Raw genomic sequence first — 111,108 nt, 5'->3', positions numbered from 1 at the left:
GGAACTCCAGCGCGAAATCGCGGTCGCTGACGGCATCCAGCGAGTTGGCGGCGGGGCGATCAAAGCCCAACGCCTGCGCCGTCATATGGCGATCAATGGGGAAAGATGTACCCGCCAGTGCGGCGGCCCCCAACGGGGATTCGTTCATTCGGGCACGGGCGTCGCGGACTCGGCTCAGGTCGCGGCCGAACATCTCGACATAGGCCATCATGTGGTGGCCCCATGTTACGGGTTGCGCAGTTTGCAGGTGGGTGAAGCCGGGCATGACCCAATCGGCGCCTGCTTCGGCCTGTGCCAAAAGCGCGCGAATCAGAGCCAGCAGACCAGTTTCAGCCGCGTCTAGCTGATCCCGGACCCACAGTTTGAAATCCGTCGCCACCTGATCATTGCGCGAACGCCCTGTGTGCAAACGGCCAGCAGGCTCGCCGATGATCTCTTTCAGCCGCGCCTCGACATTCATGTGTATGTCTTCCAACGCAGTTGAAAACTGAAACGTGCCGCTCTGGATTTCTGACAAAACGGTGAGCAGCCCTTCCCGAATGGCTTCAGCATCACTATCACTTATGACGCCTGTAGCAGCCAACATGGCCGCATGGGCGCGCGAGCCTTCGATGTCCTGGGCTGCCATCCGCTGATCGAACCCGATCGAGGCGTTGATCGCCTCCATGATCGCGTCTGGACCGGCGGCAAAGCGGCCGCCCCACATCTGGTTCGAGGATTGATCGGTCATGTAAGAAAACCCGGAGTTGATATGCGCCTATTTCGTTTGATCCCCCTTTATATGGCCCTTGCGCTAGGTGCAAATGCCGCTTTGGCAACCGATGCCGCGACACTGGGCCCCTTACGGGAAGGCAGTCTGAAGCGCCTTATCCTGCATGAAGAACCCAAACCGGCAAAAGTGATCGAGTTTCAGCTGGAAGATGACGGGGGTGTCGGCACGCTGGCCGATTATGAGGGCAAGTATGTTCTGCTGAACTTCTGGGCCACCTGGTGCGCCCCCTGCCGCAAAGAAATGCCTCAGATCGCCGAGTTGCAGGACGAGTTCGGGGGGGACAAGTTTCAGGTTCTGACCCTTGCCACAGGCCGCAACTCACCAGCAGGGATCAAGAAGTTCTTCGAAGAAAATGGCATATCCAACCTGCCGCGTCACCAGGACCTCAGCTCGGCTGCCGCGCGCGAATTCGGTATCATCGCATTGCCCATCACGGTCATTCTGAATCCCGAAGGTCAGGAAATCGCGCGGTTGATCGGCGACGCCGAATGGAATTCGGACAGCGCGAAGGCGATCGTGTCGACGCTTGTTGGCGCAGAAAGCTGAGGAAATAGCCTTATAGTCAGCGAGTTCAGTGAATCGCGATATCCTTCGGGCATTCAACCCGGAGGATATTTTTATGAAATCAATTGAAGGAATTGCCGCGATGGCGGGTGATTTCTGGATAGCCGCTGATGCTGCTACCGCCAAAGATGTACGCAAGAAGGGAAAGGGAGATCCAGTAACCTACGCGATCTCCGACTAGTATTCCTGCTTCTCGAATGGCTGCGATCAGAGCCTTGATTTTGCAACACAGCTGACGTCACGCCACCTTTGACAGTTTCCATCCTCCTTTGCACTCTGCGCTCAGGAGGATGGAATGCCGCTGGAAATTCTATTGGTGTTGGTCGTTGGAGGCATAGCCGGGATTACGGTATTGTTGCATCTGACAGGCAAGTCGCGGTTGCACGTGCTGACGCCAGACACGGCGCCACGCCAGTGGCTGCGGCATTTCCCTGAAGACACGGTGATCGACGTGACAATCGCCCATGACGGTCACGCGGCGCTGGTAAGAACCCAGAACGGGGCTGGGTTGATCTGGTCCTTCGGCGCCGACACAGTAGCGCGGCATCTCCAGGACTTCGACTGGTTTGAGACCGCCAATGGCATCGAAGTTCGGTTTCACGACTTCAGCACCCCGCGCGCGACTCTTCACCTTGACCAGACCGAACGCCAGCACTGGCAACACTTGATGAGGCCCGCATGACAGACCAGGTAAGCTTTCCCGATGCGGTGCAATGGGCCGTCCCGTTTTTCATCGCTGCTATTCTGGCAGAATTCCTGTGGATCGCAGTCAAAGGCAAAGGCGGGCGGTATGAAACGCGCGATGCTGTAACCTCGCTGATCATGGGGGCCGGGAACATCGCGTCGGGCTTTTTGCTGGGCTTTATTGCCTATGCGTTTTTCATGTGGCTGTGGCAGATCACTCCTTTGGACCTGGGCACGTCAATTCCCATTATCATTCTGTGCTTTGTCCTGGATGATCTTCGCTATTACTGGGTACACCGTTTTGGGCATCGCATTCGCTGGGTCTGGGCCAGCCATGTCAACCACCACAGTTCACAGCACTACAATCTGACCACAGCTCTGCGGCAGACTTGGACCTATACCTTTACGTTCATGATGGTCGTTCGCGCGCCGCTGATCCTGCTGGGTTTCCATCCGGCCATGGTTCTGTTCGTCGGTGGATTGAACCTGATCTATCAGTTCTGGATTCACACCGAGGCCATCGGCAAGATGCCCCGATGGTTCGAAGCGGTCATGAATACCCCCAGCCATCATCGCGCGCATCACGGCCGGAACGCACGGTATCTGGATTGCAATTACGCCGGAGTTTTCATCATCTGGGACAAGATGTTCGGGACATTTGTGCCTGAACAGGAAAACGATCGGGTCGATTACGGGCTGGTTCACAATATCGGCACCTTCAACCCTTTGCGCGTTGCGTTTCACGAATGGGTCGGCATCTGGCACGACGCCACGCAGCCCGGCCTGACACTACGGCAACGTCTGGCCTATTGTTTCGCGCCTCCGGGGTACAGCCACGACGGCAGCCGCGACAACTCGGAACAGATAAAAGCCAAGCACCTGGCTCGCCATCCCGAGGACCGGGGAACGCCCGGTTTTGAGCAGGTCGACAAGATCCTGCCCAAAGGACAGGCAGAACAGGCCTGATACAGCCGTCAGGCCCCGCTAGACTTGAACTCCGGTCTTTGCACGCCATATCAGTGATTGAATGTGGCGCATAGATGAGCGAGGGGCGGCATGAAACGTTTGGCAACCATTTCAACCTTCGTGGGGTTGTTTGGCCTGTTGCTGGCCATGCTTGCCGCGCTCGGCAGCTTTGTTGGCACTCTGATCGCATTGGGTTTTGTCCTGATGATTCTGGGTGCGACAGGAGCCCTTCTCGGAGCCGCGGCGTCGCTGGCCCGTGCCGGGCACTCCGCGCGCTGAAAACCGCAATAAGCAACTTCATCTGACGCTTTAACCGCAGATTCATCTGTTTGCCCCGAAACTGTGTCAAAACACCTGTTCCGGACACACGGGAATCTGCGCCTATGGGAAACAAAAAGCTCACCAATCTTCCCGAAGGGTTGGACACCCCTTTGAATGCAGCAGTGTCAACACGGGATCGTTCGGTGGTTCAGATGGCAACCGATGCTGTGAAGCACAAGCAATGTCGGTTGGCCTTTCAGCCGGTTGTTCAGGCGCACCCGCCGCATGACATCGCGTTTTACGAAGGCTTCATTCGTGTATTGGATGAAACAGGGCGCGTTATCCCCGCGCGCGAGTTCATGCCACAGGTTGAAAACACTCCGATCGGACGTGATCTCGACTGCGTTGCGTTGGAACTTGGTCTGCGCACGTTGGTGAACAACCCCCAGATCCGCCTGTCGATCAACATGTCCGCCCGCTCGATCGGTTATTCCAACTGGTCCGGTATACTGGACCGGTTTCTGAAACGGGATCCGCAACTGGGCGAACGGCTGATCCTAGAAATCTCCGAAAGTTCTGCTATGCAGGTGCCGGAATTGGTGGTCGACTTCATGGACCGCCTACAGGATCGCGGCATCGCCTTTGCGCTGGACGACTTTGGTGCCAGCAACTTCAGTTTCCGCCACTTTCGCGAGTTTCTGTTCGACGCCGCCAAGATCGACGGTCAGTTTATCAGGGGCATCAGCAACAGCCCCGACAACCAGGCTTTGGTGCGGGCCCTGATTGCCGTAGCGCGTGAGTTTGAAATTCTGGTCACTGCCGAATCGGTCGAAACTCAGAAGGATGCGGCATTTTTGCTTGAATTTGGCGTGGATTGCATGCAGGGCTTTTTGTTTGGCGCGCCCAGTGTTTCGCCCCAGTGGAAACAGGAAAAAATTTCAAAAACAGCAAGTTGACCCGTGGGTGATCGACATTTTTCCGCCATTTCCCAAGCTGAGACAAGCTGCCCGTTGCTGCAAGTGCAGCATTACGCTATTGCAGAAGTACTTGAGCGGGGGATAACGGGGCGCTCTTGTTTCGAGAGGGAAACTCTCGGCCTGCGCCGTCAGACATTCCGCCAGACAATGACGGTAAAGGACTGATCATATGACCAACGTAGTAATCGCATCCGCCGCACGAACAGGTGTCGGCAGCTTTAGTGGTTCGTTTGCGAACACCCCCGCACATGATCTGGGCGCGGCCGTCCTGGAAGCAGTTGTTGAGCGCGCCGGGATTGAAAAAGGCGAAGTCAGCGAAACCATCTTGGGTCAGGTGCTGACTGCGGCTCAGGGGCAGAACCCGGCTCGGCAGGCGCATATCAACGCTGGTTTGCCGCAAGAAAGTGCCGCCTGGGGCATCAACCAGGTTTGCGGCTCAGGCCTGCGTGCGGTCGCATTGGGCGCTCAGCACATCCAACTCGGCGATGCCGACATCGTCGCCGCTGGTGGCCAAGAGAACATGACCCTGTCGCCCCACGCAGCTGCCCTGCGCGCCGGTCACAAGATGGGCGATATGAAGTATATCGACACCATGATCCGCGATGGTCTGTGGGATGCCTTCAACGGTTATCACATGGGTCAGACGGCGGAAAATGTTGCCGAGAAATGGCAGATCAGCCGCGACATGCAGGATGAATTCGCTGTTGCTTCGCAGAACAAGGCCGAGGCGGCGCAAAAAGCTGGCAAATTTGTCGACGAAATCGTGCCCTTCACCATCAAGACCCGCAAGGGTGACATCGTGATGGACAAGGACGAATACATCCGCCACGGCGCTACAATGGAAGCCATGGCAAAGCTGCGCCCCGCCTTTACCAAGGACGGATCGGTCACTGCTGCAAACGCTTCGGGCCTGAACGACGGCGCGGCCGCAACCCTGCTGATGTCAGCTCAAAACGCAGAGAAGCGCGGAATCGAACCTTTGGCGCGCATCGCGTCCTACGCAACTGCCGGGCTGGACCCGTCGATCATGGGCGTTGGCCCGATCTACGCTTCGCGCAAGGCATTGGAAAAAGCGGGTTGGTCCGTCGACGATCTGGACCTGGTTGAAGCCAACGAAGCCTTTGCCGCGCAGGCCTGCGCAGTGAACAAAGACATGGGCTGGGATCCGTCGATTGTGAACGTGAACGGCGGCGCAATTGCCATCGGCCACCCAATCGGCGCATCAGGTTGCCGCGTTCTGAACACGCTGCTGTTCGAAATGAAGCGCCGCGACGCAAAGAAAGGTCTGGCCACCTTGTGCATCGGCGGCGGCATGGGTGTCGCCCTGTGTGTGGAGCGCGACTAAGTGCGCCAATAACCAAATAGAAAAGGGCGTCCATGGGACGCCCTTTTTTGTTACACTGGGGTCGTACCCCTTAGATGCGACGATATTGCCATCCGAAATAAACACCTTAATGACGAAACAATATTGCGCACAAACATCTCTCAAAGTAACAGCATTACCAAGGCGACTAAAATTGGAGGAGTCCTAAATGGCACGTACAGCACTCGTTACCGGCGGTTCCCGCGGCATTGGCGCAGCAATTTCCAAGGCGCTCAAAGCCGAAGGATACAACGTTGCGGCCACCTATGCAGGGAATGACGAAGCCGCCGCGAAATTCACCGAAGAAACCGGCATCAAGACCTACAAGTGGAACGTCGCCGATTATGACGAATCCAAAGCGGGCATCGAAAAGGTCGAGGCCGAGGTTGGCCCCATCGATGTCGTTGTCGCCAACGCAGGCATCACCCGTGATGCACCTTTCCACAAAATGACACCCGATCAGTGGAAAGACGTGATCGACACCAACCTGACCGGCGTATTCAACACTGTGCACCCTGTCTGGCCCGGCATGCGCGAGCGCAAATTTGGCCGTGTCATCGTCATCAGCTCGATCAACGGCCAGAAAGGTCAGTTCGCTCAGGTGAACTATGCTGCGACCAAGGCGGGCGATCTGGGCATCGTTAAATCTCTGGCGCAGGAAGGCGCGCGGGCAGGCATCACGGCCAACGCGATCTGCCCCGGTTATATTGCAACCGAGATGGTGATGGCGGTGCCCGAAAAGGTACGCGAATCGATTATTGGCCAGATCCCCGCCGGTCGTCTGGGCGAACCAGAAGAGATTGCACGCTGCGTGACCTTCCTGGCCTCGGACGAATCTCAGTTCATCAACGGCTCGACCATCTCGGCCAACGGCGCCCAGTTCTTCGTCTGATCTGCAATCAGAATTGTGAAAACGGGCCGGTCCATTAGGGCCGGCCCATCCTTATCCCGTAAGATCGCGCGCGCTGCGATCAGCGGGAACCCAATACCCAATTCCACATCTGCCGGACCACCTTGCCACGCTCTTCATGAGCGCGCAGGATCGCCACTTGGGCGGCGGGATTTGTTGTCATCTCGATCATGGCAGCCGCCTTTCAATTCAGTTTTGCTTGACCTGATGTGAATATGAAGGTCACCTAAAGCCGTGACAAACGAAGTTTCCTGAACCTTCAGTTAAGAATTTCTTGGCTATGAGTGATTATCTGCCCCCACTTACCGCGCTTCGGGCTTTTGATGCCGCGGCCCGGCACATGTCCTTCGCGAAAGCGGCGGAAGAGCTGCACGTGACGCCAGCGGCCCTGTCCTTTCAGATCAAATCGCTTGAGGAGCATCTGGGCCGCCCTCTGTTCCGCCGTCTGAACCGCGCTGTGGAACTGACCGATGCGGGCCGCGCCCTGGCCCCCGGCGCGGCAGAAGGCTTTGCCACCTTGCAAGCCGCGTGGCGTGCCGTACGCAGGCAGGAGGATGACACCGGACTGACCGTCACCGCAGGTCCGGCGCTGACCGCAAAGTGGCTGGCGCCTCGCCTTTACGAGTTTGCCCGTGCGCATCCGGAAATCGATCTGAAATTCTCGGCCACGTTGCGCAACATGGATCTGGAGCGGGACGATGTGGACGTCGCCATCCGGTTCGGGAACTCGGCCGATGACGGGCTGTATTCCGTTCCTGTCAGAAAGGAATGGCTGACCCCGGTCATGACCCCGGAGCTGGCAGAACAATTCACCACGCCAGACAGCCTGCGCAACGCACCGTTGATCCATGACGATTCGATCAACTTTCTGACCCCACCCTGCGACTGGCCTGCCTGGTTCCGCGCAATGGGTATCGATTTCACCCCCACTCATGGGGCGCATTTTTCCAACGCAGATCACGCGATTGACGCCGCTGTCGCCGGTGTTGGTGTCGCCCTTGGACGGCGCGCCATGATCCTCAAGGACTTGACCGAGGGTCGGCTGGTTGCCCCCTTCAAGGTCGCGCTGGAAACACAGGGCCGGTTCCGGTTCCTGTGCCTTCCGGGGGCCGAGAAACGTCCTCAGATCGCAGCCTTTCGGGATTGGTTCCTGACCGAGATTGAAAAGACCGCGCATATTTCGGATGAGTTCGACATTATTCCGATCGAAGAGGTTTCCGGATCATGACCAAAACGCGCGCAACAGCCATCGGCTTTGGGGCCGTACTATTATGGGCTTTGCTGGCACTTTTGACCGTCGGCTCTGCACCCACACCACCTTTGCTGTTGAACACGATTTGCTTTTCGATTGGTGGGGCGCTTGGGTTGATCTGGACAGCAGCAACCGGTGGGTTTAGCGGGTTGAAACAAGTCCCCTGGACGACCTACCTGTTCGGTTCATTGGGTCTGTTCGGGTACCACGCATTGTATTTTTCGGCCCTGCGTATGGCCCCTGCGGCCGAGGCCGGACTTATTGCCTATCTCTGGCCCCTTCTTATCGTTCTGTTTTCCGGCCTGCTGCCGGGCGAACGGCTTCGCGCTGGTCATCTGGTTGGGGCATGCCTTGGCTTTGCTGGGGCTGCTTTGATCATCACCGGAGGCGGAAGCGCCGGTTTTCAGGCGCAACATCTACCCGGGTATGCATTGGCCTTGCTTTGCGCCCTGACATGGTCAGGCTATTCGGTTCTGTCGCGCAAATTGGGGGGTACACCGACCAGTTCGGTTGCGGTCTTTTGTCTGATGGCTGCGTTGGCTTCGGGTCTGCTGCATCTGGCTATAGAAGACGCCGTGCTGCCTAACACGACACTGGGGTGGGTTTCTGTACTGGCGCTTGGCCTCGGGCCCGTTGGACTGGCCTTTTATATCTGGGATATCGGGGTAAAGCAGGGCGATATTCAAATGCTCGGAACCTCATCTTACGCGGCCCCGTTATTGTCGACACTTGCTTTGGTGATGGCCGGGATCGCTGCCCCATCCTGGGGGCTGGCGATCGCGGCCTTTCTGATTACCGGTGGGGCCTTGATCGCGGCCCGATCCAGTTTGAAATCTTAAGCAGACAGTCGCTCGATCTCTTCCTTCAGCTTGAGCTTCTGTTTCTTCAGCTGGGCGATGTGGAGATCATCGATGCCTGGCGAGCGTTGGGCTTGTTCTACTTCTAGACCGAGAGATTCGTGCTTTTTCTTCAGTTCTGTCAGATGTGCGCTCACGCTCATTGCGATCCTCCTTTTATACGTGTCTGAATGTCACGTAAGAAGTTGATCACATCGTTTCCACCCTGTCACGCTGCAGACGCACAGAATCTAAAACAAATCCGACAAAATCGGCTGGACATTGCCGGTCGTCGTCAAAACCCGGGCAGGGCAGCGGCCTTCCGGAGCACGGCCGAAACTGCATCCGTATAGCTTTCGCCGTCTTTTTCGTGACGTTCACCCGTGTGCACAATCAAAGGTGGGTGGAGGCGAAATGCCGCACGCCCTCCTTTGCGGGCGCGCAGAATGATCAGCTCAGCCTCTCGCCCTGTCCGTGGGCTTAGCGGCAACAACTCTACCGATCCCAGAAACCCCTGGCACGCTGCCAGCATGTCGGGCAGTCGATCGGCTTTCTGGATCATGTGCAGGTACCCTTTTGGCGCAAGGCGTCTGGCAGCCACTGCAACCCAGTCGGCCAACTGGGTGTCTTCGCTCAGGGCCACACTTCGTCCCGCATCCTTTGCAGGGCTGTGCGCCCCCGCCCGATAATAGGGCGGATTCGCAATGACGTGATCGAACTGGCGCTGCCGAAACGCCTCAGGCAAAGCGGTCAGATCAGCTTGGACAACTTCCAGCTCTATCCGGTTGATTTCCGCATTTCTGCGGGCCAATTCCGCATAGGAAGGCTGTAGCTCGATACCTGTCAGGTGCAGACCGGGCACTCGGGAGGACAAGCAAAGAATGGCAGCCCCTGCGCCGCACCCCAGTTCCAACACGGACTGACCTGCGCTGGCCGGAACGGATGCGGCAAGCAATACCGGGTCGACCCCGGCACGATAACCCGACCGAGGTTGCAGCAATCGAACCCTGCCCCCCAAGAAATCATTGCAGCTGAGTTCGCTATCGGAAAACCGGGTCATCGGCCCAGCGGAATTTCATTGTCGCGCATCACACGTTCAGCACGGGTCAGGTCTTCGGCGCGAACCATCAGTCGGCGGGGAAAGATTCCGATCCCACCTTCGAGGATGCTCATATTTACGTCCATCTGAAAGCAGTCTATATCCTCGCCTTCAAGGAGAGCGGATGCAAAGGCCAGGATCGTCGGATCGGTACTGCGCAATAGTTCTTTCATGGGGATGGATGTAAGGGCAAGGCGGGGCGGAAGTCGAGCCTTGTATCAGGAGAATGATGACCGTCGGCATGATCTCAAAACCGCATGAGCGCCTCGCTGATATATTGGCGGGTGAAATGGAGGCTGTGAACACGTTGATCCGCACCCGGATGGCGTCGGACCATGCCCCACGTATCCCCGAAGTGACCCAGCATCTGGTCGAGGCGGGCGGAAAGCGCCTGCGCCCGATGCTGACATTGGCAGCGGCGCGGCTGTTTGGCTATTCGGGCGAGCACCATGTACGCCTTGCTGCCACGGTCGAGTTCATCCATACCGCTACCCTTCTGCACGACGACGTTGTGGATGAGAGCGCGCAGCGGCGCGGACGCCCGACCGCAAATCTACTTTGGGGCAATAAATCCAGTGTGCTGGTCGGTGATTACCTGTTTTCTCGCAGCTTCCAATTGATGGTCGAAACGGGTTCGCTGCGGGTTCTGGATATCTTGGCCAATGCCTCAGCAACCATCGCCGAAGGCGAGGTGCTGCAAATGACCGCAGCAACCGACCTGCGGACAGATGAAAGCGTTTACCTACAGGTCGTGCGCGGCAAGACGGCAGCTTTGTTTTCAGCTGCGACCGAGGTGGGCGGCGTGATCGCCGGTGCATCGGAAGAACAGATCAAGGCCCTGTTCGATTATGGTGACGCATTGGGGATCGCATTCCAGATTGCAGACGACCTGCTGGATTATCAAGGGGACAGCAAGACAACCGGCAAGAATGTGGGCGATGATTTCCGCGAACGAAAGCTGACCCTGCCTGTCATCAAGGCTGTTGCACAGGCCACGCCCGAAGAACGCGCTTTCTGGGAGCGTACGATCGAAAAAGGCCGCCAACAGGACGGTGATCTGGATCATGCGCTGGGTTTGATGGACAAATACGCAACGCTGGAAAAAACCCGGCAGGACGCTTTGGGCTGGGCGAATAAGGCAAAGGCATCTTTGGATGTTCTGCCCGATCATGAAATTCGCAGCCTGCTGCGCGAACTGGCCGATTACGTGGTCTCGCGCCTTAGTTAAGCTGCGTCGCACGGCACCACCAGTCAGGATGCGCCGCACCGATCTCATAGGCCGCGAAATGCGCGTCTTTCATTGTGGGATATAGGGCAAAACAGGTTGATCCTGACCCCGACATACGCGTCACAAGGACACGACTGGTCATGTTCAACTCGTCCAGAACCTGCTCGATCTCACGTGCAACGACCATGGCAGGTACCTGCAAGTCATTGCGTTGACCACGCAACCACAGGGCACAGGCTTCAGCGTCTTCAAAATCAGGGACCAGCTCAGGCATCGGCGGATTGTCTCGGGACGCCAGCGCGTTGAAAACGGCTCCTGTCGGCACCGGCACATTCGGGTTGACCAACAGTGCGGGTAGGTTCGGAAGGTTTACCGCCGCCAAACGATCGCCAATGCCTTGCATTCTGATCGCCCGGTTTTCGAGACAAACGGGCACATCTGCCCCCAGTGACAACGGCAGGTCAGGCGGGATGTCACGGCCCAGACCGCCCAGCATATTCAGCGTGGCGGCCGCATCCGATGACCCACCCCCAATACCTGCTCCGTGGGGCAGAGATTTGGTTAGGTCGATATGCCCGGTCCAACCGACACCTTCGGCCGCTTTCCAGACCAGGTTACGGCTGTCCATGGGCACGCCTTCAGCAAACTCCCCACTCACGTCCATAGTCAGCTCGGGGCCGGGTGTGAATGTCAACTGATCGCCGAGATCAGCAAAAACCACTAACGAATCCAACAGGTGATAACCGTCCTTACGACGTCCGGTCACATGCAGGGTCAGGTTGATCTTGGCGGGCGCAAACGCCTTAATTTCCATTTGCGACTTTCAAAGGTTCCGCACCTTCTTCGGCCAGAACGGCACTTAGTCCGACCTCGATCTTGCGTCGAATGCGATCTGGGTCAGCCTCGCCATCTGTGTCTTCGGGGTCAACAAAGGACAGCGCCCGCTTCCATTGGAACTCGGCCTCGCGCGCACGTCCAACAGCCCAATAGACATCCCCCAGATGATCATTGACGACCGGATCAACAGGCATCAGCTCGACCGCGCGCTCCATATGCTCGACCGCTTCTTCGTAACGACCCAGACGGAACAGAACCCAACCCAGACTGTCCACGATGTAGCCGCTATCCGGGCGGGCTTCGACCGCGCGTTGGATCATGTCCAGCGCTTCATCCAGCTTTTCTTTCCGTTCTACCAAAGAATAGCCCAAGTAGTTCAGCACCTGCGGCTGATCCGGATTCAACTCCAGCGCCCGGCGGAAATCGGTTTCAGCCTGATCCCATTGCTTCAGCCGCTCGTGGCTTATGCCGCGCGCGTAGTGCAGGAACCAATTCCCACCTGCCTGACTGTCCGTCAAAGCAATCGCAGTGTCATAAGAGGCAACCGCAGCCGCATAGTTTTCCTGACGACGCTGAAGATCTGCCAGAGAAACATGCACGCTGGGCAAATCAGGGTTTTGCAGCGCTAGGTTTTGCAGAACTTCGATGGCCGCATCGGTTTTTCCGGATTTATCCAGGATTTCGGCCCGTCCAAGTTCTGCGGCATGGTGGTCATTGCTGCCTGCCGGGACCATACGATAGGCGGCAACAGCCAGATCATACTGTTGCAGCTTGTCCAGCAATTCCGCGCTCAGCAGAATGGCGTCCACGTGGTCAGGGCGCAGAAAGCTCGCCAGTCGCGCGTAAAGCAGGACGTAGTCAGCCGAAGCCTCGCTGTTCAATGCGGCACCAACGGTAAAGAATATTTCCGCCATGCCATCCAGCGCAGAGCCCGCATGGGTGAACGGAAGCGTCTCGCCCGCGGTCAATTGGCCGGTATAGGCTTCAATGGTCGGATCGCTACCGGAAACAAACACATCGTCCAGAAATCGAATGGCGTCTTCGTTGCGATCCAGCTGTGACAGCACCTCTGTACGGGCCAGCGCGGCCCGACGCGAGAACCGCGCAACCGCGTCGTTATTATCCGCAAATATCACCTCGGCACCTTCGAAATCGCCGATAGAGGCCAATGCCATGGCTTTGTGATACAGCGCAAATTCCCTGAGGCCTTCCTGCGTGGCCACGGCATCGAACTGCTCCATGGCCTTTGTCATTTCACCTTGCCCCAGATGGGCCCATGCGATCATCAGTCCATCAACTAAAGGACCGATCCCCTGCGTTTCAGGGTCACGCGCCAGAAGTTCGTCAAACTTGCCGTCAGCAATCAAATTGGCCGAAATCGCCATGCGCGCGGCCTGACTGGGAAGGTTGGCTTCCTCGATCTGCTTTGCAACAGGCAAAGCACGGGCAATTTCCCCCAGCGCAAGGCGGGCGACAACAACGCTTTCCAAGAGCAGCGCGTTTTCCGGATCAAACCTGAGAGCCTGGGCGTAGTATCTTTCCGCCGCAGAATAGTCGCTTTCGTAGATCGCCTGACGCCCGGCCAGATATGAACCGGCACCCGAATCCGAATAGGCCGGAACTGCGACCGACGACATGAGCAGCACGGACAATGCCGCGCGACGAACCAGGGAAACCACCGAAATCCTGCCTTACTATCGTTGACTGACGGTTAAGCTAGGGCTTCGGTCGGCAAGAGGCAATGGCAGAGCCTTCACGACCCTGCCATTGCCGGTTTTTTGCTTACATGTTCGGATAGTTTGGTCCGTCGCCCCCCTGCGGTGTGGTCCAAGTGATATTCTGGCTTGGATCCTTGATGTCGCAGGTTTTGCAGTGAACGCAGTTCTGGAAGTTGATGACGAATCGCGGACCGTTGTCATCCTCGACCATTTCGTACACGCCTGCCGGGCAATAGCGCTGCGCCGGTTCGTCGAACTTGGGCAGGTTGACCTTGACCGGGATATCCGGGTCCGTCAGGCGCAGGTGGCAGGGCTGGCTTTCCTCGTGATTGGTTGCCGCAAAGGACACGTTGGTCAGACGGTCAAAGGACAGCGTGCCATCGGGCTTGGGATAATTGATCGGCTTGTGCTTGCTGGCTTCCTCGGTCGACTGGGCATCGTTCTTGCCATGTCCCAGCGTACCAAAGAGCGAAAAGCCCAATGTGTTGGTCCACATGTCCAGACCACCCAGCACCAGCGAAGGGATCATGCCCCACTTGGACCACATCGGCTTGACGTTGCGCACCTTCTTCAGGTCCTTGCCAATTGCGCCATTGCGGACATCGGCCTCGTAAGCGGTCAGCTCATCGCCTGAACGGTCAGCCTTGATCGCGTCATAAGCAGCCTCAGCCGCGGCCTTGCCCGACAGCATCGCGTTGTGGTTGCCCTTGATGCGCGGCACGTTGACCATGCCCGCAGAACAGCCCAGCAGCGCCACGCCCGGTGCCACCAGCTTGGGCATCGATTGAAGGCCGCCTTCGGTGATCGCACGGGCACCGTAAGCCACGCGCTTGCCGCCTTTCAGCAGCTCGGCCACCATCGGGTGATGCTTGAAGCGCTGGAATTCCATGTAGGGGTACAGGTGCGGGTTCTTGTAGTTCAGGTGAACCACAAAGCCGACATAGACCTGATTGTTTTCAAGATGATAGATGAACGACCCGCCGCCTGCGTTGCCGCCCAGAGGCCAGCCCATTGTGTGCGTGACCGTACCTTCCTTGTGCTTTGCCGGATCGATCTCCCAGATCTCTTTCATGCCGACGCCGTATTTCTGCGGCTCTTTGCCGGCAGACAAGTCGTATTTGGCGATGACTTCCTTGGACAGTGAGCCGCGCACACCTTCCGACAGGAAAACGTATTTGCCGTGCAATTCCATACCCGGCTCGGTGTTGGGGCCATAAGAGCCGTCCGCTTCCAGACCAAAGACACCAGCCACTACGCCTTTGACTTCACCGTTATCGCCGTAAACCAGTTCGGAACAGGCCATGCCGGGGAAGATTTCCACGCCCAGTTCCTCGGCCTGCTCGGCCATCCAGCGGCAAACATTGCCCATCGAAACGATGTAGTTGCCATGGTTGTTCATCAGCGGCGGCATCGGGAAGTTGGGGATGCGGATTTTACCTGCCTCGCCCAGCATGTAGAAATTGTCTTCATGCACCGGCACGTTCAGCGGAGCACCCTTAGCATTCCAATCCGGGATCAAAGCATCCAGCCCGCAGGGATCGAGAACTGCGCCAGACAGGATATGAGCGCCCACTTCCGAGCCCTTTTCCAGAACGACAACGTTCAGATCCGCATCCAGCTGTTTCAGACGAATGGCCGCCGACAGGCCCGCAGGACCTGCGCCTACGATCACCACGTCATATTCCATTGCTTCGCGTTCAATCTCGGCCATCGCGGGCTCCCTAGCTTACTTTCGGAATTGGCGCTGTCACTGCAGGATCTGCGCAATTTTGTTTCACGGCTGATTACATGGTCAGTAAGACTTTGGTCAATCGAAACACGGCGTAACAAGGGCGCTATTCGACACATCAGTCCTCTGGTGCATCACCCATCAGGTATCTGGGGCCGCTACCATGGGATTTTGCCCTGTCATCGGGGTTATAAAGCTTGCATTTCGGCAAGCTGAGGCACCCACACCCGATGCAGCCGTCCAGATTGTCGCGCAATCGCATCAGGGTATCGATTCGCTGGTCCAGATGAGTGCGCAACCGCACGCTTATGGCTTTCCAATCTTGTGGTGTCGGTGTTCGCTTTCCCGGCAAGCCCGACAAGACCTCGCGAATTTCAGGCAAGGTCAGGCCGAACTGCTGTGCGATCATGACAAAACTCAGCCGCCGGATATCCGCCCGCTGGTAACGTCGCTGCCCACCCGCATTGCGCCAGGGCGCAATCAAACCCTGTGCTTCGTAATACCGGATCGCTGAAACGGCCAACCCCGTACGTCGGGCCAATGCCCCGATTGCCAACCCTTCTGAAACAGCCATGTCGCCCTCGAAGAAATACCTTGACCTAAAGTTAGGTTTAGAAATTACGGTGAGTCGAAACAAGCCAAAAAAAGGAGATCCCATGATGGCAACGCTTGAACATACCAATTTCACTGTCAGCGACCCACAGGCCTCGGCCGCCTGGATGCAGCAGGTCTTTGGCTGGAAAACACGGTGGGAAGGACCCGCAATATCAGGCGGATACACGGTGCATGTCGGATCGGCCCACACCTATCTTGCGCTTTACAAACCAGATGCGCCGAAACCATTGGTCGAAAGCAGCTACGATATCGTCGGCGGGCTGAATCATGTTGGTGTTCTGGTCGAAGATATCGATGCAACCGAGGCCAAGGTGCGCAAGGCCGGGTTCGAACCCCATAATCATGCCGATTACGAACCGGGGCGTCGGTTCTATTTCAGGGATGACAACGGCATCGAGTTTGAAGTGGTTCAATATGATTGAGATGCTGTGGCTCTGCACGCCTTCAAAGCGATGGTGCAAGGGTGGGCAACCGGACCATCGCCATAGGCCACACCCGAAACAATCCCAGCGGCGCAATGTTGCAAATTGATCGCTGCACCTGCTGACACCCCTTGCAATTCACGTGGTATTTGGGTCAGGTAATCGTCAACCTAGGACTCGCCCCGACGCTTCTGTGCGGCGGGGCGAGTCAGTTTATGCGTGGACGTAGAGAGTATGGAAAAGATCCCGATGACGCCTGCGGGCAATGCCGCACTCGCAGCTGAGCTGAAGAACCTCAAATCCGTCGAACGCCCTGCGATCATCGAAGCCATCGCATCGGCGCGAGAACTTGGCGACCTGAAAGAAAACGCCGAATATCATTCAGCCCGCGAAAAGCAGGGGTTTATCGAAGGTCGCATCAAGGAACTGGAAGGTATCCTGTCACTGGCGGATGTAATTGACCCGGCAAAACTGTCTGGCGCGATCAAGTTTGGCGCAAAGGTTACATTGGTTGACGAGGATACCGACGAAGAAAAGACGTGGCAGATCGTCGGTGAATATGAAGCCAATATCGAAGCCGGCCTTTTGAATATCAAATCCCCCATCGCCCGCGCCCTGATCGGCAAGGACGAAGGTGACAGTGTCGAGGTGCGCACCCCTGGCGGCGTGCGCTCTTATGAAATTCTGAGTATCAAGTACGCCTGACCGGAGCGCATGTAATGTCGGGGCCCAAACCTGACCCGGAAACTGAAAGACCGACTTCGCTGGGCATCTATGACCGCCCAAAGGCACCGTCTGTCACCGAGATTGAGATTGCCGCACTGGTGCTCAGCCTGATTTGGCTGGTGGTGTCGGTTGTTTTTCTGGTGTTGCCAGATAAGGCGCAGAGCGGTGGTTTTGTTGTCACCTTTCTGGCCGTTTTCATGCCTGTGGCGATGATCTGGGTCGCGGCCACTGCCATGCGTGCCAGCCGCGTGATGCGCGAGGAAAGCGCGCGGCTGCAAACTGCGATTGATGCGATCCGTCAGGCTTATGTGGCGCAGCAGCAGCGCGCATCCAGCACCTACGAACCTACGGTAGCAAAGAAACTGGATGAGATCGCAGCCGCGACGCGAAAAACCGAAAGCGCGCTGGCAACATTTTCGACCAAGCGCACAACGCCCCCTTACGCCCCTGCAAAACCACTCGTTGCGGGTGCTCAAACCTCGCTTGAACTGGGCACATCTGCGGAAGAAATTGCGCCACCGCTGAGCACCGATATCTTTATCCGCGCCTTGAACTTCCCGGAAACTCAGAATGACACCGAAGGGTTCAATGCCCTGCGCGTGGCGCTGAAAGACCGCAAGACGGCGCAGATCGTGCAAGCCTCGCAGGATGTTCTTACACTGCTCAGCCAGGAAGGCATCTATATGGACGACCTGCGCCCTGACATGGCCCGGCCCGAAATCTGGCGTCAGTTCGCGCAGGGCGCGCGGGGTCGCGCTGTCGCCTCGCTGGGGGGTGTACGCGACCGGTCCTCGCTGGCGCTGACAGCTGCGCGGATGAAACAGGATCCCATTTTTCGCGACGCCGCCCATCATTTTCTTCGCCGCTTCGACAAGATGATGGCCGAGTTCGAGCCCACCGCAAGCGATGCAGAACTGAGCGCGTTGGGTGAGACCCGCACCGCGCGGGCGTTCATGTTGCTGGGGCGCGTGGCCGGGACGTTTGATTAATCAGGCAAAACGATCCAAGACATCTTGGTCGCGCTGCTGAAACCAAACACGTAACTTAAAGGCCCGGTTTTTTCTTCCCCCACAGGCCAAAATCCTTCGCGCTCATATAAAGCGCGGGCGCGGGGGTTTGTGTCGATAACGTCAAGCTGAACCACTGACATGTTTTGTTTCCGCGCTTCACACTTAACGGCATCCAGCAAGGCAGTACCAACCCCTTTGCCACGCGAGCCCGCGGCCACAAATATGCCATCCATCTGAAACACGCCGGGTTTCAGTTCGCGCTCCAAAATACTGAGGATGAGGGCGCGCCAAATGGCCCCAAGCCAGCCATAGACCTTTGCTAGGTCTGACATTCCGCCTCCGGCCAATGCACCATCGCGTGTCTTGAAACCTGCAAGCCCCAAAATCCGGTTTTCCTTGTCCCGTGCAACAAGCGCGAAATCCGGGTTCAACGAAGTTTCGAAGAAAGCCAGCCCCTTTTCATCCGGACCCATGACTTTGTTCAGTTTCGCCGAAAATGCCTGCCAGAACAGGGTCGCCACCAGTGGGCGTTCCGCATCAGAAAAACCGCGTGAGATCGTGATTTTCACAACCCAAAACTGCCATACGGGATAAACCGAACCATATCACCCGGTTGGATATGCCGGGCACCATCTTCTATTTCGACCAGCCCTTCGGCCCAGCTGAGCCCGCTGATCCGGCCCGATCCTTCTGACTTGAAGACTTCAACCCGGCCTTCCCGTATGCGCGCGCGCAGGTATTCGCGGCGGCCCGGTTTCTTGCGCTTTTCAAAGGCAGCGGGCACTTCGAACCCTTGCGGCTCGATCCAGCCTTCGCCAGACATCAGGCCCAGCGCCGGTCGCGCAAAGATCAAGGTGCAGACCAAGGCGGCAACGGGATTGCCGGGCAGTCCAAAGACTGGGGTTCCGGACCACAACCCCAAAGCCAGAGGGCGACCGGGTTTCAAGGCGATCCGCCAGTGTTGCATCGCCCCCGCCTGGCGCAGCAAGGCAGATACGTGGTCTTCGTCACCAGCAGATGCGCCACCACTCGTCAGTATCACATCTGCCTGTTCCGCAGCCTGATCCAGCCGTTCCCGCAGGGCGTCCCGATCATCTGAAACACGCCCCATATCCACAGGTACAAACCCCAGCCATTCGACCAGAGACAACAGCATCGGGCGGTTGGCGTCGAATATCTGACCCGGTCCGGCGCACTCTCCGGCGTCGATCAGTTCATCGCCGGTCGATACCACGGCGACACGCAGCGGTTTGCGCACCTTCACCTCGGCAATGCCCAAAGCGGTGAGCAGCGCAAGGTCAGCCGGTGTCAATCGGCGCCCTGTAGGCAGGGCCAGATCGCCTGCGGCCACATCCTCGCCCGCTTGCCTGGTATTTGCCCCCTTTTTCAGCGGGCCGTGGAATGCGATATGCCCGTCTTTAACTGTGACATCCTCTTCCAGAATAACCGTATCCACCCCGTCAGGCAGCGCGGCACCCGTCAGAACGCGCACTGCCTGACCCGCGGGAACATCACCGTCGAACGGGATACCGGCTGCTGCACGCCCATCGACCAGCGGCAGGACCTGTGGCCCATCTGAAACCGGACCAGCGAACCCGAACCCATCCACGGCTGTATTCGGCTGCGGCGGGTTGGAACGTTGGGCTGTCACATCTTCTGCCAGAATGCGCCCACTCGCCTTATTCAGCGCGACCACCTCGACCGAGGTAATCGGATGCAACCTGTCGCGCAAATAGGCTAAGGCGTCATCAACCGGCGTCCACTCCACACCCGCTGGCAGCGCAAAACAATCGTTGCGCAATGGTGGCGGGACTATGTTCGGCTTTTTCTGAGTCACACCCAATATCCAGCCTTCCTCTGCCGCTGAAACATCTAATTGCGCTTTCAACTCCTGCTCTGTCAAACGCGACAGAGTCAAGGCGATCAGTTCGACCTGCCAAGCATCCTTGATCCGCCCGTCCGGTGGCGCACCCAAGGTGAGCGACGGCCAGATTTCCACAAAGGCGATGGGTCTATCCAACGACTCGAACGGCCAGACCGCGACTTGTCCGGCAAAGCGATGGCGGAGCCTGCTCAGAACTGGAAGCCCCATCATCACCTGCCCACCGACCGCGCCTGCACCCGCCATCTGCCAGCAGGTGAAACTGCCTTTTGCCAAGGCTTCAACCGCACGACGGTCGGAAAACGGATTGGAATAGCCCGTCTTGGTTCGCGGCAAACCATCAATGTCACGCCCGAGGCCATTCATCCAAAATGGGCCTCTTCCTCCGAATTGTCGATTGATCCGGCCTGCCAAGTCAAAACGATTGTTCGTTTTCGGACCGTCCTCGACATGTTGTTCGAACCAGTCCCACAAGGTCAAGGGGTCATCCGTTCCGGTGATCGCGCGGGCAAAGCCCTTCGGGTATCCAAAAGGGAAATCGAACCCCAGAAACAGGCGGCGACCTGCCTTCAGTTCGGTGCGGATCAGGGCATCCAGCCACGCCTCGGCAAGCGCCCGGTTGCGTAGGTATTCAGGTTCCTGTGCCTGCCCTTCACGCACAATACAGACCCAGATCGCGTCTTTGCGCGGCGTTGGTCCGGTGTCATTTCCACCAGACCAGTCCACCATGGCAAAGGTCTGGAACGGGGTCACAAACCGACCTCATCCAATATGAAGTCCGCGATCCTGACTGTGTCGTTCAGGTCGAAAACCGGACGATCCAGTTCCAGCGCCGTGTCGCTGGCAACGGCACGAATAGTTTCGTTTTCAATCGCAATCAGAGGATTTCCCGCCTCGGCGCGAAACGCCTCGATCTTTGGGTGGCCTTCCCGCTTGAAGCCTTCAACCAGCACCAGATCAACCGGTGAAAGCCGCGCCAGCAGTTCGCCCAATGGCGGCTCGGGTGCGCCGCGCAGCTCCTGCATCAAGGCGACGCGCTGCCCCGACGCAAGCAACACCTCGCTGGCGCCAGCAACGCGGTGACGATGACTGTCCGTGCCCGGCTGATCCACATCGACGCCGTGATGCGCGTGCTTGACGGTTGAGACGGCAAAGCCCCGCCCCGTGATCTCGGCCACCAGCCGTTCCATCAGCCCTGTTTTGCCTGCGTTTTTCCAGCCAGTGACGCCGTAGACTCTCATACCTGCTCCAACAATGTCCGGGCGCGGTCCAAATCGTCAGGCGTATTGACGTTGAAGAACGGATCAAACGGGTCAGCCTGGAACAAAGCCTCGCGCCCGTCGTGTTTATCAGTCCACAGCACGACCTTGCGCAACCCGTCCGTCAGAGCCGCCCGCAGATCATCGCGCAGAGCCACAGGCCAGAGCCCAAAGGTCGGGTGCCGGTTGACGCGCCTGCCGCCACCGGACTTCAGCGCTTCGTCGCCCGTTCGCGGAGTAGTGGCCAAGACCAGAGGATGCGCCTGCCCCGCTGCCGCCTCTTGCAGACGCGCCACCAGATCACGCGGGAAGAACGGAGTATCTGCGGCAGCCGTCACGATGCTGTCGGCCCCCTGATCTGCCGCCCAATCTAGCCCCGCCAAAACGCCGGCCAAAGGGCCAGCGAAGCCTTCAATTGTGTCAGGAAGAACAGGTAGCGTCAGATCGCTGAAACGCTTGGGGTCACCATTTGCGTTCAGGGCCAAACCATCGACTTGAGGAGACAGCCGATCAACGACATGGGACAGCAGGGTCTGCCCGCCAACCTTCAACAGGCCTTTATCACCACCACCCATCCGGGTGGCCTGCCCGCCTGCGAGGATAACGCCGAGAGGTTTTCTGTTTTCATCACTCATTGGCTACTCTTCCGCCGGTGTTTCCTGTCTTCGGCCACAACCGTCGACGGGTCCACATCACGAACCAACCGTTCCTCACCGGAAAGACAAACAAAGCGCTGTCCGCGCATCCGACCGATCAGCGTAAGGCCGACCTCACGCGCGATCTCGACACCCCAGGCGGTAAAGCCGGAACGGGACGCCAACACGGGAATGCCCATCATCGCCGTTTTGATCACCATCTCGGATGTCAGGCGACCGGTGGTGTAAAGGATCTTGTCCTCTGCCGAAGCACCCTCGGACAGCATCCAGCCTGCGATCTTGTCGACAGCGTTATGGCGACCCACGTCTTCCATATAAACCAGCGGGCGGTTTTCGCGGCACAGTACAGTCCCATGAATTGCCCCGGCCTCAAGATAAAGCGACGGGGTGCGGTTGATCTTGGCCGCCAGTTCGTAAAGCCACGAGGTCCGCACCTGCACTTGTGGCAGTTGAACGCCCTCAAGGCCCTCCATCATGTCCCCGAACACCGTTCCCACAGCGCAGCCACTGGTGCGTGTCTTTTTCTTCAGCTTGTCTTCGTACGAAGTCGCGCGTGCGGTGCGGACAACAACGGTTTCAAGATCATCATCGTAATCGACACGGGTAATCTCATCATCAGCCAGCAACATGCCCTGATTTCGCAGAAAACCCAGCGCCAGATATTCGGGATAGTCGCCAATGGTCATCGCCGTCACAATTTCCTGCGCGTTGAGGAAGATCGTCAGTGGGCGCTCTTCAACCACTGAAATCTGACTGACCTCGCCATTCTGGTCCACCCCCTCGACCGCACGGGTCAGGCGGGCCGCGCCCGGATCAGGCGCGATTACATAGTCTGACACGTCGGATTCGGTGACCAATTGCAACCCCTTCACAAGACCGATACTGCTGCTGGCGTCACCATAGGATTTAGCCATGGCCTCTGCCACATCCAAGTCATACTTCTGGAAAGGTTTTCGCGACGGCACGCCGTTTGTCTTCGTGGCTGTGCCTTTTGGTCTGTTGTTCGGTGTCTTCTCGACAGAAGCCGGGTTGAATATCGTGCAGACCATTGCCTTTTCCATCACTGTTTTTGCAGGCGCGGCGCAGTTCACAGCTCTGCAACTTCTGCAGGATGAAACGCCGACAATCATCGTTTTGATCTCGGCCCTGGCAGTGAACCTGCGGGTCGCGATGTATTCCGCGTCGCTGACGCCGTATCTGGGTGCCGCGCCCTTGTGGCAGAGAGCATGTGCGGCTTACCTGATCGTGGATCAGTCTTACGCCTGTTCAATCGCGCAGTTCGAAAAAGAGCCTGATCTGACGATCCCCCAGCGAATGGCCTATTTCCTGGGTTCGGTCACTCCGATCACACCGCTGTGGGTTTTGGGAACCTGTCTGGGTGCCGTGCTGGGTGCTCAAATACCGGAAAGCTGGGCGCTGGACTTTGCCCTGCCGATCACCTTTCTGGCGATGATTGGGCCAATGATGCGTACGCTGGCCCATGTCATCGCCGCCCTGGTCGCCATTGTTGTTGCCCTGCTGACCGTGAGTGTGCCGTTCAATCTGGGCCTGCTGATCGCGGGCGCAGCAGGGATGATGGCCGGTGCGCAGGCGGAATTGATGCTAAAGCGGAACACGCTATGAACCAGATCGATCAGACAACAATATGGATCATCATCGCGGGTCTTGCGGTGGGCAGCTATGCTTTGCGCTTTACCTTCATCGGTCTCGTCGGTGATCGCCCGATGCCGCCCTGGTTGTTACGTCACCTTCGATATACAGCCGTGGCCATCCTGCCCGCACTGATCGCGCCGCTGGTGGTTTGGCCTGCAGCCACCGAAGGACAACCGGATATACCCCGTATGTCGGCCGCAGCGGTTGCACTGTCTGTGGGCATTCTAACCAAGAATGTGCTGGCCGCCATCTTTACCGGGGCGGCAACACTTTACATATTGCTGTATTTAGTTGGATGAAGCCGCGTCCAGCTGGTTCAGGCGCGCATTGTTGAACGCCAGTCCCTTTTGCAGGTCCGCGTCGTCGTTTTCACGGTACTCCGCCGTTTGAACGCCTTGCAGCGCTCCAAACTGATCCGACAGTTTGACTGGATAGAATGTGGTCGTGATCTGTTCGAACCCCGGAACCTGCTGCAACAGCTGCGAGGTAGAGTTTGCACAGAATGCACCAGCCACTGGGCCCATCTGCTTGGCCAGTTGCAATGCAATTTCGGCCTGTTGCGGAGTGACCTCGATCGTCTGGATGCGCGCATAATGTGTTTCGCGGGCGTGGCTGCTGCGATACGCACGTTCGACATTCGGGGTAATACCGTACAGCACATCGTTCCTGATCGGTACAACATCCGCCCGGAACGATCCTGCCGGGTCGAAAATAACCCGCTCACTGCCGCTGATCATCAGCGACGTATGCGCGCCCGAACCGGTCCGGGTGCTGATCATCGTGTACAAGGTCAGGGTCGATGGCCCCGGGTCGCGATAGGAGCGGGACGTAATTTCAGTCTGATCCGCTTGCGGGCGCTGTGATGCAGCGCAACCAGCCAGCGTTGCGGCCACGAGGCACGCAGTCAATATCCTGAGCAAAGCCGCCCCCGAATTGCTTACGAGGCGAAAACTGCCAGGAACAGGCACAACAAGGCGATCGCGACCACACACCAAGTGGTGGCTTTGATGAAACCGTTGAAAGTTTTGGTTTGAACGTCGATGTTCATTTCGCCGTGCTTGTATTCAGCCATGAGTCTCAGAATCCCAATTCGCGTGTTTGACCTGTTGGATAATGGAAAACAATACGCCTGTCACCACGTCATTCGCGCGCAGGGCGCGCTTACTTGAGGACCGAGCATCCTGGATACCCAAACCCCCACCGCCAGGGCAGGCCGCTGCACGGCCCGCCACCGAAACGAACCGCCCCATACATGGCATCCGCAGTGATCGCATGAATGGTGCGGATCTGATCAGGTTCCATATCGTAGCGATCCGCATATTCGTCGGCATTCAGATTTCCATGCGCCGCAACACAGGCATGCAGGGCATCGTCCGCCGCCAAACGCGCGTCATAGCTTTCCTCGGCCGAATCCGCGCCGCCAGCATTGTGATATGCCCGGTCGTGGATCACACAACAGTTTTCCCAAGGTGGATGTTCTTCAAAAATCTCACCAACCTGCGGGAATTGCTTTGCCACCCAGCGCCAGCTTGCGGACAACCCACCCGAACACCCGTCTGTTTCGAATGGTTGCAGCTCGGCTCCGTCGCTCTGATCCATCAAGGCGCGATGGGCAGGCATTTCGAACCGGCGCATCAAGTCCTGTGCCAAGGCGGCGTGCGGAATAACGAGCAACAGCAGCGAAAGATTAAGGGCTTTCATCGCGCATCGCCTTGGTGTCGACCTGCAATCCGAAAGTCGTGGCCAACCACAACATCAGCCGCTCTGCTGGTCCCATTTCGGCACGCACGCGCAGAACCTCATTGGCCATGGCCGGGCGGTCGGTGATCAGACCATCAACGCCCATAGACGCCATTTTGGACATTTGCAGCGGATCGTTCACTGTCCAGACATAGATATCCTTACCGGCATCGTGAACCTTTCGGATCAGGCCCGGAGTTGCCATCCCTGCATTGATTGCGACAAACTCGCCCTCCAACCCCGACAGATCACCAATGGCTGTGGCCGCCAATACACCCGAACGCCAGTCCGGGCGCAGTTTCTTCATCTTTTGGACGGCCGGATATTTCAACGACATGGTGGCGACCTCGTCCTGCATCTCCAACTCTTCCACCAGATTGATCACCCGGTTTTCCAGATCAATATCATGGCCATAGTATTTCAGTTCGATAAGAACCCTGGACTTGCCTTTGGCCGCCTCCAGCACATCACGCAGAGTTGGCGTTCGTTCCGAGGCGTATTCCGGATCAAACCAGCTGCCGATGTCGATATCTGCCACATCCGCCATCGTTGCATCCCAGACCTTCAGGTTAACACCCGCCAGCTTCATGAAATCGCTGTCATGGGCCACGATGATCACATCATCCGCAGATTCCTGAACGTCGATTTCAACCCAATCCGCGCCGTCCTCGATGGCTTTCAGAACCGAGGCCATCGTGTTTTCCGGCCGCAAGGCCGCTGCACCCCGGTGGCCAATGACCTCGGCATGATCCGGGGCCTGCACACGTTCCAGCAGACTTTGACCTGACCAAAGGCCAATAACCAACGCGGCAAGGGATGCGCCCACTGTCACAAATACAGGCGCCCGAATTTTCCGGGGTTCTGGGTGGGCGATCTTTTTTGCGTCAATATCGAAAAACCCGTCCAACAAGACGGCCAACGCGCCCAGCGCCGTTGCCGCCAGAACCAGCCCCGCCAATGACCACAGCCCTGCGACGACAAAACTGAAGGTCAGGGCCAGCTTGAGGTTGCTGCCGTCCTGCACGGGTACGAAAGTAAACAAAAGGCTGGCCACTGCGGCAATCAAAGCGGCGATGACAAGGCGCATCCCCAGCCAAAGGGCAAGTTCGATCTTCAACCGCCCGCGCCTGCCTTCGATCTTCTGCGCACTTTGGGCAAACGCCGTTCGGGGCGCAGTTCGTTCGAAAAGGACCAAATGCAGGGCCAGCGCCCAGGCGGACAGGCGACGGATCAAAAGCCACGCCAGTACAAGAACAACCACTCCGATCAGAAGAACCGCCACCTTGAAGGCGGGGGGGCGGAAGGTCAGGTAATAGTTGATGTCGTATTCAGTCAGCTTCCACCACGCGATCAGGCCAGCGACAGCCACGAATGGCAGGGCAAGCAACAGGACACGCAGGATGAAACGCACGGCAAATCCGAACAACGCCGGGAAACGGGACAGGATCAACGCGAGCGCCGCACTGCCAGCGCGCCAGGGATCTTGTTCGCCCATACGCAGCGACCCGGCCATGACCGAGAACACAAAGACCTCGGCCAGCAGAAACAGGCTCAGAACTACAACAGACGAGATAAACCCGACCGGAGACAGCAGGAACATGGCAATGTCCTGATCCGTCAAGGCCGTCTGGTCAGACAGAGAGACTGCCAGATTGACCGTCAGTGCCACCCCTGGCGCAATCAGCGCAACAAGCAGTAATCGCACAGCGATATAAATTGGCACAAAAACCCGACGCCGGGCCCAAGCCCCCGCGTAGGCATGTGTTACGGCATGGAAATATCTGTTCACGCGGTCGCCTCCGAACTGATTCATTCATTCAAAGGCGCGCAAACGTGAATTGCAAGTCAGCTGTCTTTCAGGTCCGCAGCCAGGCGGAACCCGATGCGGTTGGCTGGCTTGTCTTCAACCGATTTGGGAAGCGCACGCAACATCACGTTCAACTGGCTGACATGTTGCACCAGTTGCGTGCGGGCTCCGGTCCCGTCGGACCCGTAAAAGGTTATCATGTCGGGGTCGAAATAACCCATCCCCTCGATCCGCATCACGCCTGCATCGCCGCCAGTGAAACCCATGGCGACCTCATGATCGCCGTCCAATGTCTGTTCGAAATTCTGGATATACAGGATTAGCCGCTCGTAGGCCCATTGTGCGGGGCTTTTGCTGGCCACCGGTTTTTTCAAAGTCTCGGGCAGTTTTTTGCTTCCGGATTCGGCTTTTGGATCGGCGTGCACCTCGTAACACCTTGGCAACGCTGCAGCTTCTGCGGCCTCGGCCGAGGTTTCGATCTGGTCCTGCATTCGTCTACCCTTTGCGCTGATATAACCATGCCCCATCCGCGCGTTGCGTCCGGGTTACTGCACCAATGTGGTAGAGGTGATTTACATGTGCAACCGCCTCGACCAGCGCAAGGCCATACTCACCCTCGCGGATTGTACGTTTGAACAGCGGCATAAAGCAGTCAGCGGCAGATTTGGGCTGATCCAGATGATCCAGCAGCCGTTCCAGCGCGCCATGGTGGTTGTCAATCAGCTGCTTCATACGCAACGGCAGACCCGTGAAGGGCAGTTTGTGCCCACCCAAAACCAGATGATCGGGACGGGCGAGCGCCTGAAGCCTCTCACAGGCCTCCATCCATCCTGACACTGGATCGGCCATGGGTTCGGTCGCATAGACACCCAGATTGGGACTGATCGAACTTAAGATCTGATCGCCGCTGAGTACCAGATTGTCATCGCGGCTCCAGAAGGTGGCGTGTTCCGGTGCATGGCCATTGCCCATATGAACGTCCCAGTCACGTCCGCCCATACGGATCACGTCACCCTGCTTGATCCCGGTAAAACCCAGCGGCATGGGATAGACCGTGTCGGCAAAATTAAAGGGCCGGTCCGCCATCCGTTTGTTCAAAACTTCGGATGCCATGCCCGCGCTGCGATAGAAACCCAGCGTTTCTTGCGGCCAGGTTTCCTGCACATCCAGCGTCAGCATCCGCGCAAACAGCCACGAGGTGCGGCTTGTCACCAGCTCGGCGCCGTGTTCCGTCTGAAACCATCCGGCATTGCCAACATGGTCGGGATGGTGGTGAGTCACCACCACCCGCCTGATCGGCTTGCCTGCAAGAGGTCCGGCCATCAATGCTTCCCAGATGCGCCGCGTCTTGTTCGAGGACAGCCCCGTATCGATCACCGTCCAGCTGTCGCCATCGTCCAGTGCGTAGATATTTACATGGTCCAGCGCCATAGGCAGGGGCAACCGCATCCAGAGAACACCTTGGGCAATCTCGGTGGCTTCGCCCTGCGCGGGCGGTTCAGACCACGGATATCTGATCCCCAATACGTGATCCCCGTCCATCAAACTGCAAACTCGTCCGTGCTCAGCGCGAAAAGGTCATCCGCCCCGTTCTGTGCCCGTGCCAAAAGGCCCGTATGTTCGGGCAACAGGGCGTTGATATAATACCGCGCCAGTTTCGCCCGCGGCCCCTCTGGGTCGGCAAGGGCTGCGGTCAGGTGATAATGCCCGCCCAGCACCCGGGCAAATGCCTGCAGATAAGCAACTGCGCCTGCAAAGCGGTTATTCATATCGTCCTGTGCCACCAGCCATTCTGTCGCCTCGCGCAGCGTTTCGGTGGCTTCCCAAACAGGGCCCGCCAGATCAGGCAGTGTTGCACGGGCGCGTTCAGCCTGGTCTTCAATCTCATCCAGCAAGTTCGAAGCAGCCTCGCCCCCGTCCATCATCTTCCGCGCAACAAGGTCCATCGCCTGAATGCCGTTGGTGCCCTCGTAGATCGCAGTGACACGCGCATCGCGATAGAACTGAGCTGCGCCGGTTTCCTCAATATATCCCATGCCACCATGCACCTGGACCCCGGTTTCAGCCACACGCATCCCGGTCTGAGTACCAAACGCCTTGCTGATCGGCGTCAACAGCGCGGCCCGCGCAGCCCAATCGGCGTCACCAGTGGCCTCTGCCATATCGATCGCAACCGCATTGGCCAACAGGATCGCGCGCGCGGCATAAACATCAGCACGCATATCCAAAAGCATACGGCGCACATCCGCATGATCGATGATCGTCCCGGACGGCGTTTTGCCTTGTTTCCGTTCCAGCGCATAAGCCACCGCGTGCTGATATGCACCTTCGGCCACGCCCACGCCCTGTCCGCCCACGCCGAGGCGCGCATTGTTCATCATGGTAAACATGGCCGCCATACCGCCATGTTCGGCACCCACCAGCCAGCCTTTGGCTTTGTCATATTGCATCACGCAGGTGGGCGACCCGTGCAAGCCCATCTTGTGTTCCAGCGAAACCACTTTCAGATCATTGGCCACGCCAGGATCACCATTTTCATCAGGCAGGAATTTGGGGACAAGGAATAACGAGATCCCTTTGGTGCCGGGCACCCCATCGGGAAGGCGGGCCAGTACCAGATGGCAGACATTCTCGGTGAAATCGGTATCGCCCCACGAGATGAAGATCTTTTGACCGGTGATCGAATATGTCCCGTCACCGTTCGGCTCAGCCTTCGCAGACAGCGCGCCAACATCGGATCCAGCCTGAGCTTCGGTCAGGTTCATGGTGCCCGACCATTCCCCCGTCATCATCTTAGGCAGATACAGCGCTTTCAATTCGTCGCTGGCGTGATGCTCTAACGCCTCGATCTGGCCCTGAGACATAAGCGGCGCAAGTTGCAGCGACAGGCAGGCGGCACTCATCATCTCGTTGACCGCCGTGGTGATGGTCATAGGCAGCCCCATCCCCCCGTATTCAGGATTACCACTGATCCCGATCCAGCCACCTTCGGCAATTGCCTTCCAGCCGTCTGCATATCCCGGAGAAGTTCGCAGCACGCCATTTTCAAGCCGTGCAGGTTCCAGATCACCGGGACGCTGCAGAGGGGCCATCACCTCTTCGCACATCTTTCCAGCTTCGGTCAGGATCGCATTGACCACATCCCCGCTGGCATCAGCAAATTTATCCGTCGCAGTGACCTGGTCGAACCCGACCACTTGGTCCAGCAGGAACTGGTAATCTGAAATTGGGGTGCGATAGGGCATGATCACTCTCGAAGGCTAACAATTCAGAACATATCGGCAGGCTTGGAATTGTGGGCAAGCGCCGGTAAGCGTATGAGCTTGGATCAATTACCTACTGTCCCTTATGTTTCAAGCAACCAAAACGCGGCGTCACCAGTTATGATCTCAACCGGCACTCAGGAATTGACGGCGGATCCCGGCGGTATCGCGCGGGCTGCAGATATGTTGCGACAGGGCCTTCTGGTCGCTTTCCCGACCGAGACCGTCTATGGCCTGGGCGGCGATGCCCGCAACGGGCATGCGGTGGCATCGATCTACGAGGCCAAGGGGCGGCCCAGCTTCAATCCGCTGATCGCACATGTCGCATCGGTCGCCGCGGCGCAACGGTATGTGCAATGGTCAGATCAGGCCGAGCATCTGGCGCAGGCCTTTTGGCCCGGTCCGCTTACCTTGGTTTTGCCCTTGCGCGAAGGGCACGGGATTTCATCGCTGGTGACGGCAGGTTTGGATACGTTGGCCGTGCGCGTTCCGGCACATCCGACAGCGCGCGCGCTGCTGGCCAAATTTGATGGCCCGGTTGCGGCGCCTTCGGCAAACCCGTCGGGTCAGATCAGTCCGACCAAGGCAAGTCATGTCTGGTCGGGTCTTGGCGGCAAGATCGCGGCTGTTCTGGATGACGGGCCGTGCGATGTCGGGCTTGAATCCACCATCATCGGCCTGGCTGGGGAACCTGCACTTTTGCGTCCGGGTGGCATCGCGCTGGAGCAGATCGAAGAGACGCTGAAAACGCGACTGCATTTGCATCAATCCGGTGATCTTCTGACCGCCCCCGGCCAGTTGCAATCACACTATGCGCCGGACGCTCCGGTCCGTTTGAATGCCATAACCCGTCAGGGTGACGAGGTGTTACTGGGATTTGGGCAGGCAGAGTGCGACCTAAACTTGTCCGCCACTGGCAACTTGATCGAAGCGGCGGCAAATCTGTTTGCGTTTCTGCATCAGCTGAACGAAACCGGGCGACCGATTGCCGTTTCTCCGATCCCTGACACGGGTTTGGGGGCGGCAATCAATGACCGGCTGCGGCGCGCGGCGGCACCCCGTGACAGCTGATCACGCTCGCCCCGCGCTGGCAGAAAGGGTCAGCGGGTCCACACCCAAAGAAGCCAACGCTGCCTCCCATTTCGCATCATCGGGCACATCGAAAACAAGTTTCGACGTTGCTTCGGTGGTTAGCCAGCCGTTCATGGCAATTTCATCCTCAAGCTGACCGGGCCCCCAGCCGGAATAACCCAGCGCCAGCATCGAGTTCAGCGGCCCAGTGCCTGATGCCAAATCCTCGAGCACATCAAGTGTCGCCGTCATGCTGAAATCCTCGGAAATCTGCATTGAATGCAGGTTGGCCTCGTAATCGGCGCTGTGAAGGACAAAGCCGCGCGACATCTCGACTGGCCCACCGAAATGCACAAGGCGTTCGCCGACAATCGGAATACGGCAGGCGATGTTCAGTTGACCCAGCAAGGTCTTTATCCGCAGGTCCGAGGGCTTGTTCACAATCAAACCCATGGCACCGTCGTCACCATGGCTGCACACATACACCACCGAATGGTCGAATCGCGGATCCCCCATGCCGGGCATCGCAATCAACAGTTTTCCGGTCAGGTCCATGGGCCGCCATCTCTTTCTCAGAACACCTCAACAATGGCCCCGCAGCATGTCTATTGGCAAGAGAACAACAGGTATTTTGGCGGATTTCATCCCAGTGAACAGAACGTGACTTGGAATCCGGGCCAACGCCGCGCATTTAAGAGGGATGAAGATGTCGATGAAACACACTGCCGTCGCTGCACTCGCTTGCCTGCATCTATCCGCCCCGGTTGCCGCTCAGGGTCTGGACGGCGTGGTTCAGCTGGATGTTCTGGATGGCGGACGGACTGCAAACGGCACTTATCTTACCGCCTTGAAGCTGACGCTTGAGGATGGTTGGAAAACCTACTGGCGCGCGCCTGGAGATGCTGGCATCCCGCCGGAAATCAACTGGAAACGCTCAAGCAATGTCGGGCGTGTTGAAATCACATGGCCTGCCCCCGATGTCTTCGATCAGAACGGGTTGAAGTCGATCGGTTACAAGAACCAACTGGTCCTTCCGATTGAGATTACGCCGCGCAACCCTGCCAAGCCGGTCCGATTGCAGGGCGAAATGGATCTGGGCGTTTGCAAAGACGTTTGTATTCCGGAACGTCTGGGCTTTGACCACACGCTCGACGCCAATGCCGGACGCCATCCCGCGATTGCCGCCGCACTGGCGCAACGCCCTTATTCCGCGCAAGAAGCTCGCGTGTCCAGTGCCACCTGTCGTCTGACGCCGACGAAAGATGGTATGCGTATCGAAGCACGAGTGACCATGCCATCGGCAGGTGGTCATGAAGTGGCTGTGATCGAACCCGGCAATCCCTCCCTCTGGGCGTCGCAGCCGATTGCGCAACGGCAAGGTGATACGTTGGTGGCCGAGGCCGAGATTATCAATGCATCGGGCACACCCTTTGCGCTGGATCGGTCTGAAATCCGGATTACGGTTCTGGGCGCCAATCACGCAGTTGATATTCAGGGCTGCAGCGCAGGCTGAATTCATGACCCAATCGCCAAAAATCGGTGCCCTGGCCGTTGTTCTGCATCAGGATCAGGTTCTTCTGGTCCAGCGATGCAAACAGCCCGACGCCGGGCTGTGGGGGTTTCCTGGTGGCCATGTCGAATGGGGTGAAACCGTGTTGGAAGCGGCGCAACGCGAATTGCTGGAAGAAACCTCGGTAATTGCACAGCCGTCACATTATCTGAACAATCTGGACCTTCTGCGCCGAGCCCCAGATGGGGTGGTCGTGTCCCATTACCTGCTGGTCGGGGTCGCCTGCCAGTATCGCTCGGGCACGCCGAGGGCCGGTGACGACGCAATGGATGCCCGGTGGTTTCCCGTCGATCAGATACGCCAGGGCAACCTGCCCATGAGCGCGCGGGTCATAGAGCTTATGGAATATGCCTTGCGTGCGGTTTAAGCACCTGCCGATTTCGTGAGGCGACCATAGAGCATACCTGAAGCAACAATGCTCAGAATCACAATCGGCACAGCGCCGACAACAAACGCGCCCAACCCCATTTTCAATGCGGCAATGCCATCCTCACCGGGGTAAAGGCTTTGTAGCATGGCAAGCGGTGCACCGTTGACGGCGGGCCAGATCATCGTCAAGGCAAACCAGATCCCAAGCATCACGCCGGTTCCGGCCAACGCGCCACGAACAACCTTGTCAGGGGCCCGTGCAGCACGGCGCATGGCTGTCATCGGACGTGCCACGTCATTGAGAATTCCCAGCAAGGCGGGCACAAGCACCAACACCAGCAACATTCCGAAACCAAGCCCGTAGACCAGTGTGATTACTGTCGGTTTCAGGAACTGCGCCTGTTGAGAGCCTTCATATAGTAAGGGCGCTAGCCCAAGAACCGTCGTCAGCGTGGTCAGCATGACAGGTCGCAACCTGTCCGCCGTGCCATCCAGAATCGACGGAATCAACCCGCGATCCTGCTGGTATGCGTCGATCGTGGTCACCAAAACGATCGAGTCGTTGATAATGATCCCTGTCATGCCCAGCAGCCCGACAACCGTGAACATGCTCAGTGGCACCTCCCAGATGTAATGGCCCCAAATCGCCCCGACTAGGCCAAAGGGAATAATCGCCATGACCACAAGGGGTCGTGTCCAGCTGGCAAAAACCCAGGCCAGTACAAGGTAAATACCGGTCAGGCACAGGATCAGACCGTTGCGGGCCTCGGACAGGAACTCGTTTTCCTGTTCGCTCAGACCCGACATGCGCCACTCAACCTGCCTTTCGGCTGCGATATTGGGCAGGATCTCGTCCTGCATCACGCGTTCAATTTCGGCGGCCCGTGCCGGATCGTCTTCCGAAATGTCACCTGTTACCGAAACCACCCTCAGGCCGTTTTCACGCCGAACCGTCGAAAACCCGGACTTGCGATCGACCGAAACGATATCAGCCAAAGGTACGTAGACCCCATCAGGAGAACGCATCAGAGTTCGTTCCAGAAAATCTGCCGTCAGTTCACCTTCGGGCAGTTCGACACGGATCTCGGCACTGCGCGGCCCGTCGGGGAAGGTTGCGGCCTCAATCCCGTTCAAACGGTTGCGCAAAGCCCGCCCCAGCGTTTCGATCCGAAAGCCCAGCGCCTGACCCTGCGCTGTCAGGTCCAGAAGAAACTCTTCCTTGTCATATGCCAGAGTGTCTTCGAGCGCCGAGACTTCAGGAAACTTCGACAGCGCGGTTTGCAGATCTTCTGATGCGGCTTTCAGGACATTTACGTCCGAGCCATAGAACTGCACGTCGATGGCGTCGCCACCGGGGCCGGACCGCCAACCGCGGAAGCTGATCACCTCGACCTTGGGGTGGCGCGGTACGAAATCCTGTAGCTCCCCCACAAACTCAAAACTCGAATATGGGCGCAGATCGGCGTCGATCAGTTCAATCGAAATGCCCCCCAGCACACTGCCGTCCTTGCCGTCAGCCGCAGCAAGCGCACGCCCAGCATTGCCACCAACCTCGGCCAAGACATAGTCAATTGGATTTCGGCCATGACGCTCTTCGTAGATCCGGCCCAGTTCGTTGGTTGCGTCCTGTAGAATGCGCATCATTTCAAGCGTATCTGACCGGGTCGACCCCTCGCGCATGATAAACCCGCCGCTGACTGAGCTGCGTTCAGGTGCGTTGAAGAACCGCCAGTTCACGTCGCCACGAATGAACAATGCGACCTGACTGGCCAGGATGGCGATCATCAGCGCGGCGACCACATAACGCGCCCAGATCACCCAAGCGATCAGCGGGCGGAACAAGTGATCCCGAACCCAACGAAAGCCACGATTGACGACACGGTTCGGCAGGTCGTACCAGTGTTCCTTGGCCGAATGCGCAATTGCGTGCGCCATATGGTTGGGCAGGATCAGGAAGCATTCCACCAGCGATGCAACCAGAACGGCGATTACCGTGAAAGGGATATCGCGGATCAGTTCTCCGAAACGCCCTCCAACCAACGTCAGGCCGAAAAACGCAATCACCGTCGTTACCGTGGCGGCCAGAACCGGCATTGCCATTCGCCGGGCGGCACGCTCAGCGGCTTCCACAGGTGTCTCGCCCAATCGGCGTGCGCGATAATCGGCGTGCTCGCCCACGACAATGGCGTCATCTACGACGATCCCCAAGGTGATGATCAGACCGAACAGGGAAACCATGTTCAGCGACAGACCGCCCAGATACATCAGCGCGATCGCCGCCGACATCGCCACCGGGATACCCGCCGCGACCCAAAACGCAATGCGCGCATTCAGAAACAGGAACAACAGGATGACAACCAGCCCCAGCCCCATCAGCCCGTTATCCACGAGGATGTTCAGCCGGTCGGTAATCGCTTGCGCACGGGTACGGATCAGATCAATTCTCACACCTTCAGGCAGGCTGGCCTGCATCTCGCGGGCTACGTCCTCGACCGTGTGCTGAATACCTATCGCATCGCCCAGGTTCGACCGGTCCACTCTGATGGACATGGCCGGATTGTCGCCCACATAATAGCTGCGCTCGCGGGTGACGCCTTCAACCCAAATTCTAGCTATGTCACCAACCTTCAGCTTGGAGCCATCTTCGTTCGTCCTCAGCGCGATGCCTTCGATCTGTTCCGGCGTGCGTTTTTCAGCTCCTGCCCGGACAAGAGCACCCGCACCCTCAACATAGCCAGCGGGGTCGGTATTGACTTCGGCACCTATCGCTGCCGCGATTTCGGCCATCGTGATATCGTTTGCGACCAACTGCGCGGTGGTGACCTCGACAACGATGCGCGGTGCGGCAACACCCCGGATTGTCGTGCGTGTCACACCCGATGCGAACAAACGATTGATAAGCTCATCCGTCAGTTTCGCCAGCTGAGCAGTATCGGTCGGCCCCGTGATCACCACATCCGTCACCCGATCACGCCACGCACCACGTTGAATCCTGGGCTCCTCAGCGTCTTCCGGCAGATCTGTGACAGCGTCTACGGCGGTCCTAACATCCTCGACAGCGCGGGACACATCCCAGTTGGGTTCGAATTCCAGCCTGATCCGGGTCCAGCCCGGGTGCGAACTGGCCTCGGTACTGGTCACCCCTTCGACGGCCAGCAGCGCCGGTTCCAGCAACTGCACGATCCCGGCGTCCATGTCCTCGGGCCCGGCACCATCCCAGGTTACGGATACATCGACGCGTTCCAGAATAACGTCCGGAAAGAACTGTGCCCGCATGTTCGGGATTGCCGCCGCGCCAAGAACCAGCATGACAAGCAACAGCAGGTTGGCAACTGTCCGATGCCGCGTGAAATAACTGAGAATGCCGCCCGCCGCGCCAGGTATCTCGCGCATCATGGCGTTTATCCCCCAGCCCTGGTTTCAATACTGCGCACCAAAGACGTCGGCACACGAGCTTCGCGCAGCCGGGTTAGAACCTGCGTCTTTTCCTTCGGAGGCATCGCACTGTTCGCTTCGACCTGAGCTACAAGTTCGGCTCGTTTCTCGTCCGTCAGCTCGACCATTCCGGGGTCTGCACCCGCCTCAAACCGCAGGGGCCGCACCCGCACGCCTGACCCAAGCAGGGGGGTCCGCCCGACGACGACCTCTCGCCCTTCCAAACCGTCGCCCCGCAGCAGAACCTCGTCCCCCTGGCGGCGGATGAGTTGAACCGGCAGGCTTTCCAAACGGTCATCAGGGCCAAGCACCAGAACTGTTCCGGATGCATCAAGGGCCGAGGACGGCAACCGGTAAACTCCGGCAAGCGGTTGTTCCTGAACTGAAACCGTAACGAAATCCCCGGGTTTAAACCCCGATGCCTCTTGCAGACGGGCATAGATCAACCGCCCGGTCTGACCTTCACCGGCAGACCCGCTGTCGCGACTAATCTGGCCAATTGCGGTCAGATCGGTCCCTGTCACTTCGAGCGATATGGTGACCGGCGCGTTGATCAGACGATCACCGCCATCCAGAAGCCGCACATATTGCGCAGTTGACACCCGAAATGCCACCTCAAGGTCGTTGGGATCAACCAGTTCAGCCAGCTTTTCATTTGCCGATACCAGCCGCCCTTCCACAAGAGTCACATCCGTTAAAGTACCGCCAAAGCCTGCCCGGATTGTCATGTCGCCCAGATCACGTTCCGCAGCTTCCAGTGCAATCATGGCGCGGGCCAACAGGGTTGATGCCTGATCCACACGGGATTCAGCCTGTGCCAGCGCAATACGCCGCGCCAGTACGGCCTGTTGCGCCGCTGCGGCAGCCAGTTCGGCCTCTTCCACGCTAGCGGCGGCCCCCACGCCCCGAGATTCCAGATCGCGTTGACGTTGCAACGCCCTTTCCCGCAGTTCCGCCTGAGCCTCAGCCGATTTCAGCTCGTCCTGCGCCAGCAGCAACGAGCGTTCTGCATCGCGCTCTTCAAACTGAGCGTCCAAGAGGTCGGACTTGGCCCGATCCAGTGCGGATTGCGCATCTGCCGGGTCCAGTTCAACCAGCACTTCGCCAGCCTCAACAATTCCACCATCTTCAAAGTCTTCCGCCAGCGCGACAACGCGACCACCAAGCGCCGCGCGCAACTCCAGCCTGCGGCGGCTTTGAACCTCTCCGAAAGCTTCAAGATATGGGGTGACGGTTTCCGCCTCGGCAGGCCGAACCGAAACAGCAAAGATCCTTTCTCGAGCGGGAGGTGTCGCGTTATCGTGCGTCAAAGCCTCCTGAACGGCCCCAACGATCATCTGCACGGCAACAAACAACAAAGCCAGCGCCAGAAACGCCAGAAAAATACCGACAAGACTATGCCGCAGAAATCGCATCAATCAGTTACCCCGGTTGCACCACGCTGCCGTCCACAACATGTAGCTGGATCAGGAAATATGCCAAGCCACAAGGCGGTTATACGGAATGGAACGTATGACCAGTCTACTTCCGTCGCAGATGTTCGTCCAATCTGGGCATTATTTCCACAAAATTGCACGGGCGATGGCGATAATCGAACTGTTTTTCCAAAATACCGTCCCACGCGTCCTTGCAGGCCCCCGGGCTGCCGGGCAAGGCGAACAGGTATGTCCCCCCCGCAACGCCCCCCGTCGCCCGCGACTGCACCGCCGAAGTTCCGATCTTTTCCATCGAGATGATCGTGAAGACAGTGCCAAAGGCTTCGATCTCTTTTTCATAGACATCGCGATGCGCCTCGACGGTGACATCGCGCCCAGTCAGACCCGTGCCGCCGGTCGAAATCACGACGTCGATCTGTTCGTCCGCCACCCACGCGCGCAACTGATCTGCAATCTGTCTGCGCTCGTCCCGAATTATTCTCCGATCCGCAACAACATGGCCCGCCTTTTCGATCCGGTCCGCCAATGTCTGACCCGAGCGGTCCTCTTCCATCGATCTGGTATCCGAAACAGTCAGTAAGGCGATCTTAACCGGAATGAACTCCATGGTTTCGTCAATGCGCGACATGTGGTGTCAGGCCCTTTCCAGAATGGCAAGCCGGACCGCAAGGGCCGCAAAAATGCCCCCTGTAATCCAGCCCAGAATACGTGAGGCGCGCGGATTCGAGACCAGATGGCGCCCCGCGCTTCCGGCGAATACACCAACCAGCCCGTTCACCACGAACCCGCCGATGCCGATGATTGTGCCAAAGATCAAAAACTGCATCAGGACCGATCCCCGCGACGGGTCTACAAACTGCGGGATAAAGGCAAGAACGAACAGAATAACCTTGGGGTTCGTCAGATTGACAAGCATCCCGTCCCGAAAAGACAACCGGGTCGGTTTGACGGGTGCCTCGGCTGACACTGCGCCATTTCGAACGGCACCCCAGGCCAAGTACAGCAGGTATGCAACACCAACCCAGCGAATGACATCAAACAGCCATGGCAAGGTCGCAACCGCCGCGCCAAGGCCCAGCCCAGCCAGAAGGACCTGTATCATTCCACCCGCGGATATCCCGGCACTTGCGGCAATTGCGGCGCGCGGACCTGATCGCAGGCCCTGACCGAAACAGAACATCATATCCGCGCCCGGTGTCAGGTTCAGCGCCAGCGCGGCGGGAATGAAGGCAAGCAGCGTTACCGACTCAATCATAAGGCGACCTCGAACCAGTTTACCTTGGGACCAAGGTTGGCGATCCGGGTGCGGCCGATCGAGCCGCGATATCCCCAGCTGTCGTGAATATGGCCGCAAAACGTGAAACGGGGCTGTATCCGCTCGATCGCGTTCCGGACAGCGACCGAACCAACAGCCATGCCTTGCGAGGTCACATCCCCATGGCCCTTGGGCGGTGAGTGCGAAATCAGGATATCTGCTCCGCTGCAGCGCGCCAGCAGTTCGCCGGCCTCACCCTCGGTCAGATCACAGGACCAATCACCAAACGGTGTGGGTGGAACACCGTAGCCAAGCCCGAACAGGCGCAATCCATCCACCGTCATTCCCGTTCCATGCAGAACATGCACACCCTCGGGCACAGCTTTGCCCAGATCCTCTGCGCTTTCGGCATTCCCGGGTATCAGGACCAGCGGTGCTGAAACGCCCGAAAGCATTTGCATCGCCTCATCCAGACCCTGCCGCATGTTGCAATAGTCCCCTGCGCCGATGACCAAGTCGGCATCAGCGCTGGCGGCTACCAGATCAGCGGCGCGGTTGCGCGCCATATGAAGATCGGAAAACGCCAAGACCTTCATGACTCACCTCGCAGCCGGGCTTGTAACTCCAGCAGATCAGCCCAGGCCTGTCGCTTCATTTGCGGCTGGCGCAGCAAATAAGCTGGATGAAACATTGGGATCACAGGCAGGTCCATCGCCTGATCCCACTGGCCGCGCAATCGGGTAATCCCGCGTTTCCCCAGAACAGCCTGACAGCTGATATTGCCCATTACCACCAGAACCTCGGGCCGGGCCAGCGCCACGTGACGTTCCAGAAAGGGCTTCATCATCCCTATTTCTTCGGGCTTTGGGTCACGGTTCTGTGGGGGCCGCCACGGCAGCACATTTGTGATATAGACGTTCTGCCTGCGATCCAGATCAATCGCGGCCAACATGCGATCCAGCAACTGGCCCGCGTGCCCAACAAAGGGCTTGCCCTCGCGGTCTTCGTCGCGGCCCGGAGCCTCACCAATGATCATCACCCGCGCACCGGGCGTTCCATCAGCAAAAACCAACTGCCGCGCCCCGCGCTTCAGCTCGCAGTGATCAAAAGCTTCCATCGCATCGCGCAGCTGATCCAGTGACCCCGCCCCCTTGGCCGCTGCTTGCGCAACCGTTACCGGGTCGGCCTGTCCGGGCTTTGACGGGATGGCTGCCGCAACCTCTGCCTTCTTGGGCTTTGGTGACATATCCGGCACCGAATATCGATCAACCGGAGCGTCCCCGATTGCCTCGGTCACGCCCAGTTCGACCTGCCATTCCAGCAGGGCCCGCGCAGAATAATAGTCCAAGCCCGATTCCATATGGATAATTTACCCGCCTGAGGGCTGATGGAAAGCGAATTGGGCTTGATCGGTCGCTCTGTCGCGCCGACCATCAGGGCACGATGCTCAGAACCTTGCGAATCCTCCTGATCGGGCTTGGACTGGTGCTTACCGGCAATCCGGCATTGGCGACGTTCCACAACGAACAGGGCCAGTGCCGTGCGGGCCAGTTCAAATGCGGCACCACCTGCTGTTCCGGCGGTCAAAGATGCAGCTTTGATGGGCACTGCATACCGCTGGGCGGCACCTATTGCGGTGGCGGGCGCAGCTGCGGCCCGTTTGAACGCTGCGTAGCGGGAGGAGCGAGCTGTGCACCCGCAGGCGTGAACAAATGCACATCGCGTCTGGATTGCCCCGGTGACAGTTTTTGCAATGGGCGCGGCGAATGTGAACGGATCACACCAGATCCGGGTACAGCCCCTCCTACGATATGCGAGGATGGCCGAACTTGTGCGCGCGGCTCGTCCTGTCTGCCGGGTGGGGGGTGTTCCCGTCCGGGATGGTTCCTGTGCGAAGAAACAGGCTCGCAGTGCCGTCCGGGATTCAAATGCTCGGACCATCAGGGTTGCGTGCCGATCAAAGCCATCGACTGCGGATACGGCAAATGGTGCAAACCGGGTGAACAATGTCTGCCAGAGGGTGGCTGCGAAAAACTGCCAGAGGGTTCTGATCCTTAGGTTGCTTTGCACCGCGTGGCTTTCTATAAGCGGCCCGATTGTCAGACAGGAGCCCGCCCATGCGTTTCGCCCATCGTCACCTTCTTGGCATCGAGCATCTGTCGCAATCCGATATCACCGAAATTCTCGATCTGGCCGAAACCTATGTCGACATGAACCGCCAGTCGACCAAACATTCGGATGTGTTGTCAGGGCTCACCCAGATCAACATGTTCTTTGAAAACTCGACCCGAACGCAGGCAAGCTTCGAACTGGCTGGCAAGCGTCTGGGTGCAGATGTGATGAACATGGCGATGCAGGCCAGTTCGATCAAAAAGGGCGAGACGCTGATCGACACTGCGCTGACCCTGAACGCGATGCATCCCGACCTTTTGGTGGTGCGTCACCCGCATTCGGGCGCGGTCGACCTGCTGGCGCAGAAGGTCAACTGCGCTGTTCTGAACGCAGGCGACGGGCGGCACGAACATCCGACACAAGCTTTGCTGGACGCGCTGACGATCCGCCGCGCCAAAGGTCGCCTGCACCGTCTGAACATCGCCATTTGCGGCGATGTCGCGCACTCTCGTGTTGCTCGATCCAATTTGATCCTGCTGGGCAAGATGGAAAACCGCATTCGTCTGATCGGCCCGCCCACACTCGTGCCGTCGCAATTCGCCGAGTTCGGGGCCGAGGTTTATGACGACATGAACGAGGGTCTCAAAGACGTCGATGTGGTCATGATGCTGCGCCTTCAGAAAGAACGAATGGACGGAGGCTTCATCCCGTCAGAACGTGAGTACTACCACCGTTACGGCTTGAATGCGGAAAAGCTGGCGCTGGCCAAGCCCGATGCCATCGTCATGCACCCCGGCCCAATGAACCGCGGGGTTGAGATCGACGGAACCCTGGCTGATGACATCAATCGATCCGTAATACAGGAGCAGGTGGAGATGGGGGTCGCTGTCCGCATGGCCGCCATGGACCTTCTGGCCCGCAACCTGCGCGAGGTTGCATGAACAATCTGAAAGTCGCCCCCCATGAACGCGGCGTTCTGCGCCTGTTCACACTGGACATGCGCCCGGAAGAGGCAAAGTTCCTGCGCGAACCGGGTGCCGCCGATCAGGTGCTTGGCATCGACGGGCTGGACCCCGAGCAGATCGACATTTTTCCGGTATCCGACCTCGAAGCACTTGGGCTTTACGGCTATCTGAACGAAGGGTGCGGCGTGTCCGAGGATCAGTTGGACCGTGCGGCGCTGGCGCAGATCGGCGGATGGGTCATGGTTCTGCGCAGCGCGGCGTTCAAAGACCAGGCCACGACCCTTGAACCCGATCCCCAGCTTCACCTGACGGGTCTTTTCACGGAAGTGGCAACCAATTGGACCGGCGGTGTGATCGAAACCGAAAGTGCCAAGCCTTTCTCCGCCCCGCAAACCGCGCCGGTTGACAACAAACCGCTCCGCATAGGCTCGGCTGTTATGGCATTGGCAGTACTTTTGGTCACCGGAGGGATTCTATGGCTGATCCTGTAGTCTTTGCCCCGGACAAGGGCGCGTATATCCGCACCAATGCATGGCTAGCGGCGGCTGCCATGGCCGGTGCAATGGCTGTCTTGTGGTTGACCGGCAACCCTTATGTCTGGACCGGAGCACCCGCCGGCCTCGCCGCAATTGGCATCCGCGCGTGGTATCTGGCATCGGAAGAACTGGCTGCTAACTGGGAGATGACCGGCACTTTGTTGACCGGCCCCGGTCCCCGCAAAGTACCGCTGAATCAGGTCGAGGCGGTTAAAACCATGGGCAGTTTTGTCCAAGTCGTTACCAAAGGCGGCGACAAACACCTGATCAAGTATCAGGCCGATCCCGCCGCCACGAAGGCCGCCATCGAAAGGGCTGTTCCATGACTTCCGTTCTTTTCGCCAACGCCCGCCTGATCGACCCCGAAGCCGGAACAGAGTCAACTGGCTGGTTGCAGGTGAACAATGGCCGGATTACCGCCCGAGGCGAAGGAAGCGCGCCGTGTACTGAAGGGCATATCGTAGAGTGCAACGGCAAGTGCCTCGCCCCTGGCATCATCGATATTGGCGTCAAGGTCTGTGAACCCGGTGAACGTCATAAGGAAAGCTATCGGTCAGCAGGACTTGCTGCTGCAGCTGGCGGTGTCACGACGATTGTCACCCGACCGGATACTCTGCCAGCAGTCGACACACCGGAAACGCTGGAATTCGCGACACGCCGGGCGCAGGCCGATGCGCCAGTCAATGTTCAGCCGATGGCTGCCCTGACCAAAGGGCGCGAAGGGCGTGAGATGACCGAGATCGGGTTTCTGATGGACGCGGGCGCGATCGCCTTCACCGATTGCGATCACGTCATCACTAATACCAAGGTGTTTTCCCGTGCCCTGACCTATGCGAAATCCTGTGGCGCGCTTGTGATAGCCCACCCGCAAGAGCCGGGGCTGAGCGCCGGGGCCGCAGCGACCAGTGGCAAGTTCGCGGCACTGCGCGGCTTGCCCGTAGTGTCACCGATGGCAGAGCGGATGGGGCTGGACCGCGACATTGCCCTGCTGGAGATGACCGGTGCCGCCTATCACGCCGACCAAATCACCACTGCCCGGGCGCTGCCTGCACTGGAGCGCGCCAAGCGCAATGGGCTGGACATAACCGCAGGGACGTCGATCCACCACTTGACGTTGAACGAGCTTGACGTGGCCGACTATCGCACCTTCTTCAAGGTCAAGCCGCCGCTGCGATCAGAAGACGACAGGCAAGCGGTAATTGAAGCTGTTCGCACCGGGCTGATCGATATCATCAGCTCGATGCACACCCCTCAGGACGAAGAAAGCAAGCGCCTGCCGTTTGAAGAAGCGGCCTCGGGTGCGGTCGCACTGGAAACGCTTCTGCCCGCGGCCTTGCGCCTGTATCACGCGGGCCAGCTGGATCTGCCGACGCTTTTTCGGGCCATGGCCCTTAACCCGGCCAAGCGGCTTGGACTGGACAGCGGTCGCCTGTCGAAAGGCGCGCCAGCGGATCTGGTTCTGTTCGACCCGGATGTGCCTTTTGTGCTTGATCGGTTTGCACTAAAATCGAAATCTCAGAACACTCCATTTGACGGCCAGCGGATGCAAGGTAAGGTCATTTCGACCTATGTAGCAGGTAATGAAGTGTTCCGGAGACCCTGATGCCCCCAATCGACAACTCAACTAGCGAACTGCTCCAATGGGCGGTGGTTGGATATCTGATGGGCTCTATTCCCTTCGGCCTGTTGCTGGCCAAGTTCATGGGGTTGGGAAATCTGCGCGAGATCGGTTCCGGCAATATCGGAGCAACCAACGTTCTGCGTACCGGCAACAAGACCGCTGCGGCGCTGACCCTGCTGTTTGACGCAGGCAAGGGCGCGGCAGCCGTTCTGATTGCGCGTGCCTATGCGGGTGAAGATGCGGCCCAGGTTGCTGCACTTTTGGCGTTTCTGGGCCATTGCTTTCCGGTTTGGCTGGGCTTCAAGGGCGGCAAGGGCGTGGCGACCTTCCTGGGGCTTTGGCTGGCACTGGACTGGCGCGTCGGTGTTGCCTGCTGCCTTACCTGGCTGGTCGCGGCGGCAATCTGGCGGATATCCTCGGTTGGTGCACTGGCAGCCGCTGCGCTTTCCACAACCTGGGTGCTGTTGCTGACAAACGGGACTACATTTATCCTTGGGATAATTCTGACACTTCTTGTCTACTGGCGGCACAGCTCGAACGTTGCGCGGATCAAGGCCGGAACGGAACCCAGAATCGGAAAGCCGTGACCGCATCAGGCGCATTTCTGTCTGCGCTTTTTGCACTGCCCTTGGGCAGTTTCACCGGAACCTCCGGCGGTCGGCGCTATGTTGTTGTGCGTCAACTAATGGCGGGTGGTAAATCCCACAAGCTGGTCGCGCACGAGCTAGGCGGAACCGACTATATCAGCCTGAACCTGTATCAGACCATGGGAAGCGGCGCGTTGCTGCGACCCTGTGAAATGCCCGCAAACAAAGTCATCGCATTTGTTCTGAACTTAAGGCCGGATGCCTGAGGTGGCTCGGCAAAAAAGAACAGTGGCTCTATCACCTGCGCACAATCACAAATCATTGTTTTGAACGTGATCAGCCCGCTTCCCAGATCGCTATCGTGACGGTCAATTACGGGCCACACAGGACAACAATCTGGGCCTTACGGCGGCAATTATTGCGGTGCTGAACGGGCTCATTTCACGAAAGGTGAAACAATGAACAAGTTTAAATCTCTGATCAGTGGCGTGGCACTGTCTGTCACTTTGGCAACCTCCGCACTGGCGGCTGGCGTCGAAATCAACGCAAGCTCGACCGGTCTAGCCATGCAGGGTTATGATCCGGTGGCGTACTTCACCGCTGGCGAAGCGACAAAAGGCGATTACCGCATCACTGCGCTGCATGATGAGGCCCTGTACCGTTTCGCGTCGGAAGAAAACAAAGCTGCCTTTGAAGCCAACCCCGAAGCGTACCTGCCTGCATATGGCGGCTATTGTGCCTTCGGCGCGGCCATGGGCTTTAAATTCGACGGCGACCCGAACCACTGGAAGATCGTTGACAACAAGCTGTATCTGAACCTGTCCAAAGACATTCAGGAGCGCTGGGAAGGCGACATCCCAGGTTTCATCGAAAGCGCGAGCGCAAACTGGGAAACGATTGCTGAAAAATCTCCCGCAGAGCTGCAATCGCAGTAAAACCTGATTTTTTTCAGGCACAGCGGCGGCGGTTTTTCCGCCGCCGTATGTCATTGAAGACCTCTTGTCCTTCCCATCCGGCGCATCAAGTATCCCAATTCTAAGGGCAATGGCGTTTCGGTACTGCGTTACAGGTCCAGAATTGTGCTGCCGGTCGTTTGCCGCGCCTCAAGCGCGCGATGCGCATCAGCAACCTGATCCAAGGCAAAGCGCTGATCGACATGGATTTTGACCTCACCCCCCTCGACTTTGCCAAACAGGCGACGCGACATTGCCTGACACACCGCATGGTCCGCGATATGTGTAAACAACGTGGGCCGGGTGATCTTGAGCGAACCTTTCTGGCCCAGAATCCCAAGGTTGAACGGTGGAACCGGGCCCGAGGCGTTGCCGAAGGAAATCATCATGCCCAGCGGTTTCAGGCAATCCAGTGATCCTTCGAACGTGTCCGCCCCAACCGAATCCATCACCACGTCTACGCCCTGACCCTTTGTAATCTCAGCCACACGTTCGGCGAAATTCTCGGACCTGTAATTGATGCAATGCGCGGCCCCGTTAAACCGGGCAAGGCTGCATTTTTCGTCACTCCCCGCCGTTCCGATCAAGGTGATGCCTTCGGATTTAGCCCATTGGCATGCAATCAACCCGACCCCGCCAGCTGCCGCATGGAACAGAACCGTATCGCCCCGCTTCAATGGTGTGGTCCGGTGAAACAGGTATTCAACTGTCAGACCTTTCAGCATCATCGCTGCGCCGGCTTCGAATGTGATGCCATCCGGTAGCGGGCAAACCTGCGCTGCGGGCATCACACGCGCCTCGCAATATGCACCGGGCGGGGCTGCGGCGTAAGCGGCCCGCTGCCCCGGCTGAAGATGCGTTACCCCTTCCCCAACCGCTTCAACGGTACCCGCCGCTTCCATGCCTAAAGCATGTGGAAGATCAAGGGGATACAGGCCGGTGCGTTGATATACATCGATGAAGTTCAACCCGCAGGCCTGATGCCGAATACGTATCTCACCCGGACCGGGGTCGCCCACTGGCCTGTCTTCGATCCGCAGAACCTCAGGCCCACCAAATTCATGAATCACAACCGTTTTCGCTGTTTGCTGCATCCTGATCTCCTCTTGCCTGCCATCAAGCTAACATGACTGTGACACAGGGCAATCCGTCCGATGCCGGAGTATTGATCCAGATTTCGCAAATTTATGTTATACTGAGGTATGGCGTTGCCGGTTGGACCGGCCACGGGCAACTGAATGCCGGATCCGTTCCGCGGCGCAAGTCTCGCCAGGGAAGGGTGAAGAAATGGCTAAGACAATCGGAAATCCGATCAGCTGGGCAGCCCAGGCTCTGGGCGCCACAAGTGACCACGTCACCGAAAGCGTCTCGCAACTTGGCAGTGCAGATCCAACGCAAGTGCCAATGGTGCAGACCTTGACCCTGCAAGACCTACGGGCCTGCCTGAGGGCGGGGTATCAGGATTTTCTCGAAACCCGAGCGGATGTCGTATTCATTGTCCTGGTTTATCCGATCGCCGGGCTTTTGATGTTCGGCTTTGCCCTGAATGCCAATCTGGTTCCGCTTCTGGCCCCTCTGGTCGCAGGCTTTGCGCTGATCGGGCCTGTTGCGGCCGTGGGCCTCTATGAAATCAGCCGTAAACGTGAACAGGGCAGCGAGGTTCACTGGCTGGACGCATTTGGTGTGCTTCGATCGCCGTCGTTCGGAGCAATTCTGGTTTTGGGGTTTTACCTAGTAATGCTGCTGCTGCTTTGGCTAATGGTGGCGCAAAGCATTCACACCTACACGATGGGCCCCGAGGTTCCTGCGTCGCTCAGCGCATTTGCCACACAGGTGTTCACGACCTCTGCGGGCTGGACGATGGTCATTGTCGGAACTGCGGTTGGGTTTGTTTTCGCCCTTTGCGCTCTGGCGATCAGCGTGGTCAGTTTTCCCTTACTGCTGGACCGCAAAGTGGGCCTGCCGGTTGCTGTTGTGACATCATTTAGGGTGCTGCGTCACAACCCCGGAGTCATTCTGACATGGGGATTCATCGTGGCAGTGCTTTTATTCCTGGGGGCTTTGCCATTGCTGTTGGGGCTTATCGTGGTGATGCCCGTTCTGGGTCATGCCACGTGGCATCTGTATCGCCGCGCCGTTGCGTGAACGCGCGGGACACGCCCGCGCATTCAAAACTCAACCCGCGATCTTCAGAACAATCTTCCCAATATGGCCCGAGCTTTCCATGCGCGCATGGGCGGCGGCTGCCTCGGTCAGATCAAACTCGCTGTCCATCACGGGCGCAACTTTTCCGGCATCCAACAGAGGCCAGACAGCTTCGCGCAGGTCCTGCGCGATTTGCGCCTTGGCCAGATCGCTTTGCGGGCGCAGGGTGCTGCCGGTCAGGGTCAGACGCTTGACCATCATCAGGGCAAAGTTCAGCTCGACCACAGGCCCTTGCAGAAACGCGATTTGCACCAGCCGCCCATCCTCGGCCAGAGCTTTAACGTTGCGCGGAATGTAACCACCGCCAACCATATCAAGGATCAGGTTTGCCCCACCTTCGGCGCGCATGGCTGCTACGAAATCCTCGTTTCGATAGTTGATCGCCTTTTCCGCGCCCAGCTTGACGCAAGCCTCACATTTCTCATCCGACCCAGCCGTGGCAAAAACGCGCGCGCCAAAGGCATTGGCCAGTTGGATTGCCGTCGTACCAATCCCACTGGACCCACCGTGAACCAAAAAGCGTTCACCTGCCTTCAACCCGCCACGCATGAACACGTTGGACCAGACTGTAAAGAATGTCTCGGGCAGACACGCTGCCTCTTTCATTCCCATACCTGCAGGCACTGGCAAACAATGGGCCGCTGGGGTCGAAACGTATTCCGCATATCCTCCGCCCGGCAGCAGTGCGCAGACCCGATCGCCGACAGACAGTCCTTCAACCCCCGCACCAACTGAAACCACTTCGCCCGAAGCCTCAAGCCCCGGCAGGTCGCTGGCACCCGGCGGAGGATCGTAAGCGCCCGCGCGTTGCAAAGCGTCGGGGCGGTTCACCCCGGCATAGGCCACTTTCAATACAACCTGTCCGGCCCCCGGCTTAGGGATATGGCGTTCGGTCAGCTGCAAAACATCGGGACCACCCGGTTGAGTGATCTCAACAGCACGCATCATTTGGGTCATAGGCACCTCCTTTGCCCAATGCCTAACAGGCATCAGAGGCAAGGCCCAGCACCAAGACGCGTTACTTTCTGGGGTTCAACATGCCTGGCAGATCACCCCGCATCTTGGACGGTGCCCTCACCTGACCCGCCAGCCAGTTCGGAACTGCAAGAAAGGGTTTCAACACCGGGTTGTCACGCACCTGAGCCTTGAGCTTTTCGAACTCCATGACATTTGCGATCCGGCGATCCAGAAACTCCCACGTGCGCTGATGGTTCGGGCTGTCATCGCCCAGCCAGAACAGCAAGGTCGAGGAATAGACCCCCGACAAGGTTGCCCGTTTGGTGTACCAGTTCACATCTTCTGACGTATCGCCCAGCGTGTCCCAGATCAGATCGCAGGTCTGCCATAACGCCTTGGCCCCATCGGCCGCATATGCTGGCAGGGAAAACAGCGTCATGCCCCGGCGCACCAGCTCTTTGTCTTCAACAGCCTGCAACCGGAACCTGACCGCAGCGGCAATCTTATCGCGGAATTTTAGACCGCTCATGTCCTCGGACCTGAGGCGGTCCAGCATCACCTGATCGCCGCGCGCATGAAAGGCCAGTGCCAGATCAACCGCCCCGCGCGGGCAAATTGCACGTGCCAAACCGTCATCCAGACCACAATCGGAAACCGAGGCGCGAAAGCTGGTTTCCGACCAGCCGTCGAAAGGAACATGATTCAGCATCGCGTCCAAAAGCTGCCGTTTTGCATCTTCATATGTTGTGGTCATGACGGTTCTCCGGTTGTCAGGTCCAGTACTAGACAAGTTAGGGCGGCTTTGCTATACGGCCAACTCCTGCAATTTCCTTGCAACTCTATCTAGAAAGGTGGTGACAACCACATGCAGGTTAGTGTTCGCGACAATAACGTCGATCAGGCGCTTCGTGCCCTGAAGAAAAAGCTGCAGCGCGAAGGCGTGTTCCGTGAAATGAAGCTCAAGCAACATTTCGAGAAACCGTCCGAGAAGAAAGCGCGCGAGAAAGCTGAAGCGATTCGCCGTGCCCGTAAACTGGCGCGCAAGAAAGCCCAGCGCGAAGGTCTGCTCTGAGATCTTTGATTTCGTCCAGCTTTGGATGACACTATTTGACGACCCCCGAGGCATGGCCCGGGGGTTTGTCGTTTCAGGGCTCGGATACAATCCGCCGACTCGTGGTTCAGGTTGTGCGGCAAGCTGCCATTTCCGTACAGGCAGTGTTTTGCCCGGCGCTTTGCAGCGCAGCGAATCTCGTCTCGGTAGCATCGGGCCGCCAAAACTCGCCTGAATTGCGCCGCCCTCTATCACCCGCGACGTCCCCGCCTCTAAGTGAGCCCGTCCGCAAGGACACAAACACAAACGGAGGCAAATATGTCGACTGCAAGTACAAACGAACGCGAGATGCTGGCGCTGATAAACCAGGAGCGCACATCCCGCGGGCTCAACCCGCTGCAGCTTGAAACGCAGCTGAACGACTCGTCCGAAGATCACAGCACCTGGATGTTGAATACAGACACCTTCAGCCACACCGGTTCAGGCGGTTCCAGCGCAACCCAGCGGATGCAAAACGCGGGGTTCGATCTTGAAGGAAGCTGGCGCACCGGGGAAAACATCGCATGGCAGTCCGAACGCGGCGCGCCGGGTATCAGCGACGATGTCGCCCAGTTGCATCAAAACCTGATGAACAGTCCGGGTCACCGCGCCAATATCCTGAACCCGGATTTCAAGTATATCGGGATCGGGATCGAAACCGGTGACATGCAAGGCTTCGATGCCGTGATGGTCACGCAAAACTTTGCCGCAACCGACGCGGCTGTCATGCTGGACAACGGCAATACAAACGCCCCGCCCGTTCCTCCGACAACACCGGACGAGGTTGCTGAGCCCGAGGAACCAGAAACCGAAACCCCGGATACTGACGTCACCGAGACCGAAGAGCCTGGGACCGAAACCCCCGGAACCGAGGAACCAACACCCGAAACACCGGACACCGATGTCACAGAGACGGAAGAGCCGGACCCCGAGACACCTGATACCGACGTCACTGAGACCGAAGAACCGGAACCTGAAACCCCCGGTACCGAGGAAACAACACCCGAAACACCGGACACTGACGTAACCGAAACTGAAGAACCGGAACCTGAAGCGCCGGATACTGACGTTACCGAAACCGAAGACCCGCAACCTGAAACGCCCGATACTGAAGTCGTCGATGGTGGTGAGCCGGAAGCCTTCTGCTTTGACATTCAGGCATTCCTGGATGAAATCGCCAGCTTCCTTGAAAACCTGCAAACGCAGTTTGACGAGTTTGATTGGCGCGACGACATGAATGACGGCACTGATGTGGCAGATGTCGACGATGTCGATACCCTGCCGACCATAGATACCACTCCGGAGACCGAGATTGAGCCTGTCGACACCGAAACGACCGAAGACGATGGCTGCGATGTCTTCATGATCAATATCTTCACCCATGACTGCATGATGGATGCAGCCTGATCACTTGAAATTGTGCGAGGTCGGCCCTGCCGGCCTCGCATGCGTTGCTCAGTAAATCTTTGGGACGTAAAGCTCGTCTGGCAATACCCGCCGCTCGTATTCAGGATTGTACCGCCGGTCAGGCAAATTGACCTTTTCCTGTGGCACGTCTTCGTAGGGGATTCTTGTCAACAGATGCTCGATACAATTCAGACGTTCGCGTTTCTTGTCATTGCCCTCAACGATATACCACGGTGCTTCTGGTATGTTGGTTCGAAACAACATGTCTTCCTTGGCCTTCGTGTACGCCTCCCAGCGAATGCGGGATTCAAGATCCATCGGTGACAGTTTCCACTGTTTCATCGGATCGTGAATACGCATGAGGAACCGCAGTTGTTGCTCTTCATCCGTGATCGAGAACCAGTATTTCAGCAGAATGATCCCTGACCGCACCAGCATCCGTTCAAATTCGGGAACGTCCTGAAAGAACTGTTCAACCTGATCCTCGGACGCAAAGCCCATCACTCGCTCAACCCCCGCCCTGTTGTACCACGAGCGGTCGAACAAGACGATTTCACCCGCAGCAGGCAGATGCGGCACGTAGCGTTGAAAATACCATTGGCTCTGCTCGCGGCGACTGGGGGCTGGCAGAGCGACCACACGGGCGACACGGGGGTTCAGGCGCTGCGTGATCCGTTTGATCACGCCCCCCTTGCCCGCACTATCACGGCCTTCAAACAGGATACAAACCTTGGCGCCAGTGTGCTGAACCCAATCCTGCACCTTGATCAACTCGGCCTGCAACCGCAGCAGGTTTCGGAAATAGACTTTGCGATCCAGCATTTCGGGGTGCTGGTCCCGATAGATTTTGCGGACTTCCATCGACAGCATAGGCTCGCTGAACTCGATTTCGAAGTCTTCATCCAGCGTGTCTTCCAATTCGGCCTCAAGCCAGTTCTTGGTGCCCCCATCGTTCTCGTAAGCCAAGATCAGCTCCTTCTCAGTCATCGGGTTCGAACCATATCGGGCCTGTGTAACCGCCTGATGTCATCAGATAAATCGAAGCCGATCCGTTGCAGCAGTCTATATCGGAAATCAGGGTCTGGACGGGTATATGGTCTTTTACCCGAATTTGTACGTCTGGCCCAAAGGATACAAGCACAAGAATTGACACGAGGCGCCAATCACGCGCTTTCAGGTTGCTTGCATTGCCTTGTTTTTGTGCGGCATGACTGGGTCCACAATTCAGACGAGAACGCCGTGACGTATTTCTTTTCGACATTGCCGGTCACTTGGCCCTGGCTGATCTTGATCACAGCGCAAGTCGCGGCGATGGGGCGACGAACCGGACTTGCGTATGCCCTGCTGGTTCTGTTCGTCAGTGTCGCCTCGGTTACCGGACTGATGTCACCGACAGCAATCGTGGCGGTGGCGCTTGGTCTGATCGTGGCCTTCTTCCTCCCTCGCCAGACAGGTCTGCTGGCTATTGCGGGGCATACGCTGTTGATCCTGTGGTGCCTGGCATTGGGGGCACATCTGTTGCCAGGATTCAACAATTTGAAACTGCTGGATCAGGTGCAGGCAAGTGCCTCGAGCACAAGTTTCACACTGCACCTGAATCTGGACAAACCCATGGTCTTCTTTGCCGTTCTTCTGGCTTGGCCCGGAATGCTGAACAGCCCAATCAAGACCAGAATAAAACCTTTGCTAGCGGGTTTTCTGATTCTGCCCGGCCTGTTTCTGCTGGGTCTATCGCTGCGCGCCGTGCGCGTGGACCTCTCAGCCCCTTATTGGTGGCTGGTATTTTGCCTGTCCAACCTGTTTCTGACTTGTCTTACAGAAGAGGCGTTCTTTCGCGGCTACTTGCAGTCGGCCATTACCTTGCGCCTTGAGGCAACAGGCGGTCTGGTCGCTGCCAGCCTGCTCTTTGGATTGGCGCATATTGGCGGAGGACCCGCGCTTGTGGTATTCGCATCCCTTCTCGGGTTGGGGTGCGGGTTGGGGTTTTATGCAACCGGTCGGCTTTGGGTGCCTGTTGCGATGCATTTCTTGTTCAATCTGACCCACCTGCTGCTGTTCACCTATCCCGGCCCGTTATGACGGTCAGACCGGCAAGGCTGTGGTCTTGAACACGGTACGCAGCGCAAATGAACTTTGCATCTGCGCCACCCCAGGCAAGCGCGACAGGTATTGCCGGTGGATACGCGCGAAATCTTCTGTGTTTTCCGCCACGACCTTCAGAATGTAGTCTGCGGTTCCGGCCATCAGATGGCACTCCAGCACATCTGGTATTCGGGCCACCGCCTTTTCGAAAACATCCAGAACCTCTTCGGCCTGGCCTTGTAGCGTGATCTCGACAAAGACGGTGGTAGGCACGTTCATTTTCCGCGCATCCAGCAGAGCCACATAGTTGCGGATATAGCCGTCAACCTCCAACCGTTGAACGCGGCGGTGGCACGCAGATGGAGACAGGTTGACCTGTTCAGACAGTTCCGAATTCGACATCCGGCCATTCTTCTGAAGTGCGGCCAGAATCTTTCGATCAGTCGTGTCTAGGCTCATTCTTGCAATTCCTTTGCGAGTTTTTTGAATAGTACGGGAAATTCTTCCAAAGAAAAGTCTACTGGCACGTTTTCTTTCACAGAAATTGCGCCACGAAATGCACATAATTTAAGCAGCTTATGAACGGAGAGCCCAATGAAAATCGGTTGCCCCAAGGAAATCAAACCTCAGGAATTCCGCGTCGGGATGACGCCCAATGCTGCTCAAGAAGCGGTCGCTCGCGGACACCAAGTCCTGATCGAGTCCGGCGCGGGCATCGGCGCAGGTTTCGACAACGACGCCTATGTCGCCGCAGGTGCGCAAATTATTGACACCGCGGAAGAGGTGTTTGCCACCGCTGACATGATCGTCAAGGTCAAGGAACCGCAGGCGGTTGAACGCAAGATGCTGCGTGAAGGACAGTTGCTGTTCACCTATCTGCACCTGGCTCCGGACCCGGATCAGACGCATGACCTGCTGGAGTCGGGCTGTACCGCAATCGCGTATGAGACCGTAACGGATGCCAACGGCGGTCTGCCGCTGCTGGCACCTATGTCCGAGGTCGCGGGTCGTCTGGCCCCTCAGGTCGGATCCTGGACCCTGCAGAAGGCCAATGGCGGCCGTGGGGTTCTGATGGGTGGCGTTCCCGGCGTTGGCCCGGCCAAAGTGGTTGTGATTGGCGGCGGTGTCGTCGGGACACACGCGGCCAAGATTGCCGCCGGAATGGGGGCTGATGTCACCGTTCTGGATCGGTCGCTGCCGCGTCTGCGCTACTTGGACGATGTCTTTGGCGGAACTTTCAAGAACCAGTTTTCGACAGCAGGTGCGACCGCAGAACTGATCCAGGACGCCGATATGGTCATCGGTGCTGTTCTGATCCCCGGCGCAGCCGCACCGAAACTGGTGTCGCGTGCTCAGCTGTCGACGATGAAACCCGGCGCAGTACTGGTGGATGTCGCCATCGACCAAGGCGGTTGCTTTGAGACGTCAAAAGCCACCACCCATGCCGATCCGATCTACGATGTCGATGGCATCATGCATTACTGCGTTGCCAACATGCCGGGTGCTGTCGCGCGCACTTCGACCATCGCACTGGGCAATGCCACAATGCCGTTCATGTTGTCGTTGGCCGACAAAGGATGGAAACAGGCATGTCAGGACGATCCGCACCTGATGGAAGGTCTGAACGTTCATGCTGGCAAACTGACATACTATGCCGTTGGCAAGGCCCTTGGCATCGATGTTGTTTCGCCAAATGTGGTGGTCAAATCGTAAGTACCTCCACTCCTGAAGTTGCCTGTTGATGGCAATTCACAGGGTGGCGCGGTCGGTATCGAACCGACGGCTTTCACAAAAAAGGGCACCGCGTTTCTGCGCGGTGCCCTTTTCAATACGCGGAAGGGATGAATGCTCGCCCACACAATGAGCGCCAGCTGTCACCCCTGTTTTTGAATTTCGACCGAATGCGGATACGGAATCGAAACACCTTTGGCGTCAAACGCCTCTTTCACCACCTTCGTAAGCTCGAACTTGACGTCCCAGTAATCGGCTGCGGCACACCATAGCCGCGCAGTCAGATCGACTGAGCTGTCGCCCAGATTCGTGACCCGCACCCAGGGTTCAGGGTCGCTGTGAATGCGCTGGTCGGCCTTGGCCACATCCAGAATGATCTGCATGGCGGTATCTGCGCTGTCCCCGTAATCAATTCCAAACACCAGATCGACACGTCGTGTGTCATGGGCTGAATAATTGGTTATGATCGACCCCCATGCCTGACCGTTTGGAACAATGATCTGAACGTTGTCGGGGGTCACAAGCTCGGTCGTGAACAGGCTCAGGTCCATAACGGTTCCTGCCGTGCCACCGATATCCACATACTGTCCAAGCTTGTAGGGCCGGAAAACCACCAACATCACACCGGCCGCAAGATCACTCAACGTACCCTGAAGTGCCAACCCGACAGCCAGCGAGGCAGCACCCAGAATAGCGACGATACTGGTGGCTTCTATCCCGAAGATCCCCAGAACGGCGACCAGAACTATGGCCAGAATTGCCCACTTGATCACACTGGCGGCAAAATTCCCAAGTGTCGGGTCGATCTGTGGTGTTTTGTTGATCCGGCGGCGTACAACACTCGCGATCGTTCGGGCGGCGATCCAACCCAAAACAAGAACGATCAGAGCTTTCGCTGCATTCAAGGCAATGGGCAAGTATAGATTGGCCATACCAATCGCCTGCTCGGCCAAGTCGGCGGTTTGTTCCATCTCGAATTTCCTCGTGTTTTCTGTTCGTCAATTCTCATAAAACAGGCTCCGCGATTGGTGCGGAGCCCGATGTCGCGACGAAACGACAGGCCTACTTCTTCAAAGCGTCCCGGATTTCCATCAGGATGTCCAGTTCGCTGGGACCTGCGGGTGCCTCTTCAACCGCTTCTTCCTCTGCTTCGGCAGCGTCTTTGACCTTGTTCACCATTTTTACCAACATGAAGACGACCCAGGCGATGATCAGGAAATTGATGATCGCCATAATAAAGGCACCATAGGCAAAGACGGATGCGCCTGCTTCACGTGCCGCTTCAAGGCTGGCACCTTCGGCCACGTCGCCTGCAAGAACGGCGTAATTGTTCGTAAAGTCGATACCCCCTGTGAACAATCCAATAAGCGGATTGATCAGATCGCCCACCAACGAGGTAACAATTGCGGTAAACGCGGCACCGATAATGATACCAACCGCCATGTCCATGACATTGCCCTTGGCAATGAATGTCTTGAATTCTTCCAGCATAGCATCCCTCTTGTTTTCTAAGACCACGCTTCTGTTCACGCATGAGCGCATAGGAATTGTGCGTTAAACGCATGAATAAGGGTATGTTTTTTAGGGGAAAGCCACCCTATTTTTCCCCAAATGGCATTTCTCAGGAGTTACCATGTCTCAACTTGCGCCTTTTTTCGTAACCGACAGATGGCCTGCAAAAGATCCCAAGGTCCTTCAACTCTACTCCTATCCAACGCCAAACGGCGTCAAAGCCTCGATCATGCTTGAGGAAACCGGCCTGCCCTATGAGGCGCATCTGGTGACCCTGGCAGACTCGGATGTCAAAAGTCCCGAGTTCCTGTCGCTGAACCCGAACAACAAGATCCCGGCGATAATCGACCCCGACGGCCCGGATGGTGTGCCGCTGGCCCTGTTCGAAAGCGGTGCCATCCTTCTGTATCTGGCCGAAAAAACAGGTAAGTTCCTGGGTCAAAGCGCAGCGGACAAGCACCGGATCACCCAATGGCTGATGTTTCAGATGGGAGGCATCGGGCCAATGTTTGGCCAGCTCGGGTTTTTCTACAAGTTCGCTGGCAGCGAGATAGAAGATCCGCGCCCGCGCGAGCGTTACATCAACGAAGCCAAGCGCCTGCTGAACGTAGTGAACACGCAACTGGAAGGACAGGACTGGATCGCAGGCGAGTATTCCATCGCGGATATCGCGCTTGCTCCGTGGCTGAATGCGCTGGATTTCTATGGCGCGAAGGATGTGGTTGATTGGGACGGCTATTCCAATGTCGTCGCTTATGTTGATCGTTTCTTCCAACGCCCAGCGGTTCAGCGCGGCAAAGCCATACCGGCACGAGACTGATAACAGTTGAAAGAAACGGGGCGCCAAACCGGCGCCCCTTTTATCGATCAGCCAGGCAGAGCACCTGTCAGCACGTAACGCAGAATTTCGACCACCTGAGCGGGTTCTTCCGCCACGGCCAGTGCGGCGGCATCAACTTCTTTCAGCGCGTGCTGATGATCCGGGCCGTGCAGAACGATGATAGACTTGCCCAGTGCTGCAGCATAACCCGCGTCAAAGGCGGCGTTCCACTGTTTGTACTTGTCACCAAACCTGACGACGACAACATCCGCATCCGCAATCCCCTTGCGGGTCCGGATCGCATTGACCATCGCTCCCTTGTGGTCGTGCCAATACTTGTTCGGCTCGGCCCCCAGAATGGCCACACCACAATCATCACTGGCCGCGTGATCAGTAACAGGGCTGTTGAAGGTCACGTCCAAGCCTTGCGCCCCATCGATGATCTGTTCACGCCAGTCAGTGTGGATTTCTCCGGAAAGATAAACGTTCAGGCCCATGGCAAACTCCGCTGTTGTTTCCGACCAATTTAAGGGTCCCACACCCAAAGCCCAACGCGAATTCCGGAAGAACCTTACATTTTACGAGCCACTAGGAATCGGCGGGCGTCACGTAAGGGGAAACTGTCGCTCTCGATGATGCTGAACCCGGCGCGTTCAAGGGCCGCATCAAGATCCGCCTCAGGCAGGAATCGCACAAACGGAGCCTTACCAAAGAACTGCATGATCGGAAGCGCGAGACGAATAGCGTAATACTTCAGGCTCGCCGCACTGGACGGTCGGCAAAATGTTTTCGAAATAAACAGTCCGCCGGGTTTAAGGACCGAATGTACTTGGCTCAATGTCAGATCCAGATCTTCGACCAGGTGCAAAAGATTGAATGCCAGCGCCGCATTAAATGAACCCTCAGGCGGTCGATTTGCATCAGCCTCGGTAAAGGTGACGTTTTCGATGCTTTGCGAAGCGGCGTTTCGACGTCCAACGGCCAACATACCGGGGGACACGTCGGTTGCAGTGATAGATCCTACATATCCGGACAGCTTCAGAGCAGTCATACCCGTGCCGCACCCAAGTTCCAGAACATCATCGGTTTTCTTCAGGTAAGACGCTGTCCGTTCCAGCGTTTGCTCGTACGAAGCCATGTCTTTGATAGGCGAGCGGGCATATTTCTCGGCCACTCCATCCCAGAATTTCGCAGTGGTGGTCATTGAGGGGTCTCCTTTCGGAGAGAATTTATTCATGCGCAGACCGAATATAAATTGCCGAAATTTGCAGGTTTACTATACATTTTTGTATGAATGAGTTTGGCGATTTTGATTGGAACCACATCCGGGCCTTTCTGGCGACGGCTGAAACCGGGTCATTTTCCGCAGCGGCACGGCAGCTACGGCAAACCCAGCCTACGCTGAGTCGTCAGATAGCAGCGCTTGAACAGGACCTGGGCGTGATGCTGTTTGAACGGGCTGGCAGAACTCTTGAGATCACTCAGGCCGGATTGGAGCTGCTGGATCATACTCGCAAAATGGGGGACGCCGCCAACCGCATCGCGCTGACGGCGTCCGGACAGGCACAATCCATTGAAGGCCGGGTTCGCATCACCGCCAGTGACGTGATGTCGGCCTATGTCTTGCCCGACCTGCTGCGCGAAATCCGGGCGCAAGCCCCGCGCCTGCGGATTGACGTGATTGCCTCAAACGATATTCAGGATCTTATGCGGCGCGAGGCAGATATCGCGATCCGCCATGTCCGTCCTGATCAACCCGACCTAATCGCGAAGCTGGTACAGGAGGCGTCGGGGCATTTCTATGCAACCACAGAGTATCTCAACCGTGCGGGACGCCCGAAATCAAAGCAGGACCTTTCACGGCATGAGTTCATCAGCTTTGGCGACAACAATCAGATGATCGCCTATCTGAAGCCGCTTGGCATTCACCTGACCAACGAGAATTTCCGGCTTGGGTCTCAGAACGGAATAGTGGCTTGGGAATACGCCAAACAAGGCTTTGGCATCGCGCCCATGTCGCAGACCGTCGGCGATGCGACACCAGGTATGGAGCGTGTGTGCCCCGGGATGGAGGCTATCACATTTCCGATCTGGTTGACCACGCATCGCGAGTTGCACACCAGCCGCCGCATCCGGCTGGTCTATGACTTACTGACCAAGTTCCTGTCCAAATAAAAAACGCGCCCGAAGGCGCGCTTTCCATTGGAGCCTCAGAGCTCTAACCGCGCAGAACTCCGCCCGTCGCCTTGGCAACCTTAGCAATGATCTTCTCGGCCACGGCTTCGATGTCTTTTTCCTTCAGCGTCGCCTCGGTCGGTTGCAGGCGTACGGTAATGGCAAGAGACTTTTTGCCTTCGCCAAGGCTGCCGCCGATGAATTCGTCAAAGACACGCACGCTCTCGACCAGCGCCTTGTCGGCACCCGCGGCTGCGTTCACCAACGTCAGCGCTTCGACATCGGCATCGACGACAAAGGCAAAATCACGCTCGACCGCCTGCAAGTCGCGTAGTTCCAACGCAGCGCGGGTGGTACCGGATTTGCGGGGCAAAGGCACTTCGTCCAGCCAGATGGTGAACGCCATTGCCGGACCTTTTATGTCCATTGCCTGCAAAACGCGCGGGTGCAACTCTCCGAAGACAGCCAGTACTTTTTTCGGACCCAGACAGATTTTGCCATGACGACCCGGATGCCACCATGGATCGCCGTCGCGCAGAATCTGAACCTTTTCGGGCGCGCCAATGGCGGCCAGAACAGCCTCGACGTCTGCCTTGGCGTCGAACACGTCCACTGGGCGCGCAGCACCGTGCACATCCTTGGGGCCAGAACGTCCTACCAGCAGGCCGGTGATCTGGGTTTTCTGATCACCCGGCTCGCCATTGTGAAAGACCGGACCGACCTCGAACAGGGCGACGTCCGCGAATCCGCGCGCCTGATTGCGGGCGGCAGCCTGCAACAGGCCGGGCAGCAGATCGGGGCGCATATGGCTCATCTCGGATGAGATCGGGTTTTCCAGCATGGTCGTAGTATCGCCACCACCGAACAAAGCCGCCGAAGCCTGATCAATGAACGTATAACTGACGCATTCGTTATAACCCAGCGCCGCGCAGGTACGGCGCGCCATGGACTGACGGCGCTGCGCCGGGGTCATCACCGGTTTCGGTATCCCCTCGGTCACGCGCGGCAACGGCCGGCCTTGCAGCTTGGTCAAGGAAGCAATCCGCGCGACCTCTTCCACCAGATCAGCCTCGCCCAGGATATCCGGGCGCCAGCTGGGGACATGGGCCATCTCGCCTTCCAGACGAAAGCCCAGACGGGTCAGGGTCTGCCGCTGTTCGCTTTCGGGGATATCCATCCCGACCAGAGACTGCACCCTTTCCGCATTCAGCTTGTAGGCACGCGCATGGTTCGGCGCTTTGCCAGCCTCAACCACGTTGGAGGCTTCTCCGCCGCAGATGTCCAGAATCATCTGGGTCGCGTGTTCCAGCCCCTCGCGGGTGTATTCCGGGTCGACACCGCGCTCGAACCGATAGCGCGCGTCGGAATTGATCTTGAGCGCACGGCCTGTGAGCGCGATTTGCACATGATCCCAGAACGCGCTTTCGAGGAAAACGTTTACCGTTTCCTCGGTACATCCGGTTTCCTCACCGCCCATGATGCCCGCAATCGATTCCGGGCCTTTGTCATCCGAAATCACCATCATTCCGGGTTGCAGCGTGTATTCTTTTTCATCCAGCGCGACCAGCGTCTCTCCGCCTTTGGCGCGGTGCACCCGCAGGTTGCCCTGCACCTTGTCGGCGTCGAACACGTGCAACGGGCGGTTGTGATCGTAGGTCATGTAATTGGTGATATCCACCAGCGCCGAGATCGGACGCAGACCTATGGCCTTCAACTGATCCTGCAGCCATTGCGGGCTGGGGCCATTCTTCACGCCACGGATCAGACGACCGGTGAAATGCGGCGCTCCGTCCAGCGTGTCTTCTTCGATTGACACCTTGATCGGACACTCGAAATCACCCGGAACAGGCGTATAATCACGCTGCTTCAACGTGCCAATTCCACGCGCGGCCAGATCGCGCGCAATCCCTTCAACCCCCAGCGCATCCGGACGGTTCGGAGTGATCGCGATTTCGATCATCGGGTCGACTTTGGATGGGTCGTTTTCTGCAAGCCAGTCCACGAATGTATCACCCACTTCGCCCAAGGGCAGTTCGATGATGCCGTCATGTTCATCCGACAGCTCCAGCTCACGCTCGGACGCCATCATGCCAAAGCTCTCGATACCGCGGATCTTGCCGACGCTGATGGTCAGGTCCAGGCCAGGGATGTACATGCCCGGTTTGCAGACCACGACGGTGATCCCTTCACGCGCATTGGGCGCACCGCAGATGATCTGTAGCTCGCCCTCGTCCGTATCGACCTTGCAAACGCGCAGCTTGTCTGCGTCGGGGTGTTTTTCGGCGTGTTTCACATAGCCCAGTGTAAAACCTGCCAGCCGTTCGGCCGGGTTCACGATCTCTTCGACCTCAAGCCCGAGATCGGTCAGCGCCTCGGCGATTTCATCAACCGAAGCATCAGTGTCGAGGTGGTCTTTCAGCCAGGACAGAGTGAATTTCATTGCACGGGGCCTTTTTTGGCAAACATCCAGTCGGCACAGGCAATGGCAAAGAATGCGCCGGGGTGCAAGCTCTGCGCGTCACGGATACGTGGGGGTGCGGCCCAAAAGCTCATCCAGCTGCCATCCGATCCAGCCATGGGGGATGAAATGTCCACCGGGATGCGTGTCCAGCATCACCTGCCCCTGCGTGCAATCGGTCCATTCCACTCGGCTAAGGGTCAGGAACGGTTCCACACTCCAATCACCCCGCGGGGTGGCTGCATCGCAGCCGTATTTCTCACGCCACAGCGCCACCGGATACGTTGTATCGCCACCCGGACCAAACGGGAAATCCATCACCGTGTCATCTGTCCCATGGACATGCCGCACCTCTTGCGGGGCTTGCGGGCAGGTCTCGGTCTGGCGGAGTGTTCCGGCCACACCCAGCAGCGCCGCGATATCATCGCCGGTTTCGCAGACAAAGCGCCACGCCATCGCACTTCCAAAGGAATAGCCTGATACATAGATGCGGGTCGCGTCGATCGGATAGCGCCGGGCGACATCCTCAAGCACCCGGTCGGCAAAAGGCACATCATCCGAGCTTGCGGACCAGAAATCCCAGCTTTTGCCCAGACCGTTCGGGGCCACCAGCAGCACACCCCGACGTTTCGTGGCCCCGGCAATCCGTTCGTGGTTCACCACCACGGTCCCCTGCCGGGACCAGCCATGGAAATGCAGCAGCACCGGCAGAGGTGTTTCACCATCCCAGCCATCAGGTTCTAAAACGTGATACGAGCGGTCACCGAGATCACAGACAATATCGCCGTGGCATTCGGTTTTCCAGGGCCCCATGGCAAAGGCGGGCCCGGTCATCAGCAGAAGAAGGCAGAGCAATCGACAGATCATGCGCCCGACCCTAACGAGGCATTCCGCCCTGTCACTTAACATATCGGTGTGGTCCGAACGTAGGCCGGGCTTCAGCTCGGCACCCACCCATCGCACATGGCGGGCTGAAGCCCGCCCTACGTCAGGTCAAAGCATCAAGCCGCGCTTAGCAGCCAAACCAACTGCTCACCACCACTTCCAAAACCCGCAATTGCGTTTGTAAATGAGGTCCTGAGTTTTTTCTCTCTGAATTCTATCGCGCATCTGAAACACAGCAGGCCGCAAAAACTCGAAACCAGCAATTAGAATTCCGGGCAAGAACAGAAGTGCCGATGCAACAAAAGCAATCAGAACTGCAACCGGCTGGCTTTTCCAAACCCACAGCACAAAAGTTGGCGTCACAAACATCGCGAGGAACAAACACAAACACCAAAGCAGTGGATGCCTAGAAGCCTTTTGCTTCCACCAATCCTTATATGCGGTCAGCCAGTCGTCCGATGTGCTCTCTACCGCGACAAACCACCATGCAGGTTTGGCATATCCAGCGCTGCAAACCCGTAGTGGCGCAGCCAGCGCAGGTCGCTATCAAAGAACGCCCGCAAATCCGGAATGCCGTATTTCAGCATCGCCAGACGGTCGATGCCAATCCCGAACGCAAAACCCTGATAGACCTCGGGGTCGATCCCTCCAGCGGCGATCACCTTGGGGTGAACCATGCCGGAACCCAGAATCTCCATCCAGTCGTCGCCCTCGCCGATCTTCAGCTGGCCGTTATCCCACGAACAGCGGATATCGACCTCGGCCGACGGCTCGGTGAAGGGGAAGTGCGAGGCGCGGAAGCGCAGTTCGACATCATCGACCTCGAAGAATGCTTTCACGAACTCTTCCAGAACCCATTTCAGGTTCGCCATCGAGATGTCCTTGTCGATGGCCAGCCCCTCGACCTGATGGAACATCGGCGTGTGGGTCTGGTCGTAATCGGCGCGGTACACGCCGCCCGGACAGATTACGCGGATCGGTGCACCCTGTTTCTCCATTGAGCGAATCTGGACAGGCGAGGTATGGGTGCGCAGCACATGCGGCGGGCGGTCATCACCCTCGGCGCGGTGCATATAGAACGTGTCCATCTCGGCCCGTGCGGGGTGGTGACCGGGGATGTTCAGCGCGTCGAAATTGTACCAGTCGTCTTCAACACGCGGCCCTTCGGCCACCGAGAAGCCCAGTTCAGCAAAGATCGCTGTCAGTTCCTCGGTCGCCTGGCTGATCGGGTGGATTGACCCCTGACGGCGCGGGCGGGTCGGCAGGGTGACGTCCAGCCATTCGGTCCGCAGGCGCTCATCCAGTGCAACATCGGCCAGCGCGGCTTTCTTGGCGGACAGCGCCGAGTTAATCTCATCCTTCAGGGCATTCAGCGCCGGGCCTGCGACCTGACGTTCCTCGGGCGTCATCTTGCCCAGCTCGCGCATCTTCAGCGCGACCTCGCCTTTTTTGCCAACAGCCGCGACGCGGATCGCCTCAAGCGCGTTTTCGTCGCCTGCTTCGGCGATTTGGCCCAGATACTTTGCCTTAAGATCGTCCATGACGGCCCTCTGAATTTGGTCGAGAACCTGCTATCGGCCCCGCCCCGCGAATGCAAGCGGGACGGTGCGCATCAATAGCTGTATTCGGGATAAATCCGGGTCAGGTCGCCATTCCAGTCGCCATTGTAGTGTTCCAGCAACTCATCTGCCGGAACCTTGCCGGTGTCGATGCTTTCCTTCAACGCGTTCAGGAAATGCGTCTCATCCGGGACCAAACCACCAGCACCAGGGCGCACACGGGCTTTCAGGCCCGCCTCGGAGATTGCCACAACTTCACGCGCCAGATCATGCATGTTGACGTTGCCAACCTGCGCTTGAAGCCCGTCTTTGGCCGCCGCAACACGCAGCGCCTCGCGCGTTTCAGCATCCCAGCCCTTGACCAGATCCCACGCCGCATCCAGCGCGGTTTGGTCATAGGTCAGCCCGACCCAGAAGGCGGGCAAGGCGCAAAGCCGTCGCCAAGGGCCACCATCCGCGCCGCGCATCTCCATGAACTTCTTGATCCGCGCTTCGGGAAAGGCCGTTGTCAGGTGATCGGCCCAATCCGACAGGGTCGGCGTTTCACCCGGCAATGCAGGCAACTCACCCTTGAGGAAATCTCGGAACGACATGCCCAGCGCATTAATGTACTGCCCGTCGCGGTAGACGAAATACATCGGCACATCGAGCGCGTATTGGACATAGCGTTCGAATCCAAAGCCATCCTCGAACACGAAGGGCAACATGCCCGTGCGCGCATCGTCCAGATGTCGCCAGATATGGCTGCGCCAGCTTTTCTGACCGTTCACTTTACCTTCGAAGAACGGAGAATTGGCAAACAGCGCCGTCGCTACCGGCTGCAATGCCAGCGCCACGCGCAGTTTCTGTACCATGTCGGCTTCGGACCCGAAGTCGATATTAACCTGAACGGTACACGTCCGCCGCATCATGGCGCGGCCCATGGTGCCGACTTTTTCCATATAATCGTTCATCAGCCGATACCGCCCCTTGGGCATCAGCGGCATCTGGTCATGCGTCCAGATCGGCGCCGCGCCCAGACCGATGAATCCCACACCGATCTCATCGGCGATATCCTTCACCTCGCGCAGGTGAGTGTTCACCTCATCGCAGGTTTCATGGATCGTCTCCAGAGGGGCACCCGACAGCTCCAGCGCGCCACCCGGTTCAAGGCTGACATTTGCGCCGTCCTTTTCAAGACCGATCAGATGACCGGATTCACGGACCTCTCCCCAGCCGTGGCGATCCCGCAACCCCTCCAACACGGCGACAATGGATCGCTTTCCTTCAAAAGGCAGAGGTTTCAGCGTGTCCTTGCAATAGCCGAATTTCTCATGCTCGGTGCCGATGCGCCAATCTTGCTTGGGTTTGCAACCCGATTCCAGATATTCGGCCAGTTGTTCATGGCGTTCGATCGGACCGCCGCCGGACTGAGGGATGGACATGAACCGTGCTCCGATCCTGCTGTGTCTGTTTTGAAGGTCAAGTGGTGGTCGTAAATGGCGCCAGTGTCAATGCAACGGCAGATGCGCCGGGCGCGACGGTGTACGTTCCCAGATAACGACCGGATGCTGCGATTTGCCGTTGAGTTCCGATAGCATTTGCTCGGTTTTGAGGCCCGGCAGGTTTGAGAATACGTCGAACAATGCCTCGGCTCCTTCTGCATTCACAGGAATGTGAAGCGCTGGCTGGCCCGGCTGATCCAGAACCCAATGTGCAGGGTCGGAGGTCGGGTCAAGGGCCAGACGCTCAATTTCGCGGGACGCGACGATGCCGCCATCCAAGGGGCCCAGATAAGTGATCTGACCTTCATCAATCGTCACGACACCTTGCCCCCCCACACCTGTTCTGAAGCGCGCGCGCTGTATGCCGATCACAGTCAAAGCCGCTGACACGACAATCAGAAACCAGCCTACCCAAGCCAGCAGCCCACCCGGCCCGCTGATCCAGCTCAGACCAAGGATCAGGACAAAAGCCGCAACCAGAACCTCGCGCCAACGCCAAAGCGCCAGTTTTGCCTCGGGTCGGATGAAACTCATGAGAGCACCCTTTGCGGTTCCTGCAGCAAAGCGACCTTGTACCAACCCACCTGTTGGAACCCAATCGCCTCATAGGCACGGGCGGCAGGTGCGTTGTTCGCAAACAGGATCGCGGCCGCCGCACCCTCGGATTTTGCTTTCTGCATCAATGCGGTCGTAACCCGTCGACCCAGGCCACGATTTCTGTTTTTACGTGGAACAAAAACACCACCGACCTGAACTTGGTCGTGAACCCTGGCATTCACGGATGCCATGGCAACCGGCGCGTCGCCTTCCATCAGGACAATCGCCCTGCCTGCGGTCATTTCCGCCTCGACGCGCTCTGCGGCAAGCTCACGCGCCTCTTCGCCTGCGGCCTGTCCGGTATCCTCGATGTAATCCGCGAACCAAGTGTGCAGTCTTGACCGATCCTCGGCGCGCAAATCGCGATAAGGAACAGGTGCCTCAGTCAGACCTCGCAGGTCACGTCGATAAAGCGGTTCATCGTGATTCAACCGGTACTTCGCCTTCCCCAATCCCAGAGCGCCCAACGTCAGCTCGACCTGAGGTGCATCTCCCGTCATACCCAAAACGGTTTCGCCTTCGATCATCCGCGCGAAACACTCGACAGCTTCGGTTTCGGCGTTGGGCAATTGAACCATCAGATAGCCCTTCTTGCCGAGCCCGAAGACACCCCGGACCTGATCCTCACCCCAGATGAAGTAGCGGCTGGAATATTCATTCGCATTCAACCCCACCCCGTGGGCCGCCAAATTGCTGCGCAAAAACATTGAACTGTCAGGGTAGCGGGACAGAAACCTCTCAAGCGCCGGGGCATCCGATTGAACCGCCTCGCGAATCACGACCAATCCCCCAATGCCTGCTGCCACATGGTCAATGCGGCCACCGCCGCTGTATCCGCCCGCAGAATACGCGGGCCAAGACTGACCACATGCGCATAGGGTAAAGCCGACAGCCGCGCACGCTCAGCGTTGGAAAACCCGCCCTCCGGGCCGATGAGAATCGCCCAGGCGCGCCCTTTTTCATTCGCTGCCAGCCGCAGGGCCGAACCGACCTCGGCTTCGTTGCAGAACATCAACTGTCGACCTTCAGGCCAGGTCTTCAGCACGCGGTCCAGCCGCTGAAGGTCTGCCACCTCGGGCACGTAGGTTCCTCCGCATTGTTCAGCGGCTTCGATTGCATGAGCCTGAAGCCGGTCTTGCCGGATACGGTCTGCGTTGGTGAATTCGGTCTGAACTGGCAGGATGCGAGCCGCGCCCATTTCAGCGGCTTTTTCAACAATGAAATCAGTGCGCGCCTTTTTGATCGGCGCAAACAGGAGCCACAGGTCGGGGGGCAGCTGCAAAGGTTTGGTCTGCCTGACACAGGTCAGAGCTCCGCCGCGTTTTCCGGACTCGGCCACCTCGGCCAGCCACTCTCCATCTTTGCCGTTAAACAGCGCCACTGCTCCGCCAACCGGCAGTCGCATGACGCCAAACAGATAGTGCGCCTGATCGCGCGTCAAAGGAACCGATTGCCCCTGACCCAAGGGCTGCTCTACATACAGTCTGATTTTCGCACTCATGAGACCTACATATGCAAGGCAATGCCCCAACACCAGATGGTCAAGTCGCCGATGCCGTCACCGGCAACTGGGTCGACACATATGCCCCAGCCTTTGCCCGACCGTATCTGCGCCTCAGCCGCGCGGACCGGCCCATCGGCACATGGCTGTTGCTGCTTCCATGTTGGTGGGGGCTGGCGCTGGCCATCCTGCATGACGGTCAACCGCGTTGGGAAGATCTGTGGATTGCCCTAGGCTGCGCATTCGGAGCTTTTTTGATGCGAGGTGCCGGTTGCACGTGGAACGACATTACAGACCGGGAATTCGACGCACAGGTTGAACGCACACGCTCGCGCCCGATACCGTCGGGGCAAGTCAGTGTCCGGCAAGCTGCGGCCTGGATGATACTGCAAAGCCTTCTGGCGCTCGGCATTCTTCTCAGCTTCAATCAGGCGGCGATTGCCATGGGTGTGTTATCTTTGCTGCCGGTGACCGTTTATCCGTTTGCCAAGCGGTTTACCTGGTGGCCTCAGGTTTTTCTGGGGCTGGCCTTCAACTGGGGCGCATTACTGGCCTGGACGGCGCATAGCGGGTCGCTCGGCTGGCCTGCTGGCACGCTGTACCTGTCCGGCATCGCCTGGACCCTGTTCTATGACACGATCTATGCACATCAGGATACCGAGGACGATGAACTGGTCGGCATCAAATCCACCGCGCGCCTGTTCGGCACCGACACGGCGAAATGGCTGAAGTATTTTCTGGTCGCAACAGTATCGCTGATGGGGCTGGCCATTATTGATGCCGGGGTGCCTGACGCGTCAATTCTGGCGTTGGGGGTCGCGCTTTGCGGCCCCTGGGCCATGGGCTGGCACATGATGTGGCAATTGCGCGGGCTTGATACCGAAGACAACGCCAAGCTGCTGCTGCTGTTTCGGGCCAACCGCGATACCGGCTTTATTCCGCTGATCTTCCTTTGCGTCGCCTTGTTGCTCTGATTGCACCCGCTGAACGGGGCCTGTAAAGATCGGCGCAAACGCCTGAGGAGTGCCAAACCCAAACATGCGTCTGCCGTATTTTATCGCTGTTTCCCTGATCTTTCTTGTATCAGCTGGCCTGTCACTTCTGGCGGCCAGCTATGCTGTTACCGAGATCGAAGAATCATCGGAACTCGCTGTACGGCGCTCGCTGGACCTGAAAGGACACGATTGGGCCGAGGTCGAAGCCGATGGTTTGCGGGTGGTCCTGACCGGTACAGCGCCAGATGAAGCGACCCGCTTTAACGCGCTGACCGCTGCGGGAACCGAAGTTGATACATCCCGCGTAATCGACGAAATGGAGGTTATCGCAACTTCCGCCCTCGCAGCACCGCGCTTTTCGGTAGAAATCCTGCGAAATGACAGTGGAATTTCGGTGATAGGTCTGATCCCCGCCAGTGAGAACAGGGACAAGCTGATCCAACGGCTTGGCAATCTGGACAGATCTGTTGCCATTTCGGACCTGATGGAAACAGCAGATTACCCAAAGCCCAAAGGGTGGGATGCCGCAATATCTTACGCGTTGGAGGCCCTGACCCACCTGCCCCGCGCCAAAATTTCCGCCAGCCCGGATCTGGTCAGGATCACGGCAATTGCCAACAGTCAGCAAGAAAAACAAAAACTGGAACGCGACCTGACGCGTACGGCACCGCCCAGCCTGCGGGTTGGGCTGGCAATTTCAGCACCTCGCCCGGTCGTCACTCCGTTTACTTTGCGTTACCTGATCGACGAAGAAGGCGGGCATTTTGACGCCTGCTCGGCGCAGGATGAGAAGGCACGTGACCGAATCGTGGCCGCCGCGAAAAACGCCGGGTTAACGGGGCCTTATTCCTGCACCATCGCCTTGGGCGAACCATCGCCACGCTGGCCAGAAGCAGCCGAGAAAAGCATTCAGGCGCTGTTCCGGATAGGCCAGGGTTCGGTCACCATGTCAGACGCGGACATTACCCTGATCGCAGCGGAGGGAACCGATCCTGCGTTGTTCGACCGGGTTGTGGGCGAGCTTGAAACCGAGCTGCCTGCGGTCTTCGCCTTGCACGCCGTATTGCCCGAGCCTGAGACAACGAACCCAAATGGCCCGGTCGAGTTCTCGGCCACCCGCAGCCCTGAAGGGCTGGTGCAATTGCGCGGACGGCTGGGTGATGAAACTCTGCGCGACATGGTCGACAGCTACGCGCGCGCGGCCTTTGGATCCGATCAGGTATATACTGCCACCCGCATCGTTTCGGATCTCCCGACGGACTGGCCTGTACGTGTTCTGGCCGGTCTGGAGGCTTTGGGTCAGCTCCACAACGGCGTATTGACCGTAACACCCGATACGGTCGAACTGATCGGCCTCAGCCACGAAGAAGACGCCAAGGCCCGCATCGCAGGTCAATTGTCCGACAAGTTGGGCGAGGGGCAGGAATACACCCTGACCATCACCTATCAGCCCCCACCGGAACCCGAGGACGCCCTGCCCGACCCGGAAGTCTGCGAGGCCCAAATTGCTGAAATTCAGGCCACCAGCAAAATCGCCTTTGAGCCCGGATCGGCCACGATTGCATCAGACTCGCGCGATGTGGTGAACCAGATTGCGGATATCCTGCGCGACTGCGGTCCGATCCGTATGGAGATTCAGGGCCACACAGACAGTCAGGGCCGTGAAGAGATGAACCAACAACTCAGCCAGGCGCGGGCGCAATCCATTCTGAACGAGCTGCGCGGGCGGCGCATTCCTACCAGCAGCTACACCGCCGTGGGGTATGGGGAAACGCAACCCATCGCTGACAACGACACCGAAGAGGGTCGGGAAGAAAACCGCCGGATCGAGTTCCGTCTGATCCGCCCTGAGCCTGTTGAGGGTAGAGAAACAGGCCTTGAAGCGCTTGAGGCCGAGGCTGCGACTTCCGCAGAGGACCAAACCGACACGACCGCACCAGATGCGGATGCAGGGGACCAGTAAGTTGAACAGAACAGAATTCGTCATTGTAACTGCCATTATCCTGTTCGCCGCCTTCTGCATGGGCTGGTTTGCCAACTGGTTGGCGCACCGCCTGTCCCGAGTAAGTCAAAGCGACGTTGCCGATCTGGATCGGATGAGTCAGGAGTTGCACGAGGCCGAGGAAACCCGCGATCAGGCCATCACCTATTTGCAGCAACGTGAGGCCGAATTGACAAACCAGCTAACCCAGACAGAGGCCGAGCTGGCAGCTGCTATGGATGGCCTGCGGGCCGCGCGTCAGGAGGCCGAAGAACTGCGCGGACGGATCAACAACGCGGATTAAGTATACGACCTTGCGCCACCGCCCAAGTTTGCAAGAATAAACGGTCGCTAAATCACTACCACCGGGTCAGCGCGTCTTCGTCTTCGTCTTTGGCTGCGACCCATTCCGCACCAGAGTGGGTGATTTCCTTCTTCCAGAAAGGTGCGCGAGACTTCAGATAATCCATCAGATATTCCGCTGCCTCAAACGCATCTTTACGATGCGGCGCAGCGGTCGCCACCATCATGATCCTGTCTCCCGGGGCCAGTCGGCCATGACGATGGATCACCAGCACGTCACCCAATGACCACCGCTCCTTGGCTTCCTGGGCAATCTTGGTCAGCGCCCGTTCCGTCATACCCGGATAGTGTTCAATCTCCATCACATCCAGATCACCGCTTGCCAGGTCGCGCACAACGCCAGTGAAGGTGACAATGGCTCCGTTGGCATCATCCCCGGCGGCAAAAGCATTGGCCTCGGCGCCCAGATCGAATGCTTCCTGCTGAACAGCGATCCGCATCGCTCAACCGCCCGTCATTGGTGGAAAAAACGCCACTTCCCGAACGCCCGACAGCGAGGCGTCAAAATCCGACAACTCCTGATCCAGTGCAACGCGCAGGGCGGACAAATCGGCAAATGCCGCGGCATAGCGTTCTTCCCGCGCGCTCAACTCGGCCACCAGATCATTGACAGTGACTGCCTGCGTCTCGACTTTTTCCTTTGGCAAACCGATACGTTCGCGTACCCATGCAAAATACAGCACATCCATCCCTCAGATCTCCTTCAGATGTGGCATGGCTTTACGTAGGTAATCATAGCCGGTGATCAATGTCAGCGCCGCCGCAATCCACAGCAACCACAGCCCGATCTGGCCTGCCCAGAACATACCATGGATGTTCCAGCGCAGGTGATTCACATCTTCAACCTGGCCCGCGATAATCTGTTCTACCAGCGCGTCGTCCATGCCGAAACTCGCCATCACGGCATAGTGTTCAAAGATGCCCTGCGAGAACAGCACGGCGATGGCGATCATCTGCGCTGTTGTTTTCCACTTGGCCAGCTTTGTAACCTTCAGCGTCCCCGCCACATCGCCCAGATATTCGCGCAGGCCCGAGACAAAAACCTCGCGGAACAGGATCACGGTGGCGGGTAGCACCAGCCATGGCGTCCAGTGTTCGGTCGAATAGCCAACCAGAATCATCAGCGCGATCACCACCATTGCCTTGTCGGCAATCGGATCCAGCATCGCGCCCATCTTGGTTTCCTGTTTCCACGCACGGGCCAGATAGCCATCAAACCAATCGGTGATCGCCGCCGAAAGGAACAGGATCAAAGCGAACCAGTCCGCATAGGGCCGGGTGAAGTACAAAAACATTACGGCCAGACCGGGCGCAGCCAGCAGGCGTAGAACCGTCAGGATATTGGGCAAATTCCACTTCATGGCTTGGACCCTATATCGCCGGTTCAAGACAGAAAAGACAAACCGGTAAAAAACTACATCACTCACAACAGCTTGGTCAAAGCGCCGCAGGTCCGACGCTTTGCGCCTCGTGCACTTGGCGTTTCACGTCTTTGCAGTCAGATTGCCCGTCGACTGCAAAGTGGAACGTTCAGGATGACAGCGCATATTCAAACCGACGCCCGGTCGAACATGGTCGGCAGCCTGTGGATGGTGGCCGCAATGGCGGGCTTTGCGTTGGAGGATGCGTTGCTGAAAGCAGCATCGACCGCGCTTCCGATCTGGCAGGTTCTGGTTCTGTTCGGGACTGGCGGGTCCGTAATCTTTGCGGCACTGGCGTCGGCTCGCGGAAAACGTCTGATACACCCAGACGTTCTATCCCGCCCGATGAAAGTTCGGGTGCTGTTCGAAGTCTTTGGTCGGCTATTCTATGTGCTCGCCATTGCGTTGACGCCCTTGTCCTCGGCCACCGTGATCTTGCAAGCAACGCCTTTGGTTGTGGTCGCAGGCGCGGCATTATTCTTTGGTGAAGCGGTTGGTTGGCGGCGATGGAGCGCGATTTTTGTCGGTATGATCGGAGTCGTCATTATTCTGCAACCGACCGGGGACAGTTTTTCACTGCTGTCGATGCTGGCCGTGCTGGGTATGTTAGGGTTCGCAGGGCGTGATCTGGCCAGCCGCGCGGCCCCTGCGACCCTTGGAACCGAAGTACTGGGGTTTTATGGTTTCCTCAGCATTATCGTCGCGGGCCTTGCCTATCGGGTGTGGGAAGGCGCACCCATGACACCGGTTAGCACGCACACCAGCCTGCATCTGACGGGCGCGGTTCTGATGGGCGTCATGGCCTATACCGCGCTCATGAACGCAATGCGCACGGGTGAAGTGTCAGCGGTGACCCCGTTCCGCTATACGCGACTGCTGTTCGGTATCGGGTTGGGTATCGCCCTGTTCGGCGAAAGCCTGGACCGTACTATGTGGGTCGGCAGCGCGCTTATTGTGGCCTCGGGCCTCTATATCCTGTGGCGGGGGCGACAGGTCTAACCCTTGTCGTGGAAGAAATCATAGACTTTCTGAGCCAACCCGGCCGAGATTCCCTCGACCGCTTTCAGGTCTGCCAGATTGGCCCGGCTTACCGCTTTGGCGCTGCCGAAGTGAGTCAGCAATGCGCGCTTGCGTGCAGCCCCGACGCCCGGAATTTCATCCAGCGGCGTGGCACCAACGGCCTTGGCGCGTTTCGCGCGATGGGTGCCAATGGCAAAACGGTGCGCCTCGTCCCTTAACCGTTGAATAAAGTACAAGACCGGATCGTTGCGTTTTAGGGCAAAGGGGCGCTGGCCGATCCGGTGAAACTCTTCCTTGCCGTGGTCACGGTCGACCCCTTTGGCAACACCGACCATCGGAATGTCTTCGACCCCGTGGGCCTGCATGATCTCGTGCACGGCGCTGACCTGTCCGGCACCGCCATCGATCAACAGCAGGTCGGGCCAAAGCCCTTTATCCCGATCCGGGTCTTCTTTTTGCAGGCGGGTGAAGCGACGGTTCAGAACCTCTTTCATCATGCCGAAATCATCACCCGGCGTCAGGTCGTCGCCGCGAATGTTGAACTTGCGATAGGCGTTTTTCATGAACCCGTCGGGCCCTGCCACGATCATACCACCCACCGCGTTAGTGCCTTGGATATGAGAGTTATCGTAGACCTCAATCCGTCCCGGTGGACTATCCAGATCAAACGCCTCTGCCACCCCGCGCAGCAACTTGGCCTGCGTGGCGCTTTCCGACATGCGCCTGGCCAGAGACTCTCGCGCATTGCGCAAGGCACCTGCAACCAGTTCCTGTTTCTCACCACGCAGCGGGACAAGGATTTCGACTTTGCGCCCGGCTTTCTCGGACAAAGCCTCCTGCATTAAATCGGCGTTTTCGATCCCGTCCGACAAGATCAACTGCCGTGGTGGTTCCTTGTTGTCGTAGAACTGGCCAAGGAAAGCCTCCATCACTTCGGCATGTGATACATCCGGGCCAACACGCGGATAAAAGTCCTTGTTGCCCCAGTTCTGGTTGGCCCGGATGAAGAATACCTGAACACAGGCTTGCCCGCTGTCCATATAAAGGCCGATCACATCCGCCTCGGTCACGCCACGAGGGTTGATGCCTTGCGCGGTCTGTACCTGCGTCAGCGCCCGGATGCGGTCGCGCAGACCGGCGGCGCGTTCGAACTCCATAGCCTCGGACGCCGCCATCATCTGTTCAGCCAGTTCCTCCTGCACCTTGGTCGAGCGCCCCGACAGGAAACGTTCTGCATCCTTGACGCTTTCACTGTAATCTTGCGCCGAAATCAAACCGACACACGGCCCGGAACACCGTTTGATCTGATAAAGCAGACAGGGCCGCGTGCGGCTGTCGAACATGGAATCCGAACAGTTACGCAGCAGGAATGCCTTTTGCAGCTGGTTCAATGTGCGGTTTACAGCACCCGCGCTGGCAAATGGTCCGAAATAGGCGCCTTTTTCCTTCTTCGCCCCACGGTGTTTTTTGATCTGCGGAAAGTCATGATCCTTGGCGACCAGGATGTTCGGAAAGCTTTTGTCGTCCCGCAGCAGCACATTGTATTTCGGTTTAAGCTGCTTGATCAGGTTCTGCTCCAGCAGCAGCGCTTCGGTTTCCGTTCTTGTGGTTAGAAACATCATCGAAGCGGTCGAGGAAATCATCTTCTCGATACGGCCCGAGTGACCCGGCCTTGTATAGTTCGACACCCGCGCCTTCAGGTTTCGCGCCTTGCCCACGTATAAAACCCGACTGTCGGCATCCAGCATCCGGTACACCCCGGGTGAGCTGTCCAGCGTCTTTGCGTAGCGCTGAATGCAGGCATAACCGGTCAGGGACGATTCACTGTGGGTAGTCATGGGATTCCGATATGATTCTCTTATACTGGCTGCAATCTTGCGGGCTTCAGATCAAGAGAAAACAAATCCACGATTCCTGTGGATAAGTGTGAAGATAAGTTTTCACAGCCTTAGAATTTCCCTTGTTTCATTACCACTTCATTAACATGCACAAAAAATAGGCACATTATCAAGATGCTGATTTTTAACGATATTTTTTCACACATTTAGCAAGTGTATGAAAAAAAAGACATTTTTGTAACACGCAGGTAACACAAACGTGCGCGGTGCAAAACTTGCAGCGATATTGCTTATTCAACTCCCAGAACGTCCGGTGTTTTCCACCCCAGGTGTTGGCCGCCATCCACGCATATCAGTTGCCCCGTTACTGCGTGTGCATCCAGAAAATATCCCAAGGCCGCGGTGATATCCGACGGATTTGACCCACGTTCCAGAACAGTATTCGTTCGTTGCGCCTGGAAATGCTCAGCGCTTTGACGATGCCCCTGTACCGTCGGTCCGGGTCCGATGGCATTGACCCGGATTGCAGGGGACAGCGCCTGTGCCGAGGTACGGGTCAGCGTCCATAGCCCCATTTTGGCGATGGTGTAAGACATGAACTCGGGTGTCAGCTTGCGTACACGCATGTCCACCATGTTGATGATCAGACCGGTCGCAAGGGGTTCGCCATTTTCGTCCGTGTCCGGGGCCAGCCCCTGCCCAGCCATGGCTTGGGTCAAAACGAACGGTGCGCGCAGATTGCTGTCGAGATGGCGGTCCCAGCTTTGGCGGGTCGCGGTGTGAACGCTGTCATACTCAAAGATCGAGGCGTTGTTCACCAGACAGGTGATCGGCCCGCCCAGAGCCTCGGCTGCTTTGGGCAGCAGATCCTGCACCTCTGCCTCATCCAGCAGATCAGCCTGCAATGCCACTGACCGTCGGCTCATAGCCTGTACCTCCGCCACAGTCTCGTGCGCGGGGCGTTCTGAGGACGCATAATGAACGGCGACATCATATCCACGACCCGCCAGATAAAGCGCCATGGCCCGGCCCAGACGAATACCGGCACCGGTCACTAAAGCTCGGGTCATGCTTCACCTCGTTTTGTCAGATCACACCAGCAATACAGTGACATAAAGCGCATAAAGGAAGGTCAGCACCAGCCCCCAACCGCGAGAGATATCCTGCTTGAAAACAACAAAGGGAACCAGAAGCAGCGAAGCGCCCAGCATGACCCAAAGGTCAAAATGCAGGAAATCGGGATCGACCGGGATACGCCCGAACCAGGTTGCGATCCCGATAATGGCCAGAAGGTTGAACATGTTCGAGCCAATCACGTTGCCAAGGGCCACATCGGCCTGTCGGCGCAAAGCGGCCATCACGGTTGTCGCCAGTTCGGGTAAAGACGTTCCAACCGCAATCAGGGTCAGACCGATAACCGTTTCACTGACACCATATGTCCGGGCGATGACCGTCGCATTTTCCACCAGCAGGTGCGCCCCCATAGGAAGGCCCACAAGGCCGAGGATCAGGTAAACCGATACCTTCCAGTAAGGCATGTCAGGATCAGCTTCTTCCAGGCCTTCAAGGTCGTCGTCATCGGCACAGGCTTCCCCACAGGCCTTGCGGTGCGCCTTTGCTTCTCGAAACGCATTCATCAGAACCAGGCCCAAAGCCGCCAGCAGGATCAGGCCGCTGACGACGGTGAATGTTCCACAAAACGCCAACCCTATGAACAGGGCCGTCGCCATCAGCATGAAGGCATAGTTCCTACGGCTGTCGCATTCGCTGGTATGGATCGTTGCCAGCATCGCAGGAAGACCAAGAACCAACAGGATGTTGGCCGTGTTTGATCCGACAACATTACCTAGCGCAATACCCGGTGCGTGTTCCTTGACGGCGCTGATAGCAATCAGCAACTCGGGCGCGGACGTGCCGAAGGCCACAATCGTAAGGCTGACGATCAAGGCCGGGACCCCCAAGCGCAGGCTCAGGTTCACTGCGCCACGCACCAAGGCATCGCCTGCCAGCAACAGGATCAACAGGCCAAGACCAGACAGCAGCCACGTGGTGATCAAGCCCGGCCTCCTTTTTTACAGGCACAAGGGCCTTTTCCGATGCGATAGCGACCGCATCGCGGACATTTCGCCGAGCTTAGCTTCTTTTGCCCAGGAAACCGCAGCTTGCCGAACATTGCCAATACGCCCATTGCGATCAGAAAAAGAGTGACAGCCTTTACGATCACGTCACAAACCGAAACGCGCGTAGGCTGCCCGCTCCTCTAATCCTGCAATAGCGTCCTGCGCCAGGCTGGTCCCAAACCGGGTCCAGATCGGTTTTTTCACGCCATAGCGGCGGAATTTGACCTTGTCACCGAAACGGTCCTGCATCTTTGGCTTCAGATGGGCGATGCCGTCGATCAGCCCCAGTTCCTGCGCGCGACGCGCCAGCCAGACCTCGCCCGTGAACAGATCAGTTTCCTGATTCAGCTTGTCCCCGCGCCGATCTTTGACATGCGCAATGAAATTCTCGTGGATATCACCCAACAACCCTTGCAGGCGGGCTACGTCCTCTTTCTTTTCTGGTGAAAACGGGTCGAGCATGGACTTCGATTTCCCAGCGGTATGAACCCGCCGCTCAAACCCTTGCCGCGCCAGAAAGACATGCGCGCCAAATCCAGCCGAGATCACACCGATCGATCCCAGCACGGAACTGTCATCGGCCCAGATCTCATCCGCTGCGGCAGCCAGCCAATACCCACCGGATGCAGCGACGTCCTCGACAAAAGCGAAAACTGGCACGTTCAGTTCTTCTGATAAACGTCGAATGCGCGCACCGATCATTGAACTTTGGACAGGGGATCCGCCTGGTGAATTGATCTCAAGCGCCACGGCCGCAGGTTTTCCCTTGCGAAAGGCTTTCTCCAGAACCGGCGCCAGCGTGGCGTCGTTCAAGGACCCGCGCCCGGCCATGCCGATGGCTCCGGACAGGCGGACGATGGCCACACAGGGGTGTTTTTTGACGAACGGCAGGCTGAGCTTCATGGGTGCCGATGTAGAGTGCCGCCATCCCGTAAACAAGGGACTCTTCGAACCTTGAACGCGACGTGAACCAGATTCACACACTCGATGGGCAAAAATGCAACGCACCGGCGTGGGTTAGCTGCGAATGCGCCAGCCGGTTTTGAATATCCAGCCAATGACCGCCAGACACACCCCAGTAAAGGCTATGATGGCCAGCAAGCTCAGGGCAATGGGCACATCCGCAAGCCCGAAAAACGACCAGCGAAACCCCGAAATCAGATAGACGACCGGATTGAACAACGTGATCGTCTGCCACAGAGGCGGCAGCATCGAGATTGAATAAAACGTACCTCCAAGGAAGATAAGCGGCGTGACCACAAGCTGCGGCACCAATGACATCTGTTCAAAATTACTGGCCCATATCCCGATGATAAAACCCAGCAACGAGAAGCTGAGACATGACAGGATCAAGAACGCCGCCATGGCAAAGGGATGTTCGATCCGTATGTCGACGAAAAAGGTCGACGTGGCCAGAATGACCAACCCCACGAACAGCGCTTTGGTGGCCGCCGCACCGACATACCCAATCACGATTTCGATAAAATTCACCGGCGCCGACAACAGCTCGTAGATGGTGCCCAGAAACTTTGGGAAATAAATTCCGAAAGACGCGTTCGAGATCGAAAGCATCACCACAGACAGCATGATCAAGCCCGGGACGATGAACGCGCCGTAGGATACACCCTCGACCTCCTGAATTCGACTGCCGATGGCGGTGCCAAATACCACGAAATACAGCGAAGTGGAAAGAACCGGTGACAGGAAGCTTTGCGCCAGGGTGCGAAAGAAGCGGGCCATTTCGAACCGGTAGATTGCAGCGATTGCGGTCCAGTTCATGCCGCCTCTCCGGATACCAGATTGACAAATATCTCCTCCAGGCTCGATTGCCGTGTCTGCACATCGCGCAACACCAGTCCGGCCTGCGACACGTCATTCAACAGGGTCGTTATCCCCGTGCGATCCGCATGGGTATCGTAGGTATAGATCAGGCTATCCCCCGCGCCGTTGAGGGTCAGATTGTGGCTGGCCAAATCATCGGGAATCTTGGCGATTGGCTCGGTGAGCATGACGACAATCTGCTTTTTGCCCATCTGCGCCATAAGCGTGTCTTTGTCCTGCACCAAAAGCAACTCACCCTTGTCGATGACGCCGACGCGATCCGCGATGGCTTCTGCCTCTTCGATATAGTGGGTGGTCAGAATGATGGTGACACCGTCCCGTTTCAGCTCTGCTACGATTTCCCACATATCCTTGCGCAGCTCGACATCCACACCTGCCGTCGGTTCATCCAGAAACAAAACACGTGGTTCGTGCGCCAAGGCCTTGGCGATCAGCACGCGGCGTTTCATGCCGCCCGACAACTCCTTGATGGGGTTCTTGCGCTTGTCCCATAGCGAAAGCTTGCGCAGAATGCCCTCGATCCGGGCGTTGTCTTTGCCCAGCCCAAACAACCCGCGTGACAGCCGAACTGTGTTCCAGACCTTTTCAAACGGTTCCAGCGCGATCTCTTGCGGGACAAGCCCGATCATCCTGCGCGCTGCGCGATAGTCCGACTGAATGTCGTGCCCGCCGACTGAGACCGTGCCGGATGTTGGCGTGGTTATTCCACAGATCGTCGAGATCAGAGTGGTTTTTCCCGCCCCATTCGGCCCCAGAAGCGCAAGAATTTCGCCTTCTTCAATGTCCAGAGACACACCTTTCAGCGCCTCGAACCCATCGGCGTAGGATTTGCGCAGATCTCTGATGGATAAAATGGTCGTCATATCCGCTCCCCGTTCTGGCCCAGACCCTATCGCCCCGAACACAGGGATAACAGGCCCATTCCGCACCATGTGATGAACAACTGCCAAAAGGAAGACCGCCCGCGCCAGCAATCATCCGGCTTGCAATCCCGACACCAGCCAGCAAACTCTGCCGGAAACGGAGGGCCTTGATGCTGAACGGAATACGTGTTGTCGAACTCGAAGGTCTGGGCCCCGGCCCGTTTAGTGCCATGTTACTGGCAGATCTGGGCGCTGACGTGATAACAGTCCACCGCAAAGGGGGCGCCGCAACACCGGGTATGCCGGAACGTTCCCTGCTGGACCGGGGCAAAAGATCCATCGCACTTGATCTGAAGAACGCCAATGATCTGGATACCGCACTTCGCCTTATTGACACAGCCGATGCCCTGATCGAAGGATTCCGCCCCGGTGTGATGGAAAAACTGGGGCTCGGCCCGGATACCTGCCTGACCCGCAATCCAAAACTGGTCTATGGGCGCATGACGGGCTGGGGGCAGAATAGCCCGCTGGCCGACACGGCGGGGCATGACCTGAATTACATCGCCCTGTCCGGAGCGCTCTGGTATGCATCACGTCCCGGCCAAGCACCGCAGACCCCGCCAACTTTGGTGGGCGATATCGGCGGTGGGGCCATGTATCTTGTGGCAGGCGTTCTGGCAGGGCTCATCAATGCGCAACGCACTGGCGCAGGTACTGTCGTTGACGCGGCAATCTATGACGGCTCGGCCCATATGATGAACCTATTGATGACAATGCGCCAAACCGGCAACCTGTCTGAAACCCGGGGTCAAAGCCTGTTGGACGGTCCCCACTGGAGCAGAACCTACGCCTGCGCCTGCGGTGGCTATATTTCCGTGCAATGCCTCGAACCAAAATTCTACATGCAATTTCTGAGCTTACTGGGCCTCACAAACGATACCGAGTTTCAACGGCAATACGACCGTGATCTGTGGCCTTCGCTTTCACGCCGTCTGACCGATATTTTCGCCAGTCAACCACGCGACCATTGGGAGGCCCTGTTTCGAGGAACAGATGCCTGCGTTGCCCCAGTTCTCAGCCCGGACGAAGCCCGCTCACACCCGATGAACCTCCATCGCAACTGCTGGCAGGATTTTGACGGCGCATTTCAGGCAGCCGCCGCCCCACGGTTTTCAGGCCATGACTGGACCCCGAAACCCAGCCCCATGCGCGGCGAGCATACTAAAGAGATCCTCGCAGAGCTCGACAGCCTGCGCTGATCCGCACTTCATCTGGCCCAAAATATCCCGGGGGATGAATTGGCCGCAGGCCAAGAAGGGGGCTGGCCCCCTTTAACCTGCTTACTGCCCGCGCACCGTATCAATCATCAACTGAACATTCTCAGGATCGGCATCCGGCGTGATCCCATGTCCCAGGTTGAAGATGTGCGGCCCGTTCGAGAAAGCCTCGACAATCCGCCGCGTCTCATCCACCAGAGCCTGCCCACCGGTCACCATATGCGACGAGGCCAGGTTTCCCTGCACACAACCATCAACCTGTACATGTCTGGCGGCCCAATCGGGCGACACCGAGTTGTCCAGCGCGACGCAATCCACGCCCGTCGTCTTGGCAAACCCGACATACCCCTCCCCCGCCTCGCGCGGGAAACCGATCACCGGGATGCCGGGGTGACGTTCCTTGATGGCCTGCGTAATCACACGGCACGGTTCCACCGCGTATTTGCGAAACGCCTCACCTTTCAGGGAACCCGCCCAGCTATCGAAAATCTTGACCACCTCGGCCCCGGCGTCGATCTGAGCCGACAGATACTCGATTGTTGCCGCCGTGATGCGATCCAGCAGCGCCTCGAATAAGGCAGTATCGCTCTCTCGCAAAGCGTGTGCCGGTCCCTGATCGGGTGTTCCACGCCCGGCGATCATGTAGGTCGCGACTGTCCAGGGCGCGCCGGCAAACCCGATCAGCGCGGTCTCAGACGGCAATTCTCGCGACAGGATCCGAACCGTTTCATAAACGGGCGACAATGTCTCGTGAATCGCGTCCACCGGCTTCAACGCATCAAACTCGGATTGCCGCGTGATCGTCGACAAACGTGGACCTTCGCCGGTCACAAACCACAGATCCGCACCCAGCGCCTGCGGCACCAGCAGGATATCGGCAAACAGGATCGCAGCATCAAACCCATAGCGCCGGATCGGCTGCAATGTGACTTCGGCGGCCAGTTCCGGGTTATAGCATAAAGACAGAAAATCCCCGGCCTGGGCACGGGTGGCCCGGTATTCCGGCAGATACCGGCCCGCCTGGCGCATCATCCAGATTGGCGGCACATCCTGTACTTCGCCCGCCAGCGCCCTCAGCAGTTTCTTTGTCTCGGCCATATTCGCCCCCAGTCTTCCGGTTTTGGCAACGGGTCGTCCTTCGGCGGCAATTTGTCAAGCTCAGCCCCCATTGTCAGGGCAATGTGACGCGACTAAAGCTGTGCACATGACTTTGACCCTGCCCACCCCCGCATCGCCCCTCAGAATTGGCACCCGTGGTTCACCGCTGGCTCTGGCTCAGGCCTATGAAACCCGCCAACGCCTGAGCGATGCGTTTGATCTGCCCGAAGTGGCCTTTGAAATCGTCGTGATCAAAACAACCGGCGACAATCGCGCCATGATCGATGCGGATCGCCCGCTGAAGGAAATCGGCAACAAGGGCCTGTTCACCAAGGAAATCGAAGAGGCGATGTTGCGCGCCGAAATCGATATCGCCGTGCATTCAACGAAAGACATGCCTGTTGAACAGCCCGAAGGGCTGGTTCTGGACACATTCCTTCCGCGCGAAGATGTGCGTGACGCGTTCATCTCGCCGCGCCTTAACTCAATCCACGATCTGCCCGAAGGGGCTGTTGTGGGCACTTCGTCATTGCGGCGCCGGGCGCAGCTGCTGAACCGGCGGCCGGATCTGAAAGTGGTCGAGTTTCGCGGGAACGTGCAGACGCGGCTGAAAAAGCTGGAAGCCAGGGTCGCGGATTGCACTTTTCTGGCCATGGCTGGCATTCGCCGTCTGGGCATGGACGAGATTCCAGCCAGCGCCATTTCTCCGGATGACATGCTGCCCGCGATTGCACAGGGTACCATTGGCATCGAACGGCGTAGCAACGATATACGCGCGGCTGAAATGCTTGAAGCGATTCATCACGCGGAAACAGGATGGCGGCTGGCCGCCGAACGCACCTTGCTGGCCGCGCTGGACGGGTCTTGCGAAACTCCGATCGCTGGCCTGGCGGAACTGGACGGAGACAACTTAAGGCTGCGCGGCGAAGTCCTGCGCCCAGATGGGTCGGACACCGTGAACAGAGAAGTGACCGGTTCTGTCAAAGACGGGCCAGAAATGGCCCGCACGATGGCAGCGGAACTGTTGGAACAGGCGGGTCCAGGTTTTTTTGATTGGAAAAATTCAAATTAATTTAAGGCAGTGTGAACTTGATCACTGTGACCGCCGAGATTCTCGGGCATTAAAGTGACATACCGATGAGGAAGTCGGGTCAGTCTCGAAAGTATCGAAAAGTTTTCAGATTGCCGGTGATTTAATCAGTATTCGAGGGGGCGAGGCTGACCCCCGACTTCCAAAGGTAGCGGGTCGCTGTTGAACTCAACAGCGACCCGTTTACGTTGTATACATCCAACCTTCAGGAAATGGCATCAACCGCGTGACGGACGGCGATGCGTGTCTGTTCCAGATCCGCATCGGTGATCGCCAGCGACGGATAAAGCTTGCCCGGAGACTTGAAGATTCCATGGGCGCGCAGCACCGCATTATAAGTGGCGTTGCGCTGTGGATCATCGTGGTTTGCGCTGCGATAATCACGGCACTCGGCGTTGGTGAAATAGATGTCAAACAAAGTCTCGTCACCGCAAATCCGATGCGCGATGCCCGCTTCATTCAAGGCGTCCGACTGAATCTGCTGCAAGTGTTTTCCAATTGCGCGCAAACGCTCATACGCGCCTTCACGCCGCAAAATCTCCATCGTCTTCAGCCCAGCGGCCGAGGCGACCGGATTCCCCGAGAGGGTACCCAACTGCATCAGCCAACCTTCTTCCCCGACCTTCGACTTATCGAAATGCTTCATGATCTCGACGCTGGCACCAAGCGCAGCCAGAGGGAAGCCACCGCCCGTGATCTTACCCAAAGTGCAGATATCCGGTGTGACCCCGTATCGTTCCTGCGCCCCGCCATAAGCCAGCCGGAATCCGGTGACAATCTCATCAAAGATCAACAGCACACCATGTTGATCACACAGGGCTCGAAGGCCCAGCAAATATCCTGGCATTGGCGGGATAATCCGTTGCAAAGGCTCGACTATAATCGCGGCAACGTCGTCATTTTCATCCAGCAAAGCAGCGACGGCTTCCAGATCGTTAAAGGGCGCGATCAGCATTTGCTCGGCCACGCTGTCGGGGATACCGGCGCTGTCGGGAACTGCCTGCGGGAAATTGACTCTGCGGCTTGGGGCAAGGCTCATCTGCGCCTCGGCGCTCATACCGTGATAACCGCCTTCAAACTTCAGGATCTTGCTGCGCCCGGTATAAGCCCGCGCCAGGCGAATCGCATACATGTCGGCTTCGCCGCCCGACGCGACAAAGCGCACCTGCTCGCAGCAGGGAACGGCGTCGATGATGGCCTCGGCCAGTTCGATTCCTTTTCTGTTATTGGCAAAAAACGTCATCCCTTTGGGCAGCTGTTCCAAAACGGCTTCCATCACTTCAGGGTGGCCATGACCCAGCAGCATCGGACCCGACCCGATCAGGTAATCGACATATTCGTTGCCATCCTCGTCCCAGACACGGCTGCCTTCACCACGGGCGATGATGATGCCCGGATCAAAGTTGCCAAACCCCCCGGCGGGTAGAACTTCGTTCGCGCGAGCAATCCATTCGGATTGTGATTGGATTTTCAGCATCTCAGTCGATCTCCAGAATTGGGGTGCCAAGGATATCGAGGTCCGGCACAACACCTAAACCCGGACCTTCGGGCGGAGCAATCCGGCCGTTTTCACGAATTGGTGCATCAGGACACAGACGCGGGGCCACGTAAGACGACAAGTCGCACGTGTTCATCAGAGAACCTTTCGGCGTCGACGCCGCAAAGTGAAGTGAAGCCGCAGTAATAATGTCAGACCCCCATGTGCATTCAGCGCAAATCTCGGCACCAAGATGCACGGTCAGATCCCGTGCAGGACGCATTGCTGACAAGCCGCCGAATTTCGAAAGTTTAAGCGCCACCGCATCCATGCAACCCAGTTCATACGCACGCAAAAGCGAGGCAAGGTCAAAGGCACTCTCGTCGATTTTCATCGGAAGACCAGTAGCCTGACGGACAGCGGCACAGTCTTCCAGCGTTTTGCAGGGCTGTTCCAACATCACGTCCAGATGTGCCACCGCACGCCCGGTACGGGTCGCCTGCAATCGCGATGCTCCACAATTCCAGTCACCATATACCAACGGCCCGGTTCCCACGGCTTCGCGCACTTTGATCAGCCGCTCGGCATCCGCCTGCCAATCTCCCTCGACACCCAGCTTGACCTGAAACTGCCGGATTCCGGTTTGAAAAGCGGATTTGGCAATACGCGCCATCTCGTCCGGTGCGATGCAGGTGATCGAATGATAGAGCGGCATATCCGCCTGCGTTCGCCCACCCAACACCGCATAAACCGGCAACCCTGCCGCCTGACCGAACAGGTCCCAAAGCGCGATATCGACGATCGATTTCGCGTATTGATGCCCTTGCAGAAACCCGTCCAGCTTGCGCATGGGAGAGTCTGCACCAAAAGGGGTGATCCCAAGAATTTCGGGCCCCATCTCAGCAATGGCACCTGGCACCCCGTCCGCATAGGCCGGCAGGTAATGCGGGATCGGGCAGACCTCACCCCACCCCCTGTGACCGGTGTCCGTTTCAAGGCTCAGGACATGGGATTTCACAGTGGCACAGGTCTTGCCTTCAGCCATATGGTACGTTTCGTGACTTGTCAGAACAACAGACCAGAGCGTTATCTTGTTGATTTTCAAGCGTATACTCCCACTGGATCACCTAATGTGCTTTCATCCGGATGAACGCCGAGCCCGGGTTCTTCTGGCAGGTGCAAATGGCCATCAACATTCCGAGGCCCACGCCCCCCGGCAATATCGACCGTGATCATGTCCTGACAGGCCCATACTGCAAGGCAGTTGTCATCCGGGATGGTCGCGGCCAGATGTAATGCTTCGGTATCGGCCAGAACCGTACCGCCTGTGGCCATTACAAACATGTCTATCCTATGGGCCAGCGCGATATCCCGCATGCGTGCAGCCTTGGTCAGCCCGCCGACGCGGTTCAACTTGATCCCGAAAATCTGAGCCAGACCATCGCGGGCGATACGGGCCGCATCCTGCAAAGTCACAAGGCTTTCGTCCACTGAAACGGGTGACGGGTGAAGCCCCGAGATTGCAGCAATGTCATCCAGCGTCTCACAAGGTTGTTCGAACATGACATTCAGGTCCGCGCAGGTGCTCATCACACGCAACGCTTGCTGACGCGTCCAGCCACGATTGACATCGTAAAGAACGATTTCCCCGGGTCGCCGAATACTCTCGACATCGCGAACACGCGCGATGTCCCGTTCAACGTCACCACCAATCTTCACGGAATGTGCGATGTAGCCCCGCTGGCGGTAACGCTCTAGGACCGCGCGCGTTTCGTCTACAGTTTTCGCCCCGACCGAGGACGCAATCGGGCGCGGTGTCCGCGATCCACCCCCCATCAGATCGGCAATCGGCACGCCCGCCACCTGACCCGCGATATCCCAGCAGGCCATATCAATAGGGCTTTTGGTATAAAGGTGCCCGGGCAAGGCAAGATCCATAGCCCGTTCCACATCCAGAACCCGCCGCGGATCAAGGCCCAGAATGAACGGCGCCATCGTTTCAATTCCGGCGCGGATACCCGGACCATGCGCGGGCACATAGGTATGGCCCCATGGCGTCCCTTCACCCCAGCCAACAAACCCCGCATCGGTTTCGATTTTCACGAGTGTCGCGTCAAGCGTTTCGAATTTCAGCCGCCCACCAGACAACCAATATGGATGCTCCAGTGGGAGGTCGACGTGAAATACTGTGATAGATTTGATCTTCATGCGATATCCATCCGGGGCAGATCACCCATGCCTTCACCGCGCCACAGAACATAAGTCAGGATCTGCTGATCTGTGGTGACCATGGCATGACTTTGCCAGCTTGCGTGCAAGCGTGTTTGATTGGCTCCAAGATATGTTTCGTTCCCATTGACCTTGAACAACGCACCTCCGCCAAGAATGAGGTAGAGTTCTTCGGCCTGATGGCTGTGCCAATCGTAATTCAGGCCAGCCCCCCAATACGCGATGTAGCCACGCAGCAGGGTCGAGTGAAAATGTCCGGTAGGACCTAACAACTCATAATAGCCGTATCGGTTCAGGAAATCCGCACCAACTTCGTCTTCGGTGTAGGTGTGTTTCCAATGTGCCAGATGCGCCGTCGCTTTGACCGCCGCGATCAAGTCACGGGTTGGCGTGTCTTCAACAAGATCGAAGGCTGCCACCAGCCTCGTTGCGGGAATGGGTGCGGCATCCAACCCCGTCGGGGTCAGATCACCCGGCCAAGGCGCGAACGCAGCAAGGTCCGGATGCGCATGGTGCATTTGCCGGGCAGCTTCGAGAACATCGTCAAGCGTCATGGCATCACCACGATGTTGCCGGTGTGCTCTTTCGCGATGAACGCGGCTTGTGCTTCTCGGAGTTCCTTCAGCGCGTATGTCGCGGCAAGCGCTGGCTTGATCTCACCAGCCTCGATGTATGTTACGAGGTTCTTCATGACCTGAGGGTCAATGACGGTCGAACCGGTGAAGGTCAGGTCGCGCAGGTAGAATGTGCGCAGATCAAGTTCGACGATCGGGCCTGCAATTGCGCCCGAACAGGTATAGCGGCCACCCCGTTCCAAAATGTCGATCAGGTTCGGCCAGTATGGTCCGCCCACGACATCTGCGACCACACTGATCTTTTCTACGCCCAGCGCCTCGCGCAGGTTCGCAGGAGCGCGTGGCAGAATGACGTCAGGGCCAAGCCTGGCCACGTCCGCGTGTTTGGATTCGGATGCCATCGCGATCACACGCGCGCCGCGCCGTTTGGCCAGTTGCACAAGCGCACCGCCCACACCGCCGGAAGCACCTGGAACCAAAACCGTATCCTCGCCGGTCACATTGGCACGGGTCAACATGCCTTCGGCGGTGGAGTAAGAGCAGGAAAAAGTTGCCAGTTCAGCATCCGTCAGGTTCGAGGTGATTGCCACAGCATTCACCGCCAGAGTTGTCGCGTATTCGGCAAAACCACCATCCCGTTCCGAGCCGAAATAACCAGTCTTGTCCATATTGTCGGGTTCCACCGGATCGCGCAGCCAGCCATCCGTGATGACACGCTCGCCAATACGTGCCTGGTCAACACCTTCGCCGACGGAAACGATATGCCCGCAGATATCGGCCCCTTGAATTCGCGGGAAGGTGATCGGATTACCGCCCCAGGTGGGATCTTCTTCGCCAACCTCTTCAAACGCACCACCGGTCGTTGCGGCTGTGACCGTCTTGGAGTACCAACCCGACCGCGTGTTGACGTCCGTATTGTTCAGGCCACATGCCGCAACCTTGATCAGCACTTCACCCTCCGCAGGTTCAGGACGCGGCCAGTTATCGTGCCAAACTATCTGCTCTAAATCTCCATGGCCCATCGTGACCATGGCTTTCATTGTGGCGGGCAGGCTCATCAGGTGGTCTCCATTACTGCGTCTGTGCGGGGCTGCAGGCTGTCTGGATCGTAAGCGGGCTTATCCAGTACTCGGGCCGAACGCGGCTTGCCGTGAATCACGACCTCCAACTCGGTTCCCGCTTTTGCTGCTTCGGATTTGATGTATGCAAAGGCCAATATCTTACCTACCGTGTGGCCGAATACGACCGAAGCTGTCGAGCCTATGACACGCCCGTCCAGCGTCACCGCCTCGCCTCCATGGCCATCAATTTCGCCATCCGGCTCGACTTGCAGATAGGCACATACCCATGGCAGATCGGTGTTCAACGTCTTGTCCTTGCCCAGGTAGCCCTTGTCCGTACGGGCAAAGCGCAGCACATCAGCTTCTGCCAGCGTGACTTCGTTTGTCAGCTCGCCTGCCCCTTTGAAGCCCTTCTCCATCCGCATCACGTTCATGGCGAAACTGCCATAGTCCGCAATGCCATACGCCTCACCCGCAGCCCATAGCGCATTGTAGACGTCGAGGCAGGCAGCGTTGGGCATATGCAGCTCCCAACCCAGTTCGCCCGCATAAGATATGCGAAACGCCCAGAGTTTATGACCGGCAATGGTGACCTCTTGCGCCGACAGCCAGCGGAACCCGGCATTGCTCAGATCGGTAGCCGTACAGCGCGCCAGAACTTCGCGTGATCTGGGGCCGTTCAGCGACAAGGCCGACCATTCTGACGACAGCGCGTTGATCTGCACATCTTCACCCTTGCGATGATGCGCCAGATGATCAAGCAAGCGCTGTTCGAAGAACGCTGCACAGACCAGATAGAAGCGGTCTTCGGCCATGCGGACAATCGTTGTCTCCAACTCGATCCGGCCACGGCGGTTCAACATATGGGTCAGCGTGATCGAGCCAACCTTTTGCGGCATCCTGTTAGCAGTCAACCGATCCAGCAGAGTATAAGCATCGGGCCCCGATACTTCGACTTTGGTGAAGGCGGTGACATCCATGATGCCGACACGTTCGCGCACTGCCTTGACCTCGGCCGCAACCATGTCGTCGGCAGGAGTGCGGCGGAAGGAATAGTGATCGCGTTGTTCCACGCCGTCCCGGGCGAACCAGCGGGGGCGTTCGAAGCCATAGACCTCTTCATGTACCGCGCCCTTGGATTTCAGCAATTCGTACAGTGGCGACGGCTTGATCGGACGCCCTGCAAGCCGATTGAAGTGTGGAAACGGGATTTCGTGCCGCAAGCAGTAATCTTCTTCCGCCTTGATCACTTGCCAGTCTTTGGTGGCATAGCTGCCAAAGCGGCGCGGATCGAAATCCCGCATCGAGATATCGGCAGCCCCATGCACCATCCAGCGCGCCAGTTCTCGGGTCAGACCCGGGCCCCAGCCGATCCCGATCTGCGTCCCGCAACAGCACCAGTAATTCCGCACACCCGGCGCAGGACCGATCAGGGGGTTGCCGTCCGGCGGGTGCGAAATCGCCCCATGCACATCGCGTTGAATACCCAGTTCCGCAAAGATCGGCATCCGGTTCAGGCTTTCCTCTAGCCATGGCATTACCCGGTCATAATCCGCGTCGAACAACCAGTTCTCGTACTCCCACGGGCAGTGATCATGCCAGACCGAGTTCGGATTCTCTTTCTCGTATATTCCGATCAGGCCACGCTGCTGCTCCATCCGGATATAACCCGAGACTTTGCGGTCATCGCGGATCACCGGCAGTTCTTTGTCCAGATTCTGGAATTCCGGCACCGGTTCAGTCACAAAATAATGGTGCGTCATTGACGTCATGGGCAGTTGCAGCCCGGACCATTCGCCCATCTGGCGCGCGTAGGTGCCACCCGCGTTCACCACATGCTCGCAGATGATTGCACCCCGTTCGGTCTCAACAATCCATTCACCATTTGCGCCCTGCGTGATGTTCGTCGCCCGGCAACTGCGGAAGATGCGCACGCCCTTCTGGCGTGCCCCGGCTGCCATCGCCATGGTCACATTGGTCGGGTCCACATGCCCGTCATCCGGTGTATGCAGCGCGCCCAGAACACCTTCGAGGTTATAAAACGGATGCAGTTCAGCCACCTTCTCGGGACCGACAAGTTCGATATTGAAACCCAGCGACCGGCCCACCGACAGGGTATGGCGCAGCCAATCCATCTCATCCTCGGTATAAGCAAGGCGGAACGAGCCACAGCCATGCCACGTGACAGGCTGACCTGTCTCGGCCTCCAGCAGGCCGGAATACAAGCCGATGTTGTAATCGACGCATTTGCCCAGACCAAAGCTTGAGGTTGAATGCGTAATCTGCCCCGCCGCATGCCATGTACTGCCGCTGGTCAGCTCGGCCTTTTCCAGCAGAACAGTCTCATCGCCCCAGCCTTCATGGGCCAGATGGTAGGCCAGACCAACGCCCATGACGCCGCCTCCGACGATGACCACACGTGCGTGTGACGGCAGTTCATTCCCGGACATGAATTTTCCTCTTCCCGAGTCGCTTTTCTGCTCGACAGGCTAATTCCACATTTGTACCATCGTCAATCATGAATGACACAAATGTATCATCAACTGTTCTGGACCGCCTGACCGAAGAGTGGGACGCCCTGACCCCTGAGGCGCAGAAAGCTGCGCGGTACGTTCTGGAAAACCCTACGGATGTGGGGGTCTCAACCGTGCGCGAAATCGCCGAGGCGGCAAAGGTCAAACCCAACACATTCGTGCGCATGGCACGGCAAGTGGGGTTTGAAGGGTACGAAGATTTTCGCGAACCCTTTCGCGACGCGATCCGAAAAGGGCGCGTGTCGTTTCCAGACCGCGCCAGATGGCTTCAGGACATCGGCAAGTCCGGTGAATTGGGCGGGCTGTATGCCGATATGATCGGCGCCGCGATCCGGAATATCGAGGAAACATTTGCAGGGATCGACGCGAACCGCCTGAAATCTGCTGCCGAAGCCATCTGGAATTCTCGCCAGATTTTCACACTCGGCGTAGGCGTCAACAACTCCAACGCACGCAACTTTACCTATCTGGCTTCGACCGGGATGAAGCAGTTTCATGCAATCCCCCGCCCCGGTTCAACCCCAATGGACGATCTGGCCTGGGCCGATGAGCAGGACGTGCTGATTGCGATCACCTGTCATCCCTACCGAACGGAAGTGATCGAGGCGGTCAAACTGGCACGTCAGCAGGGCCTGACTGTCATTGGTATCTCGGACAGTCCGGCCAGCCCTGTGATCCGGAACGCCCATCACGGGTTTGTCGTCGCAGCAGATACCCCACAGTTTTTCCCGTCATCCGTTTCGACCATCGCGCTGCTGGAAACGCTGCTGTCTTTCGTGATCGCGGTATCCAGCGACGAGATCGTCGAACGGGTCGAACGTTTCCATCGTCGTCGCCATCAGCTTGGCATCTATGCGGAGGAACCCGAATGAACGCACCGCTGACCCACTCACTGGACGCGCGATATTATACCGACCCCGCCATTTTCGAGAAGGAGATGCAGGGGCTTTTGGCCCGAACATGGCAGTTCGCAGGCCATGTCGCGCAGGTTCGGGAAACAGGAGATTACTTTGCCTTCGAGATTGCCGGGCAAAGCCTGTTTTGCATTCGCGGGCGCGATGGCGAAATTCGCACTTTCTATAATGTCTGCCAGCACCGTGCGCATGAAATGGTCTCGGGCACAGGCAACACCCGCGTTGTCGTCTGTCCCTATCACGCGTGGACCTATGAATTGTCAGGTCAGTTGCGCGCGGGTCCAAATATCAAATCCGTCCCCGGATTTGACCGCAGTGCGATCTGCCTGACGGCGGTCCGGACCGAAATCTTCAATGGGTTCATCTTCGTCAATCTCGACGACAAGGCAGCCCCGATGGATGACTGGTATCCCGGAGTACGGCAGGAAATCCGTGCATTCGTCCCGCATATCGACGAACTCGAGCCGCTGGAATGGGTCGAGATTCCGGAACACTGCAACTGGAAGGTCAGCGTCGAGAATTATTCGGAATGCTATCACTGCCCGAGCAACCACCCGACTTTCGCTGAAGGTGTCGTCAAGCCCGAAACCTACGACATCCAACCCGATGCAGGCGGCGGTTTCGTGCTGCGCCACACGACCGAATGTCAGAGCCTCGACAAGATGACTTACCCAATCGACCTGTCGGTGCCTCATGCGGGCGATTACCAGTCTTGGTTCCTGTGGCCGATGTTTTCGTTCCAGTGCTATCCGGGCAATGTGCTGAACACATATCACTGGCGCGCAAATGACACGGATCACTGCACCGTCTGGCGCGGTTGGTACACTGAAGGTGGTTCGGAAAGCGCGGTGATCCGGCAACTGGCCGTTCAGGACAGGGAAACAACGGTCGAAGAAGACATCCGGCTTGTGGAATCCGTGCATCGCGGCCTCAGATCCCGTGGTTACTGCCCCGGCCCGCTGGTGCTGGATCCGGGCTGCGGTGTGATGTCCGAACACTCAATCGCCAAGTTGCAACAATGGATGCGCGAGGCCGTGGAATGAAACCCACCCCAGGCAGACATAACCTGCTTGCCCTACCCTTGAGCGGGTAGATCAACCACGCTGATGCCCAAGGACTGGCACCCTTGCGAAATTGACCGGATTTTGCCCAAAGCACTTGGGTATATCGACATAGTGGACATGCCGGACCGGGTATACAGGTGCACCACCGGATGAAATCACACTACGATCCCGCATACAAACACCGCCTGACACGCTGACAAACCGGAGACCCGTAATGGCCGACTTATTTGACGAAGACCTGTTCCTGAAAGGGTTGGAACAACGGAAGAATACACTGGGCGCGGACTATGTGGAAAAGAACCTTGCAGCAGCAGATGATTTCACCCGCCCGTTTCAGGAAGCCATGACCGCCTGGTGCTGGGGTTTTGGCTGGGGGGATGACGTGATCGACGCAAAAACGCGGTCGATGATGAACCTGTCCATGATCGGAGCACTGGGAAAGATGCATGAATGGGAAATCCACTGCCGGGGTGCCATCACCAACGGGGTGACCAAAGAAGAAATACGCGCCATCATCCACGTGGTCGGGATTTATTGCGGCGTTCCGCAGGCGTTGGAGTGTTTCCGCGTCGCCCGCAAAGTGCTGGACGACAATTAGACGCCATCACAGACCTGCTTCGGCCAACAGTCGTGCACCTTCGTCATAGTATTTTCTGTTTTTGAAACAGCCCGGCCAGGCCCAGCGCTCTGCCGTGAAACCGGGCTGCAATTCCAGGATGCGACGGGCGTGCCGGCGTGCCAGTGACTGGTTGCCAGCGGCGGCGGACAACATGCATAACACAACCCGCGCCCGCACGCTGCCGGGGTCCACTCGCAAGACATTATGCGCGTGCTGCCATGCTGCCTTGTCTCCGGAGAGGGCAAGGGTCATGGACAGGTTCGCCTCGATCCAGATCGGCGGGTGCGGCGTTAACGCGAGGGCCTGCCGATACGTGGCTATTCCGTCCTCAAGCCGGTCATCATACATCAACAAGACACCATAATAGCCCAGCAATTCGGGGCTGCTGTGGAACCTCTCAAGTACCTTGCGCATCAGCTGGCAAGCCTCGGCAGTATGGCCAGCAACACTGTGGGTAAACGCTTCGAGTGCGGCGCAATAAGGATCCGCCGGGTGTTTTTCACGCATGACGGCGCAGTCGGCCTCGACCAGAGCCAGCGTTTTTTCCGGCGAATCTTCCATGCCCAACCGGATCAGATCCAGGCGGCAGAATCCGACAGCGATCCGCGCAGGCAGATAGTCCGGATCGCGCTGCAAACAGACCTCATACTGGCGGATGGCACGAAACAGGCCGTCCTTGGTCGTAAGGCTCTCCTGAATGCGACCATTCTGAAATGCCGTCCAAACTTCGGTGGATGTGGCGCGTGCTGACCAGATGTCGGACCAGTGACCATCCCGCAGCCGTAGTTGAAGCGCTTCGACAACTTTCATTGCGATTTCTTCAACGGCGTCAAACGTATCCTTTTCCCGAAACCGGAAACGTTCGGTCCATAGGCACACCTGATCCACGGTTGATGTTAATTGTGCCGCCACCCGCAGTCCTTCGGCCGCTACCACGCTGCCGCTTAGCATATAGCCGTCGACAGGCCCTTCTTGCCTGCGCGCATCACGCAATTCGATGACATCCGACAACGTACCCAAGAGGAAAAGCAATTCGTCCCGTATCGACGCCGCCGCAACGTTGATATTGTTATCGTCACCAATTACTTCAAACGGCTCGACTACAATTGCAGGTCTCTGATGCCCCCAATGGGATGGAAAGCGCGCGCCAACCGGGACAGGCGCATTTTCATCAAAGCCAACGTCCCAATACGCTTGCCGTTCAACTGCCAACCAGTCTTCAAATTCCGGGTCTGCAACATCCAACCCTTCCAGAAGCTCGGCGCGATCCGGTTGAAGCGGTTCATCAAACAAATCAATTTCAAGCGCTTTCAGGTCGATGGAGACATTCTCGCGCCCGATGTCCAAAAACCCCAGACCGAACCCGGCCAGATGCTTGGTCAGGACACTAAGTTCCTTGCGCAACGAGGCCGCACCCTGTGCAGGTGAGCTTTTGCTCCAAAGCTTGTCTTGCAGCCAGGCCCTGCTGCGAACAGCATTCTTAGACAACAACACCAAGGCGAGAAGCGCTTTCGCCTTGGTGCCGCGTGGTGTTGCATCCTGGCCGTCGTTGCAAATCACCTGAAACGGACCGGTCAGGAATATCTTGGTTTTTGCCTTACTCAAATAAACTCCTCAGGCAAGTTCAGATACTGCGATCAGGAACCACAGCCATAAACGACAATGCCACCCATCGCTTCATAGGCCAGCTTGCAGCACCATGACTCGTGATCGGGATTTGGGTCTGGCTCTTTATCGCTCAGATCAGGGATTACGATATGAACCTTGTTCTTGGAATCATAAACAAACTCCACTGCAGGATTACCGACATCAGCAAGGATTTCATGAATCTGTCGCTCAGCCGCGTCGCGACCCTCTTGTGATCCCAGCGCGTTGCTCCGGGCGGCGTTCAGAACTTCACACCCAAGATCCTTAAGTGTGTATTTCGGATTAATAGTCAAACGAGCCATACTAAAAGTCCTTTCTTAACAACCACAACCATTTGTATAACCCGTTACATACCTATCCGGAAACAAAAATGACCGACGCGCTGATTGAACTGGCCGAAAACGCAGGGATTATTTCCGGACCTTCTTTTGCTGAATTTCCCAAAGGTGCTCCGATCCACACCGCCTTTCGCATGGTCAATTTGCGAAACGGAACAGTGCCACCCGCTGGCGCAATGAAACATCGCGTGTCCTTTGGCACAGCGCGTAACCGGAACGTAGCCGCGCGACTTTCGGGTTTCGAAGCGATCGAACGTTATGCGCTGCAATACAGCGCGGATTCGCCCGAAACCCGCGAAAGCCTGATTTCATCGGATGGTGCCACGCATGTTCTGCCAAATGATGCCCTTGCTCTGGGTGCGCCGGGCAGCGATGGGCAGATCACGTCGAAGGGGGCCGCAGCCGGACCAACGCATGAGGCCGCTGCGTTATGGGCCGCATTTGAATGCCTGGAACACGCGCTTGGACCACGCGGTTTCGACCAAGTGTTGCCCGAAACAGCGTTGCCGCGTGATCTGACCCGCTGGCTGAACACCTACCTGCGTCATCTGAGCGTTCACGTTCGCATGGTTTCGGGCGTCGGCCTGCTACTGCGTGCGGTCTGCGCCGATGCGGATGGCGGGCGACCAACCTATGGAACGGCTTTTTCCGCCGATCTGGCGACAGGTGTCTGGCACGCGGCATGCGAAGCGGTTGTGTCCTGGCGCAATATGGTGACGCTTGACCACACCGGCGTGACAGATGACGCGATGAATGAGGAACAGGCGCGCTTGTTCCGACTGTATCGCGGCGCGCGAACCGATCGCCCGACAACTCCGGCATCCTCTTTCGATGTGGACGCCTGGCAGAGTCCCGACCCGACGCTGATGACTGTGTTGACAGCGGCGGCCAACGCTGCCGGTCGCCCGATTGCCATATTCGATATGACCGCGCCGGAAATACCTTTGCCCGTTGTCAAAGCCGTGCCGGTTTGAAACCTTTTCAGTGACTGAATTGGCAAGTTGGCGCTACGTTGCCAAAGACCTCAGTTTCGGTCCGGTCCGCAAATTCAGAAATCTGTTTGCATCGTTGGGTTTCCGGCAGTCCACAAACGATATCGCTTGGATCAACAGGCGGGACTTCAACAAATTCGACCCTTGTGATCGCGCGTGGATTGGCCGCCACTGTTATCAAAGGGCCAACCTCGATCAGGCCGGCAAGCGCATAACCCGACGCAGGCCGTGCGGTCGACCCTGATCCCATGGTGATATCGTCCAGAAACCGCGGGTCATCATCGCCCGGCCCGAACTCAAGGCGCATGGGCATTCCCGCTTCACCGCGCGGATAACGCACCCAATCTGTCGGCACATTCACCGCATCCACGAAGAGTTCGGACATGTGAAACGCCCGAATATAAAGCCCCATAGGATTCGCGAACGCCATCGCGCGCCCTGTCGGTGTTGCTGTGCCTCTGGAGAAGGCCAGATCAAGGGCTTCACCTGCCAACCCAGATCCCGCATGGCGACAATACAAATCCTGTCGGTCGGCAAAATGTAACACTTCATCAAGCCGCGCGGGCCTTCTGTTTTCACCATTGCCGACAACATATGGGAATGAGGAAAGATGCATTGTAGCGATCAGGTCGCTCAGGCTGTTCGTCTCTCTGATCATGAACAAAGCATGTTCGATATTCAACGGATGCTCTGGTGGATGGGCAAAATCTGTTCCCACCAATCTTTTTTGAAAACGAGCAATGCGTTGAGGCACGTCCAATGCGCACCAATCTGATTTCGAAACCTCGAACAACTCTTCGCAGGAATATGAACATCTGGATACGGTTTCAACGACCGAAAGGAAGTGATCCAGATCGAACACTGCCATGGTTCTCCACCACTCCATCAGTTCGGTCGTGGCGACAAAGCGCTTCGGCCGCATTTTACCTTCGGAATCGGGCCGTAAAATCAGCGCATATTCCAGAAATTCATTGTGTAGTTCGGCCCTGCTTGCCCAACCCCGATCCGAAAGACTGGCGGCCAGATCCTCGCCCAGACAATCCCGGGGCTCGCGCGGGTTGGCAGACCATTTGAACCCCGTCGATATCTGACCATCGACGATGTCGTCTGGGTCCATGACTAGGAACGGGCTCACTCCATTGCCATCGAAGAACCCTTCAATTCTCGAGTTCCAGTCCGACAGGGCGGCTTCACTCACCCCCCTATCGGCGCAACCTGGAGATTGAAAAACAGCCATCACCGAACACCGATCTGTATCTGAAATGCAGGGCTGATCTGCCATCAATACTTGCCACGACGGTTCCAGCCTGGTTCGAGAGATCATCATCGTTGACGGGCGCGGAAGCATCATGAAAAATCTCCCTCCGAAAAAATCTGAAACCTCATCCGCCCCAACCTGCCTGCTCTGGCAGGTGGCGGGTCCACCACAATTCAGGCGAACTATTGGCTACGTGGATTTCACTGCCAGAAGACCGTTTTCCCGAGATGCTGAGATGATCGCCGTCAAAGGTCTCAAGCGACACTTTCGATAACGCCGGTGATTTTGCCATATGCTCTGCCAGTATTCCGACCGCGATACGCTCACCCATCCGGATACTGTCGAAATAATCGCTATAGAAATGAACGCCCGCCAAATTGCGCCCAAGTGCAATATTCGCAGCCAACTTGTTCAGCTCGCCATTCAGCGTCAGGCAGTCTGCACTGTCTTCTGGTCGGGTCGAGTCGATCAGGGTCTTGCCCCCCGCAGCTGGCACAAGGACCCGAGGCAGACCAGCCGCAGCCAAAGACACCCGTGATCCATCAAAAGCGTGCGTTCTGAAGAAAGCCTTGAGCACTGTGATACATGCCCCGGCAACGGCACCATGAGCCGCGCCATAAGACGGGTGCATTGGCGACCCTTCGGGATAAGCAACCGGCAGCAGCAAGTTACGGTCATTTCGCGGCAAGCCCTTATGGGAAATGGCGTTATGCGCAAACCGCTTCACCGAAGGCGAGGCGGCGATTGCATCCATAAGGCTGAAACCTTCGCTTGTCGCCGCTTCGAGTTTTCCCAGATGGGTCGCGGCAAAAGGCTCGGCCGCGCCAAGGGTTGCGCCGTGACCGTTCGCCATCAAACTCGTAACACTGCCCAGCTTTTCAGGCCGGGCACGATTGTGCACCTGAAACGTCTGGCGTTTCGCGGCCCTCAGGGCCCGTGCCCCGGCTTCCGTCAACAGGGACAGTACGTGCGCGCCGCCGCAGGCAGAGCCTGGATCACGCACACCGGCATATCCATCCTCGGGCAAACCTTCATCTGTCGGCGTGCCCTGTCCCAGCATCAGCAGGCAGGCATTGAAAAAAGCCTGATAGATTCTGTCAAAATGCACGTAAGAGGCAAGGTCGCGCGGTGTTTCAATGAATTTCGTTCCCTCGCTCTCAAAGGCTTGTTCAGCCGTCGTGTCCGCCCCGTTCTGAACGTCCAGCCACTCAGCCCAATCCCGCAGATAGTCCACGCCCGCCGCCTGCGGCTGGATTTTCTGGTCGATCCTCAAAGCGCCGAAGGGAACAGCCCCGACGGCCATTGCCTGCGTCAGCTTTTGCTTTTGTCGGCGCGCTTGATCTGCTGTCAGTGGATCGTGGCCTTGTACCAGGAACTGCGACAGATACGGTCCCTGTGCACAGCCCTGTGAGCAACCGCGAAACAGGGTTTGAGGGGTCAGGCCGCCACCGTCCCGAACCCGCCGCGCCGCCGAAACCTTTCCAATCTCTGCGCCATCAGCGTCCCGAGGGCTGCCATCGCGACGGAACCATTCCATCTGACAAAGGGCACCCGCCACGTTGGCCGCATCACCGGCACCATCCCTGATGGATTCGAACGGCACATCCCGCAGATAGGCCATCGCGTAAATCTCGGCCATCTCCGCCGCCAACTCATCCGATCCAAGCCGGGGCGCGGGTGCAATTCCCACCCCCCCCGCGTCACATCCGTTGAGACCAAGCCGATGGCCCAGGATTGGCCCTTCCCACGCACGCCACCTAAATTCACCACCCTCTGATGGCGCGGTGCGGAAGGGCCCGGAATAGGCTGGCGTGTCGAACAACGCCAACCGATTGCCATGATTGTCGGTGCAGGTCGGATCCGCCACTTCTTCCAGAAACTCGGTATAGACCTGCGCGTCGACAATTCCGTTCACGTCATGACGCAAACCCTTCGAGAAATTCGTGGGCCATGTCCCTTCAAAAAGGTCCGATTCACCGTTGTGATCCTTGAAAACCTCCTGAGTGGAACGCGCCAACACACTCAAACGGCGCCGACCCCGGCCTACCTTTTGATTGGCTTCGTCAGGGTTCTGCCATGGTTCAGACGGAACGGTATGTTGCGACATGATGTTCTCCTCAACGACGAAAGAACGATTCGCATCACGGCGTTACCGGATCGTGACTTCCAAAAAGAGAATGTGTTTTCTATGCTTTTTCAATAAGTTGTTGGGTTCGCACTGGCGCACGGAACGCAATCACGCAAAAACTCGTGACCCGGTTCCACGTTGCAAAGCCAACCGAGCACTTGAACTCCGCTGTAGACTTGCCACGTTCAAATTCTCGTACATCAGGCCAGATGCCACAGGCAAGGCCCGCGATTCTAAGGATATTACGAACTGCATCGGGCCTGAAGAAAGTGAACCCGTACTTACAAATGGTGTATGCAAACCGGTGCGATTCCGTTCTATTTCAAAGAGTTCGGACAGATCTGCAAAAAAAACCAAACTTTGCGGAATTGACCTTGTATTTCCGTTGCTTGCACGGATATACCCGTCGGCGGAGACGTGGCCGAGTGGTCGAAGGCGCTCCCCTGCTAAGGGAGTAGGCCCGGAAGGGTCTCGAGGGTTCGAATCCCTTCGTCTCCGCCATTTACCAAAGTAAAAAATAATCATAAAAAGCAAAAGCTTATTTGAAATCAGACAGTGCGTTTCTGGACTATCGAGCGACGACAGCCCTTAGAAACAACCGCGTTCAGCCGCTGTTGCAACATAGGTTAGTATCAGGGATGCGCCTGACGTTGTCTTCAGAACCTGTACGTTGCGCCCAGCAGCGGGCCGGACTGGTCAAACCTGAAATCATTGCCGTTGATCTCATGATCGAAGGAAATATACCGGTAGCCGCCGCGGATCAGCCATCTGTCATTGATTTCATAATCTGCGGTCAGCAAAACTTGCCAGGTTTCGCTACCGCTCCGAAACCCGCCATAATCCACGAACCCGGTCCCTGACCATTTGTCAGAAATCCGAACTCTTGCACGGGCAGCTACGACCGGATCAGTCCAGTTGTCGTCGGTCGTCACACTTCGCCCAGCAGCGACCCCAGGTTGCAATCGGAACGTGGTTTCCGTGCTGAACCACCTGAACCCGCCTGCTAAGGCCACGCTGATCGCGGGTGTCTCATAAACATGGTAACCAACATAGCCGCTAAGAAATTGCGTGGTGGCAGAGGTATCCAAACTCGAAAACGCCGGGCCGGGAGTTGAGTTACTAAACGCCAAATCGGTGTAGTTGTAATCAGCAAGCAACAACCAGCGCCCGTTAGACGCTGAAATACTGCCCATAAACGCAAAATCCAGGTTTTCGAGAGCGTCTGAAAAACTCAACGTGCCGTCGATTGTTCCACTTGATGTTGCAAGAGAAATATTCGTTTCGGCCATGAACAGATAAGCAGTGCCCGAAAACGACCAATCAGATTGCTGGGCTGAAACAGGCGGTGCGATCAGTAACGCAAACGCTATCGCCAAGTATTGCACCTTGCTTTTCATCGGTGACCTCGTAGCTGGAATTCACATTGCATTGCTTGCATGCTTTACGGTTACACAATTTGTAGCCGTTTCCAATATCTCGATCGCTGTAGTGCCAACACGGTCCTTATCAATCAAAAGGTGCGTTCACACCGGAAATGCTAAAGGACGCTGTCGTGCGTCCCTCGGAATGATCATACGAAAAATAATCCTGCTTCCAACGAACAGGCGCTACTGGTTTGGGGCAACAGAGGCGGTCAACAATTGCTTGGAATACTCGTGGCTTGGGTTCCCAAAACGCAGTGTTTCCGAGGACATGACCTCAACAATTTCACCATTTCTCATGACCGCCAACTGGTCGCACATATGTGCGATAACCGGAAGATCGTGAGACACCATCAGATAGGTCAATCCGCGCTGTTTGCGCAGGTCAGTCAACAGGTTGAGAACCTCGGCCTGAACGCTGACATCCAAAGCTGACGTGGGTTCATCCAAAAGCAGGATGTCTGGCTCACCTGCCAAGGCCCTTGCGATTGCCACGCGTTGTCTTTGACCACCGGAAAGCTGGTGTGGGTACCGAAACCGGAATCTTTGTCCAAGTCCGACGTCGTTGAGCAAATCGCTCACGCGTTTATCGATATCTCCAAACCCATGCAGATGAATTGTTTCACTGAGGACCTGGTCGACAGTATGTCGGGGATGTAACGATGCATACGGGTCCTGAAACACCATCTGGACGGTTCGAAAGAATGACCTGTCCCGCCGGGACCCGGATATCGCCTGACCTTCCACGCGGATTGTGCCCGACCATTGCGGTGCAAGTCCCGTTATTGCCCTCAGAATTGTCGACTTGCCGGACCCGCTTTCGCCCACAAGGCCATAACTCTCGCCCTGCGCGACTTCAAGGTTTGCGTCTTTCACCGCATCGACCCGGTCGTGTGCATGACCAAACCAGACATTCAGATGGTTGATTTCCAGTGCCTTCATTTCAGCCCCTCACGCTTGGGGCTTCGGACCAAGACGGATCGCGTGTGAGAACACTCAGGTGGGTGCATTTTTCATCAAGGCGCGGCAGCGAGTTCAGCAAGCCCTGGGTATAGGGATGTTGGGCCTGATGCAGCTTGTCAGCCTCGCAAACCTCGACGATCCGACCTGAATACATGATGAGGACACGGTCGCAGAATTCAGACACCAGATTCAGGTCGTGGCTGATGAATATCAGACCCATCCCCCGCTCCTTGACCAATCCATCCATGATGTTCAGCACCTGCCGCTGAACGCTGACATCAAGCGCCGAAGTTGGTTCATCGGCAATCAGTATCTTGGGATTGGGAATCAACATCATCGCAATCATAATGCGCTGCCCCATACCCCCAGACACCTCATGCGGGTACGTTCGCATCACCCGCTCAGGATCACGGATTGAGACGTTATCCAACATCTCGATAGCCATCTTCTTAGCATGGGCCTTCGAGCCGGAATTGTGCTGAAGGTATGCTTCCATGAGTTGCTCGCCAACGGTGACCACCGGGTTCAGAGAAAACTTGGGGTCCTGCATCACCATGGAGATCTGCTTCCCTCGCACCTCACGCATCTCGCGCTCGCTGAGCTTCATCAGGTCTCGGCCTTCCAAATTGATGTGTTTGGCCTCCACGATACCCGGATTTCGGATCAGGCGCAGAATGGCCCGTCCCGTCATCGACTTGCCCGAGCCGCTTTCGCCGACGATCCCCAGACGCTCGCGCCCCAGCGAAAACGACACGCCCCGCACGGCGTCAAACACGCCCTGACGGGTTGGGAAACGAACCCACAGATCTTCGATGTCGAGTAAGTTCATTGCCCACCGTCCTTTGGATCAAGCGCGTCCCGCAGCCCGTCACCCAACAGGTTGAAGGCCAGCGAAACCGTGAAAATTGCGAGCCCCGGCACCGTGGCCACCCACCAGTGGTCAAGGATGAACCTTCGACCCTCGGATATCATGGCACCCCATTCCGGGCTTGGAGGTTGTGCCCCCAACCCCAGAAAACCAAGGCCGGCGGCAGCCAAAATGATCCCGGCCATATCCAGCGTGACACGCACGATCAAAGATGAGATGCAAAGCGGCCAGATATGCCGGGTGATGATGCGCAGCGGCCCGGCACCCTGAAGGCGTATCGCGTTGATATAGTCGGTTGACCGGATGGTCAGGGTTTCTGCACGCGCCATACGTGCATAGGGCGGCCACGCCGTGAGTGAGATTGCCAGAACCGCGTTTTCAATCCCTGCCCCAAGCGCCGCGACAAACGCCAGCGCCAGAACAAGTCGTGGAAAAGCGAGGAAAATATCCGTGATGCGCATAAGGATCACATCCGTCCATCCCCCCACATATCCCGCAACAGTCCCGACCAGAAGCCCCGCAATCGGTGCGATGAGCGCCACAAGAGCCACGATGTACAGTGTAATTCGCGCCCCAAAGATCAGGCGTGACAGAATATCCCGCCCCAAGCTGTCGGTTCCCAACAGGTGCCCTTCAGCCCCGATGGGGAGAAGTCGGCTGGACAGGCTCTGAACAAAGGGATCGTGCGGCGCGAGAAAAGGCGCAAAGACCGCTGTCAGAACAAGGACGACAAGAATCGCCAACCCGACCATTGCCATCGAGTTTGATCGCAAAGTCAGCCAGCCTTTGTAGAAGCTGGCCAATCTGGCATGGCGGCGCGAAGTCGGCTCGTCGGTCAGCAGCCACTGGCGCAAGGTCATGTCGCTCATTTCGACCTCGGATCAAAGAAACGGTAAAGAAGGTCCGAGAATATGTTCAGGCAGATAAAGATCAGCCCGACCACAACGGTTCCTCCAAGAACGGCATTCATATCGGCGCTCAACAAAGCCGTCGTGATATAGCTGCCGATCCCCGGCCAGCTAAAGATGATCTCGGTCAGAACTGATCCTTCCAACAAGTTGGCATAGCTGAGTGCGATCACTGTGATCAGCTGCACCCGGATATTCTTGAAGGCGTGGCGCCAGATAACTTGTCTTTCAGACAGCCCTTTGACGCGGGCGGTGATGACATACTCGGCTGACAACTGTTCCAGCATGAAGGATCGGGTCATCCGGCTGATGTAGGCAAGCGAGTAGTACCCCAGCAATGCCGCGGGCAGGATGATATGGGACAACGCATTGCGGAAGACATCCCAATCCTGGGCCAAGGCACTGTCTACCAAAATCAGCCCAGTGCGTGAGGGCACTATGTCCTCGTAGAAGATATCCAGGCGGCCCGGGCCACCGACCCAGCCGAGTATCCCGTAGAAGACCAGAAGCCCCATGAGCCCCAGCCAGAAGATTGGCATTGAATACCCGACAAGCGCGACCACACGGGCGACCTGATCGATCCATGATCCGCGCTTGACTGCGGCGATCACACCAAGCGGAACACCCAGAAAGATTCCAATCAGAACGCCCAAAGTCGCCAATTCCAGCGTGGCAGGGAAGACGCGGGCAATATCCTGAGAAACCGGGCGGGCATTCAGAAGTGAATCGCCAAAATCACCGTGCAGAACATCCCAAAGGTAATATCCAAATTGAACCAACAGCGGCTTATCAAGACCAAGCTGTTGATAGACCGCATCATAAGTCGATTGCGATGCGCGTTCACCGACGATTGCCAGTACCGGGTCGATCGGCATCACGCGACCGATGATGAAGGTCACGAAAAGCAGACCCAGCATTGTAATTGCGATGGTGCCAAGAGTTTTCAGGATACTCTTGATCCAATGGATAAGAGGCGCCGAGCGGCGCCCCTCAGTTGGTCTTTCGGCCAGTGCCATTTACTTGGTCACCTGCCAATACGACGCCGATGTAATCGCCTGACCGGTTGAGAAATTCGTCACGTTTTCACGCAGGGCCGATTGCTCAATCTGCTGGAACATGATGACAAACGGCGAAGTCTCGCGGAACTCGGCCTGGATTTCCTTGTACATGTCAGCGCGTTTCGCGGTGTCGTTTTCGACAACAGCCGCATCCGTTTTCTCGGTCAGCCCGCCGGTATCCCAAGAATTCCGCCAAGCCAGCAATCCTGTGGCATTGGCTTCGTCCGAATTATCCGGGTTATAGGCAAAGGTACCTGCGTTCGTCTGCGGGTCGGGATAGTCCGGCCCCCATGCGCCAAGGTAAACATCCAGTTCCCGCGCACGATACCGCGCCAAAATTTGTTTGGCGGTCCCCACGGTGATGTTCATCGTGATGCCAACCTGACTCAGCGCATTCTGTAGCGATTGGGCGATTTCGATCCGTTCCTGCGCTTCACGCACACCAACTTCGATCTCAAGCCCGCTTACACCTGCTTCATCCAGCAGGGCCTTGGCCTTTTCCACATCAAAGCTAAACGGCGTCTCGTCAGAGGCACCGAGATAGGTTTGGGGCAGGAAATTCTGGTGGATCGTGTATTGCCCCTTCAGGAAGCTGTCGCGCATCCCTTCATAGTCAACCAGATACTTGAACGCCTGCCGAACCTGAGGCTTGCTCAGCTCAGGGTGTTTCTGGCTCAGCGAAACATACATCAGGCGGCCCTTAAGCTCGTCTGCAATCTTTACGCCGGCAACAGATGAAGCGCCGGCAACATCTTCTGGATTCAGGTTGCGCGCGACATCGATATCACCACGTTCCAGCAACAGGCGCTGGCTGGCGCTTTCCTGAACGTGACGGACAACCACGCGCTCCATGGCCGGAGCACCCAAATAGAAATCGGGGTTCGACTTCAGTGTTACGCTTTCATTGGGTTTCCAGCTGACCAGGCTATAAGCCCCAGATCCAGCAGTATTGGTCTTGAGCCATTCATTGCCCAAGTCGCCATCCTTGTCGTGTTCCATCACCGTCTTCTTATCGACAATGCCGCCGATGGTAGCGGTCAGACAGTTCAGAACGAAGGATGTCGCATAGGGTTTGTCCGTCGTGATCGTCAGAGTGTTGCCGTCCGCGACAATCGTTTGTTCGACATTTTCCGGCGTGAACCCAAACTGGGTCAGGATAAAGGCCGGCGTCTTGTTCAGAATGATCGCGCGACGCAGCGAAAATTCAACATCTTCTGCCGTCACCGGATTTCCGGAGTGAAAGGTCAGTCCTTCCCTGATATTGAAGGTGATCGATTTGCCGTCTTCAGACACATCCCAGCTTTCAGCGATGTCGGGCTGATAACCAGCGTCCAGATTGAGCGGGTCGAAGTTGACCAGCTTCTGATAGACATTCCGGCTGACATCCGAACCCGCAAACTCAAAGCTTTCGGCCGGGTCCAACGTCGTGATGTCGTCGATTCGATGCGCGATAACCAGCATGTTCGGCGGCGTTTCGGCCATTGCCGAAGTCGAGGTCACGGCCAGCGCCAATCCTAGCGCCGCACCGGTAAGCAATCTGTTAAATGCGTTCATTTTGTCCTCTCTGTCATCAAGTCTTCACTAACGGTTACGAGCCCCAGGTCTTCTCAAGAACACGCAACCAGTTTTCGTGGCAGAGCTTCTTGATGAGCTCTTCGCCGTATCCATGGGTCACCATGGCATCTCTCAATCGAGGCAGCATCGAGATGTCCTTCACGTCGTCCGGCACGACCGCCCCGTCATAATCGGACCCAAGCCCGACCCGGTCTTCACCCATTATCCCGATCAGGTGGTCAAGGTGCTTCAGAACCTGCATCAACGGCACGTCGGACAGCATCCGACCATCCTCACGCAGAAACGCAGTGGCAAAGTTCAACCCGACCATCCCGTCGCTTTCCGCGATGGTGCGAAGCTGATCATCGGTCAGATTTCGCGCGTGCGGACAGATGGCGTGGGCATTCGAATGCGTTGCGACCAAAGGCGCATCCGAATACCGCGCTACATCCCAGAAACCTTTTTCATTGAGGTGGGACAAATCCAACATGATACCCAGCGCATTGCATCGCTGCACAAGCCGCAGTCCATGATCCGTCAACCCAGGGCCAGTATCTGGCCCCGATGGATATCTAAACGGCACACCATGGCCAAAAATGTTGGGTCGGCTCCACACGGGCCCAAGCGATCGCAACCCCGCCGCATGAAATACATCAAGCGAATGCAGATCTGCATCAATCGCCTCGGCGCCCTCGATGTGAAAAATGGCCGCCATCTGGCCTTGCGCCAAGCAGTCCCGGATATCCGAAACCGATCGAACCACTTTCAACGCCCCCAAACGTTCCAGTTCCAGCAGGATGGCAATCTGCCCCAGCGCTGAGGGCAGAGCATCTTCGGCATCAATATGATTGGGAAGCGGCAGGTCATAGCTGGGCCGGACCATTTCTTCCATTTTTGCATCGGCATCGATAGGCGAAGGCACCCAGACGGCAAAGAAGCCTCCGCCAAATCCACCGGCCGTGGATTTTACAGAGTCGATCGCGCCTTCGAGCCCGGTCAGGAAGCGGCCCGCTTCGGGCAGACCACCTGACGAGGCCAGTTTTGACAATACGTCGTTGTGCCCATCAATGATAAGAGGGAGGGTCCTCAAACTCGCTTTACCCAGATTAGTGTCATCTCGACACACGCTAACAGACGTAATCGTCATGATTGTAAAAAAACTTGATGAGTTTTACTCATAGAGCTAGTCGGAATCATGCGGGCGCCCAGCAATGAAGAAACCTCGCAACTGGCATTCTCTGCCGGAATACCAGGCGCTCCGTGCGCTCATGCAGTCTGGAACAACAGCCGCTGCCGCACGGCAGCTCGGCTTATCTCAATCCGCGGTCAGTCGCTCCGTCAGCAGCCTGGAGGATCGATTGGGCAGAACACTGTTCGAACGGGATGCAGGCAGATTGCGACCGACGCAAGAAGCCGTGAGGCTGAATATGCGATTGGATCCTTTGTTCGAGGCATTGGACAGGATCGATGGTCCGGGCGAAACTGTGCAGGAAACACTGCGCCTCGTTGCACCGCCCAGCTATGCTCATCGATACATCGTTTCCCTCATCGCCAGTTTCATTCGCGGGAATCCCGGTTTTTTCGTGAACCTTGAGGTGACAACGTCGGATATGGTCACGCTTGGCGTGCTTGAGAACCGATTTGATCTTGCCGTGACCGGGATTGAACAAAGCCGCGCTGGCATCAAACTTATACCATTTCGCGAGTCACCAGCCGTTTGCGTCATGCGCCCCGAACACCCCCTATCGGAACGCACCGTGCTGACGCCATCAGACCTGCATGAGCAAGAGCTGATCGCACTGACATATCGACACGGGCGGCGCGGGCAGCTGGACAGGTTGCTTCATCAAGTGCGCGCTAAACCGAGGATCGTTGCCGAAGTTTCAACCTCATTCGCCGCTGCCGACATGGCGCGCGAAGGATTGGGGCTGTCTGTTATCAATCCCTTTCCCGTCTACCATTACCGATCTCCCGATCTGGCATTTGTCCGATTTGAATCTCCAATGCGGTACCGGGGCCATTTTGTGGTCTCTGATCAAAAACCGGTTCCAAGGATCGCACGGGCATTCATGCGGCATCTGCGATTGAATACCCCTCCGGACCCTTTCTCTGACCCAAGGTAATGAATTCTTTCCAAAGGTCTTCAATGGCAATACGCCATGTGACCGCCCAACAGGGAAGATCTTGGAGGAGGGTCGAGGTACGGACCTGTCATGGCTACGTGCACAGTTTGGTATGTGTAACGTCCGCAAACGTGGTTTTCTTCGTCCTTATGTATCTCAGGCCGTATCACCTGGTATGCGGTTCGTTCAAAAGGCTCGTTAGAATCTCCGCCCAAAACCCGCTTCTGATTTCCCTACGTTTCCAGGCGAAGCTGGCCTATCATTCTCTAGCTCAAATCTTAGGAAGGAAAACCTAGATGGCGGATTGTGTGAAACTGCGCCCCGGCGAAACCTATTCCGGGAAACAGGGGTTCGATTACTTCGAAGGCATCGCCAGAGAGACGGTAGGAAGCCAAGCTATCTGCATGCATCTGCTCACGGTCCCGCCCGGAGGGCGCGCCAGGGCGCATAAACATGAGACACATGAAACCGCGATTTATGTGATTTCCGGGTCTGCTAAGATGTATTGGGGCGACAGGCTAGAACACGTTATGGAAACGCAAGCAGGAGACCTGATCTATATACCATCAAACACTCCGCACCTTCCGTTCAACGATGGGAATGAACCCGCAGTTGCAGTTATCGCACGCACGGACCCGAACGAACAGGAAAGCGTTGTTCTGATGCCGGAACTTGAAGACCTTGTACCAGAGTGACGCAAAATACCGTTAGGGACCAGCAGCGTATTTTTTTCGTCCCATTTGCTTCCAGAGTGCTTCGAGTTGAGTTGGTGTGAATGGACCTGTCCCGTTTTTGTGCCGCCCCAAGTGCTCGTTTAAGCCACTTTCCTTTCGAATGCGACAGGGCTTTTCCAGCCCAATGCTGAGT

The 111,108-nt window shown here is 57.5% G+C and carries 116 protein-coding genes, 1 tRNA gene and 1 pseudogene (1 of these 118 only partly in view); 48 read left to right on the top strand and 70 right to left on the bottom strand.

Annotation, left to right across the window (positions count from 1 at the left end):
* On the bottom strand, positions 1–730 hold the 5' portion of the coding sequence (argH, locus tag ACR0ES_RS06535; protein WP_480558789.1) for an argininosuccinate lyase. The gene continues 659 nt to the left of window position 1, outside the view; 730 of the gene's 1,389 nt are visible here — the first part of the coding sequence; the start codon lies at positions 728–730; its stop codon lies beyond the left edge, outside the window.
* 21 nt (positions 731–751) lie between these two features.
* On the opposite strand from argH, the gene ACR0ES_RS06530 reads away from it, so the two are divergent.
* From ACR0ES_RS06530 to yddG, 10 genes are all read left to right on the top strand, one after another.
* Positions 752–1,318, top strand: coding sequence for a TlpA disulfide reductase family protein (locus tag ACR0ES_RS06530; RefSeq protein WP_480558787.1), 567 nt, complete (start codon positions 752–754; stop codon positions 1,316–1,318).
* 73 nt (positions 1,319–1,391) lie between these two features.
* The gene (locus tag ACR0ES_RS06525; protein WP_480558785.1) at positions 1,392–1,517 is read left to right on the top strand and encodes a hypothetical protein; all 126 of its coding nucleotides are present in this window, start codon (positions 1,392–1,394) and stop codon (positions 1,515–1,517) included.
* Positions 1,518–1,631: 114 nt separating this feature from the next.
* Positions 1,632–2,018 carry a hypothetical protein gene (locus ACR0ES_RS06520; RefSeq protein WP_480558783.1) on the top strand — a complete coding sequence of 129 codons (387 nt, stop codon included), beginning with the start codon at positions 1,632–1,634 and terminating at the stop codon, positions 2,016–2,018.
* Positions 2,015–2,986: a sterol desaturase family protein gene (locus ACR0ES_RS06515; protein ID WP_480558781.1), complete on the top strand. Its 972-nt coding sequence runs from the start codon at positions 2,015–2,017 to the stop codon at positions 2,984–2,986. Before ACR0ES_RS06520 ends, ACR0ES_RS06515 begins: the two co-directional genes overlap by 4 nt.
* Positions 2,987–3,076: 90 nt before the next feature.
* A complete protein-coding gene (locus ACR0ES_RS06510) occupies positions 3,077–3,265 on the top strand; it encodes a hypothetical protein (RefSeq protein ID WP_480585514.1) in 189 nt (62 codons plus the stop codon).
* Between the two features lie 104 nt (positions 3,266–3,369).
* Positions 3,370–4,203: an EAL domain-containing protein gene (locus tag ACR0ES_RS06505; protein ID WP_480773341.1), complete on the top strand. Its 834-nt coding sequence runs from the start codon at positions 3,370–3,372 to the stop codon at positions 4,201–4,203.
* A 190-nt stretch (positions 4,204–4,393) separates the two neighbouring features.
* Positions 4,394–5,569 (top strand): acetyl-CoA C-acetyltransferase, encoded by a 1,176-nt coding sequence (locus ACR0ES_RS06500; RefSeq protein ID WP_209598663.1) that lies wholly within the window; start codon positions 4,394–4,396, stop codon positions 5,567–5,569.
* 187 nt (positions 5,570–5,756) lie between these two features.
* Positions 5,757–6,479, top strand: coding sequence for an acetoacetyl-CoA reductase (gene phbB / locus ACR0ES_RS06495; RefSeq protein ID WP_480773342.1), 723 nt, complete (start codon positions 5,757–5,759; stop codon positions 6,477–6,479).
* Positions 6,480–6,777: 298 nt separating this feature from the next.
* A complete protein-coding gene (locus ACR0ES_RS06490) occupies positions 6,778–7,725 on the top strand; it encodes a transcriptional regulator GcvA (protein WP_480869929.1) in 948 nt (315 codons plus the stop codon).
* Positions 7,722–8,588 (top strand): aromatic amino acid exporter YddG, encoded by an 867-nt coding sequence (gene yddG, locus ACR0ES_RS06485; RefSeq protein ID WP_209598665.1) that lies wholly within the window; start codon positions 7,722–7,724, stop codon positions 8,586–8,588. The genes ACR0ES_RS06490 and yddG overlap by 4 nt, the downstream gene beginning before the upstream one ends.
* On the opposite strand, the gene ACR0ES_RS06480 is transcribed toward yddG, so the two are convergent.
* From ACR0ES_RS06480 to ACR0ES_RS06470, 3 genes are all read right to left on the bottom strand, one after another.
* Positions 8,585–8,749, bottom strand: coding sequence for a YdcH family protein (locus ACR0ES_RS06480; RefSeq protein ID WP_083445267.1), 165 nt, complete (start codon positions 8,747–8,749; stop codon positions 8,585–8,587). The genes yddG and ACR0ES_RS06480 overlap by 4 nt on opposite strands.
* Positions 8,750–8,880: 131 nt before the next feature.
* Entirely contained in the window at positions 8,881–9,645 is a 765-nt protein-coding gene (locus ACR0ES_RS06475; protein WP_480869927.1) for a tRNA1(Val) (adenine(37)-N6)-methyltransferase, read from the bottom strand.
* Positions 9,642–9,857 (bottom strand): putative signal transducing protein, encoded by a 216-nt coding sequence (locus ACR0ES_RS06470; protein ID WP_050604033.1) that lies wholly within the window; start codon positions 9,855–9,857, stop codon positions 9,642–9,644. Before ACR0ES_RS06470 ends, ACR0ES_RS06475 begins: the two co-directional genes overlap by 4 nt.
* Before the next feature lie 56 nt (positions 9,858–9,913).
* Here ACR0ES_RS06470 and ACR0ES_RS06465 point away from each other — a divergent pair, with 56 nt between their 5' ends.
* Positions 9,914–10,912: a polyprenyl synthetase family protein gene (locus ACR0ES_RS06465; RefSeq protein WP_480506820.1), complete on the top strand. Its 999-nt coding sequence runs from the start codon at positions 9,914–9,916 to the stop codon at positions 10,910–10,912.
* Here the strand turns inward: ACR0ES_RS06465 and ACR0ES_RS06460 are convergent.
* The 4 genes from ACR0ES_RS06460 to soxR all read right to left on the bottom strand — a co-directional run bounded on the left by ACR0ES_RS06460 (position 10,905) and on the right by soxR (position 15,770).
* Positions 10,905–11,726, bottom strand: a complete 822-nt coding sequence (locus ACR0ES_RS06460) for a 4-(cytidine 5'-diphospho)-2-C-methyl-D-erythritol kinase (protein WP_480773345.1) — start codon at positions 11,724–11,726, stop codon at positions 10,905–10,907. The genes ACR0ES_RS06465 and ACR0ES_RS06460 overlap by 8 nt on opposite strands.
* On the bottom strand, positions 11,716–13,386 hold the full coding sequence (locus tag ACR0ES_RS06455) for a tetratricopeptide repeat protein (protein ID WP_480773399.1): 1,671 nt from the start codon (positions 13,384–13,386) through the stop codon (positions 11,716–11,718). The genes ACR0ES_RS06460 and ACR0ES_RS06455 overlap by 11 nt, the downstream gene beginning before the upstream one ends.
* Before the next feature lie 145 nt (positions 13,387–13,531).
* Entirely contained in the window at positions 13,532–15,178 is a 1,647-nt protein-coding gene (locus ACR0ES_RS06450) for an electron transfer flavoprotein-ubiquinone oxidoreductase (RefSeq protein ID WP_480539009.1), read from the bottom strand.
* A 136-nt stretch (positions 15,179–15,314) separates the two neighbouring features.
* Positions 15,315–15,770, bottom strand: a complete 456-nt coding sequence (gene soxR / locus ACR0ES_RS06445) for a redox-sensitive transcriptional activator SoxR (protein ID WP_209598669.1) — start codon at positions 15,768–15,770, stop codon at positions 15,315–15,317.
* 82 nt (positions 15,771–15,852) lie between these two features.
* Between soxR and ACR0ES_RS06440 the strand changes: the two genes are divergently transcribed.
* From ACR0ES_RS06440 to ACR0ES_RS06430, 3 genes are all read left to right on the top strand, one after another.
* The gene (locus ACR0ES_RS06440; RefSeq protein WP_209598670.1) at positions 15,853–16,233 is read left to right on the top strand and encodes a VOC family protein; all 381 of its coding nucleotides are present in this window, start codon (positions 15,853–15,855) and stop codon (positions 16,231–16,233) included.
* A gap of 234 nt (positions 16,234–16,467) precedes the next feature.
* On the top strand, positions 16,468–16,938 hold the full coding sequence (greA, locus tag ACR0ES_RS06435; RefSeq protein ID WP_209506599.1) for a transcription elongation factor GreA: 471 nt from the start codon (positions 16,468–16,470) through the stop codon (positions 16,936–16,938).
* A 14-nt stretch (positions 16,939–16,952) separates the two neighbouring features.
* A complete protein-coding gene (locus tag ACR0ES_RS06430) occupies positions 16,953–17,948 on the top strand; it encodes a hypothetical protein (RefSeq protein ID WP_480773347.1) in 996 nt (331 codons plus the stop codon).
* Here the strand turns inward: ACR0ES_RS06430 and ACR0ES_RS06425 are convergent.
* The 5 genes from ACR0ES_RS06425 to fdhD are packed head-to-tail and all read right to left on the bottom strand — an operon-like array spanning position 17,945 to position 22,680.
* A complete protein-coding gene (locus ACR0ES_RS06425; RefSeq protein ID WP_480773348.1) occupies positions 17,945–18,538 on the bottom strand; it encodes a GNAT family N-acetyltransferase in 594 nt (197 codons plus the stop codon). The two genes, ACR0ES_RS06430 and ACR0ES_RS06425, sit on opposite strands and share 4 nt — an antisense overlap.
* Complete coding sequence (locus tag ACR0ES_RS06420) at positions 18,535–20,604, bottom strand: molybdopterin-binding protein (protein WP_480773349.1); 2,070 nt, start codon at positions 20,602–20,604, stop codon at positions 18,535–18,537. The genes ACR0ES_RS06425 and ACR0ES_RS06420 overlap by 4 nt, the downstream gene beginning before the upstream one ends.
* A complete protein-coding gene (gene mobB / locus ACR0ES_RS06415; protein ID WP_209506603.1) occupies positions 20,601–21,092 on the bottom strand; it encodes a molybdopterin-guanine dinucleotide biosynthesis protein B in 492 nt (163 codons plus the stop codon). Before mobB ends, ACR0ES_RS06420 begins: the two co-directional genes overlap by 4 nt.
* Positions 21,089–21,745 (bottom strand): molybdenum cofactor guanylyltransferase MobA, encoded by a 657-nt coding sequence (gene mobA / locus ACR0ES_RS06410; RefSeq protein ID WP_480869925.1) that lies wholly within the window; start codon positions 21,743–21,745, stop codon positions 21,089–21,091. Before mobA ends, mobB begins: the two co-directional genes overlap by 4 nt.
* The gene (gene fdhD, locus ACR0ES_RS06405; RefSeq protein ID WP_480869923.1) at positions 21,742–22,680 is read right to left on the bottom strand and encodes a formate dehydrogenase accessory sulfurtransferase FdhD; all 939 of its coding nucleotides are present in this window, start codon (positions 22,678–22,680) and stop codon (positions 21,742–21,744) included. Before fdhD ends, mobA begins: the two co-directional genes overlap by 4 nt.
* Between fdhD and ACR0ES_RS06400 the strand changes: the two genes are divergently transcribed.
* Both ACR0ES_RS06400 and ACR0ES_RS06395 read left to right on the top strand, forming a co-directional pair.
* Entirely contained in the window at positions 22,679–23,389 is a 711-nt protein-coding gene (locus ACR0ES_RS06400) for an AzlC family ABC transporter permease (RefSeq protein ID WP_480869921.1), read from the top strand. The two genes, fdhD and ACR0ES_RS06400, sit on opposite strands and share 2 nt — an antisense overlap.
* A complete protein-coding gene (locus ACR0ES_RS06395) occupies positions 23,386–23,718 on the top strand; it encodes an AzlD domain-containing protein (RefSeq protein ID WP_267364537.1) in 333 nt (110 codons plus the stop codon). The genes ACR0ES_RS06400 and ACR0ES_RS06395 overlap by 4 nt, the downstream gene beginning before the upstream one ends.
* Here the strand turns inward: ACR0ES_RS06395 and ACR0ES_RS06390 are convergent.
* The 7 genes from ACR0ES_RS06390 to ACR0ES_RS06360 form a co-directional block, all read right to left on the bottom strand.
* Positions 23,707–24,339, bottom strand: a complete 633-nt coding sequence (locus ACR0ES_RS06390) for a hypothetical protein (RefSeq protein WP_480475007.1) — start codon at positions 24,337–24,339, stop codon at positions 23,707–23,709. The genes ACR0ES_RS06395 and ACR0ES_RS06390 overlap by 12 nt on opposite strands.
* A gap of 17 nt (positions 24,340–24,356) precedes the next feature.
* A complete protein-coding gene (locus ACR0ES_RS06385; protein ID WP_267364539.1) occupies positions 24,357–24,491 on the bottom strand; it encodes an aa3-type cytochrome c oxidase subunit IV in 135 nt (44 codons plus the stop codon).
* 89 nt (positions 24,492–24,580) lie between these two features.
* Positions 24,581–25,120 carry a hypothetical protein gene (locus ACR0ES_RS06380; RefSeq protein WP_480869919.1) on the bottom strand — a complete coding sequence of 180 codons (540 nt, stop codon included), beginning with the start codon at positions 25,118–25,120 and terminating at the stop codon, positions 24,581–24,583.
* A complete protein-coding gene (locus tag ACR0ES_RS06375; RefSeq protein ID WP_480869917.1) occupies positions 25,107–26,948 on the bottom strand; it encodes a glycerophosphodiester phosphodiesterase in 1,842 nt (613 codons plus the stop codon). The genes ACR0ES_RS06380 and ACR0ES_RS06375 overlap by 14 nt, the downstream gene beginning before the upstream one ends.
* A 56-nt stretch (positions 26,949–27,004) precedes the next feature.
* Positions 27,005–27,457 carry a DUF6173 family protein gene (locus tag ACR0ES_RS06370; RefSeq protein WP_209598676.1) on the bottom strand — a complete coding sequence of 151 codons (453 nt, stop codon included), beginning with the start codon at positions 27,455–27,457 and terminating at the stop codon, positions 27,005–27,007.
* A 4-nt stretch (positions 27,458–27,461) separates the two neighbouring features.
* Entirely contained in the window at positions 27,462–28,508 is a 1,047-nt protein-coding gene (locus ACR0ES_RS06365) for an MBL fold metallo-hydrolase (RefSeq protein ID WP_480506691.1), read from the bottom strand.
* Complete coding sequence (locus ACR0ES_RS06360; RefSeq protein ID WP_480869915.1) at positions 28,508–30,211, bottom strand: acyl-CoA dehydrogenase; 1,704 nt, start codon at positions 30,209–30,211, stop codon at positions 28,508–28,510. The genes ACR0ES_RS06365 and ACR0ES_RS06360 overlap by 1 nt, the downstream gene beginning before the upstream one ends.
* Before the next feature lie 138 nt (positions 30,212–30,349).
* Between ACR0ES_RS06360 and ACR0ES_RS06355 the strand changes: the two genes are divergently transcribed.
* Complete coding sequence (locus ACR0ES_RS06355; RefSeq protein ID WP_480869913.1) at positions 30,350–31,300, top strand: L-threonylcarbamoyladenylate synthase; 951 nt, start codon at positions 30,350–30,352, stop codon at positions 31,298–31,300.
* Here the strand turns inward: ACR0ES_RS06355 and ACR0ES_RS06350 are convergent, their stop codons facing one another.
* The gene (locus tag ACR0ES_RS06350) at positions 31,301–31,855 is read right to left on the bottom strand and encodes a YqgE/AlgH family protein (protein ID WP_480832351.1); all 555 of its coding nucleotides are present in this window, start codon (positions 31,853–31,855) and stop codon (positions 31,301–31,303) included.
* 157 nt (positions 31,856–32,012) lie between these two features.
* Here ACR0ES_RS06350 and ACR0ES_RS06345 point away from each other — a divergent pair, with 157 nt between their 5' ends.
* Positions 32,013–32,813 (top strand): protein-disulfide reductase DsbD domain-containing protein, encoded by an 801-nt coding sequence (locus ACR0ES_RS06345; protein ID WP_480870029.1) that lies wholly within the window; start codon positions 32,013–32,015, stop codon positions 32,811–32,813.
* A gap of 4 nt (positions 32,814–32,817) precedes the next feature.
* The gene (locus ACR0ES_RS06340) at positions 32,818–33,237 is read left to right on the top strand and encodes an NUDIX hydrolase (RefSeq protein ID WP_480869912.1); all 420 of its coding nucleotides are present in this window, start codon (positions 32,818–32,820) and stop codon (positions 33,235–33,237) included.
* Here ACR0ES_RS06340 and ACR0ES_RS06335 read toward each other — a convergent pair.
* From ACR0ES_RS06335 to ACR0ES_RS06310, 6 genes are all read right to left on the bottom strand, one after another.
* Positions 33,234–36,635: an efflux RND transporter permease subunit gene (locus ACR0ES_RS06335; protein WP_480869910.1), complete on the bottom strand. Its 3,402-nt coding sequence runs from the start codon at positions 36,633–36,635 to the stop codon at positions 33,234–33,236. The two genes, ACR0ES_RS06340 and ACR0ES_RS06335, sit on opposite strands and share 4 nt — an antisense overlap.
* A gap of 5 nt (positions 36,636–36,640) precedes the next feature.
* The gene (locus ACR0ES_RS06330; protein ID WP_480486830.1) at positions 36,641–38,089 is read right to left on the bottom strand and encodes an efflux RND transporter periplasmic adaptor subunit; all 1,449 of its coding nucleotides are present in this window, start codon (positions 38,087–38,089) and stop codon (positions 36,641–36,643) included.
* 106 nt (positions 38,090–38,195) lie between these two features.
* Positions 38,196–38,738, bottom strand: coding sequence for a molybdenum cofactor biosynthesis protein B (moaB, locus tag ACR0ES_RS06325; protein ID WP_480773356.1), 543 nt, complete (start codon positions 38,736–38,738; stop codon positions 38,196–38,198).
* Positions 38,739–38,744: 6 nt separating this feature from the next.
* Positions 38,745–39,365 carry a LysE family translocator gene (locus tag ACR0ES_RS06320; RefSeq protein WP_480869908.1) on the bottom strand — a complete coding sequence of 207 codons (621 nt, stop codon included), beginning with the start codon at positions 39,363–39,365 and terminating at the stop codon, positions 38,745–38,747.
* Positions 39,362–39,961, bottom strand: coding sequence for a metallophosphoesterase family protein (locus tag ACR0ES_RS06315; RefSeq protein WP_480869906.1), 600 nt, complete (start codon positions 39,959–39,961; stop codon positions 39,362–39,364). The genes ACR0ES_RS06320 and ACR0ES_RS06315 overlap by 4 nt, the downstream gene beginning before the upstream one ends.
* Positions 39,958–40,725 carry a uracil-DNA glycosylase gene (locus ACR0ES_RS06310; RefSeq protein ID WP_480869904.1) on the bottom strand — a complete coding sequence of 256 codons (768 nt, stop codon included), beginning with the start codon at positions 40,723–40,725 and terminating at the stop codon, positions 39,958–39,960. The genes ACR0ES_RS06315 and ACR0ES_RS06310 overlap by 4 nt, the downstream gene beginning before the upstream one ends.
* 83 nt (positions 40,726–40,808) lie before the next feature.
* Here ACR0ES_RS06310 and ACR0ES_RS06305 point away from each other — a divergent pair, with 83 nt between their 5' ends.
* From ACR0ES_RS06305 to ACR0ES_RS06270, 8 genes are all read left to right on the top strand, one after another.
* Positions 40,809–41,423, top strand: a complete 615-nt coding sequence (locus tag ACR0ES_RS06305) for a scavenger receptor class F, member 2 (RefSeq protein ID WP_480869902.1) — start codon at positions 40,809–40,811, stop codon at positions 41,421–41,423.
* A gap of 59 nt (positions 41,424–41,482) precedes the next feature.
* The gene (locus ACR0ES_RS06300) at positions 41,483–42,418 is read left to right on the top strand and encodes an aspartate carbamoyltransferase catalytic subunit (RefSeq protein WP_267366053.1); all 936 of its coding nucleotides are present in this window, start codon (positions 41,483–41,485) and stop codon (positions 42,416–42,418) included.
* Positions 42,415–42,933 carry a hypothetical protein gene (locus ACR0ES_RS06295; RefSeq protein ID WP_480869900.1) on the top strand — a complete coding sequence of 173 codons (519 nt, stop codon included), beginning with the start codon at positions 42,415–42,417 and terminating at the stop codon, positions 42,931–42,933. Before ACR0ES_RS06300 ends, ACR0ES_RS06295 begins: the two co-directional genes overlap by 4 nt.
* Positions 42,918–43,304, top strand: coding sequence for a hypothetical protein (locus ACR0ES_RS06290; protein WP_480506675.1), 387 nt, complete (start codon positions 42,918–42,920; stop codon positions 43,302–43,304). The genes ACR0ES_RS06295 and ACR0ES_RS06290 overlap by 16 nt, the downstream gene beginning before the upstream one ends.
* Complete coding sequence (gene pyrC / locus ACR0ES_RS06285) at positions 43,301–44,581, top strand: dihydroorotase (protein WP_480773362.1); 1,281 nt, start codon at positions 43,301–43,303, stop codon at positions 44,579–44,581. Before ACR0ES_RS06290 ends, pyrC begins: the two co-directional genes overlap by 4 nt.
* A complete protein-coding gene (gene plsY, locus ACR0ES_RS06280) occupies positions 44,581–45,186 on the top strand; it encodes a glycerol-3-phosphate 1-O-acyltransferase PlsY (RefSeq protein ID WP_209506631.1) in 606 nt (201 codons plus the stop codon). Before pyrC ends, plsY begins: the two co-directional genes overlap by 1 nt.
* Positions 45,183–45,452, top strand: coding sequence for a hypothetical protein (locus ACR0ES_RS06275; protein WP_209506632.1), 270 nt, complete (start codon positions 45,183–45,185; stop codon positions 45,450–45,452). Before plsY ends, ACR0ES_RS06275 begins: the two co-directional genes overlap by 4 nt.
* A gap of 192 nt (positions 45,453–45,644) precedes the next feature.
* Positions 45,645–46,121 (top strand): YHS domain-containing (seleno)protein, encoded by a 477-nt coding sequence (locus ACR0ES_RS06270; RefSeq protein ID WP_480773364.1) that lies wholly within the window; start codon positions 45,645–45,647, stop codon positions 46,119–46,121.
* Between the two features lie 128 nt (positions 46,122–46,249).
* Here the strand turns inward: ACR0ES_RS06270 and ACR0ES_RS06265 are convergent, their stop codons facing one another.
* Positions 46,250–47,233: a quinone oxidoreductase family protein gene (locus ACR0ES_RS06265; protein WP_480483039.1), complete on the bottom strand. Its 984-nt coding sequence runs from the start codon at positions 47,231–47,233 to the stop codon at positions 46,250–46,252.
* A gap of 193 nt (positions 47,234–47,426) precedes the next feature.
* Between ACR0ES_RS06265 and ACR0ES_RS06260 the strand changes: the two genes are divergently transcribed.
* Complete coding sequence (locus tag ACR0ES_RS06260) at positions 47,427–48,284, top strand: DUF2189 domain-containing protein (RefSeq protein ID WP_480545864.1); 858 nt, start codon at positions 47,427–47,429, stop codon at positions 48,282–48,284.
* Between the two features lie 30 nt (positions 48,285–48,314).
* On the opposite strand, the gene ACR0ES_RS06255 is transcribed toward ACR0ES_RS06260, so the two are convergent.
* On the bottom strand, positions 48,315–49,301 hold the full coding sequence (locus tag ACR0ES_RS06255; protein WP_480539034.1) for an NAD(P)H-quinone oxidoreductase: 987 nt from the start codon (positions 49,299–49,301) through the stop codon (positions 48,315–48,317).
* A gap of 61 nt (positions 49,302–49,362) precedes the next feature.
* A complete protein-coding gene (locus ACR0ES_RS06250; RefSeq protein WP_480483033.1) occupies positions 49,363–50,055 on the bottom strand; it encodes a COQ9 family protein in 693 nt (230 codons plus the stop codon).
* A gap of 111 nt (positions 50,056–50,166) precedes the next feature.
* On the opposite strand from ACR0ES_RS06250, the gene rpsU reads away from it, so the two are divergent.
* A complete protein-coding gene (rpsU, locus tag ACR0ES_RS06245) occupies positions 50,167–50,373 on the top strand; it encodes a 30S ribosomal protein S21 (protein WP_005614280.1) in 207 nt (68 codons plus the stop codon).
* A 297-nt stretch (positions 50,374–50,670) separates the two neighbouring features.
* Positions 50,671–51,798 carry a CAP domain-containing protein gene (locus ACR0ES_RS06240; RefSeq protein ID WP_480869898.1) on the top strand — a complete coding sequence of 376 codons (1,128 nt, stop codon included), beginning with the start codon at positions 50,671–50,673 and terminating at the stop codon, positions 51,796–51,798.
* Between the two features lie 48 nt (positions 51,799–51,846).
* Here ACR0ES_RS06240 and ppk2 read toward each other — a convergent pair whose 3' ends face one another.
* Positions 51,847–52,785, bottom strand: coding sequence for a polyphosphate kinase 2 (ppk2, locus tag ACR0ES_RS06235; RefSeq protein ID WP_267365547.1), 939 nt, complete (start codon positions 52,783–52,785; stop codon positions 51,847–51,849).
* A 252-nt stretch (positions 52,786–53,037) separates the two neighbouring features.
* Between ppk2 and ACR0ES_RS06230 the strand changes: the two genes are divergently transcribed.
* On the top strand, positions 53,038–53,877 hold the full coding sequence (locus ACR0ES_RS06230) for a CPBP family intramembrane glutamic endopeptidase (RefSeq protein ID WP_480556375.1): 840 nt from the start codon (positions 53,038–53,040) through the stop codon (positions 53,875–53,877).
* Between the two features lie 3 nt (positions 53,878–53,880).
* Here the strand turns inward: ACR0ES_RS06230 and ACR0ES_RS06225 are convergent, their stop codons facing one another.
* Entirely contained in the window at positions 53,881–54,339 is a 459-nt protein-coding gene (locus ACR0ES_RS06225; RefSeq protein ID WP_209506641.1) for an Lrp/AsnC family transcriptional regulator, read from the bottom strand.
* Between the two features lie 135 nt (positions 54,340–54,474).
* Here ACR0ES_RS06225 and ald point away from each other — a divergent pair, with 135 nt between their 5' ends.
* Positions 54,475–55,593: an alanine dehydrogenase gene (gene ald, locus ACR0ES_RS06220; RefSeq protein ID WP_480773369.1), complete on the top strand. Its 1,119-nt coding sequence runs from the start codon at positions 54,475–54,477 to the stop codon at positions 55,591–55,593.
* Between the two features lie 161 nt (positions 55,594–55,754).
* Here ald and ACR0ES_RS06215 read toward each other — a convergent pair whose 3' ends face one another.
* Both ACR0ES_RS06215 and mscL read right to left on the bottom strand, forming a co-directional pair.
* Positions 55,755–56,543, bottom strand: coding sequence for a mechanosensitive ion channel family protein (locus ACR0ES_RS06215; RefSeq protein ID WP_480476890.1), 789 nt, complete (start codon positions 56,541–56,543; stop codon positions 55,755–55,757).
* Positions 56,544–56,673: 130 nt separating this feature from the next.
* The gene (gene mscL, locus ACR0ES_RS06210; RefSeq protein ID WP_480483027.1) at positions 56,674–57,102 is read right to left on the bottom strand and encodes a large conductance mechanosensitive channel protein MscL; all 429 of its coding nucleotides are present in this window, start codon (positions 57,100–57,102) and stop codon (positions 56,674–56,676) included.
* Positions 57,103–57,244: 142 nt separating this feature from the next.
* Here mscL and ACR0ES_RS06205 point away from each other — a divergent pair, with 142 nt between their 5' ends.
* On the top strand, positions 57,245–57,943 hold the full coding sequence (locus ACR0ES_RS06205) for a glutathione S-transferase family protein (protein ID WP_480869897.1): 699 nt from the start codon (positions 57,245–57,247) through the stop codon (positions 57,941–57,943).
* A gap of 47 nt (positions 57,944–57,990) precedes the next feature.
* Here ACR0ES_RS06205 and ACR0ES_RS06200 read toward each other — a convergent pair whose 3' ends face one another.
* Together ACR0ES_RS06200 and ACR0ES_RS06195 are read right to left on the bottom strand one after the other, a co-directional pair.
* A complete protein-coding gene (locus ACR0ES_RS06200; protein WP_480545861.1) occupies positions 57,991–58,440 on the bottom strand; it encodes a YtoQ family protein in 450 nt (149 codons plus the stop codon).
* A gap of 74 nt (positions 58,441–58,514) precedes the next feature.
* Positions 58,515–59,147 (bottom strand): methyltransferase domain-containing protein, encoded by a 633-nt coding sequence (locus ACR0ES_RS06195; protein WP_480545859.1) that lies wholly within the window; start codon positions 59,145–59,147, stop codon positions 58,515–58,517.
* Between the two features lie 86 nt (positions 59,148–59,233).
* Here ACR0ES_RS06195 and ACR0ES_RS06190 point away from each other — a divergent pair, with 86 nt between their 5' ends.
* Entirely contained in the window at positions 59,234–60,118 is an 885-nt protein-coding gene (locus tag ACR0ES_RS06190; RefSeq protein WP_480869895.1) for a LysR family transcriptional regulator, read from the top strand.
* A gap of 43 nt (positions 60,119–60,161) precedes the next feature.
* Here ACR0ES_RS06190 and pheT read toward each other — a convergent pair whose 3' ends face one another.
* The 7 genes from pheT to ACR0ES_RS06155 form a co-directional block, all read right to left on the bottom strand.
* Positions 60,162–62,558: a phenylalanine--tRNA ligase subunit beta gene (pheT, locus tag ACR0ES_RS06185; RefSeq protein ID WP_480869893.1), complete on the bottom strand. Its 2,397-nt coding sequence runs from the start codon at positions 62,556–62,558 to the stop codon at positions 60,162–60,164.
* Positions 62,559–62,636: 78 nt separating this feature from the next.
* The gene (locus ACR0ES_RS06180; protein WP_480483015.1) at positions 62,637–63,443 is read right to left on the bottom strand and encodes a CE1 family esterase; all 807 of its coding nucleotides are present in this window, start codon (positions 63,441–63,443) and stop codon (positions 62,637–62,639) included.
* Between the two features lie 485 nt (positions 63,444–63,928).
* Positions 63,929–65,002, bottom strand: coding sequence for a phenylalanine--tRNA ligase subunit alpha (pheS, locus tag ACR0ES_RS06175; RefSeq protein ID WP_480483013.1), 1,074 nt, complete (start codon positions 65,000–65,002; stop codon positions 63,929–63,931).
* Between the two features lie 71 nt (positions 65,003–65,073).
* Entirely contained in the window at positions 65,074–66,444 is a 1,371-nt protein-coding gene (locus ACR0ES_RS06170; RefSeq protein WP_480869891.1) for a glutamate--cysteine ligase, read from the bottom strand.
* 66 nt (positions 66,445–66,510) lie between these two features.
* Positions 66,511–67,038 (bottom strand): hypothetical protein, encoded by a 528-nt coding sequence (locus ACR0ES_RS06165; protein ID WP_480486560.1) that lies wholly within the window; start codon positions 67,036–67,038, stop codon positions 66,511–66,513.
* Positions 67,035–67,880 carry a GNAT family N-acetyltransferase gene (locus ACR0ES_RS06160; protein ID WP_480483007.1) on the bottom strand — a complete coding sequence of 282 codons (846 nt, stop codon included), beginning with the start codon at positions 67,878–67,880 and terminating at the stop codon, positions 67,035–67,037. The genes ACR0ES_RS06165 and ACR0ES_RS06160 overlap by 4 nt, the downstream gene beginning before the upstream one ends.
* The gene (locus ACR0ES_RS06155) at positions 67,877–68,602 is read right to left on the bottom strand and encodes a 16S rRNA (uracil(1498)-N(3))-methyltransferase (RefSeq protein ID WP_480486558.1); all 726 of its coding nucleotides are present in this window, start codon (positions 68,600–68,602) and stop codon (positions 67,877–67,879) included. Before ACR0ES_RS06155 ends, ACR0ES_RS06160 begins: the two co-directional genes overlap by 4 nt.
* 11 nt (positions 68,603–68,613) lie before the next feature.
* Between ACR0ES_RS06155 and ubiA the strand changes: the two genes are divergently transcribed.
* From ubiA to ACR0ES_RS06140, 3 genes are all read left to right on the top strand, one after another.
* Complete coding sequence (gene ubiA / locus ACR0ES_RS06150) at positions 68,614–69,576, top strand: 4-hydroxybenzoate octaprenyltransferase (RefSeq protein ID WP_480773377.1); 963 nt, start codon at positions 68,614–68,616, stop codon at positions 69,574–69,576.
* Positions 69,577–69,640: 64 nt separating this feature from the next.
* Positions 69,641–71,560, top strand: coding sequence for an OmpA family protein (locus ACR0ES_RS06145; protein WP_480483002.1), 1,920 nt, complete (start codon positions 69,641–69,643; stop codon positions 71,558–71,560).
* Between the two features lies 1 nt (position 71,561).
* Positions 71,562–71,882, top strand: coding sequence for a hypothetical protein (locus ACR0ES_RS06140; protein ID WP_267365430.1), 321 nt, complete (start codon positions 71,562–71,564; stop codon positions 71,880–71,882).
* Positions 71,883–71,937: 55 nt separating this feature from the next.
* On the opposite strand, the gene ACR0ES_RS06135 is transcribed toward ACR0ES_RS06140, so the two are convergent.
* Genes ACR0ES_RS06135 through pgsA form a run of 3 tightly spaced genes read right to left on the bottom strand, consistent with a single transcriptional unit; the run spans position 71,938 to position 73,302 of the window.
* Complete coding sequence (locus ACR0ES_RS06135; RefSeq protein WP_480494390.1) at positions 71,938–72,381, bottom strand: molybdenum cofactor biosynthesis protein MoaE; 444 nt, start codon at positions 72,379–72,381, stop codon at positions 71,938–71,940.
* A 3-nt stretch (positions 72,382–72,384) separates the two neighbouring features.
* On the bottom strand, positions 72,385–72,630 hold the full coding sequence (moaD, locus tag ACR0ES_RS06130; RefSeq protein WP_209506660.1) for a molybdopterin converting factor subunit 1: 246 nt from the start codon (positions 72,628–72,630) through the stop codon (positions 72,385–72,387).
* Between the two features lie 3 nt (positions 72,631–72,633).
* Positions 72,634–73,302 carry a CDP-diacylglycerol--glycerol-3-phosphate 3-phosphatidyltransferase gene (gene pgsA, locus ACR0ES_RS06125; protein WP_480773378.1) on the bottom strand — a complete coding sequence of 223 codons (669 nt, stop codon included), beginning with the start codon at positions 73,300–73,302 and terminating at the stop codon, positions 72,634–72,636.
* Between the two features lie 174 nt (positions 73,303–73,476).
* Here pgsA and ACR0ES_RS06120 point away from each other — a divergent pair, with 174 nt between their 5' ends.
* Positions 73,477–74,361, top strand: coding sequence for a DMT family transporter (locus ACR0ES_RS06120; protein WP_480869889.1), 885 nt, complete (start codon positions 73,477–73,479; stop codon positions 74,359–74,361).
* Here ACR0ES_RS06120 and uvrC read toward each other — a convergent pair.
* The 6 genes from uvrC to ACR0ES_RS06090 all read right to left on the bottom strand — a co-directional run bounded on the left by uvrC (position 74,358) and on the right by ACR0ES_RS06090 (position 81,045).
* Positions 74,358–76,220 carry an excinuclease ABC subunit UvrC gene (uvrC, locus tag ACR0ES_RS06115; RefSeq protein ID WP_480869887.1) on the bottom strand — a complete coding sequence of 621 codons (1,863 nt, stop codon included), beginning with the start codon at positions 76,218–76,220 and terminating at the stop codon, positions 74,358–74,360. The two genes, ACR0ES_RS06120 and uvrC, sit on opposite strands and share 4 nt — an antisense overlap.
* A 290-nt stretch (positions 76,221–76,510) precedes the next feature.
* The gene (locus tag ACR0ES_RS06110; RefSeq protein WP_480869886.1) at positions 76,511–77,290 is read right to left on the bottom strand and encodes an SDR family oxidoreductase; all 780 of its coding nucleotides are present in this window, start codon (positions 77,288–77,290) and stop codon (positions 76,511–76,513) included.
* Positions 77,291–77,311: 21 nt separating this feature from the next.
* The gene (locus ACR0ES_RS06105; protein WP_480870028.1) at positions 77,312–78,274 is read right to left on the bottom strand and encodes a calcium/sodium antiporter; all 963 of its coding nucleotides are present in this window, start codon (positions 78,272–78,274) and stop codon (positions 77,312–77,314) included.
* 171 nt (positions 78,275–78,445) lie between these two features.
* Positions 78,446–79,243, bottom strand: coding sequence for a S49 family peptidase (locus ACR0ES_RS06100; protein ID WP_480869884.1), 798 nt, complete (start codon positions 79,241–79,243; stop codon positions 78,446–78,448).
* Between the two features lie 114 nt (positions 79,244–79,357).
* Positions 79,358–80,119, bottom strand: a complete 762-nt coding sequence (locus ACR0ES_RS06095) for an ABC transporter permease (protein ID WP_209598717.1) — start codon at positions 80,117–80,119, stop codon at positions 79,358–79,360.
* Entirely contained in the window at positions 80,116–81,045 is a 930-nt protein-coding gene (locus ACR0ES_RS06090; RefSeq protein WP_480869882.1) for an ABC transporter ATP-binding protein, read from the bottom strand. The genes ACR0ES_RS06095 and ACR0ES_RS06090 overlap by 4 nt, the downstream gene beginning before the upstream one ends.
* 170 nt (positions 81,046–81,215) lie before the next feature.
* On the opposite strand from ACR0ES_RS06090, the gene ACR0ES_RS06085 reads away from it, so the two are divergent.
* Complete coding sequence (locus ACR0ES_RS06085) at positions 81,216–82,304, top strand: CaiB/BaiF CoA transferase family protein (protein ID WP_480773382.1); 1,089 nt, start codon at positions 81,216–81,218, stop codon at positions 82,302–82,304.
* 81 nt (positions 82,305–82,385) lie between these two features.
* Here ACR0ES_RS06085 and hemE read toward each other — a convergent pair whose 3' ends face one another.
* Entirely contained in the window at positions 82,386–83,420 is a 1,035-nt protein-coding gene (hemE, locus tag ACR0ES_RS06080; RefSeq protein WP_480773383.1) for a uroporphyrinogen decarboxylase, read from the bottom strand.
* A 106-nt stretch (positions 83,421–83,526) separates the two neighbouring features.
* Between hemE and hemC the strand changes: the two genes are divergently transcribed.
* A complete protein-coding gene (gene hemC, locus ACR0ES_RS06075; protein WP_480539054.1) occupies positions 83,527–84,492 on the top strand; it encodes a hydroxymethylbilane synthase in 966 nt (321 codons plus the stop codon).
* 223 nt (positions 84,493–84,715) lie between these two features.
* Here the strand turns inward: hemC and ACR0ES_RS06070 are convergent, their stop codons facing one another.
* From ACR0ES_RS06070 to ACR0ES_RS06045, 6 genes are read right to left on the bottom strand one after another with little or no spacing between them, the layout of a single operon-like run.
* The gene (locus ACR0ES_RS06070) at positions 84,716–85,987 is read right to left on the bottom strand and encodes an aspartate aminotransferase family protein (protein WP_480773384.1); all 1,272 of its coding nucleotides are present in this window, start codon (positions 85,985–85,987) and stop codon (positions 84,716–84,718) included.
* Between the two features lies 1 nt (position 85,988).
* Entirely contained in the window at positions 85,989–87,092 is a 1,104-nt protein-coding gene (locus ACR0ES_RS06065; RefSeq protein ID WP_480773385.1) for a mandelate racemase/muconate lactonizing enzyme family protein, read from the bottom strand.
* The gene (locus ACR0ES_RS06060; RefSeq protein WP_480869880.1) at positions 87,089–88,195 is read right to left on the bottom strand and encodes a mandelate racemase/muconate lactonizing enzyme family protein; all 1,107 of its coding nucleotides are present in this window, start codon (positions 88,193–88,195) and stop codon (positions 87,089–87,091) included. The genes ACR0ES_RS06065 and ACR0ES_RS06060 overlap by 4 nt, the downstream gene beginning before the upstream one ends.
* Positions 88,192–88,770: a dimethylsulfonioproprionate lyase family protein gene (locus ACR0ES_RS06055; RefSeq protein ID WP_480539056.1), complete on the bottom strand. Its 579-nt coding sequence runs from the start codon at positions 88,768–88,770 to the stop codon at positions 88,192–88,194. Before ACR0ES_RS06055 ends, ACR0ES_RS06060 begins: the two co-directional genes overlap by 4 nt.
* Positions 88,767–89,849 carry an alcohol dehydrogenase family protein gene (locus tag ACR0ES_RS06050; protein ID WP_480773388.1) on the bottom strand — a complete coding sequence of 361 codons (1,083 nt, stop codon included), beginning with the start codon at positions 89,847–89,849 and terminating at the stop codon, positions 88,767–88,769. The genes ACR0ES_RS06055 and ACR0ES_RS06050 overlap by 4 nt, the downstream gene beginning before the upstream one ends.
* The gene (locus ACR0ES_RS06045; protein ID WP_480869878.1) at positions 89,849–92,302 is read right to left on the bottom strand and encodes an FAD-dependent oxidoreductase; all 2,454 of its coding nucleotides are present in this window, start codon (positions 92,300–92,302) and stop codon (positions 89,849–89,851) included. Before ACR0ES_RS06045 ends, ACR0ES_RS06050 begins: the two co-directional genes overlap by 1 nt.
* A gap of 68 nt (positions 92,303–92,370) precedes the next feature.
* Here ACR0ES_RS06045 and ACR0ES_RS06040 point away from each other — a divergent pair, with 68 nt between their 5' ends.
* The 3 genes from ACR0ES_RS06040 to ACR0ES_RS06030 all read left to right on the top strand — a co-directional run bounded on the left by ACR0ES_RS06040 (position 92,371) and on the right by ACR0ES_RS06030 (position 94,962).
* On the top strand, positions 92,371–93,258 hold the full coding sequence (locus tag ACR0ES_RS06040) for a MurR/RpiR family transcriptional regulator (RefSeq protein ID WP_480869876.1): 888 nt from the start codon (positions 92,371–92,373) through the stop codon (positions 93,256–93,258).
* A complete protein-coding gene (locus ACR0ES_RS06035) occupies positions 93,255–94,343 on the top strand; it encodes an aromatic ring-hydroxylating oxygenase subunit alpha (protein ID WP_480558704.1) in 1,089 nt (362 codons plus the stop codon). Before ACR0ES_RS06040 ends, ACR0ES_RS06035 begins: the two co-directional genes overlap by 4 nt.
* A 235-nt stretch (positions 94,344–94,578) precedes the next feature.
* A complete protein-coding gene (locus ACR0ES_RS06030; RefSeq protein ID WP_480482962.1) occupies positions 94,579–94,962 on the top strand; it encodes a carboxymuconolactone decarboxylase family protein in 384 nt (127 codons plus the stop codon).
* Between the two features lie 6 nt (positions 94,963–94,968).
* Here ACR0ES_RS06030 and ACR0ES_RS06025 read toward each other — a convergent pair whose 3' ends face one another.
* Together ACR0ES_RS06025 and ACR0ES_RS06020 are read right to left on the bottom strand one after the other, a co-directional pair.
* A complete protein-coding gene (locus ACR0ES_RS06025; RefSeq protein ID WP_480482960.1) occupies positions 94,969–96,588 on the bottom strand; it encodes a hypothetical protein in 1,620 nt (539 codons plus the stop codon).
* A gap of 32 nt (positions 96,589–96,620) precedes the next feature.
* Complete coding sequence (locus tag ACR0ES_RS06020; protein ID WP_480482958.1) at positions 96,621–96,932, bottom strand: hypothetical protein; 312 nt, start codon at positions 96,930–96,932, stop codon at positions 96,621–96,623.
* Between the two features lie 68 nt (positions 96,933–97,000).
* Here ACR0ES_RS06020 and ACR0ES_RS06015 point away from each other — a divergent pair, with 68 nt between their 5' ends.
* The gene (locus ACR0ES_RS06015) at positions 97,001–97,942 is read left to right on the top strand and encodes a YcaO-like family protein (protein WP_480486528.1); all 942 of its coding nucleotides are present in this window, start codon (positions 97,001–97,003) and stop codon (positions 97,940–97,942) included.
* A gap of 7 nt (positions 97,943–97,949) precedes the next feature.
* Here the strand turns inward: ACR0ES_RS06015 and ACR0ES_RS06010 are convergent, their stop codons facing one another.
* Positions 97,950–99,158 (bottom strand): hypothetical protein, encoded by a 1,209-nt coding sequence (locus ACR0ES_RS06010; protein ID WP_480869874.1) that lies wholly within the window; start codon positions 99,156–99,158, stop codon positions 97,950–97,952.
* A gap of 184 nt (positions 99,159–99,342) precedes the next feature.
* Positions 99,343–101,325 carry a phosphatase PAP2 family protein gene (locus ACR0ES_RS06005; protein WP_480869872.1) on the bottom strand — a complete coding sequence of 661 codons (1,983 nt, stop codon included), beginning with the start codon at positions 101,323–101,325 and terminating at the stop codon, positions 99,343–99,345.
* A gap of 432 nt (positions 101,326–101,757) precedes the next feature.
* Between ACR0ES_RS06005 and ACR0ES_RS06000 the strand changes: the two genes are divergently transcribed.
* Positions 101,758–101,847 (top strand) — tRNA-Ser (locus ACR0ES_RS06000).
* 155 nt (positions 101,848–102,002) lie between these two features.
* Here the strand turns inward: ACR0ES_RS06000 and ACR0ES_RS05995 are convergent.
* The 7 genes from ACR0ES_RS05995 to ACR0ES_RS05965 form a co-directional block, all read right to left on the bottom strand.
* Positions 102,003–102,743 (bottom strand): outer membrane protein, encoded by a 741-nt coding sequence (locus tag ACR0ES_RS05995; protein WP_480869870.1) that lies wholly within the window; start codon positions 102,741–102,743, stop codon positions 102,003–102,005.
* A gap of 210 nt (positions 102,744–102,953) precedes the next feature.
* Complete coding sequence (locus ACR0ES_RS05990; RefSeq protein ID WP_480869868.1) at positions 102,954–103,709, bottom strand: ABC transporter ATP-binding protein; 756 nt, start codon at positions 103,707–103,709, stop codon at positions 102,954–102,956.
* 1 nt (position 103,710) lies between these two features.
* Positions 103,711–104,559, bottom strand: coding sequence for an ABC transporter ATP-binding protein (locus ACR0ES_RS05985; protein ID WP_209598734.1), 849 nt, complete (start codon positions 104,557–104,559; stop codon positions 103,711–103,713).
* Positions 104,556–105,467, bottom strand: a complete 912-nt coding sequence (locus tag ACR0ES_RS05980; protein ID WP_480545830.1) for an ABC transporter permease — start codon at positions 105,465–105,467, stop codon at positions 104,556–104,558. Before ACR0ES_RS05980 ends, ACR0ES_RS05985 begins: the two co-directional genes overlap by 4 nt.
* Complete coding sequence (locus tag ACR0ES_RS05975) at positions 105,464–106,522, bottom strand: ABC transporter permease (RefSeq protein ID WP_480558696.1); 1,059 nt, start codon at positions 106,520–106,522, stop codon at positions 105,464–105,466. Before ACR0ES_RS05975 ends, ACR0ES_RS05980 begins: the two co-directional genes overlap by 4 nt.
* Positions 106,523–108,118, bottom strand: a complete 1,596-nt coding sequence (locus tag ACR0ES_RS05970) for an ABC transporter substrate-binding protein (protein ID WP_480773392.1) — start codon at positions 108,116–108,118, stop codon at positions 106,523–106,525.
* A gap of 34 nt (positions 108,119–108,152) precedes the next feature.
* On the bottom strand, positions 108,153–109,208 hold the full coding sequence (locus ACR0ES_RS05965) for a dipeptidase (RefSeq protein ID WP_480773393.1): 1,056 nt from the start codon (positions 109,206–109,208) through the stop codon (positions 108,153–108,155).
* A gap of 121 nt (positions 109,209–109,329) precedes the next feature.
* Between ACR0ES_RS05965 and ACR0ES_RS05960 the strand changes: the two are divergent.
* From ACR0ES_RS05960 to ACR0ES_RS05950, 3 genes and pseudogenes are all read left to right on the top strand, one after another.
* Positions 109,330–109,521, top strand: a pseudogene (locus ACR0ES_RS05960) (helix-turn-helix domain-containing protein); the annotation flags it as partial.
* 24 nt (positions 109,522–109,545) lie between these two features.
* On the top strand, positions 109,546–110,241 hold the full coding sequence (locus tag ACR0ES_RS05955; RefSeq protein WP_480623005.1) for a LysR substrate-binding domain-containing protein: 696 nt from the start codon (positions 109,546–109,548) through the stop codon (positions 110,239–110,241).
* Positions 110,242–110,537: 296 nt separating this feature from the next.
* Positions 110,538–110,936 carry a cupin domain-containing protein gene (locus tag ACR0ES_RS05950; RefSeq protein ID WP_480869866.1) on the top strand — a complete coding sequence of 133 codons (399 nt, stop codon included), beginning with the start codon at positions 110,538–110,540 and terminating at the stop codon, positions 110,934–110,936.
* Positions 110,937–111,108 lie beyond the last annotated feature (172 nt).

This window comes from Ruegeria sp. N7, assembly GCF_056531345.1.
This window is presented reverse-complemented; position numbering and strand designations above follow the sequence as displayed.

What these genes read in the sequence shown, in the direction of transcription:
- ACR0ES_RS06530 (WP_480558787.1), top strand. Translation starts at nt 752, where the DNA reads ATGCGCCTATTTCGTTTGATCCCCCTTTATATGGCCCTTGCGCTAGGT.
- ACR0ES_RS06525 (WP_480558785.1), top strand. Translation starts at nt 1,392, where the DNA reads ATGAAATCAATTGAAGGAATTGCCGCGATGGCGGGTGATTTCTGGATA.
- ACR0ES_RS06520 (WP_480558783.1), top strand. Translation starts at nt 1,632, where the DNA reads ATGCCGCTGGAAATTCTATTGGTGTTGGTCGTTGGAGGCATAGCCGGG.
- ACR0ES_RS06515 (WP_480558781.1), top strand. Translation starts at nt 2,015, where the DNA reads ATGACAGACCAGGTAAGCTTTCCCGATGCGGTGCAATGGGCCGTCCCG.
- ACR0ES_RS06510 (WP_480585514.1), top strand. Translation starts at nt 3,077, where the DNA reads ATGAAACGTTTGGCAACCATTTCAACCTTCGTGGGGTTGTTTGGCCTG.
- ACR0ES_RS06505 (WP_480773341.1), top strand. Translation starts at nt 3,370, where the DNA reads ATGGGAAACAAAAAGCTCACCAATCTTCCCGAAGGGTTGGACACCCCT.
- ACR0ES_RS06500 (WP_209598663.1), top strand. Translation starts at nt 4,394, where the DNA reads ATGACCAACGTAGTAATCGCATCCGCCGCACGAACAGGTGTCGGCAGC.
- phbB (WP_480773342.1), top strand. Translation starts at nt 5,757, where the DNA reads ATGGCACGTACAGCACTCGTTACCGGCGGTTCCCGCGGCATTGGCGCA.
- ACR0ES_RS06490 (WP_480869929.1), top strand. Translation starts at nt 6,778, where the DNA reads ATGAGTGATTATCTGCCCCCACTTACCGCGCTTCGGGCTTTTGATGCC.
- yddG (WP_209598665.1), top strand. Translation starts at nt 7,722, where the DNA reads ATGACCAAAACGCGCGCAACAGCCATCGGCTTTGGGGCCGTACTATTA.
- ACR0ES_RS06480 (WP_083445267.1), bottom strand. Translation starts at nt 8,749, where the DNA reads ATGAGCGTGAGCGCACATCTGACAGAACTGAAGAAAAAGCACGAATCT.
- ACR0ES_RS06475 (WP_480869927.1), bottom strand. Translation starts at nt 9,645, where the DNA reads ATGACCCGGTTTTCCGATAGCGAACTCAGCTGCAATGATTTCTTGGGG.
- ACR0ES_RS06470 (WP_050604033.1), bottom strand. Translation starts at nt 9,857, where the DNA reads ATGAAAGAACTATTGCGCAGTACCGATCCGACGATCCTGGCCTTTGCA.
- ACR0ES_RS06465 (WP_480506820.1), top strand. Translation starts at nt 9,914, where the DNA reads ATGACCGTCGGCATGATCTCAAAACCGCATGAGCGCCTCGCTGATATA.
- ACR0ES_RS06460 (WP_480773345.1), bottom strand. Translation starts at nt 11,726, where the DNA reads ATGGAAATTAAGGCGTTTGCGCCCGCCAAGATCAACCTGACCCTGCAT.
- ACR0ES_RS06455 (WP_480773399.1), bottom strand. Translation starts at nt 13,386, where the DNA reads ATGTCGTCGGTCGCAGTTCCGGCCTATTCGGATTCGGGTGCCGGTTCA.
- ACR0ES_RS06450 (WP_480539009.1), bottom strand. Translation starts at nt 15,178, where the DNA reads ATGGCCGAGATTGAACGCGAAGCAATGGAATATGACGTGGTGATCGTA.
- soxR (WP_209598669.1), bottom strand. Translation starts at nt 15,770, where the DNA reads ATGGCTGTTTCAGAAGGGTTGGCAATCGGGGCATTGGCCCGACGTACG.
- ACR0ES_RS06440 (WP_209598670.1), top strand. Translation starts at nt 15,853, where the DNA reads ATGATGGCAACGCTTGAACATACCAATTTCACTGTCAGCGACCCACAG.
- greA (WP_209506599.1), top strand. Translation starts at nt 16,468, where the DNA reads ATGGAAAAGATCCCGATGACGCCTGCGGGCAATGCCGCACTCGCAGCT.
- ACR0ES_RS06430 (WP_480773347.1), top strand. Translation starts at nt 16,953, where the DNA reads ATGTCGGGGCCCAAACCTGACCCGGAAACTGAAAGACCGACTTCGCTG.
- mobB (WP_209506603.1), bottom strand. Translation starts at nt 21,092, where the DNA reads ATGAGAGTCTACGGCGTCACTGGCTGGAAAAACGCAGGCAAAACAGGG.
- mobA (WP_480869925.1), bottom strand. Translation starts at nt 21,745, where the DNA reads ATGAGTGATGAAAACAGAAAACCTCTCGGCGTTATCCTCGCAGGCGGG.
- ACR0ES_RS06400 (WP_480869921.1), top strand. Translation starts at nt 22,679, where the DNA reads ATGGCCTCTGCCACATCCAAGTCATACTTCTGGAAAGGTTTTCGCGAC.
- fdhD (WP_480869923.1), bottom strand. Translation starts at nt 22,680, where the DNA reads ATGGCTAAATCCTATGGTGACGCCAGCAGCAGTATCGGTCTTGTGAAG.
- ACR0ES_RS06395 (WP_267364537.1), top strand. Translation starts at nt 23,386, where the DNA reads ATGAACCAGATCGATCAGACAACAATATGGATCATCATCGCGGGTCTT.
- ACR0ES_RS06385 (WP_267364539.1), bottom strand. Translation starts at nt 24,491, where the DNA reads ATGGCTGAATACAAGCACGGCGAAATGAACATCGACGTTCAAACCAAA.
- ACR0ES_RS06380 (WP_480869919.1), bottom strand. Translation starts at nt 25,120, where the DNA reads ATGAAAGCCCTTAATCTTTCGCTGCTGTTGCTCGTTATTCCGCACGCC.
- ACR0ES_RS06370 (WP_209598676.1), bottom strand. Translation starts at nt 27,457, where the DNA reads ATGCAGGACCAGATCGAAACCTCGGCCGAGGCCGCAGAAGCTGCAGCG.
- ACR0ES_RS06365 (WP_480506691.1), bottom strand. Translation starts at nt 28,508, where the DNA reads ATGGACGGGGATCACGTATTGGGGATCAGATATCCGTGGTCTGAACCG.
- ACR0ES_RS06360 (WP_480869915.1), bottom strand. Translation starts at nt 30,211, where the DNA reads ATGCCCTATCGCACCCCAATTTCAGATTACCAGTTCCTGCTGGACCAA.
- ACR0ES_RS06355 (WP_480869913.1), top strand. Translation starts at nt 30,350, where the DNA reads ATGATCTCAACCGGCACTCAGGAATTGACGGCGGATCCCGGCGGTATC.
- ACR0ES_RS06350 (WP_480832351.1), bottom strand. Translation starts at nt 31,855, where the DNA reads ATGGACCTGACCGGAAAACTGTTGATTGCGATGCCCGGCATGGGGGAT.
- ACR0ES_RS06345 (WP_480870029.1), top strand. Translation starts at nt 32,013, where the DNA reads ATGAAACACACTGCCGTCGCTGCACTCGCTTGCCTGCATCTATCCGCC.
- ACR0ES_RS06340 (WP_480869912.1), top strand. Translation starts at nt 32,818, where the DNA reads ATGACCCAATCGCCAAAAATCGGTGCCCTGGCCGTTGTTCTGCATCAG.
- ACR0ES_RS06335 (WP_480869910.1), bottom strand. Translation starts at nt 36,635, where the DNA reads ATGATGCGCGAGATACCTGGCGCGGCGGGCGGCATTCTCAGTTATTTC.
- ACR0ES_RS06330 (WP_480486830.1), bottom strand. Translation starts at nt 38,089, where the DNA reads ATGCGATTTCTGCGGCATAGTCTTGTCGGTATTTTTCTGGCGTTTCTG.
- moaB (WP_480773356.1), bottom strand. Translation starts at nt 38,738, where the DNA reads ATGTCGCGCATTGACGAAACCATGGAGTTCATTCCGGTTAAGATCGCC.
- ACR0ES_RS06320 (WP_480869908.1), bottom strand. Translation starts at nt 39,365, where the DNA reads ATGATTGAGTCGGTAACGCTGCTTGCCTTCATTCCCGCCGCGCTGGCG.
- ACR0ES_RS06315 (WP_480869906.1), bottom strand. Translation starts at nt 39,961, where the DNA reads ATGAAGGTCTTGGCGTTTTCCGATCTTCATATGGCGCGCAACCGCGCC.
- ACR0ES_RS06310 (WP_480869904.1), bottom strand. Translation starts at nt 40,725, where the DNA reads ATGGAATCGGGCTTGGACTATTATTCTGCGCGGGCCCTGCTGGAATGG.
- ACR0ES_RS06305 (WP_480869902.1), top strand. Translation starts at nt 40,809, where the DNA reads ATGCTCAGAACCTTGCGAATCCTCCTGATCGGGCTTGGACTGGTGCTT.
- ACR0ES_RS06300 (WP_267366053.1), top strand. Translation starts at nt 41,483, where the DNA reads ATGCGTTTCGCCCATCGTCACCTTCTTGGCATCGAGCATCTGTCGCAA.
- ACR0ES_RS06295 (WP_480869900.1), top strand. Translation starts at nt 42,415, where the DNA reads ATGAACAATCTGAAAGTCGCCCCCCATGAACGCGGCGTTCTGCGCCTG.
- ACR0ES_RS06290 (WP_480506675.1), top strand. Translation starts at nt 42,918, where the DNA reads ATGGCTGATCCTGTAGTCTTTGCCCCGGACAAGGGCGCGTATATCCGC.
- pyrC (WP_480773362.1), top strand. Translation starts at nt 43,301, where the DNA reads ATGACTTCCGTTCTTTTCGCCAACGCCCGCCTGATCGACCCCGAAGCC.
- plsY (WP_209506631.1), top strand. Translation starts at nt 44,581, where the DNA reads ATGCCCCCAATCGACAACTCAACTAGCGAACTGCTCCAATGGGCGGTG.
- ACR0ES_RS06270 (WP_480773364.1), top strand. Translation starts at nt 45,645, where the DNA reads ATGAACAAGTTTAAATCTCTGATCAGTGGCGTGGCACTGTCTGTCACT.
- ACR0ES_RS06265 (WP_480483039.1), bottom strand. Translation starts at nt 47,233, where the DNA reads ATGCAGCAAACAGCGAAAACGGTTGTGATTCATGAATTTGGTGGGCCT.
- ACR0ES_RS06260 (WP_480545864.1), top strand. Translation starts at nt 47,427, where the DNA reads ATGGCTAAGACAATCGGAAATCCGATCAGCTGGGCAGCCCAGGCTCTG.
- ACR0ES_RS06255 (WP_480539034.1), bottom strand. Translation starts at nt 49,301, where the DNA reads ATGACCCAAATGATGCGTGCTGTTGAGATCACTCAACCGGGTGGTCCC.
- ACR0ES_RS06250 (WP_480483033.1), bottom strand. Translation starts at nt 50,055, where the DNA reads ATGACCACAACATATGAAGATGCAAAACGGCAGCTTTTGGACGCGATG.
- rpsU (WP_005614280.1), top strand. Translation starts at nt 50,167, where the DNA reads ATGCAGGTTAGTGTTCGCGACAATAACGTCGATCAGGCGCTTCGTGCC.
- ACR0ES_RS06240 (WP_480869898.1), top strand. Translation starts at nt 50,671, where the DNA reads ATGTCGACTGCAAGTACAAACGAACGCGAGATGCTGGCGCTGATAAAC.
- ppk2 (WP_267365547.1), bottom strand. Translation starts at nt 52,785, where the DNA reads ATGACTGAGAAGGAGCTGATCTTGGCTTACGAGAACGATGGGGGCACC.
- ACR0ES_RS06225 (WP_209506641.1), bottom strand. Translation starts at nt 54,339, where the DNA reads ATGAGCCTAGACACGACTGATCGAAAGATTCTGGCCGCACTTCAGAAG.
- ald (WP_480773369.1), top strand. Translation starts at nt 54,475, where the DNA reads ATGAAAATCGGTTGCCCCAAGGAAATCAAACCTCAGGAATTCCGCGTC.
- ACR0ES_RS06215 (WP_480476890.1), bottom strand. Translation starts at nt 56,543, where the DNA reads ATGGCCAATCTATACTTGCCCATTGCCTTGAATGCAGCGAAAGCTCTG.
- mscL (WP_480483027.1), bottom strand. Translation starts at nt 57,102, where the DNA reads ATGCTGGAAGAATTCAAGACATTCATTGCCAAGGGCAATGTCATGGAC.
- ACR0ES_RS06205 (WP_480869897.1), top strand. Translation starts at nt 57,245, where the DNA reads ATGTCTCAACTTGCGCCTTTTTTCGTAACCGACAGATGGCCTGCAAAA.
- ACR0ES_RS06200 (WP_480545861.1), bottom strand. Translation starts at nt 58,440, where the DNA reads ATGGGCCTGAACGTTTATCTTTCCGGAGAAATCCACACTGACTGGCGT.
- ACR0ES_RS06195 (WP_480545859.1), bottom strand. Translation starts at nt 59,147, where the DNA reads ATGACCACCACTGCGAAATTCTGGGATGGAGTGGCCGAGAAATATGCC.
- ACR0ES_RS06190 (WP_480869895.1), top strand. Translation starts at nt 59,234, where the DNA reads ATGAATGAGTTTGGCGATTTTGATTGGAACCACATCCGGGCCTTTCTG.
- pheT (WP_480869893.1), bottom strand. Translation starts at nt 62,558, where the DNA reads ATGAAATTCACTCTGTCCTGGCTGAAAGACCACCTCGACACTGATGCT.
- ACR0ES_RS06180 (WP_480483015.1), bottom strand. Translation starts at nt 63,443, where the DNA reads ATGATCTGTCGATTGCTCTGCCTTCTTCTGCTGATGACCGGGCCCGCC.
- pheS (WP_480483013.1), bottom strand. Translation starts at nt 65,002, where the DNA reads ATGGACGATCTTAAGGCAAAGTATCTGGGCCAAATCGCCGAAGCAGGC.
- ACR0ES_RS06170 (WP_480869891.1), bottom strand. Translation starts at nt 66,444, where the DNA reads ATGTCCATCCCTCAGTCCGGCGGCGGTCCGATCGAACGCCATGAACAA.
- ACR0ES_RS06165 (WP_480486560.1), bottom strand. Translation starts at nt 67,038, where the DNA reads ATGAGTTTCATCCGACCCGAGGCAAAACTGGCGCTTTGGCGTTGGCGC.
- ACR0ES_RS06155 (WP_480486558.1), bottom strand. Translation starts at nt 68,602, where the DNA reads ATGAGTGCGAAAATCAGACTGTATGTAGAGCAGCCCTTGGGTCAGGGG.
- ubiA (WP_480773377.1), top strand. Translation starts at nt 68,614, where the DNA reads ATGCAAGGCAATGCCCCAACACCAGATGGTCAAGTCGCCGATGCCGTC.
- ACR0ES_RS06145 (WP_480483002.1), top strand. Translation starts at nt 69,641, where the DNA reads ATGCGTCTGCCGTATTTTATCGCTGTTTCCCTGATCTTTCTTGTATCA.
- ACR0ES_RS06135 (WP_480494390.1), bottom strand. Translation starts at nt 72,381, where the DNA reads ATGCGGATCGCTGTTCAGCAGGAAGCATTCGATCTGGGCGCCGAGGCC.
- moaD (WP_209506660.1), bottom strand. Translation starts at nt 72,630, where the DNA reads ATGGATGTGCTGTATTTTGCATGGGTACGCGAACGTATCGGTTTGCCA.
- pgsA (WP_480773378.1), bottom strand. Translation starts at nt 73,302, where the DNA reads ATGAAGTGGAATTTGCCCAATATCCTGACGGTTCTACGCCTGCTGGCT.
- ACR0ES_RS06120 (WP_480869889.1), top strand. Translation starts at nt 73,477, where the DNA reads ATGACAGCGCATATTCAAACCGACGCCCGGTCGAACATGGTCGGCAGC.
- uvrC (WP_480869887.1), bottom strand. Translation starts at nt 76,220, where the DNA reads ATGACTACCCACAGTGAATCGTCCCTGACCGGTTATGCCTGCATTCAG.
- ACR0ES_RS06110 (WP_480869886.1), bottom strand. Translation starts at nt 77,290, where the DNA reads ATGACCCGAGCTTTAGTGACCGGTGCCGGTATTCGTCTGGGCCGGGCC.
- ACR0ES_RS06100 (WP_480869884.1), bottom strand. Translation starts at nt 79,243, where the DNA reads ATGAAGCTCAGCCTGCCGTTCGTCAAAAAACACCCCTGTGTGGCCATC.
- ACR0ES_RS06095 (WP_209598717.1), bottom strand. Translation starts at nt 80,119, where the DNA reads ATGAACTGGACCGCAATCGCTGCAATCTACCGGTTCGAAATGGCCCGC.
- ACR0ES_RS06090 (WP_480869882.1), bottom strand. Translation starts at nt 81,045, where the DNA reads ATGACGACCATTTTATCCATCAGAGATCTGCGCAAATCCTACGCCGAT.
- ACR0ES_RS06085 (WP_480773382.1), top strand. Translation starts at nt 81,216, where the DNA reads ATGCTGAACGGAATACGTGTTGTCGAACTCGAAGGTCTGGGCCCCGGC.
- hemE (WP_480773383.1), bottom strand. Translation starts at nt 83,420, where the DNA reads ATGGCCGAGACAAAGAAACTGCTGAGGGCGCTGGCGGGCGAAGTACAG.
- hemC (WP_480539054.1), top strand. Translation starts at nt 83,527, where the DNA reads ATGACTTTGACCCTGCCCACCCCCGCATCGCCCCTCAGAATTGGCACC.
- ACR0ES_RS06070 (WP_480773384.1), bottom strand. Translation starts at nt 85,987, where the DNA reads ATGCTGAAAATCCAATCACAATCCGAATGGATTGCTCGCGCGAACGAA.
- ACR0ES_RS06060 (WP_480869880.1), bottom strand. Translation starts at nt 88,195, where the DNA reads ATGAAGATCAAATCTATCACAGTATTTCACGTCGACCTCCCACTGGAG.
- ACR0ES_RS06055 (WP_480539056.1), bottom strand. Translation starts at nt 88,770, where the DNA reads ATGACGCTTGACGATGTTCTCGAAGCTGCCCGGCAAATGCACCATGCG.
- ACR0ES_RS06050 (WP_480773388.1), bottom strand. Translation starts at nt 89,849, where the DNA reads ATGAGCCTGCCCGCCACAATGAAAGCCATGGTCACGATGGGCCATGGA.
- ACR0ES_RS06045 (WP_480869878.1), bottom strand. Translation starts at nt 92,302, where the DNA reads ATGTCCGGGAATGAACTGCCGTCACACGCACGTGTGGTCATCGTCGGA.
- ACR0ES_RS06040 (WP_480869876.1), top strand. Translation starts at nt 92,371, where the DNA reads ATGAATGACACAAATGTATCATCAACTGTTCTGGACCGCCTGACCGAA.
- ACR0ES_RS06035 (WP_480558704.1), top strand. Translation starts at nt 93,255, where the DNA reads ATGAACGCACCGCTGACCCACTCACTGGACGCGCGATATTATACCGAC.
- ACR0ES_RS06030 (WP_480482962.1), top strand. Translation starts at nt 94,579, where the DNA reads ATGGCCGACTTATTTGACGAAGACCTGTTCCTGAAAGGGTTGGAACAA.
- ACR0ES_RS06020 (WP_480482958.1), bottom strand. Translation starts at nt 96,932, where the DNA reads ATGGCTCGTTTGACTATTAATCCGAAATACACACTTAAGGATCTTGGG.
- ACR0ES_RS06015 (WP_480486528.1), top strand. Translation starts at nt 97,001, where the DNA reads ATGACCGACGCGCTGATTGAACTGGCCGAAAACGCAGGGATTATTTCC.
- ACR0ES_RS06005 (WP_480869872.1), bottom strand. Translation starts at nt 101,325, where the DNA reads ATGTCGCAACATACCGTTCCGTCTGAACCATGGCAGAACCCTGACGAA.
- ACR0ES_RS05995 (WP_480869870.1), bottom strand. Translation starts at nt 102,743, where the DNA reads ATGAAAAGCAAGGTGCAATACTTGGCGATAGCGTTTGCGTTACTGATC.
- ACR0ES_RS05990 (WP_480869868.1), bottom strand. Translation starts at nt 103,709, where the DNA reads ATGAAGGCACTGGAAATCAACCATCTGAATGTCTGGTTTGGTCATGCA.
- ACR0ES_RS05985 (WP_209598734.1), bottom strand. Translation starts at nt 104,559, where the DNA reads ATGAACTTACTCGACATCGAAGATCTGTGGGTTCGTTTCCCAACCCGT.
- ACR0ES_RS05980 (WP_480545830.1), bottom strand. Translation starts at nt 105,467, where the DNA reads ATGAGCGACATGACCTTGCGCCAGTGGCTGCTGACCGACGAGCCGACT.
- ACR0ES_RS05975 (WP_480558696.1), bottom strand. Translation starts at nt 106,522, where the DNA reads ATGGCACTGGCCGAAAGACCAACTGAGGGGCGCCGCTCGGCGCCTCTT.
- ACR0ES_RS05970 (WP_480773392.1), bottom strand. Translation starts at nt 108,118, where the DNA reads ATGAACGCATTTAACAGATTGCTTACCGGTGCGGCGCTAGGATTGGCG.
- ACR0ES_RS05955 (WP_480623005.1), top strand. Translation starts at nt 109,546, where the DNA reads ATGCGATTGGATCCTTTGTTCGAGGCATTGGACAGGATCGATGGTCCG.
- ACR0ES_RS05950 (WP_480869866.1), top strand. Translation starts at nt 110,538, where the DNA reads ATGGCGGATTGTGTGAAACTGCGCCCCGGCGAAACCTATTCCGGGAAA.